Here is a 112,184-nt window from a genome sequence, read left to right on the forward strand (position 1 = left end):
TCACCTCCGATCTGGACGACGACGCCCGGCGCGAGGCCTACACGGCCGACGTCGTCTACGCGCCGGTGCACGAGGTCGGCTTCGACCTGCTGCGCGATCGCCAGCGCACCGCCCCCGGCGACACCGTGCTGGGCCCCCGCGACGTCGTCATCGTCGACGAGATCGACGCGGTGCTGCTGGACGAGGCGCTGGTGCCGCTGGTGCTGGCCGGTGAGGCCGGCCCGGTGGTCGCCGCGCGTGATCTGGCCGCGCACCTGCGCCACTTCCGCCTCGGCAAGCACTACGAGGTGGACGACGACCGGCGCAACGCCACGTTCACCGACGCCGGCCTGGCCAGCGTCGAGGCGTTCCTGGGGGTGGGGAACCTGTTCCACCCCGAGCACGTGGCGCTGCTCACGGCGGCCAACCTCGCGCTGCACGCGCAGGTGCTGGTCGAGCGGGACGTGGACTACCTGGTCCGCAACGACCGGGTGGAGATCATCAGCGCCTCCCGGGGCCGCACGGTCGACAAGCAACGCTGGCCCGACGGGCTGCAGACCGCGGTCGAGGTCAAGGAGGGCCTGGACGTCTCGACCGCCGGTGAGGTCCGCGACCAGATGCTGATACGGTCGCTGGTCACCGGGTACACCACGGTCACCGGCATGAGCGGCAGCGCCCGGGAGGCCGCGGCGCAGATCAGCGAGTTCTACGACCTGACGATCGGCGTCGTGCCGCCGGCGACACCGCTGGTGCGCGAGGACGAGCCCGACCGCCTCTACGCCGACGCCGAGTACCGCGACGAGGCGCTCATCGCGTTCCTCACCGAGGCCCACGAGAAGGGTCAGCCGCTGCTGATCGGCACCCGGGACGTCGCCACGTCGGAGGCGTGGAGCGACCGGCTGAAGGCCGCCGGCATCGACCACGTGGTGCTCAACGCACGCAACGACACGGCCGAGGCCGCGATCATCGCCGACGCCGGGCGTCGGGGCGCGGTGACGATCTCCACCCAGATGGCCGGCCGGGGTGTCGACATCCGGCTGGGCGGGGTGGCCGCCGACGACGACCCGGCGCTGGCCGAGGCGGTGCGCGAGCTCGGTGGGCTGTGTGTGGTGGGCATCGGGCGCTACGACTCGGCCCGTCTGGACCGGCAGCTGCGCGGCCGCTCGGGCCGGCAGGGCGATCCGGGGCGTTCGGTGTTCTTCACCAGCCTCGACGACGACCTGGTGCTGGAGCACGCGCCCGACCACAACGCGGTGCAGAAGCTCGACAACGAGGGGTCCGTGCTCGACAAGGGCCTGCGCAAACACGTCGACCACGCGCAGCGGGTGGCGGCCGGCAAACTCGACCAGATCCACCGCAAGACCGTGCGCTACGACGAGCTGGTCGAGAACCAGCGGGCCGCGACGATCGAGTGGCGCACCGCGATCCTCGCCGCCGAGGACCTCGACGACCTGCACGAGTGGGTGTGGATCGAGCACGAGCACTCCCTCGAGGTGGTGCGGCAGGTGCTGCTGTTCCACCTCGACCAGGCCTGGGCCGAGCACCTCGCCGAGCTGGCCACCATCCGGGAGGGCATCCACCTGCGGATCCTGGGCCGGGAAACCCCGCTGGACGAGTTCAACCGGCTGGCGATCGACGCGTTCCGCTCGTTGCAGACGCACGTGCGTGAGGCCGCCGAGGAGACGCTGACGACGCTCGAGCCCGGCGAGAACGTGGACCTGGCCGAGGCGGGCCTGCGCCGCCCCACGTCGACCTGGACCTACCTGGTGGCCGACACCCCGTTCGGCACACCCGAGGAGCGCTTCTTCGAGGCACTGGTCGGGCGGCGCGGACGCGGCTAGTCCCGGTCCGGCAGGCCCCCCGCCCGGCCGCGAACGGTGCCTCGCGGCTCGCGGGATCCGCCGGGCCGGCCCTAGGAGTACGACCAGCCGCTCCAGCGGGTGACCCGGATCGTCAGCACCGGCCCGGTCGGTGGCCGGTCGGCGTACTGCGGGTACTTCGCGACCAGCGCGTCGACCGGATCGTCGCTGACCACGGCGAGGCCGTCGGCGCGCACCCACCACAGCTGCGTCCACTCGTCGGAATACCGGTCGGCCAGTACGCACACGTGCGGGTTCGCGGCGACGTTACGCAGGCGGCGCAGCCCGGTGTGCCGCTTGGGTTTGTGGTCCACGGCGATCAGGATCGTGTCGCCGACCACGGCGAACGTCGCCGGCACGAGGTGGGGCACGCCGTCGGCGTCGGCGGTGGCCAGCCGCACCACGCGGGCGTCGGTCAGCCGCCGGCGGGCCTCGAGCTCTCCGAGCTGCACGCGTCTCTCACCACTTCCGCCCAGGTCTCCGGATCGTCCCAGAAGAACGAGTGCGCGCCGGGCAGTTCGACGTAGCGGCCGCCCGGGCTGAGGGCCGCGAGCCGGCGGCACCACCCGGGCCGGGACAGCCGGTCCTCGCTCCCCCGCAGCACCAGCGCGGGTACCCGCAGCGCGCCGACCGGCTCCTCGATGCGGTACGCGAGGTGCGACCGGATGAGCCGCGCGAGGCGCAGCGGACCGGACCGGGCCCACTCCGGGCCCTGCGACCGGATCAGGCCGCCACGCTCCTGCCTGCCGTCACGCAGCCAGCTCCGGCCGAGCCGCAGGGCACCGCGGCGGGCCGGGTCGACGATCGGGCCGGCGAGCAGCACCGCGACGACGTCCCGCCGCCCCACCGCCGCGGCGGCCGCGACCTGGGTGCCGCTGGAGTGGCCGCCGAGCACGACCGGCCCCAGGTCGTTCGTGTCGAGCCAACCGGCGACCGCGTCGGCGAACCGGGTCACGTCGACGCCGCCGGAGCGCGGGAGTTCGAGCAGGTGGGCGCGGGTCCAGCCGGCGAAACCGGCGAGCCCGGTGAGGAGGTAGTCGGCGACCGACAGCCCCGGCACGACCACGACCTGGGCGACGCCGGGGCGCGCGGTGCCGATGGACCGGCACCGGAGCCGCCCGAACGGACCATGGTGATACGTAGTCGTCAAATCCGGCATACCACCAGTACTACCCGCGAAGGGCCAGGAGTTCCCGGACGAGCACGGGAAGGTCCAGCGCCGGGTTCGCGGTGAGGAGCCGCTCGCGGATCGGGGCCGGCACCGAGCTCCAGCCGACGTGCGCGCCGACGACGGCGCCGGTCATCGCGGCGATCGTGTCGCAGTCGCCGCCGAGGCTCGCCGCGTGCCGGCACGCGTCCCACAGGTCGTCCGGGTGGAGCGCGGCGATCGCCAGCGCCGCCGGCACCGCCTCCTGCGTGGCCAGCCCGGTGCCCACCAGGCGGTAGATCCGGTCGAGGTCCGGTTCGGCGGCGAGGTCCAGGGCCCAGTCGATCCGGGCGGCGACGTCGGCCCCGGGCACGTAGTGGCCGCGTCCGGCGCCGAGCCGGGCGGCGGCGACCGCGTGCCGGAGCGACTCGCGCAGCGGCCGGCCCTCGATGCCGGAGCTGACCGCGGCCGCGACCGCCGCGGCACCGGCGATCGCGACGCCGGTGTGGTGGGTGACCCGGCACGCCTGCTCCACCGCGTCGACCAGGGCCTCCAGTGGACGCGGACGCACACCGACCCCGATCGGCGCGATCCGCATCGCGGCGCCGTTGGTGTCACCCCAGCGGCCGGTCTCGTCCGGGGACACGCCCCGGGCGACGGCCGCGAGCGCGCGCCGGGTGGAGGGGCCGAGCAGGTCGAGCGAGCCCTCGGCACGCATCCGCTCCTCCCAGGCCAGCAGCGCGTCGGCGAAGGTCCGCGGATCGACGTGGCCGTTGCCGGCGACGAACAACCGCCCCAGGATCACGGCCTGGTCGGTGTCGTCGGTGACCCGCCCGGCCGGCCGGCCCCGGCTGATCTCGTTGTCGTCCGGGCCGGGGTACAGGTCGTCGAGCACCGGGCCGTAGCGGCGGCGGATCGCGTCCCGGGGCTGGTTCTGGGTCGGCATCCCGAGCGCGTCCCCGAGCGCGAGCCCGCCCAGCGCCCCGAGCGCCCGGTCCCGGGTCACCGCGGCCGGTAGCCGTTCTCGGCCAGCGCCCGGCCGTGCCGCCCGTAGTGCGCCGGATCGGACGGGACGGTCGTCGCCAGGCCGTCGACGTAGCGGTTGAACATCGAGAACGCGGCGGCGATCAGCACCGTGTCGTGGATCGCCGCGTCGTCGGCGCCGGCCGCGCGTGCCCTGGCCACGTCCTCGTCGGTCACCGAGCGACCGTCCACCCGCACCTTCTCGGCGATCGCCAGCAGCGGCTCCAGCCCGCGCTCGGCGCCGTCGTCGAGTTCCCCGGCGACGGCGCCGTGCGTCCGGGCGCAGAACTCGCACCCGTTGCCGCGGGACACGTGGGCGGCGATCGTCTCGCGCTGGGCCGGGGTCAGCGGCGACGGTCCGCGCAGCAGCGTCTCGGCGAGTTCGGTGAGCGGGGCGGCGACGTCGGGGCGGGCGGCGAGCAGCCCGACGAGCCCGGGCAGCGGCGGCAGGTCGATGTGCGGCATGCCGCCACGCTAATCCGCTCGCCGGATCCGTGGCCCCGGCGTACGGTGCCGGGCATGAACGATCAGGTCCTCCGGCGCTACGTCCGCGACGACCGGCTGGTCGACTTCCCGGCCCGCTGGACACGCAAGCTCGCGGTCCTCGGTCACGTCAGCCTGCGCACGTTCGTCCCCGGCGAGCGCTACGACGAGAAGACCGTCGAGGAGCGGCTCGTGCCCTGGTGCGCCGGCGGGCCGGTCGACCACGTCGCGCTCCGCCGCTACCTGGTCGACGTCGGTTACCTCACCCGGGCCGACGGCGAGTACTGGATGACCGGTCCGGCGCTGAGCTAGACGGGCGCAGCGCGGCACGCAACGACAGGCGCGACCCGGTGTGCAGCACGCCGCGCCGGTAGACCGCACCGGCCACCCGCACCGTGCCGGCCAGCGCGATCAGCGTCAGCACCACCGCGAGCACGATCTGCCAGGCCGGGGCGACGCCCAGCGCGCCCCGCGCCGGCATCAGGATCGCGGTGAACGGCGGGATCATCGACAGGATCTCCACCAGCTCGCTGCGCGGATCGCGGATCAGCAGGTTGAGCCCGAGCACGAAGATAATCACCAGCAGCATGATCAGCGGCGAGATCACGCTCTGCATCTCCTCGAAGCGGGACACCAGCGCGCCCGCCGCGGCGAACACCGACGCGAACAGGAAGAACCCGAGCAGGTACCAGCCGAGCAGCGAGACGAACGTCCCGATGCCCAGCGACGGCAACGTCAGCTGCCCGGCCGCCGACGCACCGGCCAGCCCCACGCCGCCGAGGATCACCAGCTGCACCAGGCCCACCAGGCCGATGCCCACCACCTTGCCGAGCAGCAGCTGCCAGGGCCGCACGGTCGCCAGGAGCAGCTCCACCACCCGGCTCGTCTTCTCCTCGACGACCCCCTGCGCCACGCCGGTGCCGTAGGTGATCAGCGCGATGTAGAGCAGGGTCATCGCGACGCCGGCGAGGACCAGCCGCTGCCCTTCCTGCGGGTCGGCGGCCCGGAACGCGTCCACCCGCACCCCGGCCGCGGCGACCGCGCGCTGCACCGCGGCCGGGTCCGCCCCGGCCTCGGTCAGCGACTCCTGCAGCGCGCGCTGCTGGAGCACCGCGGTGAGGATGCCGTTCACCGCGTCGTCGAGCTCCTCCTCGACGACCGCGGTCGGCGCCGACGCCGGCCCGGTGATCAGCGCGTCGAGGTCACCGTCGCGCACCTGCTGCCGTCCGGCGCCCTCGTCGACGATGCGCACCTGGAGGTCCTCGTCGAGGCTCTCGGCCACCGCCTCGATCGCCGGGCGCAGCTGCGCCGACGGGCCGGACAACCCGATCGTCGGCCCGGACGAGTTCGCCAGCCACACCGACAGCACCAGGTAACCCGCGATCACGACGAGCAACCCGATCGTGCCGATCACGAACGACTTGGCTTTCAACCGCGTGCGCACCTCGCGCGCGGCGATCAGCCAGACCACGGACGCGCTGCTCACGGCTGGGCTCCCTCGTCGGTCACGACCTCGCGGAACAGCTCGGTCAACGTCGGCCGGTAGGGCCGGAACTCGGTGACGGGCCCGGCCGCCAGCGCGGCACGCAGCACGTCCTGGTCGTCCACGTCGTCGGCGAGCGCCAGCACCTGCCGGGTGCCGTCGGTCGAGACCAGGTCGACGCCCGGCACGGCCGGGTTCCACGCACCGCGGACGTCGACGATGACCTGCCGTTTCGTGCTGCGCAGCGCGTCGACGGTGTCGCAGGCGACCAGCCGCCCGGAGCGGATGATGCCGACCCGGTCGCAGAGCCGCTGCACGAGGTCGAGCTGGTGGCTGGAGAACAGCACGGGCACACCGGCCGCGGCCCGTTCGGCGAGCACACCGCTCATCACGTCGACCGCGACCGGGTCGAGGCCGGAGAACGGTTCGTCGAGCACGAGCAGGTCGGGGCCGTGCAGCAGCGCGGCCGCGAGCTGCACCCGCTGCTGGTTGCCGAGGCTCAGCGCGCCCACCTCGCTGGTGCGCCGGTCGCCGATACCGAGCCGGTCGGTCCACTCGGTGACCGCCGCCCGGGCGTCGGCGCGGCTCAGGCCGTGCAGGCGGGCGAGGTATTCGAGCTGGTCGGCGACCGTCATCTTCGGATAGAGGCCGCGTTCCTCGGGCATGTAGCCGATGCGCCGGGCCGCCTCGAGCGTGATCGGGGCGCCGCGCCACCGGACCGCGCCGCCGTCGGCCGCGAGCACGCCGAGCGCGATCCGCATGGCCGTGGTCTTGCCGGCGCCGTTGCTGCCGACGAACCCGAAGATCTCGCCGGGGCGCACGTCGAACGAGAGGTCGTCCAGCGCGACGACGTCGCCGTAGCGTTTCGTGGTGCCGTCAAATTCCAGCGTGTTGTCGGCCATGCGGTCCCTTCGTCGCGCGTACCCCGACATCATTGCCCCGGGCGGCCGGGATCGAAGCACCGAGGATCAGCAACCCGGCGATCGGCAGCAGATCGAGGTTCGCGACGATCGCCAGGTAGCCGACGAGCACCAGCACCGGGCTCCAGTACGCGCGCCGGGCGGCGATCGCGAACAGCAGCACGAGGACCGTGAACCCGAGCGGGTACAGCGGCGCGACCGGGTCGAGCGGGGTGTCGTGGTCCTGGTAGCGCAGGTTCATCTCGGCGCGGTCGGCCGCGCCCGCGCCGACCAGCAGGTCGACGACCACGGTGTGGACGAACGCGGCCAGGCCCAGCAGCGTCGCGGCCGCCGCGACGAGCGCCGGGACCGTGCGCAGGCGACGCCACAGGTCGACGGCCACCCAGCCGAAGCCGAGCAGCGCGACGAGGAACAGGACGTGGCCGATCGTCCACGCGGGACCGGGGCCGTGGCTGCCGTCGAGGCCGTCGACGAGCCGGACGACGCCGTACGCGGCCACCAGGAAGGGCGGGGCGAGGTAGGTGAGTCTCATGCCGCGAGCCTGGCCCGACCCGGTGCCGCCACGCATCGCCGGAGCGAGCGAACCCCGCCGTCAGCCCCCGGGGACGATCAGGCCGGTCTCGTAGGCCGCGATCACGGCCTGGATGCGGTCGCGGAGGCCCAGTTTCGCGAGCACGTTGCTCACGTGGGTCTTGACCGTGTGTTCGCTGACCACCAGCTCGGCCGCGATCTCGGCGTTGGACAGGCCGCGGCCGAGCAGCACGAGCGTCTCCTGTTCGCGCGGGGTGAGCACGCGCAGCCGGGAGGGTGCGATCGTGCCGCGGTCGCGCCCCCGGGTGAACTCCGCGATCAGCCGCCGGGTGACGGTCGGCGCCAGCAGGGCCTCGCCGCCGGCCACGACACGCACCGCGTGCACGAGGTCGTCGCGGCGCAGATCCTTGAGCAGGAAGCCGCTGGCGCCCGCGGCGAGCGCGTCGTAGACGTAGTCGTCCTGGTCGAACGTGGTGAGCATGACGACCCTGGCCGCGGTCTCGGCGCAGATCCGGCGGGCGGCGCCGAGCCCGTCCAGGACCGGCATCCGCACGTCGAGCAGCACGACGTCGGGCGCGTGGGCGTGCGCGGCGACGACGGCGTCGGCCCCGTTCCCGGCCTCGGCGACGACCGTAAAGTCGGGCTGCGCGTCGAGGATCATCGTGAACCCGCTGCGGACGAGTTCCTGGTCGTCGGCCACGACGACGCGAATCATCCCGGCAGCCACGCGGTCACCAGGAAGCCGTCGTCCACCGGGCCGGCCGACGCGGTGCCGCCGCCCGCGGCCGCCCGCTCGGCGATCCCGATCAGGCCGTGTCCCCCGGACGGAACGGCGCCGGACCCGCCCGACCCGTCGTCGCGGACCTCCACGGCCAGCCCGTCGGGCCACCAGGTGAGGGTCACCGTGGCCACTGTCGCGCCGGCGTGTTTCACGGTGTTCGTCAGCGCCTCCTGGGTGATGCGGTAGGCGGCGAGCTCGGCGTCGGGCGCCAGCCGGATCCGTTCGCCGACCTCGGTCAGCACGACCGGCAACCCGGTGCCGCGCACCCGCTCGACCAGCGCCGGGAGGTCGGCGACGGTCGGCTGCGGTGCGAGCGCGCGGGCGTTCCCGGCGGTCTTGAGCACGCCGAGCGACCGGCGGAGCTGCGCCATCGCGTCGCGGCCGGACTCGGCGATCGCGTCGAAGGCCCGTTCGGCGCGGGCCGGGTCGGAGCGCACCACCAGCGGGCCGGCCTCGGCCTGCACGACGATGACGCTGACCGCGTGCGCGAGGACGTCGTGCAGGTCGCGGGCGATGCGGGCGCGTTCCTCGGCGACCGCGCGGGCGGCGTCGGCGGTGCGTTGGTGTTCGAGCTCCTCGGCGCGGGCGGCGAGCGCGTCACCGCGTTCGCGGTGGAGGCGGGCGACCGTGCCGAGCATCCAGGCCGCGATCGGCAGCAGCAGCGTGAACAGCAGCTGCGGGAGCGTGTTGTGCTTGACCAGGATCGCGCCCGGCGGGATCGTCACGACCTGTCCGATCAGGACCGACCAGCGGTGCCAGGGCACGACGCCGAGGTCGGCGATCGTGTACGTGGCCACCAGCGCCCCGTACTGCAGTTGCTGGCCGGGGCGGGCGTACACCGAGGTGAGCAACCCGAACGCGAGCACGACCAGCGCGACCGTGAACGGGGCGCGGCGCCGCCAGACCAGCGGGATCACCGTACCGGCGCTGAACGCGACGCCGAGCGCGTCGGCCTCACCGGGGTCGGCCGCCCCGACCTGCCCCGCCACCGGTACCGCGACCACGGCCGCGATCAGCAGGTCGACGCGATAGCGCGGGAACCAGGCACTCACCGCCCCAGTCTGCCGCCCGGCCGCCGGCGGTGCCTCGCCGACGCGGGCGAAACCCGCGCTCCCCCGCGCGGGTGAGCCGGGGCGGGGTGCACCCGCCCCGGCCGGCACCTACAGCAGCGCCCAGACGATCAGCGTCATGACGAAGCCGACGACCGAGAGGATCGTCTCGAGCACGGTCCAGGTGGCCAGCGTCTGCTTCACCGACATGTTGAAGTACCGCGAGATGATCCAGAACCCGCCGTCGTTCACGTGGCTGGCGATGATCGACCCGGCGCTGATCGCGATCACCAGCGTGGCCAGCTGCGCGGGCGAGTACCCCTCGTTCTCCACCAGCGGCGCGACGATGCCACCGGTGGTGACCAGCGCGACGGTCGCCGAGCCCTGGGCCAGCCGCAGCGCGCACGAGATCAGGTACGCGAGCACGATGATCGGCAGACCGGCGTCGGAGAGCGTGCCGGCGAGCGCGTCGCCGACGCCGGTCGACGAGATGACCTTGCCGAAGAACGCGCCCGCGCCGACGACGAGCAGGATCATGCCGACCGGCCGCAGCGACGCGGCGGTGACCTCGGACAGCTCCGCCACCGTGCTTCCCCGGCGCACGCCGAGCAGCCAGAACGCGAGCAGCACCGCGATGGTCAGCGCGACCGCCGGGTTGCCGAGGAACGTGAGCACCGCGAGCAGGGTGCTCTTCTCCAGCCAGACCGTGCCGAAGGTCGCGCCGAGGATCAGCACCAGCGGCACCAGGATGATCGCGAGCACGGTGCCCAGCGCCACCGGCCGCGGCACCGCCGCTCCGGCCGCGGGCGCCGGGCCGGCCGGCGCGTCGCCGGGGCCGTCGGCGTCGTCGTCCACCGGGTCCCCGGCACCACCGGTCGGCCGCTCCGCGGTGGCGACGCCGCCGCCGACCGTCACCGGCTGGGCTTCGGCCTCCGCCACCTCGGCGGGGACCTCCACCCGGACGCGCGGGCCGATCCAGTACGGCCAGGCGATACCGGCGGCCGCGAACGCCGGGAGGCCGCAGATCACGCCGATCAGGATCACCCAGCCGAGGCTGACGCCGAGCAGGCCGGCCGCGGCCGTGGGGCCGGGGTGCGGGGGCAGGAACGCGTGCGTCATCGACAGGCCGGCGAGCATCGGCAGCGCGTACAGCGCCAGCGAGCGTCCGCCGCGCAGCGCGGCCACGTAGACCAGCGGCGCGAGCACGAAGATGCCGATGTCGAAGAACACCGGGATGCCGAAGATCAGCCCGGCCAGCCCCATCGCGACCGGCGCGCCGCGCTCACCGAACCGCCCGGTGAGCTTCTCGACCAGCACGTCCGCGCCGCCGGAGCGTTCCAGGATGCCGCCGAGAACGGTGCCGAGCCCCACGATCACCGCGATGTGGCCGAGGATCCCGCCGAACCCGGTCTCCAGCACCGAATCGGACGCTTTCAACGCCGTGCCGACGATCTGCGACACCGGCAGCCCGGCCGCCAGCGCCAGCGAGAACCCGGCGATGAGCAGGGCGATGAACGGCTCGAGCTTGACCACGATGATCAACGCGAGCAGCACGGCTATCGCCGCCGCGCAGAGGAGGAGCAACCCTCCGGTCGAGTCCTGTAACCAACTCACGTCAATCCTCCGGTGAATTCGGTGGCGCGTCGGGTGATGCCGGCCCAGTCGCCGGCTTCCACAGCTGCGGGCGGGACCACACCGGTCCCGGCGGTGACGGCGGCGGCCCCGGCCGCCAGGAACTCGGACGCGTTGCCCGCGGTGACGCCCCCGGAGGGCACCAGCCGCAACGACGGATACGGTCCGTGCAGGTCACGCAGGTAGCGGGGCCCGAAGGCCGAGGCCGGGAAGATCTTCACCGCGGCCGCGCCGAGCGAGGCGGCGGCCAGCACCTCGGTGGGCGTGAGCGCGCCCAGCAGGAACGGCACCCCGGCGTCGCGGGCCACCGCGGCGACCTCGGGCAGCACCCCGGGTGTCACCAGGAACCGGGCGCCCGCGGCGATCGCGTCGGACGCGTCCGCGGCCGTCAGCACGGTGCCCACGCCGACGGTCACGCCCGGCACGCCGGCCGCGGCCCGGAGGTGCTCGAGCACGCCGGGCGTGGTGAACGTCAGCTCCACGGTGCGGATCCCCCCGGCGGCGAGCGCGTCGCACAGCGCCGGTGCGGACGGCAGCGCCGGCGCGCGCACCACGCACACCACCCGGTCGGCGAACATCGGCTCCAGCGCGCTCATCGCCGCACCGCCCGGCCCGGGGTGGCGTCGGTCCGCCGCCCGTCGTCGATCACCCGGACGCCGTCGACGAACACGTACGGAATGCCGACGGCGGGCCGGCGCGGATCGTCGAACGTGGACCCCGCGGCGACCGTGGCCGGGTCGAACAGGGTGAGGTCGGCGATCGCGCCGGGGCGCAGCACCCCGCGGTCGGCCAGGCCGAGGCGGGCGGCCGACCGGCCGGTCATCCGGGCGACGCACTCCTCCAGCCCGAGCACGCCCTCCTCGCGCACGTAGTGGCCGAGGTAGTGCGGGAACGTGCCCCACGCCCGCGGGTGCGGGCGCCCGCCGACCAGCAGGCCGTCGCTGCCGACCGTGTGCCGCGGGTGCCGCATGATCGCGCGGACGTTCGGCTCGTGCCCGACGTGCTGCAGGATCGTGGTGCCCAGCCGGTCGCGGCGCAGCACGTCGACGAAGACGTCGAACTCCTCGCGGGCCTCGGCCGCGGCGATCTGCGCGATCGTCGAGCCGACCAGGCCGCTCAGCTCCGCGGTGCGTACGCCCGAGATCTGCAGCGTGTCCCACTCGGCGACGACGCCGTGGCAGCCGTCGGAGCCGGTGACCTCGAGGTGCTCGCGGATCCGCGCCAGTGCCACCGGGTCGGCGAGCCGCTCCAGCGTCGCGGCCGGGCCGCCGGTGGCCGACCAGCTCGGTAACACCGCGGCGAGGGTCGTCGAACCCGGCAGGTAGGGATAGGTGTCGAGCGTGACGTCGAGGCCGTCGGCGACCGCGTCGTCGATCAGCGCCAGCAGCTCGCCGGCCCGGCCCCGGTTCACGCCGAAGTTCATCGTCGCGTGGGTGAGGTGCAGCGCGACCCCGCTGCGCCGCGCGACCTCGATCATCTCCGCGTACGCCGCGAGCGCGCCGCGGCCGTAGGAACGCTGGTGCGGCGCGTAGAACCCGCCGTGCTCGGCGACGACCCGGGCGAGCGCGACCAGCTCGTCGGTGTCGGCGAACATGCCGGGCACGTACGTGAGGCCGCTGGACATCCCGACCGCGCCCTGCTCGAGCCCGTCTCGGACGAGCCGCGCCATCGCGTCGAGCTCGGCCGGGGTGGCCGGCCGGTCCTCGGTGCCCACGACCATCATCCGGACGCTGCCCTGCGGCACGAGGTAGCAGACGTTGACCGCCGCACCGGCGTCCACCCGGTCGAGGTACTCGCCGACGGTCCGCCAGGGGATGTCCCCGGGGACGCCGTTCCAGCCGGCCAGCTGCTCACGCAGGATCGCCAGCGTCTCGTCGGTGGCCGGGGCGTAACTCAGCCCGTCCTGGCCGACGACCTCGGTGGTGACGCCCTGGGTGGTCTTGGCCAGGTGCTCGGGATCGGTCACGACGGCGAGGTCGGAGTGGGCGTGCAGATCGATGAAGCCGGGCGCGAGCACCAGCCCGTCGGCCTCCAGGACCGGCCCCTCCGACCCGACGTCGTCACCGAGCGCGGCGATCCGGCCGTCGACGATCAGCGCGTCGCCGCGGTAAGCCGGTGCACCGGTGCCATCGACGATCGAGGCCCCCCGGATTCGCAGCGTACTCATCCGAACACCGTCCGGACGACGTCGACCACCGCCGGTTGATCCGCCGACGCGTCGTCAACGACCGGCAGCAGCCCCCACTTGTCGAACGTGGTGCACGGGTGGGAGAGGCCGAGGCGCAGCACGTCGCCCACCCGCACGGTCTCGGCGTCGCCGGTGAGGCGCACGAACGTGTGCTGGTCGGCGAGCGCGGTGACCTCGGCGCCCTCCAACGGCCCGGCCGGGGCGGTGCCGCCGCGCCGGATCGCCTGCACCTCGGGCAGGCCCTCGTCGAACGGCAGGTCGCGCTTGCCGCCGTCGGCCAGCGCGAGGCCCGGCTCCGGGCGTGAGATGACCCGCACCCAGCCGTGCAGTGCGGCCCGGAACCGGGGCCCGGTGTCCCGGTTGGACGGGGTGATCCCGCGGTAGAACCCGTCGTCGTGGGCGAGGTAGGCCCCGGCGCGCACCACCACCCGGGTGCGTCCGGGCTCGTGCAGCGGCGCCAGGGCCGCGGCGACCTCGTCGAAGTAGGCGCTGCCCCCGGCGGTGAGGACGGCCTCGCCGTCGTACAGCTCGCCCAGCGCGGCGTGTACCTCACGCAGCGACGCCAGGTAGGTGCGGATCGTCGCCAGGCTCGCGCCGGACGCGTCGTGCGCCAGCGACCCCTCGTACCCGGCGACACCGGCCAGCCGCAGCCCGGGGGTGCCGGCGATCGCGCGTGCGGTGGCGAGCGCGGCGCCGGGCGTGCGTGCTCCGGTCCGCCCGCCGGGCGCGCCGACGTCGACCAGCACGTCGAGCGGCTGCGCCGAGCCGGCGACGTGCGGCGCCATCGCGTCGACGATGTCGGTGCCGTCGGCCCAGACCAGCACCCGCGCGCTGCGCGGCTGCCCGAGCCAGCGCAGCACACCCGGGTCGAGCACCGGGTACGCGGCCAGCACCCGGGGCACCCCCGCGGACAGCGCGAACGCCAGCTGCCAGGGCGTGGCCACGGTGACGGCCCAGGCCCCGGCGTCGAGCTGCGCGCGCCAGAGCGACGGCGCCATCGTCGTCTTGCCGTGGGGCGCGAGGTCCACTCCGGCGCTCGCCGCCCAGCCGGCCATCGCGGCCCGGTTGTGGTCGAGCGCGCCGGCGTCGAGCGTCACCAGCGGGGTCGGCAGCGTCGCCAGCGCCGGCCGGCCCGCGACCCAGTCGGCGGCCGTCACGCCCCACGCGGCGACCGGAACCGCCTTCTGCTCCGGCCCCAAGGGCCCGACGTTCTCCGCGTCGTATCCCACGCTGCCTCCTCCGGACTGCTGCGTTGCACAGGGCGCAATAGGCGTTGCACAATTGGTCCGCACTGTTCTAGCATCGCCGCATGCTGGGGGCAACGGGTTCAACGCGGCGAATCGTCTGCATCGGCGAGGCGATGGCCGTGCTCACCCCGGCGCGGGACGTGCCGCTGCGCGACGCGGACACGTTCGTGCGCACGGTCGGCGGCGCCGAGCTCAACGTGGCGCTGACCCTGGCCGGGCTCGGTGTGCCCACGGCCTGGCTCTCCCGCCTGGGCGACGACGGCTTCGGGGAGCACGTCCGCTCGGTCGCGTCCGGCGCGGGGGTCGACGTCAGCGCGGTCGAGCTCGATCCGGCCCGGCCGACCGGCGTCTACGTGAAGGCGCCCGGCACCGCGAGCGACGGTTCCCGCCGGTCGGCGATGCTCTACTACCGGGACGGCTCGGCCGCGTCCGCGCTCTCCCCCGCCTACCTGCACCGCGTCGGCCCTGTTCTGGGCACGGCCGCGACCGTGCACGTCAGCGGCATCACCCCGGGGCTCTCCGACGACGCGGCCGCGTTCTGCGACGCGTTACCGGCGCACTGCTCCCGGCTGACCGTCGACCTCAACTACCGCCCGGCGCTCTGGCGCGACCGCGACGACGGTGCGCTGCGCCGGTTGCTGGCCGCCGCCGACGAGGTGCTGCTCGGTGCGGACGAGGCGGTGCAGGTCTTCGGCAGCGCCGAGCCCGGCGTCCTGCGCGAGGCCCTGCCGCGCGCCCGGCGCATCCTGCTCAAACAGGAGGAGCACGGGGTGCTGGTGCTCGGCGCGGAGACGTTCCACGTGCCGGCGCTCGACGTCGACGTGGTGGAGCCGGTGGGGGCCGGTGACGCGTTCGCGGCCGGCTACCTCGCCGGGCGGTGGTTCGGCCTGGACGTCCGCTCGGCCGTGGTCCTCGGGCACCGCTGTGCCGCCGCCGCGCTGGTCGTCCGGGAGGATCGTCCGGTCACGCTGCCCGCCTGGAAGGATCTCGCCGGATGAGTCAGTCGGTGGCCCGCGCCCTGTCGCTGCTCGACCGGGTCGCCGGCGGCACCAGCACGCTGGGGGAGCTCGCCGCGGCCGAAGGTGTCCACAAGAGCACGGTGCTGCGGTTGCTGCGTGTCCTCGAGGACGAGGGCTTCGTCCACCACGACGGTGAGCACCGGTACCGGCTCGGCCCGCACCTGTTCCGGCTCGCGCACCAGGCGCTGGACTCGTTCGAGGTCCGGGTCGTCGCCGCGCCGCGGTTGAAGGCCCTGCGCGACGAGACCGGGCAGACCGTCCACCTCGCGGTGCTCGACGGCACCACCGCGATCTACGTCGACAAACTCGAGCCGCGCGAGATGCCGGTGCGGATGGCGTCGCGGATCGGCAAGACCGCCGCGCTGCACAGCACCGCGGTGGGCAAGGTGCTGCTCACCGGCCTCGACGCGGCCGAACGCGACGAGCTGATCGCCACCCTGCCCTACGTGAAGTACACCGAGAACACCCCGGCCGGCCCGGACGAGCTCCGCCGCGAGATCGCCCGCACGGCCGAGCGCGGGTGGTCGGAGGACCACGCCGAGAACGAGACGTTCATCAACTGCGTCGGCGCCCCGATCCGCGGTGCCGACGGGCGGATCCTCGCCGCGGTCTCGGTCTCGGTCCCCGACGTCCTGCTGCCCTACGAGGACGTTCTCGCCCTGGCCCCCGCCCTGATGAACGCCGTCGCCGACATCTCGCGCGACTGTGGATACCGATGAGGAGCACCCATGAGCACCCGTACCGCCATCGCCACCGACCGGGCACCCGCGCCCCTGCCGCTGTTCCCGCAGGGCCTCCGCCAGGGCCAGCTCCTGCAGGTCTCCGGGCAGATCGCGACCGACCCGGCCACCGGCGAACTGCACGGCCCCGGTGACGTCGCCGCGCAGACCGAGCAGACCCTGCGCAACATCGAGGCGATCCTCGCCGCCGGTGGAGCCTCGTTCGACGACGTCGTGATGCTGCGTGTCTACCTGGTCGACCGCACCCACTTCGGCACGATGAACGAGGCCTACGGGCAGTTCCTGGGCTCGCGGGTCACCTCCGGCGTGCTGCCCGGCCGCACGACCGTGATCGTCGGCCTGCCCCGCGAGGACCTGCTCGTCGAGATCGACGCGCTCGCCGTCATCGGATGAGCGGGAGCAGTTTGAAGTTCTCCCGTTCGACGGTCGCGCCGTCCTGGTTGTAACCGTCGTGGCAGACGAAGACACCGCGCGGGAAGCGAGGCCCCAGCGACCGGGCCGTGGCCTCGATCCCGACGGTGTCCTGGCAGCCGTCCACCCGGCGGCCGCTGCCGACCCGGAACCGGCCCGCGTACCGGTTGCTCACCCGGTCGTAGACGACGAAGTCCGTGCTGCCCTGTGAGGTCGCGTAGAGCCGGTCCCCGGCGATCGCGAGTCCTTCGAGGTCGGCGGTGACCTTCCCGTCCTTGCCGCCCCACCGGGTCTTCGCGCGGTCGATGACGACCCGGCGCAGCCCGGCGTCCGGGTCGGCCCGGTACCGCGAGATCCCGAACCGCCGTTCGCTGACGTAGAGCGCGCGCTCCCGGTCGTCGGCGACGCAGGTGTCGAGCCGGGTGCCGACCTTCCAGGTCCGCACGGCCTGCGCGGTGACCTTCGGGCCGCGCACGGTCAGGCGCCACTGCTCGACCCGCCCGCCCACCGAGGTGGCGAACGCGTACAGGTCCCCGGCGCGGTACAGGCACACGCCGTACGGGGTGACCCCGGTGGGGATCGCGGAGCGCAGGACGAGCCGCCGGGACGCCCGGTCGACGGTGAACACCTTCAGGCCGTGCCCGGAGGTGGCCACCACGACGTCCCCGCGCACGTCCACACCGGTCGGGTAGACCGCGTCGACGCGCTGCACCCGCCGGCCGGACAGGTCGTAGGTCTCCAGTGGACCTTTCTGGTCGGTGCCGATGACCAGCGACCGTCCGGGGCGGTCCGGATCACGCCACAGCGCGACGTCGATCGCGGCCGACGCCGAGTGCTCCACCGGCTGCGTCTCGACCGTGGCGTCCACGACGCGCTCCGGGGCGGCCGACGCCGCGCCGGGCGTCAGGAGCAGAAGAAGGAACGGGAGGAATGCGGCAAACAGACGCATCGCGCCACGGTAGCGTCACCCTCCGCCCGGGGCGGAGGGTGACTCGCCGTGCTTACTCCGAGTACTGGTCGAGCAGGACCCGGTCGGCCGGGCTCAGCCGGTCCTTCGCGGCCGCGTGCTGGTGCCAGTACGGGTAGAGCAGCGGCGGACGGCTGACCTTCTCCAGCTCGGCGATCTCGTCGGCGGTGAGCGTGAGCTCGGCGGCGGCGAGGTTGTCGGCGAGCTGCTCCTCGGTGCGCGCCCCGACGATCAGCGACGTCACCCCCGGACGCGTGAGCAGCCAGGCCAGCGACACCTGCGCCCCGGACACGCCCCGGCCGTCGGCGATCTTGCGGACGACGTCGATCGTGGCGAACAACCGGTCCGGGTAGTCGATCGGCGGCTCGCTCCAGTCACCGATGTGCCGCGAGCCCTTCGGGCCCTCGACCTGGCCGTCGGCGCCGCGGGTGTACTTGCCCGACAGCAGCCCACCGGCCAGCGGGCTCCAGACCAGCACGCCGAGGCCCTGGTCGACGGCGGCCGGCAGCAGCTCGTTCTCGGCCTCCCGGCCGTGCAGCGAGTAGTAGATCTGCTCGCTGGCGAAGCGGGGCAGCCGGTCGCGCTCGGCGATGCCCAGCGCCTTGAGCAGCTGCCAACCGGTGTAGTTGCTGACCCCGACGTAGCGCACCTTGCCCTGCTGGACGAGCGTCTCGAGCGCGCCGAGCGTCTCCTCCAGGCGGGTCTGGCCGTCCCACTCGTGCAGCTGGTAGAGGTCGATGTGGTCGGTCTGCAGGCGGCGGAGGCTGGCCTCGGCCTGGTTGAGGATGTGGTGCCTGCTCAGCCCGGCGTCGTTCGGGCCGTCACCCATCGGGAACCGGACCTTGGTGGCCAGCAGCCAGTCGTCGCGCTGCCCCTTGACCGCCTCGCCGACGATCTCCTCGGACACGCCGACCGAGTACATGTTCGCGGTGTCGATGAGGTTGACGCCGTGCTCGCGGCACAGATCGAACTGCCGCGTGGCGGCCTCGACGTCCGTCGTGCCGATCCGGGAGAAGCCGCCGGAACCGCCGAACGTCATCGTGCCCATGGTGAGCGTCGAGACCCGCAGGCCGGAGTTACCTAGTTGGCGATATTCCATGCCCTAACTGTGCCCACCGGCGCCGGAACTATGAATGCTTGCGAGTCCCCAGAACTTGCGCGAGAGTTCCGGGGTGACCGCCGATCCCCTCTCCGACGCGCTCGAACTCGTCCGCGCCCGCTGCGTGATCACCGGCGGTTTCACCGCGTCCGGGGACTGGTCGGTGCGGTTCCGGCCCACCGCGACGCTCAAACTCAAGGGCCTGGTGCGTGGCGGCTGCTGGCTGGTCACCGACTCCCGGGCGCCCCGGCGCCTCACCCAGGGCGACGTCGCGGTGTTCAACCGCGTCGAGTCGTTCGTGCTGTGCAGCGACCCGGCGATCCCGCCGGTCGAAGAGCCCGACGCCCACCTGGGGTCACTGGCCGATCCCGGGTCCACGGTCGTCATCGGGGGGCACATCGACCTCGACCGCAGCGGCGACGAGCTGCTGCTCGCGGTGTTACCGCAGCTCACCGTGCTGACCGAGGCCGACCAGGTGCTGCGCCTGCTCGAACAGCTGCTCGAGGAGCGCTCGGCCGGCCGGCTCGGGGCCGGGTTCGCCTCCGACCAGTACGCGCAACTGCTGCTCGTGGCCGTGCTGCGCGCGGTGCTGTCGCGGGGCGCGGCCGACCGGCCGGGGTGGCTCACCCTGCTCGCCGACCCCGAGCTGCGCCCGGCGCTGACGCTCATGCACGCCGAACCGGCCCGGTCCTGGAGCCTGGACGAGCTGGCCCGGGCGTCGGCGATGTCCCGCACGCGGTTCGCGACCCGCTTCCGGGCCGCCTCCGGACAGCCACCGGTCGCGTACCTCACGCGCTGGCGCATCCGGCTGGCCGAACGCGCGCTGCGCGAGACCGACACGACGGTCGCGGCGCTCGCGTCCGAGCTCGGGTACGCCTCGGAGAGCTCGTTCAGCCACGCGTTCGCCCGCACCGTCGGCGTCTCCCCCGGCCGCTACCGGCGCAGCCCCGCCTCGTAACGTTCCCAGCCGCCGGCCCGGGTGGCCTTGCGCCGGTACATCGCCTGGTCACCGGCCCGGATCAGCTCCCGGACGCCCGCCGTAGCGCCCGGCTCGGCGACCGCGACGCCGACGCTCACCCCGACCGCGACCGTGCGCCCCTCCACGTCGATCGGCTCCCGGATCGCCGCGACGACCCGGTCCGCGGTCGTCGCCACGAGCTCCGGGTCGTCGACGCCCGAGAGCAGGATCGCGAACTCGTCGCCGCCGAGCCGGGCCACCGTGTCGGTCCCGCGCACGCAGCCCCGCAGCCGGGCGGCGATGGCGCGCAGCAGCTCGTCGCCGGCCGGGTGTCCGTGGACGTCGTTGACCTGCTTGAACCCGTCGAGGTCGAGGAGCAGCAGGGCCACCTGCCCGGCGCTGCGGCGCTCCCCCAGCGCCTGCTCGAGCCGCGACTCCAGCAACGCGCGGTTCGCGAGCGTGGTCAGCGGGTCGTGGTAGGCGCGGAAGGTCAGCTCGGCGTGGAGGTCGACCCGGCGCAGCGCCTCGGCGACACGCGCGCCCCAGGCGACGAGGCTGCTCGTGGCGTCGGCCGGAGGGTGCGGCTCGCCGGAGACGCCGAACGCGCCGAGGTGCCGTCCGGCCGCGGTGATCGGGACGAGGAGCAGACCACCGGGCGCCGGGGGCAGGCCGACGGCGTCCCGGAGCCGGGCGTGGTCGGCGGCGTCGAGGTGGTCGACGAGCGGCCCGGTGAGGCGGACGAGCAGGTCGGGCGGGATCCCCTCGGCCGGCGGGCCGCTTCCGGGCGGAGCCTTCCCCTCGGCCGGCGGGCCGCTACCGGGCGGAGCCTTCCCCTCGGCCGGTCGGCCGCCCCAGGGCGGGGTCAGGAGGAGCACCCGGTCCGGGGCCGGGGCGCCGGTGAGTTCGGCGGCGGTGGCCACCGCGACGTCGTACACCGCCGGCCGGTCGGCCGCCACGGACAGGCGCTCCGCCCCGGCGAGCTGGGTCCGCTCCCGGGCGATCAGGCGACCGTTCCGCTCGCCGATCCCGCGCAGGAACCGGACCATCGGCGGAACCAGCAGACCGAACGACACCACGGCGACGAACTCGCCCGGCGTGATCGGACGCGGCCCGACCACCCGCACCAGCGGAACCAGCTGCACGAGCACCAGACGGCACCAGAACTGCCGTCTCGTGCCGTAGTAGCTACGGAACAGCAACGCCCCGAAGTACCCGGCGTTCTCCGCGGGCGACTCCACGACCAGACCCGGCGCCGCGAGCACCACCCACTCCAGCGGCTCGACCCGGCCCGGGAACCGGTCCCGGCTCCAGCCGACCAGCCAGTGGACCGTCAGCCCGGCCAGACCGACCGCGACGCCGACGCGCACGCCCCGCGATCCGTACGGAGCGCCCACCGTCGCCACGACGCCGACCGCGACGCTGAACACCGCGTAGAACAGGAAGATCGTCTTCAGCCGGGAGAGGACGCTCCCCTCGATCCGTGCCGCCACCGCCGGGTCCCCCTGTCGTTCCCCGGAACATCGGCGTCTCCGGGGCCCGGCTGAGCCAATCGCGCCGGGCGCCGTTCCCGGCGCGCTCACGCCGCCGCGGAGGACCGGAGCGCCGGTTCGGCCGTTTCCCCACCCGGTGGCCAGGGCCGTCGACACGAAGTTCGCGGCGAGCACCGGCCCTCCCGCCCGGTAGCCGGCGACGTCGATGCCGGGCATCAGCGGGGGCGCTCGTGGGCCAGCTCGAGTCGGATCCGCCGCAGGTAGGCCATCGGGGGCGTGCCGACCTGGCGCGCGAACGCCAGTTGCCGCGTGCGCTCGCTGACGCCGACCCCACCGCCTCCGGGATCTTCACGACGAGCAGCTCGAGGTCGGCGCTCCACCCCGCCCAGCGGCGCGGAGACGATCCGGGTGGGCGCGCCGTAGCCGAACGTGAGGAGCTCCCCGATCGAGCGCCTCCCCGGACATCCGTCCGCTCAGCGGACCTCCGTTCTGACACGGGATGCGGTCAACGGACAGAGCGATGCGGGGACTGGATCGCGGCTCCGTCCGGGCGCGCTTGACTGCGCCTGTTGGACGCCGCGGACACCTGGCGCGGCGCGGTCGCGGCCGGTACGGACCCGCTGGCCCGGCTGGTGGACGTCGTCGAGGTCCCGGGCCGGGACGAGTGGGCCGCGGTGCGGGGCGTCGAGCCCGACGGCGCGCTCCTGGTCCGCCCCGGCACCGTGGTGGCCTGGCGGTCCGCCACCCGGCCCGCCGACACCGCCGACGCGCTGGACCGGGCGTTCGCCGCGGTGCGCGCACCCGTCACGTCGTGAGGACGATGCGGCCCTCGGCTCCACCGGCGGCCTGGCGCTGCCACGCGTCGGTCACGTCGTCGAGCGGCACGGCCCGGTGCGCGACGGTCAGCGTCCCGGCCCCGACGGCGTCGGCCACCACCCGGACGGCCCGCGCCCGCTCGTCCGGCGTCAGCGCGTTGTTGGTGTAGCCGACGATCCGCAGCTGCCTGCTGCGGATCGTCGCCGAGTCGAACGGCGCGGTCTCCCCCGCCGAGCTGCCCAGGTTCACCAGCCGCCCGCCGGCCCGGAGCACCCGCAGCGCCGCGGCGGCCGGGACGCCGAACAACCCGTCCAGCACCAGGTCGGCGCCGCCGGGGCAGGCGTCGGCGAAGGCCAGGGCCAGCTCGTCGACGCCGGCCGCGCCGAGCGCCACGACCTCGTCCGCGCCGGCCGCGCGGGCACGCCGCCGCGCGGCCTCGGAGCGGGCCCCGGCGACGACCCACTCCGCGCCGGCCGCCCGCGCGAACTGGATCGCGGCCTGGCCCACCACGCCCCCGCCGCCGAGCACGACGACCCGCTCACCGGCGACCAGCTCACCCGACCAGGTCAGGGCCGCGTAGGCCGCGACCGCGGAGAGGCCGGCCGCCGCGACCGCGACCGGGTCCGCCCCGGCCGGCAACTCCACCACATCGGACGCCGGGACCGTCACGACCGTGGCCATGCTGCCGTTCCCGGGCGCCATCCCGGCCGTGGTCGGGAACCACACCGTGCGCCCGGCCTGCCGGCCCACCCCCTGCACGCCGGGCACGTACGGCGTGGCCGGTGCGCCGAAGTACGACGTGCCGGACGCGCACAGCAGGTCCAGCGGCGTGATCGGCGCGGCGACGACGTCGACGAGCACCTCGCCCGGGGCCGGTTCGGGCGCCGGCACCTCGGTGACCGCGGGCGGCTGCCCGCACGTGGTGATCTGGGCGGCTCGAAACAGCATCCGGGGCTCCGCTTCACTCGTCCGCAGCACGGACGCCCGTCCGCGCACCGATGCTAGCGTCCGCCCCGCTCGGCACCGGGCTCGGCGATGCGACGAAATCGTTCGGTCGATCCCCGCCCAGGTGTGAGGATCCGGCTATGCCGATCGACTCGCACCTGCTGACGTTGTTCGTCGTGACGACGCTCGTCGCCATGATCACCCCGGGGCCGGACATGTTGTTCGTGCTCGGCTGCGGAATCAAGGGCGGTCCGCGGGCCGGGTTGCTGGCCACCGCGGGGGTGGCCAGCAGCGAGGCGATCCACGTCGCGCTGGCCGCGGTCGGGCTCGCGGCCCTGTTCGCGGCGGTGCCGACGGCGTTCGTGGTGGTCCGCGTCGTCGGCGGGCTCTACCTGGTCTACCTGGGCGTGCAGATGATCCGGCGGCGCAAGGGCGGCGTGGCCGACGTCCCGGCCGCCGGCGGGGGGATGTCCGGGCGCCGCGCCTACGTCAACGGGCTGGTGACGAACCTGCTCAACCCGAAGATGGTGACGTTCACGCTGGCGTTCCTGCCGCAGTTCATCGATCCGGCGCTGGGCCGGGTGTGGCTCCAGTTCGTCGTGCTCGGGGTGCTGCTGATCGTGATCGAGTTCCTGATCGACGGGTCGGTCGGGGTGCTGGCCGGCCGGATCGGTGGGTGGCTGCGCCAGCGGCACGCGGCCCGGCGTCGCATCGACGTGGCCACCGGCGGCCTCTTCATCGGCCTGGGTTTCCGCCTGGCCGCCGACCGCTGACCTCGAGTTCCCGCGGAAAGGGCTCAGGTCGCCGCGCCGGGGCCCGATGGAACTGCTATGCCCTTCGCCATCCGGAACGTCGGCCTGTCGTGGCTGTCACTGGCGCTGGTCGGGACGGTGCTGGTCACCGCGGGATGCTCGGACTCCGCGGCCGACACGATCGCGGCTCCCGATCGGGGGGTGGTCGGCCTGGCCATGCCGACGAAGGGGTCGGCCCGCTGGATCGGCGACGGCGAGAACATGGTGCGGCAGTTCACGCTCCTCGGCTACCGCACGGATCTGCAGTACGCCGACGACGACGTGCAGACGCAGATCGACCAGATCGACGCGATGGTGGAGCGCGGTGACAAGGCGCTCGTCGTCGGGGCGATCAACGGCAGCGCGCTCAAGGACGTGCTCGCGAAGGCCGCCGCCGCCGACATCCCGGTGATCTCCTACGACCGGCTGATCCGCGACTCCGCGAACGTCGACTACTACGCCACCTTCGACAACTACCGGGTCGGCGTCCTGCAGGGTGCCTACATCGTGGACACGCTCGGGTTGAAGCGCGGCCGTGGTCCGTTCAACCTCGAACTGTTCGCCGGCTCCGCTGACGACAACAACGCGACGTTCTTCTTCAACGGGGCGATGAGCGTGCTCCGCCCGTACCTCGGCCGCGGCCGTCTCGTCGTCCGCAGCGGGCAGACGTCGTTCGCGGCGGTCGCCACCCCGCGCTGGGACGGGGCGGTGGCGCGGCAGCGGATGGCCCGCATCCTCGCCTCCTCGTACGGATCCGCCCGCCTGGACGCGGTGCTCTCGCCGTACGACGGCATCAGCCGGGGCATCCTGGAGGCGGTCAAGGCCGCCGGCTACCGGGGTTCGCGGCTGCCGGTGCTCACCGGTCAGGACGCCGAACTGGACTCGGTGAAGCTCATCGCCGACGGTCAGCAGGGGCAGACCGTCTACAAGGACACCCGGGAGCTGGCGAAGGTCGCCGTGCAGATGACGAACTCGCTGCTGACCGGCGGTACGCCCGAGGTCAACGACACCGAGCAGTACGACAACGGCGTCAAGACCGTGCCGACGTTCCTTCTCCAGCCCGTGAACGTCGACAGATCGAACTACCAGCGGGTCCTCGTCGAGGGCGGCTACTACACCGCCGACCAGCTCGCGGCCTGACCGCGAAACCCAGGAGCACGCCATGAACGGATCCGCTCCGCAGGGCGGGCCGCAGCGTCGGTCACTGTCCGGCCGGTTCGTCGACCTCCCGGTCCGCACCAAGCTGGGCGCGCTGGTCGGCGCGAGCCTGGTCGCACTCGCCACCTGCCTGGTGGTGACCGCGGTGAGCCACCGGATCGCCGAGACCACCGCGACGCGGCTGGAGAACGTCAACGAGGCCAGCGCGCTGGTGCTCCAGCTCGACCGCCAGGCCACCGAGCTGAAGAGCAGCGCTCTGCAGGCGCTGGTCCGCGGCGACCCCGCCACCCAGCAGGCGCTCCTCGCCGATCAGGTCGGCGCGGCCGATCAGCTGCTCGGCCGGCTGGAGACCGTCGACCTGCCGAAGTCGTTGTCGAGCGCGGTGGGGCGGATCAAGACCGCGTACGGCGACTACACGACGGTGGTCACCCGCTTCGTCAAGGGCGCCGCGGTCGACCCGGCCGGGGCCAGGAGCGCCTGGGGTCAGATCGGCATCGACAACTACCTGACCAGCACCGTCCTGCAGAACGAGCGGACGCTCTTCGCCCGGGTGATCACCGCCGAGGAGGACGCGTCGGCCGCGAGCCGCCAGAACGCGCAGTACGTCCTGTGGGCCACCGCGGCGGCGACCGCGCTGCTGCTCTGCCTGCTGGCCCGGTTCGTGGTGCTCTCGATCACCAGGCCACTGCAGCGGGTGCGGCTGGCGCTGGCGGCGATGGCCGGCGGTGACCTCACGGTCCGCGCGGAGATCACCTCCCGGGACGAGGTGGGCCAGATGGCGTCCGCGTTGGACGAGGCCCAGTCCGGCGTCCGCAGCATCATCGCGTCCGTCTCCGACTCGGCGTTCCAGGTCGCCGCGGCCGCCGAGCAGATGTCGTCGACGTCCAGCCGGATCGAAGCGTCGGCCCAGGACGCGTCCGGCCAGGCCCAGGGCGCGGCGGAGGCCGCCGCGCAGGTGTCCGACAACGTGCAGACCGTGGCGCGGGGCACCGAGGAGATGGGGCTCTCGATCCGCGAGATCGCCCACAACGCGACCGAGGCGGCGCGGGTGGCGAGCCAGGCCGTCGACGTGGCCCGGACGACGACGGAACAGATCGGGAAGCTCGGCCAGTCCTCCACCGAGATCGCCACCGTGGTGAAGGTGATCACGAGCATCGCCGAGCAGACCAACCTGCTCGCGCTCAACGCCACGATCGAGGCGGCGCGCGCGGGCGAGGCCGGCAAGGGCTTCGCCGTGGTCGCCAGCGAGGTCAAGGATCTGGCCCAGGAGACCGCGCGGGCCACCGAGGACATCGCGCAGCGGGTGGACGCGATCCAGTCGGACACCGAGGCGGCCATCGCGGCGATCGGTCAGATCAGCGAGGTCGTGATGCAGATCAACGACTTCCAGTCGACGATCGCCGGCGCGGTGGAGGAGCAGACCGCGACCACGAGCGAGATGAACCGCAGCGTGTCCGCGGCCGCGGAGGGGGCGGGCGGGATCGCGACGAACATCGCGGGGTTGGCGACCGCCACCCAGATCACCACCGAGGGCATCACCCAGTCCCAGACCGCGGTGGCCGACCTGACCAGGATGGCCCAGCAGCTCCAGGCGTTGACCACGCACTTCCGGAGCTGATCGCGCCCGTTCCTTGACGTGGGCGGGACACCGCACTTTTCCGACGACGGTTCAGCACTCTCGTGCATGGTCGACCGGCGGGACCGGGACCTACGGTCGCTGCGTGCCCCACACGTACACCGTCCACGCCCACTCCGCGGCCGAGCCGCACGCCGTGTTCGCCCTGCTGCTGCGCGCCGGGACGTGGCCGCTCTGGTCGCCGCTCGACCGCGCCGAGCTCGAGGGCGGCGGTGACCCCGACGCCCCGGCGCAGGTGGGCGACGTCCGGGTCTTCCGCACCGGACCGTCCGTCTCGCGCGAACCGGTCCTCGAACTCGTGCCGGACCGGCGGTTCGTCTACGGGAACGTCGGCGGACTGTTCCGGTCCTACCGGGCCGTGATCGACCTGGCGCCGTCACCGGACGGAGGCACCGACGTCACCTGGTCGGCGACCCTCGAGCCGAAGCTGCCGGGCACCGGCCGGTTCTGGGCCTGGTACCTGGGCCGGTTCGTGCAGCGCATGGCCGACGGTCTGGCCCGGTACGCCGCCGGGCGGTCGACCGGAGCGCGCTGAGTAGTGTCGATGCGTGCACCGTAATGCCCGCTTCGACACCGACGGCTACGCCTGCGCCGACACGGACTGGGGTGTGCGACGCACGTTGTCGAGCTGGGACGACGCCGGGTGGCGTGCGTTGCTCGTCCAGCGGTTCGAGCACGTCGCGGTGGCCGACGACCTGGTGCTCCCGGCGTCGGCCGCCCATCACTTCTGGGTGGTCACCGACGGTGCGGGGACGATGCGCACGGACATCGGCGACGGGTGGCGCAGCACACCGATCGCGCCGGGAACGGTCGGCCGGGCGCTACCGGGGCGCCCGACCCGGGTCCGGTACGAGATGAGCGCGCCGATGCGCACGATCCACGTCCACCTGACCGCGGACGACGTGGCGCGCGCCGCCGGCGAGACCGGCGCCGCGGTGCCGGTGGCGGAGTTCTCGGCGCGGCAGAGCGCGCTGATCGGGGCCGTGCTGCGATCACTCGCGGACGCGGCCCACCGCGGTCGTGACGATCGGTACGCCGCCGCCGCGGCCGAGTTCCTCGCGGTGGAGCTCGTCGGGGACGCCGACGCTCCGCCGACCCGCGAGGACCAGCGTGTCCGGGCCGCGATCTCGTACATGCACGACCGGCTGGGCGAGCCGATCCGGCTGGCCGACCTGGCCGGCGCGGCGCGCCTGAGCCGGTACCACTTCCTGCGCGTGTTCACCCGCGAGACCGGCGTGACGCCGGCCCGCTACCTGACCCGGTTGCGGGTCGAGCACGCCAAGCACCTGCTCGGTCGCGGGCTGGCGGTGCACGAGGTGGCGTCGGCCTGCGGTTTCACCAGCCCGGGGCACCTGTCCGCCGCGTTCCTGCGCCAGGCCGGCGTCCGCCCGTCGGTGTACCGGGACCGGGAACGCCCCGGCTGATCCTCGCCGAGCGGCGGCGATGGCCGGGCCTATCGATGCCAGGGTGTGGCCGATCCGGCGGGGACGGGCTCGGACGAGCCATCGGTGAACGCCTCGATCCGGGGCGGACCGCCGTGCTGCCAGCCGCCGTCGGTGTAGTTGAAGCAGACGAGGAACGTGCCGTCGTTCGTACGGGTCGACGCCACGCGGTCGGTGAGCGTGATCCGGACGCTGTCGACCCGCGGCGGCACCCGGCCGGCGATCACCCGGTACCCGCCGGGGTTCGCGTCGTCCTCACGGATCCCGCCGGAGTCGTGGTCGACCTGGTACGGCACGTCGACCAGGGCCACGTCCGCGAGCGTCGTCCCGCCCCCGCCGGCGTTGTACGGCCCGACCTCGCCGTTCAGTTCACACGTCACGCTGTAGTCCGGCGCGTAGATCAGCACCCACCGCGGCGGCCGCAGCCACCGCGGACACCCGACCCTGACGCGGAACGTTCGGTAAATCATGCATCGGAACGATTGGACCACTGCCGGTCCACCGGCCGCGAACCCGGAGCGCCCGATGCGCCCCGGGCCTCGCCGCGTCGGGTGAGGTGGTCGGCTACTGGCCGGGCGGCGCGTAGTACGCCGACTGGCGGCGCATGATCTCGTGCATCGAGGCGCCGCGGTCCACCCCGTAGACCGTGCCGGGGAAGTCGAGCGTCTGTTGGACGGCCCAGAGTTCCTCGTGGCGGTCCGGGGAGAACAGCCGCGCCGGATCACCGGCCGCGATCCATCCGATCGGGACCACGGTGCCGGGGTCCAGCCGGGAGTTCACGTGCAGGACGCTGTTGATGCGGAGCTCGCAACCGGCGCCGACGTGGGAGCCGGGGAAGAGGGACGCTCCGGTGGCGACGAAGACCTCGTCCTCGAGGTGCGCGCCGTTCACATGGGTGTGTGGTCCGATCATCACCGAATCGCCGATCGTGAGGGGATGATCAGCCCGGCCCCGCAGCACGGCGTGCTCCATCACGACGACATTGCGGCCGATGGTCACCGGTCCGCCGACCGCGTGGATCACCGCGAGATCGAGCACCCGCGACCCGGCGCCGACGACGACCTCACCACGGAGCACAGCGTGCGGCGATACCCACGCGTCGGGGTGCACGTCAACCATGCGCCCAGTCTGTCCTATCCGGCGCGCGGGTCGGCGGGACTCGTGAGCGCCCGCGCGGCGTCAGGTGAGTTGTTCGGCCAGTCCGACGACGATGCCCTCGGGGCCCCGCACGTAGCAGAGCCGGTACACGTCCTCGTAGCGGGCGACGTCGCCCACCAGCTCGGCGCCCTGGGCACGCAGGCGGGCCACGACCTCGTCGAGGTCGTCCACGGCGAACATCACCCGGCGGATCCCCAGCGTGTTGGCCGGCGCGTCGACCGGCACACCGCCGATCGCCGCCGGGGTGTGGAACTTCGCCAGCTCGATTCGGCCGTGGCCGCCCGGGACGCGGAGCAGGGCGACCTCCTGGCGCACGTCGTCGAGCCCGATCACGCTCTCCACCCAGCGTCCCTCGACCGGCATCCGGCCTTCCGGTTCCAGGCCGATCCCGACGAAGAACGCGATCACCGCATCGAGGTCCTCGACGACGATGAGAACGTTGTCCATCCGCTGGACGGTCATGTGGTCCCTCCCTCTCCGTCGGCGCGGCCCGATGCGCGCTCCTCCCCGGGGACGGAGCCGACCCGCTTCTCTCGACATCCTCGACGAGCGGCTGAACCCGGCCGGGCCGGCAGCACGGCGGGCCCGCGTCACGTCAGCGGGTCACCCCCGGCCCCTGACCGTCATCGGTCGGCGAAGCGGTCCGTCGCGGTCACCAGCGCGTCGAGGATTCCCGGCTCGTCGAACGCGTGCCCGGCGTCGTCCACCAGCACGAACTCCGCCTCCGGCAGCGCACGGTGCAGGTCCCACGCCGTCCTCGCCGGCGTGCACAGGTCGTAGCGGCCCTGCACGATCACCGTCGGGATCCCGGCCAGGCGGCCCGCGTCCGCGATCAGCTGGCCCTCGGTGAACCAGCCGGCGTTGCGGAAGTAGTGGTTCTCGATCCGGGCGAACGCGGTCGCGTACGTCGGGTCGCGGTAGCGCTCCACGAGCGACGGGCGCGGTAACAGCGTGAGGTTGCTCGCCTCCCAGACCGACCAGGCCACCGCGGCCGGGCCGTGGACCGACGGGTCCGGGTCGGAGAGCAACCGCCCGTACGCCTCGACGAACCGGCCGGGCACCCGGTCGGCCTCGGGTACGGCCGCGGCGTAGGGCTCCCACAGGTCGGGCACGATGTTCGCGGCCGGGCCCTCGTAGAACCAGTCGATCTCGCTCGCGCGCAGCGTGAAGATGCCCCGCAGGACCAGCTCGGTCACCCGCTCCGGATGGGTCTGCGCGTAGGCGAGCGCCAGGGTGGAGCCCCACGATCCGCCGAACACCTGCCAGCGGTCGATGCCCAGGTGCTCACGCAGGCGCTCGATGTCACCGACCAGGTGCCAGGTGGTGTTCGCGCTCAGGTCGGCGTCGGGGTCGCTGACGTGCGGGACGCTGCGCCCGCAGCCGCGCTGGTCGAAGAGCACGATCCGGTAGCGGGCGGGGTCGAAGAGCCGGCGGTGCTGCGGCGAGCACCCGCCGCCGGGGCCGCCGTGCAGGAAGACCACGGGCCTGCCGTCGGGGTTGCCGCACTCCTCCCAGTAGACCGACTGGTCGTCGCCGACGTCGAGCATGCCGGTGCGGTGGGGTTCCAGGGCTGGGTAAAGGGTGCGCACCCGTCCGACGGTATTACGATCCGGGAATGCGGGAGAACGCATCGGGGTGACTCGCGGCGCGCTCGCCCTCGTCGCCGACCGCAGCTTCGGCGCCCTGTTCTGGGGCAAGCTGCTCTCGTCGGCCGGTCTGTGGATGCAGGGCGTCACCGCCGCCGTGGTGGTCTACCAGGGCACCGGGTCGGCCACCGCGGTCAGCCTGGTCAGCATCGCGCAGGCCGCGCCGCAACTGGTGCTCGGGCCGTGGACGGGGTCGCTGGCCGACCGCGGTGACCGGGCCCGCCAGATCCTGGCCGGCCGGGTGCTGTGCGGGCTCGGCTCGGCGTTGCTGGCGGTGTTCTTCGCGGTCGCCGAGCCGGGGCCGCGTGGGCTGGTGGCGGTGGTCTTCAGCTGCTCGTTCCTGGTGGGGACGGGGTTCGTGGTCGGTGGTCCGGCGATGCAGTCGGTCATCCCCGACCTGGTCCGGCCGGACGAGTTGCGTACCGCGATGACGCTCAACACGACGCCGATGACGACCGCGCGCATCGTCGGCCCGGCGCTGGGGGCGCTGGTGCTGGGCTGGGCGGGCCCGGCGGCGGCGTTCGCGATCAGCGCCGTGCCCCACGTCGTGTTCGTGGTGCTGCTGGTGTGGGTGGCGCGGTTGCCGGCGCGCGCGGACGTCGGCGAGGGCGCGCCGACGTCGATGCGTGCGGGTCTGCGGTACCTGCGGGCACATCCGCGGCTGCTGGTGATGCTGGGCGGCACCGCGCTGGTGGGCGTCGGCACCGAGCCGTCGTTGACGCTGGCGCCGGCGCTGTCGGTCGCGGTGCACGGCGACGTCACGCTGGCCGGTGCCCTCACGCTGGCGTTCGGGGTGGGGGCGCTGGCGGCGCTGCTCGGCAGTCCGCTGCTGGCGCGTCGGGCCAGCGTGCTGCGCTCGGCGTGGATCGGGTTGGCGCTGCTGATCGGCGGGCTGGGCGCCTCGACCGTGGTCGCGGCCCCGGGCTGGGCGTTCGGCTGCTTCGGGGTGGCCGGGGCCGGGTTCTCCTGGGGCATGGCCGGGTTCAGTTCGGTGCTGCAGGCCGAGAGCGACCCGGCGTTCCGGGGGCGGGTGATGGCCTGGTGGCTGATCGCGTTCCTCGGCTGCCGTCCGCTCTCGTCCGCGGCGACCGGCGTGCTCACCGACCTCACCTCGGTGCGGGTGACGTTCCCGGTGACCGGGGCGGCGCTCGCGCTGGCGGCGGTGCTGCTCGCCGCGGCGCTGCGTTCCCCCGCGGTGTCCCGCGCCGACGCCGGGTAGCGGGCCGCCGCTCGTCGCCGTGCGCCGACGCGATACAGTACAGACGTACTGTTCGACGGGGGTGGGTCACCGGGTAACAGCCCGTTACCCGCCCTTAGTCTGGCTTTTAAGGACAGCGAACCTGGAGCGGAGTGCCTGGTGACTGACTCGACGATCATCTACACCCACACGGACGAGGCGCCGGCGCTGGCCACGTACTCGTTCCTGCCGGTCATCCAGGCGTACGCCGCCCAGGCCGGGGTCGGCGTCGAGCTGCGTGACATCTCGCTGGCCGGGCGCATCCTGGCCGTCTTCCCGGAGCACCTCACCGAGGAGCAGCGCATCCCGGACGCGCTCGCCGAGCTCGGCGAGCTGGCGAAGACGCCCGAGGCCAACATCATCAAGCTGCCGAACATCTCGGCCTCGATCCCCCAGCTCAAGGCCGCCGTGGCCGAGCTGCAGGGCCTCGGCTACGCGCTGCCGGACTACCCCGACGAGCCGAAGACCGACTCCGAGCGCGACGTCCGCGCCCGCTACGACAAGGTCAAGGGCTCGGCGGTCAACCCGGTGCTGCGCGAGGGCAACTCCGACCGCCGCGCCCCGGCGTCGGTGAAGAACTACGCGAAGGCGCACCCGCACCGCATGGGTCAGTGGTCGGCCGACTCGAAGACCAACGTCGCGACGATGGGCGTCGACGACTTCCGGTCCACCGAGAAGTCGGTGGTCGTCGAGGCCGACGACGCGCTGCGCATCGAGCTGGTCGGCGACGACGGCACCACCACCGTGCTGCGCGAGTCGGTGCCGGTGCTCGCGGGCGAGGTCGTCGACGCGTCGGTGCTGCGGGTGGCCGCGCTGCGTGAGTTCCTCACCGCGCAGGTGGCCAGGGCGAAGGCCGAGGGTGTGCTGTTCTCGGTGCACCTCAAGGCCACGATGATGAAGGTCTCCGACCCGATCGTGTTCGGGCACGTCGTCCGGGCGTTCTTCCCGGAGACGTTCGCGAAGCACGGCGCGGCGCTGGCGGCGGCGGGCCTGAGCCCGAACGACGGTCTGGGCGGCATCCTCAAGGGCCTGGAGGCCCTGGAGAACGGCGCCGAGATCAAGGCCTCGTTCGACGCCGAGCTGGCCGCCGGTCCGGAGCTCGCGATGGTCGACTCGGACAAGGGCATCACGAACCTGCACGTCCCGTCGGACGTCATCGTCGACGCGTCGATGCCGGCGATGATCCGCACGTCCGGCCACATGTGGGGTCCGGACGGGCAGGAGCACGACACGCTCGCCGTGCTGCCCGACTCCAGCTACGCCGGCGTGTACCAGGTCGTGATCGACGACTGCCGGGTGAACGGCGCGTACGACCCGTCGACGATGGGCTCGGTGCCCAACGTCGGCCTGATGGCGCAGAAGGCCGAGGAGTACGGCTCGCACGACAAGACGTTCGAGATCCCGACGACGGGCACCGTGCGGCTGGTCGGCGCGAACGGCGTGGTGCTCGAGCAGGCCGTGTCGGCCGGTGACATCTTCCGCGCCTGCCAGACCAAGGACGCCCCGATCCGCGACTGGGTGAAGCTGGCCGTCACCCGCGCCCGCGCCACCGGCGACCCGGCCGTCTTCTGGCTCGACGCCGCCCGCGCGCACGACGCGAACCTGATCGCGAAGGTCGAGCAGTACCTGCCCGAGCACGACACCGACGGGCTGCGGATCGAGATCCTCCCGCCGGTGGAGGCCACCAAGCTCTCGGTGGACCGCATCCGCCGGGGCGAGAACACGATCTCGGTCACCGGCAACGTGCTGCGTGACTACCTCACCGACCTGTTCCCGATCCTGGAGCTGGGCACCAGCGCGAAGATGCTGTCGGTGGTGCCGCTGATGGCCGGCGGCGGGCTGTTCGAGACCGGCGCGGGCGGCTCGGCGCCGAAGCACGTGCAGCAGCTGGTGAAGGAGAACTACCTGCGCTGGGACTCGCTCGGTGAGTTCTTCGCGCTCGCGGCCAGCTTCGAGCACCTCGCCCAGACCACCGGGAACTCCCGCGCGCAGGTGCTGGCCGACACGCTGGACCGGGCGACCGCGACGTTCCTCGAGGAGGACAAGTCACCGACCCGCCGGGTCGGCGGCATCGACAACCGCGGTTCGCACTTCTACCTGTCGCTGTACTGGGCGCAGGAGCTGGCGAAGCAGACCGGGGACGCCGAGCTCGCGGCGGTGTTCGGGCCGTTCGCGGAGTCGCTGACGAAGTCCGAGCAGACGATCGTGGACGAGCTGCTCGCGGTGCAGGGCAAGCCGGCCGACATCGGCGGCTACTACCAGCCCGACGCCGCCAAGGCCGCCGAGGTCATGCGCCCGTCGGCGACCTGGAACGCCGCACTCGCGTCGCTGAGCTGATCGGAGTACCCGCGGGCGGTCCGGCACTGCGCCGGGCCGCCCGCGGTGTTCCTCGGTCAGCGGCGCCACCCGGTGAGTACCTGGTCGATGCGCGTCCGGATCCGGTCGCGGGCCTCGCGCCGGGGCACGCCGCGCATGAGCAGCGCGTCGTAGTCGGTGTCCAGGTGGCGGACCGACGCCACCACGGCCAGCGTGACGGCCTGTTCGTCGAGGAGCCGGGCGGCGGCCGAGCGGCCCACCCGGCCGCTGCTGCGCTCCCCGGCGTGCCGGGCGATGGCCTCGGCGCGGCCGGGCGGGCAGCCCGGGAACAGCTCGGCGATCCGCGCCGCGAAGCCGGCCTGGTAGCTGAGGTCGGCGGCGGCGCGGCGCACCTCGTCGCGTCCGCGGCGGCGTTCGCGCACGTCCTCGTCGGCCAGGCACTGGTCCTCGGCGCGCGCGAGCGCGGCCTCCTCGACCAGGATCCCCTGGCGCTCGTAGCGTTTGCGCCGCCGGTTGAAGCGGACGACGACCGCCGACAGCGTGCTCTCCTTCTTCGCCCGCCGCGACAGGGCCGCGTTCCCGGCCGGCAGGAACACCAGGTGTCCGAGGTCGGCGCACCCGAGACACAGCCGCTCGTCGCCCTCGACCACCTGGTACGCGCCGGGCGGCGGTGCGAGCCCCGCGACCGCGCCGGGAGCGGTGACGCCGGGCTCGCCGCAGGACGCGCACGCCCACGGCCCGTCCGGCGCGTGGGCGAGCAGATCCGGGGCGGCCTGCTGCCGCTCGGCCAGGCGGGCGCGGCGGGCCGGGGTGAGCTCCGGGGAGACCCACTGCACGCGGAAGGCCCGCTCGACCGCGTCGTCGCCGCGGAGGGTGAAGCGGAGCTCGCGCCGGTCCCGGCTGGCCGCGACGTAGGCCGCGTTCCCGGGCTCGAGGCCGGCCCGTCCGGCCCAGGACGCCAGCAGGGCCACCGCGTCGACGAGCCTCGCCTGCTCGACGGCGGTGGCGCGCTCCAGGGCGTCGAGCCGGCCCTGGCGCCAGGTGTCGACCTCGCGGGCACGCACCCACCCGAGCCCGGTCAGCACGTCGATCGCGGACACCACCTTCCGGGCCGCCAACGCCCGCTCCGCCACCTCGACGACCCGCCGCTCCAGCTTCGACACCCGGCCATTCTCCACTGGTGACGCCGGCCACTGCGGCGGTGGTCACCGAGGCGATATATCTCCACGATGCGCCTGGTCGATCTGCTGGACCTCAAGGACGTCGGCGACGGACGGTACGTCGCCGCCCCGCTCGACCACTCCTCCGGCGACCGGGTGTTCGGCGGGCAACTGCTGGCCCAGGCGCTGGCCGCCGCCGGGCGGACGGTCCCCGACGAACGTCCGCCGCACAGTCTGCACGGGCACTTCCTGCACCCCGGTGACCCCGGTGAACCGCTCGAGTACACGGTGGCGACGCTCCGGGAGGGACGGTCCCAGACCGTCCGCCAGGTGCTGGGCCGACAGGGCGCGAACGAGGTCATCGCGCTGACCGCCGCCTTCGCCGGGGGCGGCTCACCGTCCGGCCCGGTGCTCGAGCACCAGAACACGCCGTCGCCGTTCACCGAGTTCGACACCGTCGAGGCGCTCGAGGCCACCCTCGACCGCGCCGACGGGCGGCTCGACGACTGGTTCACCCGGCGCATCCGGCCGAAGCCGGTCGAGCTGCGGTTCGTCGACCACCCGGCCCGCGACCTCGTCTTCCGCGGCGAGAAGCCGCCCCGGGTGCAGCGCATCCTGATGCGGATCTCCGACCGCCTGCCCGACGGCCCGGTGACGCACGCCTGCGGGCTCACCTACTTCTCGGACCTGTTCCTGCTCTCCAGCGCGCTCTACCCGCACCAGGCCTCGGTCAGCGACCACGCCATGCTCGTCGCCAGCCTCGACCACACGATCTGGTTCCACGGGCCGGTCCGCGCCGACGAGTGGCTGCTCTACGTGCTGGAGTCCGACTGGGCCGGCCAGGGCCGCGGGCTCTGCCAGGGCAAACTGTTCGACGCCGCCGGGCGCCTGGTGGCCACCGTGATGCAGGAGGGCCTGATCAAGCCGGTCCGGAAGCCCTGACCCGCCCCTCGCGGGAGGCCCGGTACGACGCGGCGCGCAGCGTGGCCAGCGGCTCGGGCAGGGTCAGGCCGGGTAGCGGGCGCAGCACCGGGTCGAACGCGAGGTCGGCGTCGCCGCAGCCGGTGCCGGCCAGCTCGAGCCGGGCGAACCGCCGCCACGGCCCGGTCGGGGCGGCCACCGCGAGGTGGAACGCCGGCCGGCCGGCGCGGGCCGCCGCCGGGAACGCGCCCAGCAGCACCGGGCCCGCCGGCGCGCGGTACGGCAGCACGCTGGTGTAGGTCGCCGCGCGGGCGTCGTAGCGCGGCCGGAGCACGTGGCGGGCCAGCGGCGCCCGCCCCGTGGTGGAGAGCAGCAGGTCGGCGGGGTCGCCGTCGGGATCGACCCGGACGGCGAGGCCGAGGACGTCGGGGAACGGGCGCGGCAGGCCGGTGGCCCGGGAGAGTCGCACGACCGCGTCGTCGTGGCCGGGGCGGTCGATCCACGGCACGCCGACCGGCTCGGCCAGGCCGTCGCGGTGCACGACCGCCCGCACCACGGTGCCGCGCGGGTGCAGGGCCGGGCGGGCCCGCAGCCGGGCGGTGAGCCCGAAGGCCGCGGCGACCCCGCGCGTGAGCAGGCCGGGCTCGCGTGACGGTGCCTCGGACAGGCGGGAGCGGATCGGGGCGGTGAGGTACCACATGGCCGGTCGGGTACCCGGCCCGGCCGACGATCCACCCCCGTTTTCGGGGGATGATCGGGCACATCGCCGGGCATAGAACTCGCCATGGAATCCGCAGATCTGGCCTACGCCGTCATCGGGGTGGGCGCGTTACTCGCCGGCGTGCTTCCGCGCCTGCTCGAGGGACGCCCGCTCTCGCTCCCCATCGCGTTCCTCGGCCTCGGCATGCTGGTCTTCGGGTTGCCGCTGGGCCTGCCCTCGCCCGACCCGCGGGAACACGAGTCGATCACGACCCACCTGACCGAGGTGGGCGTCATCGTGGCGCTGATCGGCGCCGGGCTGAAGCTCGACCGGCCGCTGGGGCCGCGGCGCTGGTCGGTGACCTGGCGGCTGCTGCTGATCGCGATGCCGGTGACGATCGCGCTGACCGCGCTGCTGGGCTGGTGGTGGGCCGGGCTGGTGCCCGCGTCGGCGTTGCTGCTCGGCGCCGCGCTGGCGCCCACCGACCCGGTGCTCGCGGCCGACGTGCAGGTCGGCGAACCGACCGACGAGGAGGACTCGGAGGACGAGGTGCGGTTCGGGCTCACCTCGGAGGCCGGGCTCAACGACGGGCTCGCGTTCCCGTTCGTCTACGGCGCGATCGCGCTGGCCGGGACCGGCTTCACGGCCGCGACGGTCGGCGAGTGGCTCGCCGTCGACGTGCTGTGGCGCATCGTCGTCGGCGCGGTCATCGGCCTGGCCGCAGGCTGGCTGCTCGGCAAGCTGTTCTTCCGGGCCCGGTCGGAGACGCTGCGCCTCGCCGACCACGCCGAGGGGTTCCTGGCGCTGGCGATCACGTTCCTCGCCTACGGCATCGCCGAGCTCGCGCACGGCTACGGGTTCCTCGCGGTGTTCGTCTGCGCGGTCTCGATCCGCGCCTCCGAGCGCGACCACGGCTACCACCAGGTGCTGCACGACTTCGCCGAGCAGATCGAGCGCCTGCTCACCGTCCTGCTGCTGCTGTTGTTCGGGGGCGCGATCATCGACGGCCTGCTCGCGCCGCTGACCTGGCCGGCCGCGCTGGCCGGGCTCGCGCTGGTGTTCGTGCTCCGGCCGGTCGCGGCCTGGTTGTCGCTGCGCGGCTCCACCGCGGGGCCGCGGGAACGGTGGGTCATCGCGTTCTTCGGCATCCGCGGCATCGGCTCGCTGTACTACCTGGCCTACGCCGCCGGGCACGCCACGTTCCCGGACGCGGACCTGTTGTGGGCGACGGTCGGCTTCGTGATCCTGGTGTCGGTCGTGGTGCACGGCATCGCCGCGACCCCGGTCATGCAGTACCTGGACCGGGTGCGTGAGGGATCACGGTCAGCGACTCCGAATCGTCCGCAAAAAGTCTGAAACTAAGATCTCCTAAAGGAGTGTCCACAAACGTCAGTAACTGTGCGTGAATAGTTTCCGTTTACATCGACGTACCAAACGGAGGCTTATCGCATGGGAAGCATCGGGGGTAAGCGTCGCGTCGCCGCCGCGCTCGCGTGCGCGGGGATCGCGGCGCTGGCCGTGACCGCCGCGCCGTCGGCCGCGAGCGCGGCCACGGCCTTACCCGACGCGGGCGGGCGCACGCCGGGGCACGGCCCCGCGCGCTTCACCCTGCCCGCCGACGCACCGAAGCCGGACGGTGCCTACCGGATCCAGTCGGCTTACAAGGTCCTCCCCGGCGGCACGCAGACCTACAGCTGCGACGCCACCACCGGGCAGTGGGGCACCGCCTCGATCCCGGAGGCCCAGCTCGCCCGCTACGGCGGCCCGGGCCGGATCCACCACTACCGCGACCCGAGCCTGACCCCGGCGGGTCCGCGGTGGACGGCGCGCGACGGAGGCACGCTGGTCGGCACGGTCGTCGCCGACAAGACCGTACCGAAGGCCGGCACCATCCCGTGGCTGCTGCTGAGCGTGGTCCACGAGAACGACGGGCCGCGCAAGGAATTGCACTCCGTGGACTTCATCAGCCGGGTCAACACGACCGGTGGCGCCGGCCCCACCGGTGCCTGCACGGCCGGTGAGACGAAGTCGGTTCCCTACGGCGCCGACTACGTCTTCTGGACGAAGAAGAAGTAACGCCTCACGCTGCCCCGCCACGCCAGTGGAGGATCTCGAGCGCGGCTGCCACCGCGATCGTGTTCTCCGCCAGCGGGCGGGGCAGCATCGTGTCCGCCCTCGCCAACCGGCGCAGCACGGTGTTGCGGTGGGTGAACAGCCGCTCGGCCGCGCGGGCGGCGTGGCACTGTTCCTTCAGGTAGGTGAGCACGGTCTCGCGCAGGTCGGCGTCCGCGTCGGCCAGCGCGCCGAGCGTGTCGGCGACGAACTCGTCCGCGGCGGCCGGGTCGGTGGTGAGCGCGGCGACCAGCTGCACGTCGTCGAAGCGCGCGATCCGCCGGGGCGACGTCAGCCGGGCGAGCATCCGCTGCGCGGTGAGCGCGTCGAGGTGGCTGCGCCGGAACCCTTCGACGTTCCGCGCGGGCCGTCCGACCGCGACCCGCACGTCGTCGCCGAGCTCCCGGCGGAGCACCGACGCCGGCGGGGCCTCGGCCGCCGGCAGCCAGAGCCAGAGGCTCGCCGCGCTGGCCAGCACGGTCAGCCGGCGCGACACCCCGCACGCGCGCCGGACCGCCTCCGCGGCGTCCTCCAGTTCGCCGGTCGGCGTGCCGAGCGAACTCCACACGATCGCCGCCAGGTGCGGACCCGTCAGCGGGTACCCCAGCTGGGCCTCGGCCCGCTCCCGTCCGATCGGCGCGCCCTCCAGCAGCAACGTCACGGTGGCCCGCCGCTCGGCGTGCGCGCCGCGGGTCAGCTCGTCGCGTTCGGCCTGCATCCGCGCGGTGATGCCGGCGAGCGTGTCGTCGAGGAACGTCGCGATCGACCGGGACGACACGTCGAGCAGCTCACGCAGCTCCGCCGGGTCGTCGGTCAGACCGAAACAGATCTCCATCCAATGCCGCCAGGCGACGTTCTGCGCGGTGCGGAACGAGTCGAGCGCCCGCTCGTCGAGGCCGCGCCGGACCAGGTCACGGGCACTGTCCAGAGCGTCGGCGCTGACGTTGGGCGGCACGCGCTCGCCGGGCCGCTGGATGTTCGACGCGGCCCAGTGACGCACGTTGGCGAGGTTGTCGCGCCGGGTGCGCTCGGCCAGCACCGGGTCGTCGGCGATGATCCGCATCCGCTCGCCGGACAGCGCCGCGGCGTCCATCTCCTCGATCCACTCCCCCGGCGGACGCATCGCGATCTCCGCGCCGCGGCGGAGCAGCTCGCGGACCCGCGGGTTCACGCCGGCGGGAACATCCGCTTGCCCCACCAGTTCGCCAGCCGGGGATAGGTGGCCGGGGCCAGCCGGACCAGCGCGTCGATGGCGCGGGCGTCGTTGCCGACCAGGATGCGTGGCCGCTTCGCCGCGACCCCGTCGAGGATGATCGTCGCCGCCCGGTCCGGGTCCATGCGCAGCAGCTTGTCGGTGTAGGTGCGGGTGCGTGCCTCCTGCTCGCGCGTGACCGTCTCGCCGCGCGCACGCGCCGCCGCCAGCGCGGCCAGCGCGATGTTCGTCTTCACGCCACCGGGGTGCACCACCGTCACGTCGACCGGATGCCCGTCGCGGAGCATCTCCGAGCGCAGCGTCTCGGTGAACCCGCGCACCGCGAACTTCGACGTGCAGTACGCGGCCAGACCCGCCTGCGCCAGGTACCCGTTCAGACTGCTGATGGTGACGACGTGCCCCGCGCCCGACGCGATCAGGTGCGGGAGGAACTCCTTGGTGCCGTGGATGACACCCCACAGGTTGACGCCGAGGACCCGCTCGAACGAGCCGTACCCGTCGTCCAGGATGCTCGGTGCGCCGTCGGCGATGCCCGCGTTGTTGTAGAGCTGGTGGACGTGCCCGAAATGCTGCTTCACCGTCGCCGCGTAGGTCGCGACGGCCGCCCGGTCGCTGACGTCGAGGACCTCGGCGTGCGCGTTCGTCCGTTCCGCGGTCTCGGCCAGCCCGACCGGGTCGATGTCGCTGATCGCCAGCCGGGCGCCGCGCCCGGCCAGCGCGACCGCCAGCGCCCGCCCGATGCCCGAACCGGCGCCGGTGACGACCGCGACCGTGTCCCTCACCGGTGGACCCCCGCCCGGTCACGCGACGCGAACCGGAGGTCCGGGTCCACCACCGGGCCCTTGCGCAGCACCGTGACGTCGGCCCGGTAGTTCATCGACATGACCCACGGGGCCTTCTCGCCCTGACGGGGAAGCTGGTCGAGCGCGCGCTGGACGTAGCCGGCGCCGAAGTCCAGCAGCGGGCGGGTCGGCGCGTCCGGGTCGGGGCGCACCGGGACGCAGACGTCGTAGCCGTGCGCGCGCATGTGGTCGAGCAGGCGGCAGAAGTGTTCGCAGAGCAGGCCGACCTTCAGCGTCCAGGACGCGTTGGTGTAGCCGATCGCGAACGCGAAGTTCGGCACGTCGGACAGCATCATGCCCTTGAACGCGACGTGCTCGGACAACCGCACCGCCTCACCGTCGACGCTGAGCGCGGCGCCGCCGAACGGCTGCAGGTTCAGGCCGGTCGCGGTGACGATGACGTCGGCCTCGAGTTCCCGGCCGGACACGAGCCGGATGCCGGTCGGGGTGAACGTCGCGATCCGGTCGGTGACGACCTCGGCCTTATTGTTCCGGATCGCGCGGAACAGGTCGCCGTCCGGCACCGCGCAGAGCCGCTGGTCCCAGGGACCGTAGGGCGGGTTGAAGTGTTCGTCGACCGGATAGCCCGGCGGCAGCGCCTTCGTGTTGACCGCGCGGATGATCTTCCGGGCGGCCGACGGGAAACGCTGGGCGAACGTCCACACCCCGGCCTGCTTGGCGATGTTGATCCGCCGGCTGATCGCGTACGCGCGCCGCTCCGGGAGCAGCGTGCGCAGCCGGTTGGCGAGCGCGTCGTGCGAGGGCACCGGCATGACGTAGGTGGGGGTGCGCTGCAGCATCGTGACGTGCGCGGCGGTGGTGGCCAGCGCCGGCACGAGCGTCACCGCGGTGGCGCCGCTGCCGATCACCACGACCCGTTTGCCGGCGTAGTCGAGGTCCTCGGGCCAGTGCTGCGGGTGGACGATCGGGCCGGTGAAGGTGTCCCGGCCCTCGAAGTGCGGCGTGTACCCCTCGTCGTAGCGGTAGTAGCCGCTGGCGCAGAAGATCCAGTTCGCGGAGATCCTCGTCGGTTCGCCGTCGTGGTCGACGTCGACGACCCAGCGGGCGTCGGCGCTGGACCAGTCCGCGCCGACGACGCGGTGGTGGAAGCGGACGTTCCGGTCGAGGTCGTGTTCCCGGGCGGTCTCGCGGAGGTAGGCGAGGATCTTGTCGGCGCCGGCGATCGACTGCCGGTCGCGCCACGGTTTGAACTCGTAGCCGAACGTGTGCAGGTCGGAGTCGGAGCGGATGCCCGGGTAGCGGAACAGGTCCCAGGTGCCGCCGGTGGCGCCGCGGGCCTCGAGGATCGCGAACGTGGCCGAGGGGACGTGGGTGCGCAGGTAGCAGGCCGCGCCGATGCCGGAGATCCCGGCGCCGACGATGAGCACGTCGACGTGTTCCATGACCAGACTCCCTCGGTAGCCGCGACGCTTCCCCGGTGATCATCACCTCTGGAACCGTCCGGTACCAGGTGCGGGCGGCACTGATTTCGGGCGCGGATGGTGCGTTCCGCTGCGTGCGGGGTCGGTGGCCCGCTCTTCTGAGCGGCCGTCACCGGGCGCTGCCGCCCGCCGTCCTACGCGGCTGAGGCCGACCCCATGGAGGGTGGGGCGCCGGCGTGTGCCGCGAACGGGCTCGGCTCCGGCCGCGTACCGTCTCGGCATGCGGGTGGAGACGCGCGTCTGTTTCGCCGTCTACAGCGAGGTGCTGTCCCCCGCCGACCTGGCCGCGCGCATCGGCGCGGCGCCCACCGCGTCGGTCGTCCGAGGCAGCCGACGCCGCCGCCCTCCGGTTCCGGTCGCCAACCGCTGGTCGCTCGAGTCCGGCCTCGGCCCCGAGGCCGCTCTGTGGCGACACCTCGAGGCGCTCCTTCCCCGGGTGAGCCCGCTGGCCGAGGCGATCACCGCCTTGTGCGCCGACGAGCCCACCTGCGGCCTGACGATCGTCCGTGAGTTCACCGCCAGCGACCAGGAGGCCGACCTGGGCTTCTGGCTCGACGAGAACTGGCTGGCTCTCCTCCACCGAACCGGCGCCACCATCGAGGCCGACGAGTACGACTACGGCCCCGACGAAGACTCCGCCGCCTCGACTGCCCCCACGTGATGCCGGCGACGTGATCAGCGGCGGATGAGATCGGTCGAGCGCGACCAGACCTGCCCTCGCGAGGACGACGGCGATGTAGTGGTAGAAGTCGGTAACACGGCTCCTGCAGCCAGCGGGACCCGGACCTTGCGGACCTCCCACCCCGTCGCCGTTCGGGCGGGGACTAGTGGTTCAGCAGGGCCCGGCGTTCCTCGGTGGCGGCGGAGTGCAGGGCCTCCAGGCGGGCCGATTCGGCGGCGGCGAAGGTGTCGGCGAACTCGTCGTAGGCGCGCCCCCGCCACCAGGAGAGCAGGCGGTCGTAGGCCGACAGCGCGGCCGGGCCGGTGGCCGCGCGGGCGGCGCGGAGGCCGTCCTCGAACTCCCAGGCGTCGACCGCGCTGCCGGGCACCCGGAGCGCGTACCCGTCGGGCTCGGTGACCAGCCCCGGCCCGATCGCCCCGCGCAGACGCGAGGCCAGGGTGTAGAGGGCGGGCCGGGCGTCGGCCGGGCCGCCGGCGTCGCCCCAGACGCTCCGGGCCAGCGCGTCGAACTCCACGACGCGACCGCGTGCGAGGATCAGCCGGGCGAGCAACGCGCGCTGGCGCCGCGGCAGCGCGCGCGGCGGGGACCCCTCCCGCACGACCTCGATGGGCCCCAGCACCCGGCAACGCGACACGCTCCATCGTAAACACGGTGAGCAGGTATAACGGGGGGAACAGGTTCTGATTGTGGATAATCCACAGTGGTCCGCCGGGCGTCTGCGCCGCTTCTCGCCCGACGACCTCGACGACGAGCAGCGCGCCCTCCACCGCGCGGTCACCGGGGGGCGCCGCGCCGCCGGTCCGCAGGCGTTCGCGCTCGTCGACGACCAGGGCCGGTTGACCGGCCCGTTCAACGCGATGCTGCTCAGCCCGCCGGTGGGGGCCGCGCTGCAGTCGCTCGGCGAGGCCGTGCGGTACGAGTCCGGGCTCAGCGACCGCACCCGGGAACTCGCGATCCTGGCCGTGGCCGCGCACTGGGACAGCACGTTCGAGCGGGAGTCGCACGAGGCCGTCGGCCGCCGCGCCGGGCTCACCGAGGACGAGCTCGCCGGTGTCCGCGCCGGCACCGAGCCCGGCTCGCTGAGCGCCGACGAACTCGGCGCGCTCCGGGTCACCCGCACGTTGCTGGCCGAACAGCGCCTCGACGACGCCCGGTACGCCGCCGCGGTCACGAGCCTCGGCGAGCGCGGCCTCTTCGAGCTCACGACGATCGTCGGCTACTACGGGTTGTTGGCGTTGCAGTTGCGTGTGTTCGCGGGCGAAGGGTGACCGGGCGCCGGATTACGGTGGAGCACGTGAGCGAACAGATTCCCACCCGCACCCTCTGGTCCGGCGGCCCCGGCGTCGGTGCGATCGGCCTCGGCTGCATGGGCATGACCTGGGCCTACGGCACCGACGCGCAGTCCGACGACCCCGGCGCGGTGATCGGCCGCGCGATCGACCTCGGCGTCACGCTGATCGACACCTCCGACGTGTACGGCCCGTTCACCAACGAGGAGCTCGTCGGGGCCGCCCTGGCCGGTCGGCGGGACGAGGTCACGCTGGCCACCAAGGGCGGCCTGATCGCGCACGTCGCCGACGGCCGGCCCGACTCGTCGCGGATGCCGAGCCCGAACGGCTCGCCCGAGCACCTGCGTAGCGCCATCGACGGGTCGCTGCGACGCCTCGGCGTCGACGTGATCGACCTGTACTACCTGCACCGCCCCGACCCGGCCGTGCCGATCGAGGACAGCATCGGCGTGCTGGCCGAGGCGGTGTCGGCGGGCAAGATCCGGGCCATCGGCGTCTCGGAGTTCAGCGTCGACCAGCTCGACCGGGCCGCCGCCGTGCACCCGATCAGCGCGGTGCAGTCGGAGCTGTCGCTCTGGACCCGCGACCACCTTACGACCACGCTGCCGTGGTGCGAGCGGAACGGGGCCGGGTTCGTGCCGTTCTCGCCGCTCGGCCGCGGGTTCCTCACCGGCGCGTTCCGCGAGGCCGCGTTCGCCGCGAACGACTTCCGCGCACGCAACCCCCGCTTCCAGCCGGAGAACCTCACCGCCAACCTGGCGATCGTGGAGGCCGTGGAGGCGGTCGCGGCGACCTACGAGGCGACCGCCGCGCAGGTCGCGCTGGCCTGGGTACTCGCGCAGGGTGCGCACGTGGTGCCGATCCCCGGCACGAGGCGGCTGGCGCGGCTGGCCGAGAACGCGGGCTCGGCGTCGTTGCCGCTCACCCCCGAGGACCTCGCCGCACTCGACGCGCTGCCGGCCCCGGCGGGGGCGCGCTACTGACCGGCGCGGTGACGGGGGTTCGCGTCGGTACTCGGGTGAACGTACCGGTGGTTATGGCCCGAATGGTGACAAATTAGCGCTAGCGCACACAACGTCGGCACGTCGGGGTTACGCGCGTGCGAATAAGTGGTCGTATCCGATTTGTCGTAAAAACAGATCGGAGACGACGATGACGCGCAAGACCGTACGCGTCGGGCTGGCGCTCGTCAGCGCGGCCCTGGCCACCGGTTCCAGCCTGTCGCTGGCTTCCCCGGCGCTGGCGGCCCCCGCCGCTCCGGGGAAGCCGGCCGTGAACCCGGGCGCCTTCCTGCAGGCCAACGCAGGCGAAGACGACGAGGGCGCCGCCGACGGGGAGCGCCGCGGGGGCGAGCGCGACCGCGACGAGCCGGGCGGCGGCGAACGGGGCGGCGGCGAGCGGTCGCGCGGCGGGGAGCAGCCGGGCGGCGAGGAGCGGTCCGGAGGCGGGGAGCGCCGGGGCGGCGAGGAGCGGTCGGGCGGCGGGGAGCGCGGGGGTGACGACGGGCGCCGAGGTAGCCAGTGGAGCGGCGGCGAGCGCCAGGACGAGGGCCGGTCCGATCGCGGCGGCCAGGGTGACGGCGACGGCCCCGGGAGCGACGATCGCGGGCGTGGCCACCAGCAGGGCCACAACGACGGCGACGGACAGCGCGAGGGGCACGAGGATCGGAACGGGCGCCAGGGCCAGGACGGTCGGAACGACCAGGACGACCGCTACGGACGCCAGGGCCAGGACGGGCGGGACGGACGCAACGGGCGCAACGGCCGGGACGGCCGCGACGGAAACGACGGCCGCGATGGCCGGGACGGACGTGACGGTAACGACGGCCGGAACGGACGTGACGGACGTGACGGACGTGACGGCAACGACGGCCGGAACGGACGGGACGGACGGGACCGGCAAGGTGGCCGGGACGGGCGCGATTGGCGGGACGAGCGTCACCGCGACAGTCGCGAGTGGCGCTACCGCGACCACCGGCGCGGCGAGCGCATCCGCGCCGACTGGTACGAGGGCCGTCGCTGGCGCGATGGCGACTACCGCGTCTGGCGGGGTCCGTCCGACTGGCGCCGCGGCGCCAGCTACCACCGCGGCGGAGGCTGGGACGTCTCCGGCGGCTGGGGCTGGGCCTCCCGGGCCCGCTTCGGCGACCGCGTCGACTCGTTCCACCGCGGTTACCTGAACTGCCAGCAGGTCGGCTACGAGGGGGTCCTGCGCGGCCTCTGGGACGACTTCAGCTGCGACTACACGCGCTTCGGCTGGGCCGGCTGGAGCTACTTCGGCTTCGGCGCCGGCGACTGGCGCTACGGCGGCACCTGGGTCCTCCGGGTCGACGACTTCGACGTCTACTGACCCCGGTTACTGACCTCGGTTACTGACCCCGGTTACTGACCCCGGTTACTGACCTGGTCCCGTTCGGGCCACCCACCACCGGCCCGAACGGGACCACCCCACCCGCCCACTCCGGGGAACCGAAGACCAGAACGGCCGCTCAGGCGACCACCGAGGTCGGATGGCTCCAACTCCGCACGCATCCTCCGGCCGCGGTCAGCGCGAACGCCTCGATCGCGGCTCCCCACTGGCCGGCCGCCGGGCCCAGCGTCGAGAGACGCAACTCCGGCGCCTCCCGCCACACCAGCAGCTCGGTGAGCGTACGCTCCACCGGCCCGAGGAGGGCATCCCCGGCCTGCGCCAGGCCGCCACCGAGCACGACGAGCGCCGGGTCGAGCAGCATCGTCAACGTGCTGACGCCGAAGCCCAGCGCCCGCACCGCCTCACCCCACACCCGGTCGGCGACCGGGTCGACGCCGAGCAGTCCGACGACGTCCGCGGCGCCGGACACCTCCCGGGCCCCGTGCGCCGCCCGGTACCGGCGGGGTACCGCCGCGCCCGCCGCGTACGCCTCCAGGCACCCCCGCTTGCCGCAGGGGCAGGGCTCGCCGTCCGGGTACACCGGCATGTGGCCGGCCTCTCCGGCCGCGCTGCCGGCCCCGCCCACCAGGGTGCCCGCGGTCACCACCGCGGCCGCGATCCCGGTGCCCAGCTGCAGCAGCACGAAGTCGTCAGTGCCGCGGGCCGCGCCCAGGTGCCGTTCGGCCCGGCCGGCCGCGCGCACGTCGTGACCGACCGAGACCGGCAGGCCGAGTGGCCCGGCCAGCGCGGCGCGCAGATCGAAGTCGCGCCAGCCGAGGTTCGACGCGTACGCGACGGTGCCGGTGGCGGCGTCGACCAGGCCGGGGGTCACCACCCCGGCCGCGAGCACGTCCAGCCCGTCGGCGAGCGCCGCCTCCCGCAGCGTCGAGATCAGCGACCGGACGACCGCGACGGTGTCCGCGCCCCCCTCGCTCGGCCCCGTGCGCTGATGACGCCGCACGCCGCGCTCGTCGACCACGGACGCCTTCACGGTGGTCCCGCCGATGTCCACCGCGACCACCGCCGCGGTCACCGCGCACCCACCGCGTCGACGACCGCTCGGATCTCGTCGCCGGAGGTCCGGTCCCGGCCGCCGACCGGGCGCATCGCCCGCAGGTGCACCTCGGGTACCCCGGTGTGCGCCACCAGCGACGCCACGTTCGGCGACCGCACCGACCCTCCGGCCAGCACGGTCACGCCGCCGTGGGCCACCAACGCGCGCAGCCGGTCGCGTCCGGAGTCCGCGGTTCCCGGTCCCCCACCGGTCAACACCCGCGACACCCCGAGCGACGCCAGCGTGTCCAGCGCGGCGAACTGGTCCGCGACCTCGTCGAACGCCCGGCTGAACGTCACCGGCGCTTCGCCGCAGGCCTCGACCAGGATCGCCAGCGTCGACGCGTCCACGACGCCGGAGGCGGTCAGTCCGCTGAGCACGAACCCGACCCGGGGCAGCCCGGCGAACAGCCGGATGTCGGCGAGCATGACGCGCACCTCGTCGGGCGAGTACACGAAGTCCCCGCCGCGCGGCCGGATGAGCAGCTGCACGCCCACCCGCGACGTGGCCCCGAGGGCCGCGGTGACCATTCCGTACGACGGGGTGATGCCGCCTTCGAGCAGGTCGGCGCAGAGCTCGATGCGGTCGGCTCCGCACTCCTCGGCGACGCGCGCCCCGGCGACGTCGTCCACGCAGATCTCGACGAGCGTCACCGCAACGCCGACAGGTCCGCGCCGAGCCGGATCCGCCCGACCGGCCGTCCGCCGCCGAGCACCGGCACCTCGGCCAGGTCACCGGCCCCGGAGACGTCGACGCCGAGGAACCTCAGCGCCGCCACCGCCAGCAGCGTGGTGGCCCGCGGCGACCCGTCGATCACCTTCATCGCGACCGCGCGGCCGTCGTCGGCGGCCGCCACCAGCACCCCTTCGGCGCCGCCTTTGGCCAGCACACCCGGCACCCGCTCCATCAGCAGCGTGTTCACGTGCCCGGTGCCGCCGACGAAGAACGGCTCGGCGCGCATCGCGTCCGCGACCGTGCGTTCCGGCGAGCCGGCCGGTGCGGTCACCAGCCGGGCCGCGGCCCGGGCCAGGCCCAGCGTCGTCGTGCCGAAGAGCGGTGCTCCGCACCCGTCGGTGGTCACGTGGGTCACCGGCCCGCCGGTCGCGTCCTCGAGCACGGTGCGCACGCGCTGCTGCAGCGGGTGGTCCGGGTTCAGGTACCCGGCGACGTCCCAGCCCTGCCCGGCACACGCGGCCAGCATCGCCGCGTGCTTCCCGGAGCAGTTCATCCGCACCGGCGACGCCGCTCCGCCGCCGGCGATCAACGCGTTGCGCGTCGCGACGTCCTCGGGCCAGTCCGGCGGGCAGCCCAGCGCGTCCTCGGAGAGGCCGGCGCCCAGCAGGATCGAGCGGGTCAGCACCGCGTGCGCGTCCTCGCCGGTGTGCGAGCCGGCCGAGATCGCCGTGCCGGCGTCGTCGAGCGACAGACCGACCGACCGGCAGGCCACGGCCTGCCACGGCTTCACCGACGAGCGCGGCAGGATCGGCGCGGACGGATCGCCGGCCGCGAACGCGACCGAACCGTCGGCGGCCAGCGCGACGAGCGTTCCGAAGTGGCGCGACTCGGCGAAGCCGTCCCGCTCCACGACTGCCAACTCTGGGATCACGGTGTCTTCTCCACGACGGGGGCGGCGGTCCGCCGCCGGGTGAACGTCTGCAGCCGGTACGCCGCCCCGGAGAGCAGCAGGTTGCAGACCAGGTAGACGAGGGTGACGACGAGGTACGTCTGGACGAGCAGGTGGTTGTACGCGGCGAGCACCTGCGCCCGGTAGAGCAGTTCGGTGAACGCCACGATGTAGCCCAGCGAGGTGTCCTTGAGCAGCGACACGAGCTGCGACACCACCGACGGCGCCACCGCACGCAGCGCCTGCGGAAGCACGACCAGCCGCATCGACTGGCCCCGGGTCATCCCGAGGCTCAGCGCGGCCTCGTTCTGCCCGCGCGGCATGCTCAGGACGCCGGCCCGGAAGATCTCCGCGAACGCCGCCGCGTTGGCCACGGTCAGCGGCAACACGAGCTTCCACAGCAGCGGCAGGTTCAGGCCGTAGGCGGGCAGCGCGAACAGCGTCACGTAGATGAGCAGCAGCACCGGGAGCGTCCGCGCGATCTCGATGTAGGCGGTCGCGAGCCAGCGGATCGGGCGCACCGGCGAGAGCCGGCCCAGCGCCAGCACCAGCCCGAACGCCGCACCGAGCACCGCGACCAGCGCCGCGGCCTGCACCGTGCCGCGCAGCCCGACCAGCAGGTAACTCCAGATCGGCCACTGCCCGAACGGACGCCAGCGGTCCGCGTCGAGCTGACCGTGCGAGGCGAACACCCGCAGAGCGAGAACGACGACCGCGACGAGCACCACCACGGTGACGATCGACGCGACGCGAATCCGGCGTCGGCCCCGTGGCCCCGGCTCGTCGAACAAGACCGACGGTCCACTCATCTCCGGCCTCCGCTCTTCGCGCGAGCGCTCATCGGAAAATCGCCACCCTCCGCTCGACGAAACCGGTGGACAAGCCGATGACCAGCGCCAGCGCCATGTACGCCAGGCCGGCGCCGACGAAGATCGGGATCGGCTGCGCGTGCACGAGGTTCACCTTGTTCGCCGACGCGGTCAGCTCGACGACGCCCACCGCCGCGGCGAGCGAGGTGTTCATGACCAGCGCGATCATCACGTTGCCCACCGGCTGGACGACCGCGCGGAGCGCCTGCGGCAGGATCACCAGCCGCAGGGACTGGACGAACGTCAGCCCGAGCGCCCGCGCGGCCTCGGCCTGCCCCATCGCGACCGTGTTGATGCCGCTGCGCACCGCCTCGGCCACGTACGCGGCCTCGTAGATGACCAGCACGACCACTGCCGTGGTCGTCAACGGCATCAGCAGTCCGACGTCGGGCAGCGCGAACACGAACAGCACGAGCAGGGCCAGCGCCGGGACGTTCAGGAAGAACTGCACGTACCCGAACGCCAGGCCGCGCAGGATCGGCACCGGGCTGACCCGCGCGGCGGTGACCAGTACGCCGAGGATCAGCGCGCCGACGCCGGCGACCACGGTCATCCAGACCGTGGTCCACAGCCCGTCCAGCAGCGCGGGCAGGTTGTCGAGCAGGACGTTCACGGGGAAGCCTCCGGAGAGGCCGGGGGTGGGCGGGCCACCCCCGGCGGGAATTCAGGACCCGGGAACCGAACCGATCGCGGGCGGCTCGGGCGCCTCCGACTTCACGACCGTGCCGAGCGAGGCCTTCCAGATGTTCGCCCAGACGCCCTTGTCCTGGATCGTCGTCAGCCAGGTGTTGACGAACTGCTTCATCTGCGCGTCGCCGTGCTTGAGGCCGATGCCGTAGGGCTCCGAGGTGAACGGGTTGCCCACCACCGTGATCTGCGGGTTCGACTTCGCGTCGCTGGCCAGCAGCGTGATGTCCTGCACGTACGCGTCGCCGCGGCCCTGGGTGAGTGCCTGCACGGCCTGCGGGTCGGTGCCGAACTGGACGACCTTGGCGGTCGGGACCCGCTTCGGCACCTCGGTGACGGCCGGGGTGTTCGCGCCGACGATGACGGTCTTGCCGGCCAGGTCGTCGATGCTCTTGATGTCGTTGCTGCCGGTCTTCACCGCGACCGCCAGGCCGGAGGAGAAGTACGGGCCGGCGAAGTCGACCTGCGTGGCCCGCTCCTCGGTGATCGTGTACGTGTTGAACACGACGTCCACGGTGCCGTTGGCGAGCAGCGCCTCACGCGTCTCGGTGGCCGGCGGCACGATCTGCACCTCCGGCTTGCCGATGATGTACTTCGCGAGCGCCTTGGCCAGGTCGGCGTCGAAACCGGTGACGTTGTCGGGGTTCGACGGGTCCTGCTGGGAGAGCAGCGGCGCGTCCAGGGCCTCGGCGACGACGAGCTTGCCGCGCTTCTTGATCTTCTCCATCGTCGAGCCGGGCAGGATCGCCGCGGCGTCGGCGACGGGAGCGTCGGCCAGCAGATCGGTGGACGCACCCGAGCTCGCGGCGGGGGGAACCGCGGACGAGCCGGAGTCCGAGCCGCCGCCGCAGGCAGCGAGCGCGAGCGTCACGGCCGCGACGGCCGCCGTGAGCAGCGTGCGCGGAGCACGTTTCACCATGTGAACACCCATTCAGTGAGAAAGAACCTTGGAGAGGAACGAGCGGGCCCGCTCGCTGCGGGCGCCCGTGAAGAACGTGTCCGGGTGGTCGGACTCGACGATCTGCCCCTCGTCCATGAAGACGACGCGGTCGGCCGCGCGCCGGGCGAAGCCCATCTCGTGGGTGACGACGACCATCGTCATGCCCTCGGCGGCGAGCCCGACCATCACGTCGAGTACCTCGCTGACCATCTCCGGGTCGAGCGCGGACGTGGGTTCGTCGAACAGCATCACGGTCGGACGCATGGCGAGCGACCGGGCGATCGCGGCGCGCTGCTGCTGACCGCCGGAGAGCTGCGCCGGGTACTTGCCGGCCTGCTCGGCGATGCCGACCCGTTCGAGCAGCTCCAGGGCGTCGGCCCGAGCCTGCTTCCGGTCCTTCTTGCCGACGTGGATCGGGCCCAGCGCGACGTTGTCGAGGATCGTGCGGTGGCCGAACAGGTTGAACGACTGGAAGACCATGCCGACCTCGGCACGCAGCCGCGCCAGCTCCCGGCCCTCGCCGGGCAGCGTGCGTCCGTCGATGCGGATCTCGCCGGACGACACGGTCTCCAGCCGGTTGAGGCAGCGGCACAGCGTGGACTTGCCCGACCCGGACGGCCCGACGATGACCACCACCTCGCCGGCGGCAACGTCGAGGTCGATGTCGCGGAGGACGTGGTGGTCACCGAAGTACTTGTTCACCCCTCGGACCTCGATCATCACCCCTCCTAGCAGCAGTTCTTACGACAGAGGCGAGACTAATTCCAATTCTCGAAACAAGTCAACGGCCGATCGAAGATTTGTCACCAACCTGGTACAACCGAGGGGTGCAGCCCGAACCGATCGCCCCGGACTCGCCGGGGGCCGTCCTCCGCCTCGTGCGTTCGGGTCAGGCCGCGTCCCGCTCCGACATCGCGCGCCTGACCCACGTATCGGCGTCCACCGCGGCCACCCGCGTCGAAGCCCTGATCGGGCTCGGGTTCCTGCACGAGACCGGGGCCGGGCGCTCCCGGGGTGGGCGGCGTCCGCGGGTGCTCGAGCTGCGGACGGACGCCGGGGTGGTCGCCGCCGCCGACCTGGGTGCCCACCACGCGACGCTCGCGGTGTTCGACCTCGGCGGCACGCTGCTGGCCGAGCACGAGCTCCCGATGGACATCGCCGACGGCCCGGAGCGGGTGCTCGGCTGGGTGGTGGAGCAGGTCGGGGCGCTGGCCGAGGACCGGGCCCCGCTGCGCGGGCTCACGGTCGGCGTCCCCGGGCCGGTGGACTTCCGGGCCGGACGGGTCGTGTCACCGTCGCGGATGCCCGGCTGGAACGGCGCCGACGTCCCCGCGCTGGCCCGGGCGTTCACCGACGTGCCGGTGCTGGTGGAGAACGACGCGAACCTGATGGCGCTGGGTGAGTTCGCGGCCTCCCCGAGCGAGCACCTGGTGTTCCTGAAGGCCGGCTCGGGCATCGGCTGCGGGGTCATCGCGTCCGGCCAGCTGCACCGGGGCGCCCGCGGCGCGGCCGGCGACATCAGCCACGCCCCGGTCTCCGACCAGCAGGACGTGCCCTGCTCGTGCGGACGTACCGGCTGCCTCGACGCGGTGGCCAGCGGTGCCGCGCTGGCCCGGCGGCTGGCCGAGGCGGGCTTCGACGTCCACGGCACGACCGACGTGGTCCGGATCGCACGCGACGCCGAGCCGGTGTCGGCACGCATGTTCCGCGACGCCGGGCGCGCCACCGCCGACGTGCTCGCGACGATCGTCAACTTCTTCAACCCGGACACGCTCGTGCTCGGCGGTCAGCTGAGCCAGGCCGAGCCGTACGTCGCGAACATCCGGTCGACGCTCTACGAGCGGTGCCTGCCGATGGCGGTGGAGAAGCTCGTGATCGAGCCGAGCCGGGCCGGGCGCCTGGCCGGCGTGATCGGCGGTGGCCACCTGATGCTCGAGCACCTCTTCGACCCGGCCCGGGTCAACGCGCTGGTCTCCTAGGAGAATAGGGGCGTGCAACCCCTACTGACGATCGCGCCCTTCACTCCCGCGGACGCCGCGGACGCCGTCACCGTGGCCCGGCTCACCGAGTTGATCAACGAGGTCTACGCGGACGGCGAACGTGGCCTCTGGATCCCCGGGCAGAGCCGCACGACAGTGGGTGAGGTCGCGAACTTCGCCCGCGCGGGCGAGCTCTGGGTGGCCCGGCTCGACGACGAGCTCGTCGGCTCGATCCGCCTGGCCCGCCTCGACGACACGACGAGCGAGTTCGGCATGCTCGTCGCGTCGACGAAGCACCGCGGGCTCGGGATCGGCCGGGAGCTGGTGCGGTTCGCCGAGGCCAACGCCCGCGGTGCCGGCGACACGACGATGCAGCTCGAGGTGCTCACCCCGCGCGACTGGACGCACCCGGTGAAGCGGTTCCTGGTCGAGTGGTACACCCGGCTCGGTTACGTCAACGTCCGCACCGAGGAGTTCGCGCCCGCGTTCCCCCGCCTCGCCCCGTTCCTGGCCACCCCCTGCGACTTCCGCATCTTCCACAAGAATCTCTGGTCCTAGACCCGGCGATCTCCGGTCCTAGACTCGGCGTTCGGACGAAGGAGGGTCAGTGACGAGCGTGGCCAGCGAGCAGAGCACCCCGGCGCGCGGGCGGCAGCGGGTGATCGAGTCGGCGCTCGCGCAGTTCGCCGAGTTCGGCGTCGAGGGCACCTCGCTGCAGATGATCGCGGACGCGATGGGCGTCACGAAGGCCGCGGTGTACTACCACTTCAAAACCAAGGACGAGATCGTCCTGGCCGTCGTCGCCCCGGCGCTCGGGCAGTTGCGCGAGATCCTCGACCACGCCGAGGTGCAGCGCACCCAGGCCGCACGCACCCGCACGTTCCTCACCGGGTTCGTGCACCTGGTGGTGGGGCACCGCGAACTGCTCACGCTGCTCTACGACGACGTCGCGGTGCTGCGCACGCTCCGGCGGCACCTGCCGGACTTCCACGACTACGAACGCCGGATCCCGGTCGCGGTCGTCGGGGCCGGCGCCGAGCCCGGCCGGCGGGTGGCGGCGGCGGTCGCGCTGACCGGCATCGTGGCCGCGGCCGGCAGCCCCGAGTTCACCGCGCTGGGCGACGCCGACCTCGAGGGCCACCTCCTGGACGCCGGCCTGCGCCTCATCACCCCGCGCCGCCGCTCCCGCCCGTGACCGGCGCCGACGCCCAGCGCAGCGGCGTCACCAGCAGGTCGAGGAAACGGTCGACGACGCGGTAGGCCTCGCCGACGTCGCCGCCGCGGATGATCGCCTCGCGCAGCGCGGCGTCGACGACCGCCCAGAGCATCAGCGCGGTGTCCTCGGCGGCCGCCGGGCCGAGCGCGTCGAGGTCGTCGGCCAGGATCATCCGGGTGTCGCGCTCGGTGGCCGCGATCAGCGCCGCCGCCTGCGCGTCGGCCGCGGTGCGCAGCGCGACGTGCACCTTGTAGTGCCACGGCCGCAGCTCGAAGGCCCGGATGATCGTGTGCAGCCGGAGCCGGAGCCGTTCCTCCGGGCGGAGGTCCGCGGCCACCGCACGGGCCGGCGCGAGCTCGGGCGCCGACACGGCCCACTCGAGCACCGCCGAGGCGTACAGGTACTCCTTCGACGGGAAGTACCGGTACACGGTGCCGAGCGCGACGTCGGCCGCCTGGGCCACCGCGCGCATCTGGATGTGCTCGTACTCGTCGGCGTCGAGCGCGCCGAGCGCGGCGGCCAGGATGCGCTGGCGCCGCGCGATCTGCGTCGCGGTGAGTTTCGGACGCGCGTACCGCACCACCGCGCTGGCGTTCACGATCGCGTCGTCGACCATCGGCCCTCCCACGCGCTGTGAACTGGATTCTAGACCTATCTGAGGGACAGCATTAGAACCGGGTTCCACTATGGTCCCTCCGACGACCTCGGCCCGGGTGGGTGGATCCGATGACCGAATGCCACTGCGCCGTTCTCCGCGACGTCGACGCCCCGTACCCGGTGGAGACCGTCACGCCGGCACCGCCGGGCCCGGGTGAGCGATCGCGTCCGAGCGCGACGCGATCGTCGCGGTCGAGCACCGCGGTCGACGTGCCGCGCCGCCCGGCCGGTGCGTGCTCGTGGGCGCGGGCTCCGAGCCGCTGACCGTGTTCCCGCCCACGCTCGCCGGCAAGACGATCACGTACGTCCGCACGTCTTCATCCCGCAACTGATCCGGCTGGGGAAACAGGGCGTCTTCCCGTTCGACCGGCTCATCACCGAGTATCCACTGGATCACCTCAACCGGGCCGAAACGGACGCCCAGAGCGGTAACGTCGTGAAGCCAGTTCTGGTCCGGCGCTAGGTCAGGAGCCGACAATGTCCGTCCCCTCCGACTACCCGCGAACCCTCACCATCGACGGCACCGCCGTGGAGACCGCCGAGCACTTCGGAGTGATCGACCCGTCCACCGGGCAGCCGTTCGCCTCGGCCCCGTCGGTCTCCCCCGCCCAGCTCGACAGCGCGGTCCGCACCGCGCACGCCGCCTACGCCACCTGGCGGCGGGACGAGGCGGCCCGGCAGAAGGCGCTGCTCGCCGCCGCCGACGCGGTCGACGCGGCCGCCGCCGACCTGGCCGCGATCCTGGTCGCCGAACAGGGCAAACCCCTGCGTGACGCGCGCGCCGAGACGTACGCGGTCTCGCTGTGGCTGCGCTACTACGCGGGCCTGGAACTCGCGCCCGAGATCGTGCGCGACGACGAGAAGGGCTACGCGGAGGTCCACCGCAAACCGATCGGGGTCGTCGCCGCGATCACGCCGTGGAACTTCCCGCTGACGCTGGCCATGTGGAAGATCGCCCCGGCGCTGCGTGCGGGCAACACCGTCGTGATCAAGCCGTCGCCCTACACCCCGCTGGCCACGCTGGCGCTCGGCGAGGCGCTGCGCACGGTGCTGCCGCCCGGTGTGCTCAACGTGGTGACCGGGCCCGATCCGCTCGGCACGGCGCTCACCACCCACCCGCTGGTCCGCAAGATCAGCTTCACCGGGTCGACCGCGACCGGGAAGAAGGTCGCCGCGGCCGCCGCCGACGACCTCAAGCGCGTCACGCTGGAACTCGGCGGCAACGATCCGGCCGTCGTGCTGCCCGGCGCGAACGTGGCCGACATCGCCGGCCCGCTGTTCTGGAGCGGCTTCCTCAACAACGGTCAGACGTGCCTGGCCGTCAAGCGCGTCTACGTGCACGAGTCCCAGCACGACGAACTCGTCGACGCGCTCGCCGCGATCGCCGACGGCGTGAAGGTCGACCAGGGCCTGGTCGAGGGCGTGCAGCTCGGCCCGATCAACAACGAACCGCAGTACGAGCGCGTGAGCGGCCTGGTGGAGGACGCGATCGCGCAGGGCGCCCGGGTGGCCGCGGGCGGCTCGCCCGTCGACCGCGACGGCTACTTCTACCGCCCGACGATCCTGGCTGATCTGTCCGACGGGGTGAGGATCGTCGACGAGGAACAGTTCGGCCCGGTCCTCCCGGTGCTGTCCTACCGCGACGTCGACGACGCGGTGGCCCGGGCGAACAACACCACGTACGGCCTGACGGCGTCGGTGTGGTCCCACGATCCCCTCCACGCGGCGGAGGTGGCGGCGGAGATCGACGCGGGCCAGGTGACCGTGAACGCCCACGGGAGCGCGATCACCCCCGATCTGCCGTTCGGGGGGCACAAACACAGTGGAATAGGGGTGGAGAACGGGCCGTGGGGGTTGTTGGGCTTCACCGAGATCCAGGTGATAGCCGGGCCACCACGAGGGAGGTGAGGTCCATCGGGGTCGTGCGCGCCGGCGTGCGGGGGGAGGTGCCGCGCGGTGCCGGCCGCGCGGACATGGGGCGCGGGCACGGACGCAGTTGCGGGCTTCAGGGTGGCCGCGAGTTCAGAGGTGGCTGCGGACTGAGTTCGCGCGGGGTCTGGGGCCGCGCCGGGTTCCGGGACCGCGCCGGGTTCTGGGACCGCGCGAACTCTGAGGCCGCGCGGACTCCGGGGCCGCGCAGGTTCTAAGGCCGCACGGGTTCTGAGGCCCCTGCGGGTTCCGAGGCCGGTGCGGGTTCTGGGGCCGGTGCGCGCTCTGGGGCCGCTGCGAGATCTGCGCGCTCTGGGGCCGCTGCGAGATCTGCGCGCTCTGAGGCGGCTGCGCGCTCTGAGGCGGCTGCTGTAACTGCGGCGGCTGCGGGGTTGAGACGGCTCCGGGCGTTGAGAGGGCTGGAGGCGCTGCCCGCTGCGAGCACCGGCGCGACCGCTGTCGCTGGCCGCAGGCATGGACACGGCCGCAGGCGCAGGCTGGGAGCACCGGCAGGCCCGCAGGCGCGAGCCCCACCGCAGCCACGACCTGAGCACAGACTGCGGGTGGAGGCACAGCCGCGAGTATCGGCACGTGCGCGCAAGCGCGGGCCACAGGCGCGGGCGCGACCGCTGGCCCCGGCTACAGACGCGAGCACGCCATCGCCTCCTCCGACTCCACAGTCCCGCGATCCCCTCGGCGGCCACGATGTCTCCCCGCGCACTAACCGAACCAATCCACCACCGCCTACTTGGCGTCGACCGGCCACACCGCAGCCCCACCACACCGCAGCCCCACCACACCGCAGCCCCACCACACCGCAGCCCCACCACACCGCAGCCCGCGACCCCTCGCGACCCCTCGCGACCCTCGCGACCCTCGCGACCCTCGCGACCTTCGCGACCTTCGCGACCCTCGCGACCCTCGCGACCCTCGCGACCAGCGTGCCTTGAGTAGAACGGGGTTCTTGTTGGGGGTGGGGGGCGGCGTAGGATGGTGGGGTGCCTACTGGGGTTGCGCTTCGGGATGTTCGGGCGCAACTGTTCGACGCGGCTGAGCGGGTGTTGTTGCGGGGCGGGCCCAGTGCGCTGACCAGTCGGGCGGTTACCGACGAGGCCGGTGTGGCCAAAGGCGTGCTGCATCGGCATTTCGCGGACTTCGACGCGTTCCTGGCGGAGTTCGTGCTCGATCGGGTCGAGCGGATGGATGCTCAGACGGCGTCGCTGCTATGTGCGGCGGGGACCGGAACGGTGGTCGGCAACGTCTCGGCGGCGGTGAGTTCGTTGTTCGGGTCGGTGGCGGTGGCCATCGTGCCGCTGGTGATCTTCCGGGACGAGTTGCGGGCTCGGCTGCGGGAGGCGTGGCCGGCCGGGGTTCCGGTGCTCACCGAAGGGGCGATCATGTTCGAGTCCTATCTCGCGGCGGAGCAGGAGCTCGGGCGGGTGGCGGGGGACGCTCCGGTGGACGGGCTCGCTCCTACGCTCGTCGGCGCCGGTCATCTGCTCTTCGCCGATCGCACCGGTGCGCCGCCCACCGACGAGGCGGTGCGCTCCATGGTCACCACGGTGCTCGGCGCTCACCTCCGCGACTGATCGATACCCGCGCAGGATCATCGCCGAGCGGTCCCCCGGTGACGGTCCGGAGCCCGCCGTTCCGGGTCCGCTTACCGCGCCCGGCTGCGGCGAGGACCCCGTCGGTCCTTGACCGGCCACACCCGCGCCAACAGGAATCGGGCACCAGCTCGGACGGGAGACACCGAGCCAGCCGGCCCAGGGGAAGCGACCGGCTCAGACCGCGCCGTTCGGGAAGCGGGCCGACAAGGCTGGGAGGTGGGCCTCCACGGGGGGCGGGTCGACGTCCTCATCGGTGCGCCGGCCGCGAGCGAACACCGTGTGCAGGGGCATGAAGAAGTGCCAATCGCCCCGGTCGACCGCGTCGGCGTCGGGGAGGGAGGCGAGCACGTCGGGGTCGGCCAGCACGGCCTCGAACGAGGAGCGGCCCAGGGCGATCAGGCTGGCCCGGAACGCGGCGTAGCCGTCGCCGTAGCGCAGGAGCGTGTCGCGTTCGTCGTCGGTCGCTCCGGCCAGCAGACGGGCCGCGGCCAGCACACCGGGCCGCCGGGCCCGTTCCATCGCCCGAGCGAAGTGGTCGGCGAAGTCCGCGACGTCGGCCGCCGGCACCTCGTCCCGCCAGGCCTGGGCGACGGCCTCGGCCGGCTCGTCGTCGTAGTAGCCGCACTCGAGCGCGGCGTAGGCCCTCTCGATCACGTCCCAGAAGCCGGCCTCGTCCACCGCGTCAGGTGAGTTTCCAGAGGCGGACGGTGCCGTCGGTGCTGGCGGTCACCACGTGGGTGCCGTTCGCGGTGAACGTCGCCGCGCTCACCGGGGCGCTGGCGGGGAGGCGTACCTCCGCCCCGTCGGGCTTCCCGGTCGACGCGTCCCACCAGCGCACGACGTTGCCGGCGCAGGTGATCATCGAGTCGGAGTCGCGGCTGAAGCCGAGCGCGATGCTCAGGTCGGTGGGGCCGGGATCGATCGCCGGGCCCACCGGCTGGCCGGACTGGGCGTCCCACAGTTGCACCGCGTTCTTGAAACCGCCGGAGACGAGGCGGCTGCCGTCGGGGCTGAACGCCAGGCTCGTCGTGACCGCGCCGCTCCGGTTGGCCTGGAACACGACCTGCTGGTGGCTGCCGGCGTTCCACAGGCGGACGCCGTCGTCGGCCGCGGTGGCGATGCGGGTGCCGGTGGGGGCGAACGCGATCGCGGCGACCGGCGAGGTGTGGCCGCGCAGGGGCGGGTCGGAGGGCTCGACCGTGATCGCGTTCCAGATCCGCACGACGCCGTCCGCGCCGCCGGCCGCCATGGTGGCGCCGTCCTGGTCGAACGCGACCGCGATGGTCTTCTCCGGGCCCACCGGCACGGTGGCGCCGGCTTCGCGGCCGCTGTCCGGGTCCCACTGGTGCAGCACGCCGTCCTGACCGCCGGTGAGGAGCACACCGCCGCTGGGGCCGGCCAGCGTGGGGTCGTCGTCGACGACGAAGGCCGCCGCCCAGACCGCGGCGTCGGCGCCGCCCAGGGGCCCCACCTGGCGTTTCGTGGCCGGTTCCCAGATCGAGACGTCCCCGCCGGTGGTGATCCAGGCGACGTGGGTGGCGTCGCCGTCGACCGCGACGCGTTCGGCGATCGATTGACCGGCGGTGAACTCGCCGAGCAGGGCGGCGCTGTGCCCGGTCCGGGCGGTCTCGTCGGCGGTCGCGGTGGTGGCGGTGTGCGAGGCGTCCGCGGAGCGGTCGGCGTTGACGACCAGGGTCACCGCGGTGGCGGTCGCCACGACGACGGCGGCGGCGGCCCCGGCCAGGATCGTGCGTCGCCGCGGACGGGTCCGCCCCTCGCGCCGCGGCGCGGCCGTCTCCCGATCACCGGTCCGAACCCACTCCTCCGTCCCACCCCGCGACGAACCACCCCGCGACGAACCCTCCCGAACCGGAACAGCACTCGGCAGCGGCACAAGCGGCACAAGCGGCGGAAGCGGCGGCAGCGGCTCGTTGCCGAGGGCCACCGTCCGCGACGAGGGCGGCACCGGCGCACCGGGCTCCGCGCTACGCGGCGCCGGCCGCTCACGCCACGGCCCCCGCTGGTACAGCAGCGCGCCGTCGATGCGCAGCGGCACCCCCGACCGGGTGATCCAGTCCCCGCCGAGGTCCTGCTCGGCCGCGTTCACCAGCTCGACGGCGAGCGCCCGGGCCGACTCGGGCCGCGCCGCCGGGTCCTTCTCCAGCAGACGCTCCACCAGCGCGGCCAGCGCCGGCGGCGCGCCCTCCAGCGGCTCCGGCGGCATCGACAGGTGGTGGTGCAGCAGCCCGGGTAACGAGAGCCCGACCGGGAACGGCGACCTCCCCGACAGCAGCTCGTAGAACGTCACCCCGAGCGCGTACAGGTCGGTGGCCGGCCCGATCCGCCCACCCGAGATCTGTTCGGGGGCGATGTAGCGTGGGGTGCCGACGATGTCCGCGCTGGCCGACGCGTCGGAGCCGGCGAAGAGCTTCGCGATGCCGAAGTCGCCGACCTTGAGCAGCCCCCCGGTGGTGAAGAGCAGGTTCGCGGGCTTGATGTCCCGGTGCACCACACCCTGGTGGTGCGCGACCGACAGCGCCTCGGCGACCGCGAGCATCCACGCCGACGCGACGTCGGGCGCGACCGGGCGGCCCATCCGCTCGGTGAGCGTGCCGCCGCCGAGGTGTTCGAGCACCAGGAGCAGCACCAGGTCGCCCTCGGCGTACTCGTTGACGCGCACGATGTGGGGGTGGTCGAGCGCGGTCATCACCCGCGCCTCGTTGAGGAACCGCCGGGACGCGTCGACGTCACGTTCGGCGACGACGAGCGCCTTCACCGCGTGGGCCGAACCGAGACGCCGGTGCCGGGCGTGGAACACCAGCCCGTGCGCTCCCCGGCCGAGAACGTCGCCGATCTCGTACTGCGGGAGGGCGACGACGAGCTGGGCCCGATCGATGATCACGTCGACTGACTCCGCCTCACGGTCCGCCTTCCCCGGCCACGCCCGTCGCAGTGCGCGCGCGAATCGATTCTGCCCCGTGCGCACCACCGAGCGCACCCACCCCCCGAAAGGGGGTCACCAGCGCATCGAAAGCGAATCGTAAGCTCGGCCGGTCAAGGTCTGAGCGGTCAGGACGAACCACACCGACTTCCCCGGAGCACCCGATGCGCAAGCTGATCAACTCGACCTACATCACCCTCGACGGCGTCATCGAGAACCCGATGTGGACCATGCCGTTCTTCGACGAGGAGGCCGGCGCGCTGGCCGGGTCCCAGACCGACGCCGCCGACGCGATGCTGATGGGCCGCGCGACCTACGACGGGATGTTCCCGGCCTGGTCGAGCCGGGACGAGAGCGACCCGACGACCGGCGCCGCGTACTTCAACTCGGTGAAGAAGTACGTCGCCTCGCGGACGCTGACGAACCCGGAGTGGCGCAACACCGAGGTGCTGTCGGGTGACCTGGTCGAGGCCGTCACCGCGCTGAAGGCGCAGGAGGGCGGCGACATCATCCAGTACGGGTTCGGCGCGGTGACCGCGGCGCTGATCACGGCCGGCCTGGTCGACGAGGTGCGGCTCTGGATCCACCCGGTGATCGTCGGCGGCGCCTCGGTCTCCGCTCCCCTTCCCGACTTCACCGCGACGTTCGACCTGGTCGACACGAAGGTCTTCACGAGCGGCGTGATCATCGCCACCTACGCCCCCAAGGTCTGAAGCTCGGGTGGATGGTGATTCCGAGGGTGGCCGATCAGAGCAGAGCTCGGGCTTCGGCCGGGGTCAGGGCCGCACCCTCGGTGAGCAGAACGGTCAGGCGGGGCTCACCGAGGACGTCGGTGAGCCGGTCGGTCACCCGGTCCACCTCGTCCTGTTCGGCCGGGGCGGGCGGGGACTCCACCGCCACCCGGGCGGCCGCCGCCGCGCCCAGCAGACGCGCGGCGGCCGGAGCGTCACCCCGGGCGGCGGCCGCGGAGGCCAGCCCTTCGAGGGCGGGCACCTCGTTGCGGGGTGAGCCCATCGGGCCGGCCAGATCGAACGCCTCGCGGTGCAGCGCGATCGCCCCGTCGACGTCGCCGAGCTGCTCGGTGGCGTAGCCGAGCTCGATCAGCGCCATCGGCAGGAACAACGCGGTCGCCGCCTCGGCCCGGCCCCGCTCGACGAGCTGGGTCAGGTGCTCGACGGCCCGGTCGAGCTTGCCGCCGCGTCGCGCTCCGAACCCGAGGCTGATCTGCGCGAACGCGATCGAGGCCGACGAGCCCTGGGCCACCGCCATCCGGTGGGCCCGCTCCCCCAGCTCCTGCGCGGCGGCGTAGTCGCGGGTCTGCACGGCGAGCCAGGCCAGCCACGAGAGCCGCCCGCCGACCTCGGCGGTGAGCGAGAGCTCCTCGGCCCGGCGCAGCCCCTCGCTGTGCAGCGCGGCCGCGCCGTCGAAGTCGCCGCGCACCTCGGCCAGCCCGGCCAGCCACTCGGACGCGCGCAGCCAGCCCCAGCCGTCCCCCAGCTCCTCGAAGACCGCCGCGCCGCGGGTCGCGACCCGCTCCAGCTCGGCCCAGTCGCCGGTGGCGTGGGCGATCATCGCCCGGGTGCTCGCCACCGCGGCCCCGGTCCACGGGTCGTCGGTGACCGGGAGCAGCGACGCGGTCAGCTCCAGCTCGCTGCGCTCGATCAGCGCGTGGGCGACGAACCAGGCCGCGCGGGGGTCCTCGCACGCCGCGACGCACGCGCGGACGTCGTCGGCGGCGAACGCGGCGCCCTGCAGCAGCGCGAACCCGAGCCGCCACGGCGACGCCCGGCGTTCCTCGGCCGGCGTGCCCGGCCGGGCGAGCGCCGTGCGCGCCTCGGTGAGGCGGCCACGCAGGTACCAGTACCAGGTGAGCGCGCACGCCAGCGGCAACCCGCCCCCGGCGGCCAGCGCCGCGTGCAGGTTCGCGTCCTCGGCGTCGAGCCGGGCCAGCCACTCCCGTTGGTGCGGCCCCCGCAGCAGCGGATCGGCGCGCCCGGCCAGCGCCAGGTGGTACGACGTGTGCCGGGCGCGGACGTCGTCGGCGGACTCCAGCCGGGCCAGCGCGAACTCCGCCACCGACTCCAGCAACCGGTACCGGTGCCCGTCGAACACCACGAGCGACCGGTCGACGAGCGTGGCCAACGTGTCGAGCGAGGTGCCGCACACCGCGGACGCCGCGTCGGCCGTGCACCCGTCGCGGAACACCGCGAGCCGCGCCAGCGCCTGCTGGTCGTCGGGCGCGAGCAGGTCCCAGCTCCAGGCGATCACCGCGGTCAGCGTCCGCTGCCGGGCGGGTACGTCCCGGGTGGACGCGGTGAGCAGCGCGAACCGGTCGTCGAGGCGGGCGACGACACCCTCGAGGCCGAGGGCACGCACCCGCGTGGCGGCGAGCTCGAGCGCGAGCGGGAGCCCGTCGAGCCGCCGGCACAGGTGCGCGACGAGCGGCGCGGTGCGTTCGTCGAGCCGGAACGTGCGCTGCTGGGCGGCCGCCCTGGCGGTGAACAGCCGGGCGGCGGCCGAGCGGCGGACGGCGTCCACGTCGTGGTCGTCGTCGGCCAGCGGCAGCGGCGGGACCTCCCAGAGCACCTCGCCGGTGAGGCCGAGCGGTTCGCGGCTGGTGGCGAGCACGGTGACGCCGGGGGCCTCGCGCAGCAGGCGGGCGACCAGCTCGGCCGCGTCCTCGACGACGTGCTCGCAGTTGTCCAGGACGATCAGCAGGTCACGGCCGCGGACGGCGGTGAGCAGACGGTCCGCGGGCGGCACGACGGAGCCGGTGGGCTCGGCGAGGTCGAGTGCGCCCAGCACGCGGTCGGCGACGCCCCCGTCGCCGGCCGGCAGCGGGGCCAGCTCGACCAGGCAGGCCGGCGCGTGGTCGCGGGCCACCTCGGTCGCCAGCCGGGTCTTGCCGACGCCGCCCGGCCCGATCAGCGTGACCAGGCGGCGGGACGGCACCAGCGCACGCAACTCGACCAGCGCCTCACCCCGGCCGACCAGTTCGTCCAGCCGGGCCGGCACGCTGTTGCGTACGATCGCGGCGGTCGGCACCGGGCTGAGCGCCGCGTCCTGGGCGAGCAGCCGGCCGTGCAGCGCGACCAGTTCCGGGCCCGGGTCGAGGCCCAGCTCATCCGCGAGGTGGTTCCGCAGGTCGGCGTAGCTGTCCAGGGCCTCGGCCCGGCGTCCGGCGGCGTAGAGCGCCCGGAGGTAGACGCCCCGGAGCGCTTCGCGGAGCGGGTGCTGCGCGACCAGCGCGGCCAGCTCGGCGGCGACCGCGTCGTGTTCCCCGCGCTCGAGCCGGGCGGCGGCCAGCCGTTCCCGGGCGACCAGACGCTGCTCGGTCAGCCGCAGCACCTCGGCGCGGACGAACTCGTGGTCGGCGACGTCGGCGTAGGCCTCGCCGCGCCAGAGCCCGAGCGCCGTGGCCGGGTCGGTGGGCAGCAGCGCGGCGAACCGGTCCGCGTCGACGTCGCCGGTACGCAGCACGTACCCCGGCGCCACGGATTCCACCCGGTCACGGGCGCCGGGCTCGGCGTCGCCCAGGGCTTTGCGTAGTTGGGAGACGCGTACCTGCAGCGCGCCGGACGCGTTCGCGGGTGCGTTCTCGCCCCAGAGGTCGTCGATCAGCCGGTCGGCGGAGACGACGTGGTTGCGGTTGGTGAGCAGGTCGGCCAGGAGCAGCCGCACCTTGGCCCCCGGGATCACGACCGGGTCGCCGGCCTCCGTGGTGGCCGTCACCGGCCCGAGCACACCGAACCGCACCAGCACGTCCTCCGAAAGCGAACCGTAAGAGCCCACCGTCACGGTACGGGCATGGAGATCTTCTACGCCGACCACGGTGCCGGGCCGCCGCTGGTGCTGATCCCGGGCGCGCTGTCGGGCATCGGTTCCTCGTTCGGGGCGATCCTGCCCCGGCTGGCCGCCACGCGCCGGGTGATCGCGGTGGAGCTGCAGGGCCACGGGCACACGCCGGACGCCGACCGCCCCCTGACCGTGAGCCACTGCGCCGACGACGTCGTCGAGCTCCTCGACCGGCTCGGGGTGCCGGACGCGGACGTGCTCGGCTGGAGCTTCGGCGCCGCGGTCGCCCTGCACCTGGGGCTCGAGCACCCGGCGCGGGTGCGTCGCCTGATCCTGGCGAGCCTGAGCGTCGACCGCGGCGGCCTCTACCCCGGGGTGCTCGGCGGGACGCTCGCCCCCGAGCACCTGCACGGGTCGGAGCTGCACCAGGAGTACCTGCGTACGGCCCCGGACCCGCGCGGGTTCGCCGGCCTGGTCGCGAAGGTCGCCGCGCTGGACGCGGACCCGCCGCAGTGGCCGGCCGCCCGCATCCGCGCGCTGCGACGCCCGGCGATGCTCGTCCTCGGCGACGCCGACATCGTCCGGCCCGAGCACACGATCGAGACGTTCCGGCTGCTCGGCGGTGGGGTTCCCGGTGACGTCAGCGCGCTGCCGGTGTGCCGGCTGGCGATCCTGCCGGGCACGACGCACACCGGGGTGCTCGCGGCCGTCGACTGGCTGGCACCGATGGTCGACGAGTTCCTCAGTGAGGCCGGCTAGCCGGACGGCGCCGCAGCCGCGAGACCACGAACAGCGCCACGGCCAGCACGCAGACCACGATCACCACGTTCTGGAACGTCCCGGCGACCGGCTCGACCCGGGGCCAGTTCTCGCCGAGCACGTACCCGGCCAGCACGAACGTGGTGTTCCAGAGCAGGCTGCCGAGCGTCGTGTAGAGCAGGAACACCGGCAGCGGCATCCGCTCCACCCCGGCCGGCACCGAGATCAGGCTCCGGAAGATCGGCACCATCCGTCCGAAGAAGACCGCTTTGCGGCCGTGGCGCGCGAACCACGCCTCGGTGCGGTCCAGGTCACGCACGTGCACCAACGGCATCCGGTCGACGATCGTCCGCAGCCGGTCCCGGCCGAGCGCGGCGCCGATCCCGTAGAGCGCGAGCGCCCCGACGACCGAGCCCAGCGTGGTCCAGGCGATCGCCGACAGCAGGTTCAGCTCACCCCGGCTCGCGGCGAACCCGGCGAGCGGCAGGATCACCTCGCTCGGGATCGGTGGGAACAGGTTCTCCAGCGCGACCGCCAACCCGGCACCCGGGCCGCCGAGCCGCTCGACCAGGTCGGTGGCGAACTCGGTGATTCCAGTCATCATCATGGAAGGAACGCTAGAAATCGGACGCTCACCCCACCATGCGGTCGCCCGCCGACCTTCGCTGCGGAAAACCCCAGCGCTACGCGGCGAACAGGGCCAGGAGGCTGTGCGGGGTGTCGGCGCCGAAGATGAGCTCGAAGTCGCGGGCGGCCTCGGTGCCCTCGGCCAGGCTGCGGGGGAACAGGTCGCTCTCGTACGACGCCAGCGCGGCCTCGGCGTCGGACGGGTGCGCCGCGATGGCCGCGGCGAGCTCCGCGCCGTCGAGCATCGCGAGGTTCGCGCCCTCGCCGTTGGGTGGCTGGAGGTGGGCGGCGTCGCCGAGCAGCGTCACGCCCGGCGTCCGGTCCCACCGGTGCCCGAGCGGCAGCGTGTGCAGGTGACGCAGCACCGGCGGGGTCTCGCCGTCGGTGATCAGCGCGGTGAGCTCCGGCGCCCACCCGGCGAACTCGGCGGCCACGTCGTGCCCGGCGAACCAGTCCAGCGGCCGGGTCAGCATCACGTAGGTGTGCAGGACTCCCCCCGCTTCCCGGTGGGCCTGGATCCCCGCGCCCGGCACCAGCGCGTACATCGAGCCCGCGCCGACCGCCGTCGCGGTGGCCGGGTGCCGTTCGTCGGCGTCGAACAGGTAGGTCTCGTGGACCGACGTTCCGGTGGGGACCGGCGTTGCGTCCGACACCAGCGGACGCACCCGCGACCACGCGCCGTCCGCGCCGACCAGGAGGTCGGTGACCACGGTGGAGCCGTCGGCGAACGTCAGCTCGTGCCGGCCGGCCCCGACCGACCGGGCCGCGGTGACCTTGTGCCCCCACCGGATCGTGCCGGCCGGCAGCGCGTCGATCAGGAGCCGGCGCAGGTCGCCGCGGAGGATCTCCGGGCGCTGCCCCGAGCCGGGGTGGTCGAGCAGGACGTTCCCGGCGGGGTCGAGCACCCGCTGGGCCTCGGCGCCGTGGTGGACGCGGGCCCGGAACTCGTCCAACAGCCCCGCCGCCCGCAGCGCGCGCTGCCCGTTGTGGGGATGGATGTCGAGCTGACCGCCCTGGGAGCGGGCGCCGGGCGAGGCGTCGGCCTCGTAGACCGTGGCCGGGATGCCGTGGACGTGCAGCACGCGGGCGAGCACGAGCCCGCCGAGACCGGCTCCGACGATGGTGATCATGACAATCCCTCGGATATCTCTGGATCAATGTTCCAGAGACAGCGTGGATCGTTGATCCAGGCATGTCAAGATGGGGTCATGCCCATCACCGACCGGCGGCGTGACGACGCGCTCTCCCGGGCCCTCATCGTCGCGACGGCCATCGAGATGCTCGACACCGCCGGCGAGCGCGGCCTGACCGTGCGCGGCCTCGCCGCGAAGCTGCGGACCGGCCTCGGCGCGCTCTACTGGCACGTGCGGAACAAGAGCGACGTGCTGGTCGCCGCCACCGACGCCGTCCTCGCCGAGGCGCTGACCGCCGACACCGCCGACCTGGCCCCGGACGACGCGATCCGGGCCGTCGCGCTCGGCGTGTTCGACGCGTTCGACGCCCACCCGTGGATCGGCGTCCAGCTCTCCCGGCTCTCGTCGCAACCGACGACCGTGCAGATCTTCGAGCGCATCGGCCGGCACCTGCAGGCGCTCGGCGTCCCCGACGACACCCAGTTCGACGCGGCGGCGGCGCTGCTGAACTACGTGCTGGGCGTGGCCGGGCAGAACGCCGCGCTGGCCGCGTCGGTCGAGCCCGGCACCGTCCGGTCCGACGTCCTCGCGGGCGTGTCGTCGGCGTGGTCCGAACTCGACGCCGACGACTACGCGTTCACCCGCCGGGTGGCCGCCCGGCTGCGCGACCACGACGACCGGGAGCAGTTCCTGGCCGGCGTGAACTGGCTGCTGGCCGGCATCACCGCCCGGTCGTGAGCAGCAGCACCGCCAGCGCCGCCAGGCACACCAGCAGCGCGACGCTGAGCCCCACCCCGAACCGGCGCAGGCGCTCGATCGTCGCGGCGTTCGCCGTGGCCTGCTCCCGGAGCCGGTCGATCGTGCCGGTGGCCTCGTCGACCCGGTGCCGGATCGCGTCGGTGCCGGCCTCGGTGGTGCGCACCAGCTCACCCACCTGCCGGGTCAGCCGCTGCCGGTCGATCCGGTCGTCGCCGAGCAGTTCGTCGAGCGTGCGCAGCCGGACGTCGAGCGCGGCGATCGTCTCGCGCAGCTCCGAGCCGAACGGCGCGAGCGTCGGCTCCACCGCGCGCTTGGTGATGTCGGTGACCGCGTCGGCCAGCAGCGTCACGGTCTCCTGGTGGACGTCCCTCGTGGTGGTCAACGGTCCCCTCCTAGTTGCGGGTTTCGGCTCAGCGCGTCGATGCGCCGCAGCCAGTTCGACGCCCGGTCGCGTCCCTCGGTGGCGGCCACCTTGTCGTCCGGGCCCGGTTCCCGTTCGGCCGCCGCGACCTCGGCGGCGGTGCCCTCGGCGAGCCGGGCGAGTTCGGCGTGCAGGTGCCCCACCACGTGCTCGACCGCGCCGGTGACCGCGCGCACACCGGCGTCGCGGCTGCGGGCCCAGGCCTCGGCCACGGCCGCCCGGTTGGCGTCCGCGTCGGAGCGGCGCCGACGCGGGTCGAGCAGCACGATCAGCCGCTGCCAGCCGCCGCGCCACTCGACCGTCGCGGCGACGTGGTCCACTTCGGCCACGCCGAACGGCTCCACGTCCCAGGTCAGCTCGGGCGGCGTCACGGTGCGGCCGGGGAGCCGGGCCGCCAGTTCGAACGACAACACCGCGCAGTCCGACGCCAGCAGCTCGCGGACCGTCCGGTTGAGCACGTCGATCTCGGCGCCGAGCCGGTCGCGGGCCGCGGCGAACGCACGCTTGCCGGTCAGGCCGTGCACCACGTGCTCGACCCGCGACGTGCCCCGGTCGAGCGCCTCGGCCACCCGGGCGCGCAGCCACGGTTCGCCCCACTCCGGGTCCTGGCGGAACGCGTCGCGCACGGCGCCCAGCTCGTCGGCGTCGGCCCGGAACGCGTCCAGCCGGGCCCGGCGGGTCTCCTCGCCGTCGGCGACGCGGTCGATCCGGCGGACGTGGCGGCCGTGCACGTCGGTCACCACCTGGTGGGCGCGCTCGAGCCAGGACGCGAGCAGCGTGCGCCGCGAGTCGAGGACGTAGCGGCCCAGGTCGTCGGAGAGGGCCCGGAAGTCGTCGTTGAGCTCGCTGACGACCTCGGTGAAGTACGTCCGTGGCGGCGTCTCGCCGAGCACGTTCTCGACCGTCTCGCGGACCCGGTCCTCGTCGCGTTCGACGACACCGCGCCGGGTGATCACGAAGAAGAAGCGGGAGGGGTCGAGCTGCCGCTGGAGGTAGGTCAGGTTCGCCTGGTCCTCGGCGCTGGCCGGGCGGGCCCCGTCGAAGCAGTAGACGACCGCGCCGTGCCGCTGGTCGCGCACGGCCCGGTGCGCGGTGACCCGGTGGTGCGGCACGGGCGCGTCGGTGCCGGGCGTGTCGACGATCGTCACGTGCTCGAGCAACGGGTGCGGCACCCCGACCCGCAGCGTGTCGACGCGCAGCGCGAGCGCCGGGTCGCGGGTGAGGTCGGCGAACGCGCGCTCCCGGTCGAGCGAGCCGGGCCACTGGTCGGGCACCGACACGAACCGCCGGACCCGCACCTCGGCCGGCACCGACAGGTCGGTGATCCGCGGCCGGTCGGGGCTCGGCGCGAGGTAGGCGTAGAGCTGCGGGTCACCGGTGAGGTCGAGCATCTTCCAGAGCCGCCAGAACGCGGCCTCCGGGTCGCTGTCGGACTGGCCCGAGGCCAGCGGGCGGAACTCGCAGTCGCGGGCGGCGACCGACCGGTCACGCAGCCACCGCCCCAGCGCCCGGATGTTCTCCAGGTGGACACGCAGCTGGTGCGGCTCGGCGCCCGGGGACAGCAGCCGCAGCTCGACCTCCGGCAGCCACTCGACGGTCAGCGAGTCGCGCGGCGCGTACTCCACCCGGTTCACCGTCGACGTCGTCGGGCGCGGCGCGGCCGGCAGCAGCGCGGCCCCGGTGCGGACGCCGAGCAGCGCGTTGATCAGCGACGACTTGCCCGACGAGGACTGGCCGAGCACCGCGACCTCGAGCCGGTCGTCGCGGACCTCGTCGCGGACGGTCTCCAGCGCGGCCCGGTCGGCGTCGGTCGCGCCGAGCGCGGTGTCGGCGAGCACGTTCTCCAGCAGCGCGATCAGGTCGTCGCGCAGCCGGGCGTAGGCCTGCCCGAACGCCTGGTGGTCCACCGGCTCGCGGGGCAGCCGGACGCCCCGCACGGCCTCGCCGTTGTAGCGGTCCAGCGTCGCGCGGACGTCGTGGTCGAGCAGCGTCCGGAGCGTCTCGACCGGACGCGCGGCCGACGCGAGGCGGGTGATCGCGGCGAGCCGGTCGTCGAGTTCGATCACCGCCGGACCGTCGCGCTCGATGCCGACCAGGTCCGCGAGCAGGTGCAACGAGCCGAGCCAGTCGGGGTGGCGCGCCATCAGCGCCATCGTGCGGCGCCGGGCGAAGTCACCGCAGAGCGACTCCCGGCCGCGGATCGCGGCCGCCCCGAGGCCGGCGGTCCAGCGGTCGGGCGCGGTGCGGGTACGCAGCAGCGCGACGCAGCGCAGGAACGTCGTGCGCTCCGGGCCCGGCCGCGCCAGCCGGCGGACGGCGAGCGGGATCGCCGGGCCGATGTCCAGACCGGGCACGGCGAGCTCGTCGAACGTGGACGCCGACCCGGCGATCTCGGCCTCCCGCCGGTTCTCGATCAGCAGCAGCGGCAGCGACCGCAGCATCTCCAGCGCCTGCGCGTCGAGCTCGGTGATCCCCCGGCGCGGCACCACGTACAGCACGCCGACGTCGGGTCGCCCGGCCTCGTCGGCGGCGGCACCGGTCAGGTCGTGGACCGTGTCCAGGCCCGGACAGTCGACGATCCGCATGCTCCAGTCGAGCAGCGCGCGGGCGGGCACGATCGCGCGGACCCGGCGCAGCTCCCCGAACCGCTCGAGGTCCGGGGTGTCGAGCGGGGCCCGGACCCACTCGGTGGGCTCGGCACTGGTACCGCCGACGCCGAGCCAGAGCTCGGGGTTGACGCCGTACACGTACTCCACCGGCACCGGCGTCGCCCGGCCGGGGCGCTCGGCGAGGCCGGGCAGGGTGCCCACACCGTCGGCGAGCAGGGCCGAGACCAGCGCGGTCTTGCCCGCGTCGACCGGACCCCAGACGACGAGCGTGAAGTCCGGAACCGCGCCGAGCCGGATCCGGTGACCGGTCCGGTCGGCGGCGTCGTAGGCGGCCCGGACCGCGGCCGGGAGAACCGCGATCGCACCGGCGTCGGGCTCCGGTGCGGCGTCGGGGGGCGAGGGGTCGAGGGTGGAGGGACGGCTCACGGATCAGAAGTCTAGGGACTTTCGCCCGATATATGGCGAATTTGTTCGCCGGGTCGTGTTGCGCCTGATGACTAGTGTGGCGATGGTCGCGGCGATCGGGAGGGGCTCACGCGCGTGGTTCTGGAGGCGCCGACGCGCATCGAGGCAGCACCCGGGCCGGTGTGGTGGCGCGAGATCCTGATCATCGTCGCGTTCCTGGTGCCCTACGACCTGATCCGGATGGCGGCCAGCGACGACCGGGCGCCGGCGATCGCCCACGCCCGCCAGGTGCTCGACTGGGAGCGTCACCTCGGGCTGGACGTGGAGGCCGGGCTGAACGCCGCCGTGGCCGGGGAGCGCTGGGCCGAGGTCGCGACGTCGTTCTGGTACGCCGGGCTGCACTACCTGGTCACGCCGATCGTGCTCGTCGTGCTGTTCCGGTGGCGCCCGGCCCGGTACCGGCGGGCGCGGCTGGCGCTGATGGCCGCGACCGCGACCGCGCTGATCGGCTACCTCTCGTTCCCCACCGCGCCACCGCGGATGCTGCCGGGGTACGTGGACACGCTGATCGCGACCGCCGACGTCGGCTGGTGGCCGCCGCACGACTCGGCCGGGTTGAACCAGCTCGCCGCGATGCCGTCGATGCACGTGGGCTGGTCGCTGTGGTGCGCGCTGGCCCTGGCGGCGGTCTGCCGTCGTCGCTGGCAACGGGTGGTCGCGTACGCCTACCCGGTGGTGACCACGGTGGTGGTGGTCGCCACCGCCAACCACTGGCTGCTGGACGCGGTGGCCGGAGCCGCGCTGGTCGCGGGCTCCTGGGCCGCCCTCGCCACCGGACCCCCGGACCGCGAAGACCTCACTGGGTAGCCATTCCAGATGTTGCTAACATCCGGATGGTGCGAACATCCGAAAGCGTGCTGCACGCGCTGCGGTGCGTCGGGGCGGCCGGCACCGACACAATCGCCGAGGCGGTGGGGACCTCCCCCGCGGAGGCCGGGTCGGCGCTGATCGACCTCGCGGTGGACGGCCTCGTGACGTTCGAGCGCGGCCCGTTCGGCGGGTGGCGGATCACCGCGCCGGGCCAGGCCGCCGACGACCGGGCGGTGGCGCGCGAGCTCGACACGCTCGGCGCCCGGGACCTCGTGACGACGGCGTACCAGGGGTTCCTGGAGCTCAACCCGGAGCTGCTCGACCTGTGCACCGCCTGGCAGTTGCGCACCGCCGAGCCGGACCGGATCGTGGCGGCGTTCACCGACCTGCACGGCCGGTGCGCGGTGTGCCTCGGGCCGCTCGCGCCGGTGCTCCCGCGCTTCGAACGGCACCGCGGCGGGCTGGAGCACGCGCTGTCCCGGGCCCGGGCCGGGGAGACCGGGTACCTCGCCGACCGGCTCGACTCGTACCACACGCGATGGTTCCGGCTGCACGAGGACTTCCTGGTCACGCTCGGGCGGCCGCGGCACTGATGCGCTGGATCCGGCCACTCGCCGCGGGCGGCCACCCCGCGGTCGTCGGCGCGAAGGCGCACGGCCTGTCCGTGCTGGCCCGCCTGGGCCTCCCCGTCCCGCCCGGCTTCGTCCTCACCACCGACCTCCACCGCGCCGTCCGCGCCACCGGCCGGCTCCCCCGGTCGCTCCCCGGCGAACTGGCCACCGCCCTCGACGCCCTCCCCGGGCGGGCCGGGACCGGGCCGGTGGCGGTGCGGTCGGGCGCGGTGGTCTCGATGCCGGGCATGCTGGCGACCGTGCTCGACGTCCGCGGCGCCGACGCGGTGCTGGGCGCGATCGCGCACGTGCTGGCCTCGTGGGACGCACCGCGGGCCCGCACGTACCGCCGCCTGCACGACGTGCCCGACGACGCCGGCACCGCGGTCGTCGTCCAGGCCATGGTCGCCGGCGACCGCGACGAGCGCAGCGCGAGCGGCGTCGCGTTCAGCCGGGATCCGGTGACCGGCGCGCCGGTCCCCTACGGCGAGGTGGCGTTCCGGGCGCCGGGGGTGGCCGTGGTGTCCGGCACCGGCACCACCCGGCCGCTGACCGAGCTGGCCACCCGGAACGCAGCCGCGTGGGCCGAGCTCCTGGCCGCGCTGCGGCTGGTCGAGCGGCACCACCGGGACGTGTGCCACGTCGAGTTCACGATCGAGTCGGGGCGGCTGTGGCTGCTCCAGGTGCGCCGGGGCGGCGTCGCGGCGAGCGCGGCGGCGCGGATCGCGGTGGGGCTGGCCGAGGACGGGATCCTGAGCCGCACCGAGGCCGTCGGGCGGGTGGATCTCGCGGGCCCGGCCGTCGCACTCCGGCTCGGCGCCGGGGTCCCGGTGCTCACCCGGGGCACGGGCGCCGCACCCGGGCTGGCCGCGGGCCGGGCCGCGCTCACCGCCGACGACGCGGTGCGGCTCGCCGGGCACGGGCCGGTGATCCTCGTACGGCCGACGACGTCGCCGGCGGACCTGCACGGGCTGGCGGCGGCGAGCGGGGTCGTCACGTTCCGGGGTGGCCCGACCAGCCACGCCGCGGTCGTCGCCCGGGCGATGGGCAAACCCGCGGTCGTCGGCGCGACCGAAACCACTGTGCGTGAGGGGGCCGAGATCACCATCGACGGCACCACCGGCATCGTCGCGGCGGGAGTCCACTGCGGAGTCACACCGGGTGACGATCCGGCCCTGAAACTCCTGCGACAGTGGAGCACTTATGGGTTAGCTGAGAATTAAATGAGTCGCTCGTCGAACCGTGTGACCCTTCGCGGCGTCTGGGTGATCGGGGCCTGTATGCGCAGGTAGACCGGCGGAGGATGACCAGTTGCGTAAGAGAGTGACCATCGGCGCCCTGGTGGGCGTCGCCGCGGCAGCAATCACCGGCACCACGCTTGTCGGTGTCTCGTCCGCGGCGGACAAGTCGGCGAGCACCTCGCCGGGCCGGATCGTGTGTCCGGACGTCAAAGGCCAGCTGCGGGACGTTCCGGCACAGGCACAGGGCGAGGTCGACCGCAACCTCGCGCTCCTGCAGACGCAGATCGACGAGGCGAACAAGCGCCTGGTGAGCTCGCAGGGCGAAGGCGGCAAGAACTTCGTCCAGAACGCGATCCTCGGGCCGCTCGCCGACAAGCGGGCGGCGACCGTCGACCGGATCGTCATCGCGATCGGACGGTCGGGACCGCGCCCGAACCTCGACGTGAAGACGCTGTCCACCTGCAGGGTGGAGGGCGCCGGAGCCGGCGCCACCGCGCCGGCCGCCACGACCGCGCCGGCCGGCACCGCGGCGCCCAACCCGTCCGCCACGCACGGCCACGCCCAGCGCGGCCCGGTCAAGGCCGACTTCATCGACATCCGGAAGGTGCGGCCGACCCGCAGCACCCTCGCGCGCACCACGCGCCAGGGTTCGAAGGGGTCGTTCACCTCGCGTTGCGGCAACAACGAGCGTGGGCACTTCAACTCCGACAACGTGATCGTCGCGCCCGGCGTCGGCAACGGGGCGCACCACCTGCACGACTACGTCGGCAACACGACGACGTCGTTCAAGTCCACCGACGACAGCCTCGCCCGCGGCGGGACGACGTGCCAGGACCGCGGCGACAAGTCGAGCTACTACTGGCCGGTCGTGCGTGACATCACGAAGACCAAGAACCAGAAGCGGGTGGCGGGCGAGCTCGAGGAGGACCTCAACGTCGGGAAGACGCTGCGGCCGCGGGTCTCGATCCAGTACACCGGCAACCCGTTCCAGAAGGTCGTGCCGATGCCGCGCTTCCTGCGCGTGCTGACCGGTGACGCGAAGGCGTTCACGAACGGTGGCGCCAACCAGCACGCGAAGTTCTCGTGCCAGGGCTTCACGAACCGGATCTCGACCGACAAGTACACGCTCTGCCCGGGTGGCCGGGGCTTCCAGCGGATCGCGGAGTTCCCGAGCTGCTGGGACGGCAAGAGCACCGACAGCGCGAACCACCGCACGCACATCACGTTCCCGGACGCCAGCGGACGCTGCGCCAAGGGCACGGTCGCGGTGCCGAAGCTGACGATCACGCTCACCTACACCGTGCCGACGGGTCCGTCGTTCGCGATCGACGGGTTCCCCGAGCAGCTGCACAAGCCGATCAACGAGCACAACGACTTCATCAACGTCATGTCGACGTCGTCGATGAAGCGGGTCGTGAACTGCATCAACAGCGGACGCCGCTGCTGATCACCCGGGACGGCGGCGTGGGCCCGGCCCGCGCCGCCGTCGTCGTGTCCGGGTCAGCGTCCGCCGGTGAACAGGCGGGCCGGGACGTAGAGGGCGTGCCCGGAGGGGTAGCGGATCGACGCACCCGGCTCGGCCCAGGTGATCGTGAGGCCGTCGATCCCCTCGGCGGTGCCGGCGTCGAGCCGGACGTAGTGACCGTAGTTCCCGCTGGGGTCGCTTCCCAGCACGATCTCGTAGTGGTCGGTCGCCGAGCTGCTGTCGCCGGAGAGCCGGAGCGCGGTGATCGGCGCGTGCACGTGACGGACCACCGCGACGTACTGCCGGCCGTCGCCGTAGGTGGCGTCGGCCCGGAACGTCGTGACGACGTCGGTCCGCGGCCACCAGGCCGCGACCGCGACGAGCACCACGGCGACCGACGCCACGACGCCGGCCACCACCCGCCCGGCTGACGGTTTGCCGGGCGCGGGACCGGGGGCGGCACCCGGCGCCGGAGGGGACTCGAGATCGCTCATGCGCGCGAGTGTGGCAGCACCGCGCTAATCGTCGGGAGTGGACCCGGCGACGAAGCCGTAGACCGCGATGTCGTGCCGGTCGGCGCCGACCGGCAGCGCGGCACGCAGCGTTCCCTCGTGGGTGAAGCCCAGCCGCTCGGCGACCGCGCGGCTGCGCCGGTTCTGCACCGCGGCGCGGATCTCCAGCCGGACGACCCGGTACGCGGCCACGAGGTGGTCGCGGAGCACCGCGCCGCAGGCCGTGACGAGGCCGTGCCCCTCGGCCCGTGCGTCGAGCCAGTAGCCCAGCTCGGCGGTGCGGTGGTACGGGTCGATCCGTGCGCTGATCGTGCCGACGAGCTCGCCGCGGTGGCGGATCGCGGTCGGCACGCACCGCCCGTCCACCCAGTCCAGCAGCTGGAGCCGGTCGAAGGCGACCAGCGCGGCCAGGGTCTGCTCGCCCTGCGCCCAGGGTTCCCAGACGCGTAACCGGTCGATGTTCGCGACCGCCAGCCGGTGCATGGTCTCCGCGGTCCAGCGTTCCCGTAACACCAGGTCGACGTCGTCTCGAACCGGTAACACGAATCGACTTGTCACGAATCGGAACCTAACCGGCCGGGCGGCGGCGGGGGCGGGTGGGGTCAGCCGCCGCGCTGCAGCTGGCCGATGATCACGCCCGCGCCGACGCTCACCGCGGCGAGCAGCGCGATCACCGCCCCGAGGAGCACCCAGGTGCGCCGGCGGAAACCCTCGTCGGGGCGTTCCCAGGCCGCGATCCGGAGCTGCACCTCCTCGTGGGTCAGCTCCTCGGACGGCCCGGACGGGAACGGCGGCGGGGTGTCCGGAGCCGCGTGCCGCCCGGCCGGAGTGACCTCGGGCCGGGGTGCGCCCGGCGCCTCGGGGCGGCGGGCGGCGTCCGGGTGGAGTGCGCCCGCTCCGCCGCGGAGGAGGCGGCGGGGCGCGACCGCCGTCGGGGTGCGCACCGCCCCGGCGCGATCGGACATCGCGCGCAGCACGTCCTCCTCGACCCGCAGCGGCGTCTCCGCCCGCGTCAACCAGTCCGGTCCGAGCTCGGCCGCCGCCGCGGCGGCCAGCAGCAACGCGAAGTCCTTGGCCGACGCCGTGCGCTCGGCCGGGTCCCGGGTCAGGGCCTGCCCCAGCACCGCGGCGAACCGGTCGGACAACCCGCCCGGCAGGTCGGGCCCGCCGTAGATCTGCCGGTGCAGCATCTCGCGCACCGGCAGGTCGGCCGGGAACGGCGGACGCCCGGTGAGCATGTGGTAGGTGACCCCGCCGAGCGCGTACACGTCGGTGGCCGGGCGCACCGGCTGCCCGAGGATCTGCTCCGGCGCCGCGTACCCCGGCGTACCGACCAGCGACCCGCTGGTCACCACGCTGCCCTCGAAGATCTTCGCGAGCCCGAAGTCGGTCACCTTGGCCGCACCGTCGGCGGCGAACAGCACGTTGTCCGGCTTCACGTCCCGGTGCACGATGCCCCGCCGGTGCGCCGCGTGCAACGCGTCCGCGACCGACAGCGCGATCGCGCACGCCGTCTCGGGCGTCAACCCGGTACGCAGCCGCGACGTCAGCGTGCCGCCCGGGCAGTGCTCCATCACCAGCAGGCAGAGCCCGGCGTCGTCGGCGTAGTCGTGCACGTGGACGACGTGCGGATGGTCGAACGCGGCCATCACCTGCGCCTCGGACAGGAACCGCCGCTCGAGCCCGGCGTCGGGCATCGCGAGCACCTTGATCGCGACCGGCCGTCCGAGCGACCGGTGTCGGCCCTCGAGCACCGTGCCGAAGCCACCGCTGCCGACTTCCCGCCCCACCTCGTAGGACGGTAAGGCGGCGACGATCGTGGCGCGGTCGAACAGCACCCGCTAGACCTAGCACACTCGGCTGTGCACCGCTCAGCGGGACGGCCCGGCGTCGTACCCGGCGCGCGCCGTCCGCACCTCCTCGATGTGCGTCTCGGCCCAGTCCTTGATCGCGCGCTGGAGCGGCAGCAGGCTCTCGCCCAGCGGGGTCAGCGCGTAGACGACCTTCACCGGCAGGCCGGACACCACCGTGCGCGTCACCAGACCGTCGCGTTCGAGCGTCCGCAACGTCTGGGTGAGCATCTTCTGGGTGGCGCCGGCGACGATCGACGCGAGCTCGCCGTGGCGGCGCGGCCCGTCGGCGAGCGCGGCGACCACGAGCGTGAGCCACTTGTCGCTCAAGCGGCCGAGCAGGTCGTGGCCGGGACAATCGGCCAGGTTCGCGTTGTACACCCGGGCGCGTTCGGCCCGCCGATCGGCCGCGCTCGTCGTGGTCATAGGCACTCCTGGGAACCCGGGGCACTCTCGAGTGCCTTCTTACCGCCGCCCACCGACATTCTTAGCGTGAACGGCATGAGAGCTGCAGTCGTGACGACGTTCGGTGGGCCGGACGTGCTGGAGATCGTCGACGTACCGCGCCCGGTTCCGGGGCCGGGCCAGGCGCTGGTGCGGGTGGCGGCCGGCGCGGTCAACCGGATCGACCTGTCCACCCGCAACGGCGCGCTGGCCCGGGCCGGTCTGCTGGCACCGGCCGAGCGCTACTGGCTGGGGTGGGACGTGGCCGGCACGGTGGCGGACACCGGGCCCGGCGCCGTCCGGTTCGCGGCCGGGGACGCGGTGATCGGCCTGCGTGACGTGCTCTCGGCGCCCGGGACGCACGCCGAGTACGTGGTGCTCGACGAGGCCGCGCTGGCCCCGGCGCCCCGGAGCGTCCCGCCGGCGGTGGCCTCGACGCTGCCGCTGATCGGGCTGACCGCCGACCGGTCGCTGACGCTCACCGGCCTGCGGGCCGGGCAGACGCTGCTGGTCACCGGAGCCGCCGGTGGGGTCGGCCGGCTGGTGCTGGAGCTCGCGCGGCGACGCGGGATCCGGACCGTCGCGCTCGCCGACGCCGAGGTGCCCGCCGACCACCGCGTGACCCGCGCCGACCCCCTCCCGGCCGCCGTCCGTGCGCTCGTCCCCGGCGGTGTCGACGCCGTCGTCGACGCGGCCGTGATCGGCGTCCCGGCGCACGAGTCGCTGCGCGGGGGCGGCACGTTCGTCGCGCTCGTCGCGCCGTTCGCCCCGCCGCCGCTGCGCGCCACCCGCGTCGTCGTCCAGGAGGTCCACGCCGACGGCGCACGGCTGGCCGAGCTGGCCGCGCTCGTCGACGCCGGGCACCTGACGCTCCGGGTGGCCGGGACGTTCCCGCTGGACGCGATCGCCGCGGCCCACGAGCGCCTCGCCGCCGGCGGCCTGCCCGGCCGACTCGTGCTGGTCTGCTAGATTCGCGTCCTCACCTCTCGTGAAGGAACGACGCCTATGTTCCCGGCGCACCGCAGCGGTCGCCGCCGGTCCTGACGGCGACCCGATGGTCGCGGCTCCTGCGTGCCGCGGAAACCCCATCCGCCTTCACCCGTGAGGTCATCCCTACCGTGGGAATCAACGTCCAGAGTTTCGCGGTCACCAATCTCCGACGCCGTCCGCTGGCCCTCGAGGTCGCCGGGTTCGTCGTCGGCCTGGAACCGACCGATCCCAGTCCCTTCCTCAACTACGCGACCCCGCTCCCGGGCACCCGGCCGACGCCCGGCGACGTCGCCGCGCTGATCACCGCGTTCACCGGGCGGGGGCTCCGGCCCCGGCTGGAGTTCGCCCCCGACGCCGCCCCGGAGGTCGAACCCGCGCTGCGCCGGGCCGGGTTCACGACCGAGGCCGAACACCGGTACCTGGCGTGCACACCGGACACGCTCGTCGTCCCGCCCGGTCCGCCGGTGGAGACGCCACGCACCGACGAGGAGTTCGCGGCGATCGACGCCACGCTCTCCGAGGCGTTCGGCGGGGAGTTCGCCGCGTCACCCGAGGGCGCGGCGCGCCTGAAACGCCAGCAGGACCGGGGCGGCTTCGTGCGGTTCGTCCGCGCGCCCGACGGCACCTGCGCGGGCGCCGCCGGGTGCTCCGCGCCGGCCGAGGGCACGGCCGAGCTCGCGGGCGTGGGCACCCGGCCCGCGTTCCGCGGGCGCGGCATCGCGGCGTCGGTCACCGCGGCGCTGACCGGGGCCGCGTTCGACGCCGGCGCCGGGTCGGTGTGGCTCGAGTACGGCGGTGACGGCTCCCGGCGCGTGTACGAACGGGTCGGCTACCGCGTCGCCGGTCGCCGTCTCTACCTGTCGCTCACGACCTAGCCGCGCGCACCCGGCGGGCGTTCCGGTCGGAGTCCGTGTAGAGCACCCCGGCGCGCGAGCCACGCAGCTTCGCGTTGATGTGCTCCCCCACGGTCACCGGGCGGTACGCCGCCGGGTGATCCTCGTCCACACAGGTGGAGATGGTCTCGATCAGCGCGTCGACGTTGCCGTCGTGGAAGTACGCGGCCGAGCGGCGCCGCTCGATCGTGCCGTCGACGATCGGCGGTTTCACCCGGTGCAACGTCGAGCGCCACCGGTCGTTCGTCCACTGGGCGGTCAGGTCGCCGAGGTTCACCAGCAGTGCTCCGTCCGCGGGCCGGACGTCGTGCCAGGCTCCGTCGGCGCCGAGCACCTGCAGGCCGGCGACCTGATCGGCCCAGAGCACGGTCACGATGCCGTAGTCGGTGTGCTCGCCCATGCCGGTGAGGTCCCCGTCGAGGTCGACGGTGCCCGGCGGGAGCGCGTAGTTGTTCATGCGCATCACGTCGAGCGAGTGGTCGGTGAACTGCTCGAAGAAGTCGGACGGCAGCCCGAGCGCGTCCGCGAAGACGCGCGTCAACACGTGCGCGACCCGTCCGGCCTCGGCGTAGTACGCCCACACCGACGCCCGGAACTGCGCCGACGGCCACACGTTCTCCGAGTAGTCGGACTCCGGCAGGTCCAGCCCGGGGAACTCGGACGCGGCGGTGCCCACGTTGAACGCCTCGAAGAAGTCGTTCATCTTCGACGCCGACTCGACCCCGAGCGAGAGCGACAACGACTCGGACTTCGGGGGCGTGTACCCGCGGTTGACGTCCGGCGGCAGCTGGTAGGCGCGCTTGGCGTCCGGGTCGAGGCCGAAGAACGCGTCGGCGGCGTCGGCCAGACCGGCGATCACCGAGGGCGGCACGCCGTGCCCGAGCACCTGCACGAACCCCACGGTGGAGCAGGCCTCGTCCATCGCGCGGGCCACCGCGGCGCGGTCCGCGTCGGTGAACTGCTCCGGTTCGACGTAGGGGCCGATGTCGACGGCGGGCACGCGGAACTCGCTCATGTCTGGTCTCCTCACCACAGGTCGGGCAGCACGCCCATCTGGTCGTAGACATCCAGGCCGTCCCACATCGACCACAGTTCGACGATCCGCCCGCCGTCCACCCGGAAGATGTCGATGCCGCTCATCGTGATCACCCGTTCGGTGGCCGCGACCTTGCCGTACGGCCCGACGTGCGTCCCGGTCGTCGACCAGTGCAGCACCACCCGGTCGCCGTCGGCGAGCAGGCTCAGCACCGACGTCGTGATCGCGGTGAACGCGCCGAAGTAGCGGCTCGCGTCGTCGCGGACCGTCCGGACGGCCGACCCGTCGAACCCGGTCAGGTGCACGACGGCGTCGGGCGCGAACACCTCGTCGATCACCGTGAGGTCACCGCTGCCCCACAGCCGCTGGTGGTACGCGGCGATCAGCTCCTTCATCGGCGCCGTCCCTCCTGGACGAACAGCAGGCGGGCGGTCTCGGCGCCGTAGCCGCGGACCCCGCGCCACCGGTGGGCCATGCCGCCGGGGTAGTAGAGCGTGTCCCCGGGCAGCAACTCGTGGAGGGAGTCCTCGAGCTCGACGAGGATCGAACCGGCCATCACGTGGATGAACTCCTCCCCCGGGTGCGTGTACCAGTCGCCCCACTCGTCCGGCGCCCCGACGAACAGCATCGGGTAGAGCGCGTGGGCGCCCGCGACGAGCGTCCGGCCGGTGCCCCCGGGGTTCTCCAGCGGGAGTCCGCCCCCGGCCCGCACCAGGCTCACCCCCACCCGGGGCTCGTCAGTCTCGGCCGCGGCCATCAGTGCCGGCTGGGTGGTGCCGAGGGCCTGGGCGATGCGGTGCAGCGACGACATGCTGGGGCGCGACCGGCCCCGCTCGAGCTGGCTCAGGAACGAGTGCGAGAGGTCGGCGGCGCGGGCCAGCTCGACCAGCGTCATGCCCCGCTCCTTGCGCAGCCGGCGCACCGACTCGCCCAGCCGCTCTCCCGCTGCTTCCTCGACGCTCATCGCACCCCGATGTTCACGCGCGCGCCGGACGGCGGCTCGGGGAGCAACTTACCCGGGTTGAGCAGGCCCTTCGGATCGGTGCGGGCCGCGGTGTCGAGCACCAGGCCGACGTTGCGGTCGACGAACCACTGGTGCGGTGAGTGCACGTCGAGCCCGGCGGCCTCCAACCGGGGTATCCCGGCGAGGACCTCCTCCTCGGACCGGTACTCCGCGACGAGCATCGCGCCGGGGCCGTGCCCGAACAGCTCGAGGTGCAGGTGCACCGGCCCCGGGTAGCAGGCGCGGACCGCGTCGGGGTCGTCCCAGAGCGGCCGGCCGCCGATCTCCATGTGGAACAGCGGGCTCTGCGGCCGGGCGCGCTGCAGGAACCAGACCGGGTGGTTGTACGACATCCCGGAGAGCCGGTCGGTCTCGGCGTAGTCGTCGAGCACCGCGACGACGTTCCCGCCGCCGCCGCGGACCAGCGCGGTGAGCGCGCCGACGGTCGAGGCCTCGGCGATCACCCGGAGGCTGTACCGCCCGGGGTCGAGCGCGACCGGCGTGGTGAGGGTGGGCACCAGCGCGGGCTCGTCGGCCGAGGCCAGACGCGGCCGCACGGGGAGGTCGAGCAGCTGCCGGTGGACGTCGGTCAGCGCCCGGTAGGAGTCGAACGCCGCGTAGCACGCCACCCACTCCCGGCGGGCGTCGGTGGCCAGCTCCGCCTCGACCACGATCCCGGTGACGCCGTACGCGTGCACGTACGGTTCGAGCGCGGCGCCGGACACCGGAACGGTGCGGCCGCTGCCGTCCATCGGCGCGACCGTCGCCGCGGTCACGAACCCGTCGGTGGTCGTGCCGTGCTCGATCGTGCCGGTGCCGACGCTGCCGCCGCCGAGGAAACCACCGGCGGTGGAGTGCTTCGTGGAGGGGAACAGCCAGATGTCGCGCCCGGCGGCCCGGCCGGCCCGGTCGATCGTGGTGAGCCGGGCGCCCGCCCCGGCGGTGACGGTGCCCGACTCGTTCACCCGGACGGTGTCCAGGCCGCGCAGGTCGAGCAGGATGCCGCCGTCGAACGGGGTCGCCTGCCCGTAGTTGCCGGTACCGGCCCCGCGGGGCGTCACCGGCACCCCGGCCGAGAACGCCACCGCGAGGATCGCCGCGACGTCGTCACCGGTGCGCGGGCGCACCGCGACGTCGGCCACGTACCGGCCCGGCGGCACCTTCTCCATCAGCACCGGGGACATCCGCGACCAGTCCGACGACAGCTTCACCAGCGCCGCCGCGCCGGTCTCCACCGCACCGGCCCCGAGGCGGGTGATCTCCGCGGCGGCGGCCAGCGTCGCCGCGCGCACCTCGGCGCGCGAGCCGGCCGCGCTCACGCGCCGTGTCCCGCGGCCACGGCGGGGGCGTCGCGGTCGACGCTCAGGAGGTCCCCGACCTCGTCCACCAGCGCGTGGAACGCGGCCGAGTGCAGCTGCGACGCCCGGCGCGGACGCTCCAGCGCCACCGGCACCGTGGCCAGCACCGTGCCCGGCCGCCTGCTCATCACGACGATCTCGTCGGCGAGCAGCACGGCCTCCGGGATCGAGTGCGTGACCAGCAGCGCGGTCGTCGGCTGCTGTTGCCAGATCGGCGGCAGCTCCACGTTCAGCCGGCGCCGGGTCAGCTCGTCCACCGCGCCGAACGGCTCGTCGAGCAGGAGCAGCCGCGGCCGGGTCACCAGGCACCGCGCGATCGCCACCCGCTGACGCATCCCGCCGGACAGCTGCGCCGGGCGCGCCGACTCGAACCCGTCGAGCCCCACCGTCCGGATCAGCGCCGCCACCCGCGCCGGATCCGGGCGCCGCCCGGCCAGCTTCAGCGCGAGCGCCACGTTCGACGTCACGGTGCGCCAGGGCAACAGGTTCGCGTCCTGGAACGCCACCGCGACGTCACCGCGCGAACGCAGCACGTCGGGCGGTTCGCCGTCGACGAGCACGGACCCGTCGGTCACCGTCTCCAGCCCGGCGATCATCCGCAGCAGCGTCGACTTGCCGCACCCGGACGGTCCCACCAGCGCGGTCAGGCTCCCCGGCGTCAGGGTCAGGTCCACGTCGTCGAGCGCGTGCACCCGCCCGAACGTCTTGCTCACCCCGCGAACGGTCACCGAGGGGCCACTGTCCATCGCCGACACACCTCCAGATGTTGATGTCACCAACACTGACAGGGACCGCCCGGCCCGAGCCAGCTGTTTCTACGGATGTAACGACCTGCTGACCGGAGCGCAACGCGGTGGCGCGATGTTGCTGACACCAACATCGCGCTGGACCAGTCGAGAGGTCGCGCCATGAAGCGCCACGGCACATCCCGAATCCTGGCGGCTCTGCTCGCCCTCCTCGTCACGGTCACGGCCGCCTGCGGCGGGACCGATCAGGACAGCGGCGACGGCGGCCGCACCACGATCCGCTTCGGCTTCAACTGGGTGCACGACATCGAGTGGGCGTCGTGGTACCTCGCCGAGAAGAACGGCTACTTCGCGAAACACGACGTCGACGTCGAGCTCGTGCCCGGCGGCGAGAACACCCCGGCGGTGTCCCAGCTGATCGCGGCGGGCAAGGTCGATCTCGGCGTGGCCAGCGACGAGCTGCAGATCATCAACGCCAACAAGCAGGGCGGCGACTTCGTGCTGATCGGCGCGATGTACCAGCGCTCCCCGTACGGCCTGACCTGGCTCACGACGTCGGGGATCACGAAACCGGCGGACCTCGTCGGCAAGAAGATCGGTGGCCTGCAGGGCGAGCAGCCGCGGCTGGACGCGGTCTTCACCGCCAACGGGCTGAAGCCCGACTACACGTTCGTGCCGGTGAGCTACGACCCGCAGCCGCTGGTCAAGGGCGACGTCGACGCGATCACGTCGTACTCGACGAACCAGACGATCTCCCTCGGCCTGCGGGGTGTGAAGACGACCGCGATCACGTTCTCCGACTTCGGCCTGCCCTCCTACGGCGACGTGCTGTTCGCGAGCCGGTCCTACCTGGACGAGCACGGTGACGCGGTCGCCGGATTCCTGGCCGCGCTGAAGGAGGGCATCGCGGCCAACGTGGCCGACCCGGCCGCCGGCGTGAAGACGCTCGTCGACACGTACGGCAAGGACGCCACGATCGACGAGAAGTACGCGACCGCCGCGAACCCGGCCTACATCGCGCTGCTGGACAGCGACTACACCAAGGCGCACGGCCGGCTGGCGATCGACGAGACGTTCCTGGCCGACCGGGTGTTCGCCGGCTACCGGCAGGCCGGGGAGAAGGACCTGCCCGAGGTGGCGGACTTCGTCGACCTGTCCTACCTGGAGAAGTCGGCGTGAGGATCGAGCGGGTCGAGCCGGTCCTGCTCGGTTACCACAAGTCCGATCCGCCGATGCGGCGCAGCTTCGCGCTGGTCCGGATCACGGCCGCGAACGGGCTCACCGGCTGGGGCGAGGCCAGCACGAACTGGGGGCACAGCTACCCGACCGTGTTCGCGACCGCGATCCGGGACGTGTGCGCGGGCATCCTGCGCGGGCAGGACGCCCGGGACGTCCGGGGCCGCGTCGCCGACCTGCGTACCCACCTCGACGGTTACCTCGGGCGCGACGGCCTGACCGGCCAGCTGGTCGGCGCGTGCGAGATCGCACTCTGGGACCTGGTCGGCCGGGCGCTCGACGCTCCGGTGTGCGAGCTGCTGGGGGCGGTGCGGCGGCCGATCCGCCTCTACGGCACCGGCACGACGATGTTCGACGAGTCGCCGCAGTGGCACGCCCGGTACTTCGACCAGGCGCTCGCGGCCGGGTTCCGGGGGGTCAAGGTGCGCCTCGGGCGGAGCGTCGAGGCGGACCTCGCGGTCGTCGAAGCCGTCCGCGCCCACGTCGGCCCGGACGTCTCCGTCGGCGTGGACTCGTACTGGTTCCACGACGCCCGCACCGCGTTGACGCTGGCGACACACCTGGCCGAGCTGGGCGTGAGCTTCTTCGAGGAGCCGGTGCCGCAGCACCGGCACGCCGACCTGGTCTGGCTCACCGCGCGGAGCCCGGTGCCGATCGCGGTCGGTGAGCGGGTCGGATCGCCGGACGCGTTCGCCCGGCTGGCCGCCGACCACGCCGCGGACGTGTTCCAGCCCGACGCGTCGATCTGCGGCGGCCTGCTGGCCTGCCTGGACGTCGCCGCGCTCGCCGCGCAGCACGGGATCCGGGTGGTGCCGCACGTCGGTGGCCCCACCGCGGTGGGGCTGGCCGCCAACCTGCACTGGGCGACCGCCGCCGGGGTGGAGGAGGCGGAGTTCGACATCGACCCCTATCAGCCGCTCGTCGACGAGCTGAGCCCGGCGCTGGCGCTTCCGGCGATCCGGGGCGGGTTCGCGGCCGTCCCCGACGGGCCGGGGCTGGGCGTCGACGTCCCCGACGACCTGGCCGACCGTTTCCCCTACGTGCCCGGCGACACCTACGCCGAGGTCTTCCCGTCCCACGAGCGCGGCCGCTCCGGAGCACCGGCGTGAGGCGGGCACGGGTCGCGGGCGTCGCCGGCGTGGTGCTCCTGCTGCTGGGCTGGGAGCTGGCCGGGCGGGCCGGGCTCGCGGACGGTTTCGTGCTGACGCCCGGGGACGCGATCGCGCCGCTGGGCGAGGACACCGCCGTCTACGCCCGCTCGGCCGCGGCCACGTTCGGCGCGGCCGCGCGGGGCCTGCTCTACGGCGGCGGCCTGGCGGTCCTCGCCGCGCTCGCCGCCGACCAGGTGACGAGCCTGCGCGGCGCGGTCGACCGGCTGGCCGCGCTGGCGAACTCCGCGCCCTGGGTCGCGGTCGGCCCGATCGTGCTGCTGGTCGCGGGCGCCGACGCCGGTCCGGTCGCGATCGCCGCGATCGCGGTCTTCTTCTACGTGTTCGTCGCGGCGGCCCGGGGGCTCGGCGCCTCGCCGCGCAGCAGCCACGAGTGGTTCACGTCCCTCGGCGCGGGCCGCGTGCGCCGGCTGATCTCGCTGCAGGCCCCGCGGGCGCTGCCGTCGGTCGCCGAGGGGGTGAAGCTCGCCGCGCCGGCCGCGCTGGCCGGTGCCGTGTACGGCGAGTGGTACGGCGCCGAGCGCGGGCTCGGCGTCCTGCTCGTGAACGGCATGCGCAGCGCCCGCCCGGAACCGATCTGGGCCGCGGCGCTGGTCTGCGCGGCCGGCGGGCTGATCGCGTACGGGGTGCTGGCCGGGCTGCAGCACGCCGCGCGACGACGCTTCGGAGCCACGCTCGCCGGCCACCGGACGCCCCGGCGGGGACACGTCCTCGTCGCGTCGGCCGAGATCGTCGTCTCCGCGGCGCTGGCGATCGGCGCCTGGGAGGCCTGGATCCGCCTCGGTGAGGTGTCCCCGCTGGTCGCCCCGGGCCCCGGCCGGGTGCTGGACGACCTGCGTGCCGACCCGGGCGCCTACCTGAGCGCCGTCGGTCACACGCTCGGCACCGCCGGTCTCGGGCTCCTGATCGGGGCCACGGTCGGCATCACGCTCGCGGCGCTCTGCTGGTGGTCGGCGATCGTCGCCGGGATCACCGTGCCGGGCCTCGTGCTGATGGCCGCGACGCCGCTGGTCGCGTTGTTCCCGCTGTTCGCGCGGGTCTTCGGCTACTCCGGTGGCACGGTCGTGGTGATCACGTCGTTCATGGTGCTGCTGCCGGGGTTCGTCTACACCCGGGCGGGCCTGACCGCCGCGCTGGCCGGCCACCGGGACATGGCCCGCTCGTTCGGCGGCTCGCGGCGCGCGGTGTTCACCGTGGTCGCGGTGCCCAGCGCGCTTCCGCACCTGGCGACCGGCCTGCGCATCGCGGCGGGCTCCGCGGTGGTCGCGGCGGTCGTGGCGGAGTCGCTGATCGGCACCGCCGGCCTCGGCGTCGACTTCACGTACGCCTACTCGCTGCTGCGGATGCCCCGGGCGTTCGGCGCGGCCGTCCTGATCATCCTGGTGTCGCTGACCGTGTTCGCCGCGTTCGGCCGCCTCGAGCGGCTGGTCCACCAGCGGTTCAGCGCGGCACCCTAGGCCGCGACCACCACAGCGAGAGCCCCACGCCGGTGAACACCAGCACCACCGCCACCAGCACGAACCACACCGTGATCTCGACGTCCACACGCTGGAGCCCGATCTCGCTGGGCAGGTCCTCGAGGACGTCGGCGAGCTGATCGGCGTCCCGGGCCTTGAAGTACCGGCCGCCGGTGAGGTCGGCGACCTGGGTCAGCGCGGCCTCGTCGATCTGCTGGATCCGGCGCCCGCCGCCGCGCGGCCCGCCGCCCCAGTTGCCGCCGGTCAGGTCACCGGAGACCTGCGTGGGCGTGCACACCATCGGCGCGGGCTCGGTCGACCCGAACCCGATCGTGAACACCCGCACGCGCCGGGCGGCGGCCTGCTCGGCCGCGGTCACCGGGTCGACGCCCTGCGTGTTCGAGCCGTCGGTCAGCACCACGATCGAGTCGGGCTCGTAGTCCCCGAGCGGCGCCGGCGTCGCCCCACCCGGCGGCGCGGCGCTGTCGCCCAGGTTCACGCCGCTGGCCGCGACGTCGGGGTTGATCTCGGCGATCGCGTCGATCGACGTGAGGATCGCCTGCCCGATCGCGGTGCCGCGCGCGGTGGTGAGCCCGTCGATCGCGGTGATCAGCGCGTCCTGGTCGGTGGTGGGCGCCACCAGCAGGCCGGCGATGCCGGAGAACGCCACCAGCCCGATCCGGGTGCCGTTGTCCTGCGACCGGATGAACTCCCGGGCGGCGTCGCTCGCCACCGCCAGCCGGTTCGGGGCCACGTCGGTCGTGCACATCGAGCCGGACACGTCGATCGCGAGCAGGATCGTGCTGCGGTCGGTGGGCACGGTCACCGAGGCCTGCGGCCGGGTGAGCCCGGTGCCCAGCACCAGTAACCCGGCGAGGAACAGGATCAGCGGGATGCGGCGCCGCCAGGCCGAGCGCCCCGGCAGCGCCGCCTTGATCAGCGCGACGCTGGAGACCCGGATCGCGGTGCGCTGGCGCCGCCGGTTGAACCACCACCGGGCCAGCAGCAGCAGCGGCACCGCCAGCAGCGCGAGCAGCGCCCACGGCCAGTGCAGCGACATCAGACGATCCTTCCGTGCCAGCGGGTCATCAGCAGCGCGCCGAGCAGCAGGAACACCAGCGCGGCCCCGGCCACCGGCGCGGTCAGTTCGAGCGGCTCCCGCTTGCTCGTCAACCGCAGGTCGATCTGACCGGCCGCCTCCGACAGGTCGTCGGCGTCCGCGGCCCGGTGGTAGGAGCCGCCGGTCGTCTTCGCGATCGCGGTGAGCTGCTCCTCGTCCAGCGCGGTGGCCAGCTGGTACCCCTCGACCGCGACCGTCGTGCCCTGCGCGGTGCCCACGCCGACGGTCTGGATGCGCACCCCGGCGGTGGCCGCGAGGTCGGCGGCCGCCTGCACGTCCGCGCCGCCGGTCTCCTCGCCGTCGCTGAACAGCACGATCGTCGCCGAGGGCCAGTAGCCGAGGTCGGGCGGCGGCGCGCCCTCGGCGGGCAGCGCGACCGGCTTGCCGGTGATCGTGCCGAGCGACGCCAGGATCGCCTGGCCGAGTGACGTGCCGCCGGTGCCGCCGACCCGCTTGATCGCGGCGAGCGCGGTGGCGCGGTCGTCGGTGGGCTCCTGCGTGGTGAGCGCCTGGTCGCCGAAGACGACGACGCCGATGTCGACCGAGCTCGGCTGGGCCTCCACGAACGTCGACGCGGCCCGCTGCGCGGCGGCGAGCCGGCTCGGCTCCAGATCGTCGGCCTTCATGCTGTTCGACGCGTCGAACACCAGCATCACGGTGCCCGCGACCCGGGGCACGACCACCGTGGCCTCCGGCCGCGCCAACCCCACCAGCAGCAGCGGGAGCGCGGCGAGCAGCAGCGCGTAGGGCAGGTGGCGGCGCACGGCCGCGCGCTTCGAGGGGCCGGCCAGGCCCGCGGCGGCCAGCGCGGCGGTGCGCCGGCGCTGCAGCACCACGTACGCGGCCACCGCCGCCCCGGTGAGGAGCACCGCGGCGACCAGCACGAGCGGGTAGTGGAGGCTCACCGGCGGCTCCGCCGGACGAGCCCGACCAGCGCGGGCACGAACTCCTCGTCGGTGCCGATCCGGTGCGCGGTGACCCCGGCGCGCGTCAGGCCGCGGTCCACCGCGTCGTCGCGGGCCCTGGCCTGCTCGCCCAACCGGCTCTGCAGCAGCGGGTCGCTGGTGTCGACGAGCAGTTGCTCGCCGGTCTCCGCGTCCTCCACCAGGATCAGCCCGACGTCGGGGAGCGCGGACTCGACCGGGTCGGCGATGCGCACCGCGACGACCTCGTGCCGGTGGGCCAGCCGGGTGAGCGCCCGGTCCCAGCCGGGCTCGCCGATGAAGTCCGACAGCACGAACACCAGGGCGCGCCGCCGGGACGTCGTCGACGCGGCGAGGCGCAGCATGGCGTCCAGATCCGTCGTCGTCGTGCTCGTCGTGGCGGCCCGGGACAGCTCCTGGGCCAGCCGGAGGACCTGGTTGCGCCCCGACCGCGGCGGGACGATCCGGTGCGCCCCGTTGTCGTAGAGGATCGCGCCGACGCGGTTGCCGCCCTTGACCATCAGCTGGGCCAGGCTCAGCGCCAGCTCGGTCGCGAGCGACTCCTTGCCCGCGTCGGAGCGCCCGACCCGCATCGACGCCGACGTGTCGACGACCAGCCACGCGGTGAGCTCGCGGTCCTCGGTGTACTGACGCACGAACGGCTCGTCGAGGCGCGCGGTGACGTTCCAGTCGATGTGCCGGACGTCGTCCTCGGGGGTGTAGGAGCGAAGGTCGGAGAAGTCGATGCCGGTGCCGCGCCACACCGTGCGGTAGGCGCCCTGCAGGCGCCCGTCGAGGCGACGGCCGACCTTCCACTCCAGCCGGCGGAGCAGGCGTTCCGGGGTGGTGGCCACCGGGGTCAGCCGCCCCGGCCGGCCGGCTCCGGCACCTTCAGCGCGCCGAGGATGCCGGTGAGCACGGCGTCGGCGGTGACGTCGTCGGACAGCGCCTCGTAGGAGAGCACCAGCCGGTGGCGCAGCACGTCGAGCGCGAGGTCGGTGACGTCCTCGGGCACCACGTAGTCGCGGCCGCGCAGGTAGGCCAGCGCCCGGGCGCCGAGCACCAGGCTGATCGACGCCCGCGGGCTGGCCCCGTAGGTGACGTACCGGCCGAGGTCACCCAGGCCGACCCGGGCCGGGTCGCGGGTGGCGGCCGAGAGCCGCACCGCGTACTCGATCAACGCCGGGTCGACGTAGACCTGGTCGGCCTCGCGCTGCATCGCGACGAGCCGCTCGGGGTCGATGATCGCCTGGATCGCCGCGCCCGCCGCGAGCGCGCGCTCGACGATCACGAACTCCTCGGTCTCGCTCGGGTAGCCGACGAGCACCTTCATCATGAACCGGTCGACCTGGGCCTCGGGCAGCGGATACGTGCCCTCGGACTCGATCGGGTTCTGGGTGGCCATGACCAGGAACGGCTCGGGGACGGTGAACGTCTCCCGGCCGATCGTCACCTGGGTCTCCTGCATGACCTCGAGCAGCGCGCTCTGCACCTTGGCCGGCGCGCGGTTGATCTCGTCGGCCAGCAGCAGGTTGGTGAACACCGGGCCGAGCGAGACCTGGAACTCCCCCGTCGGCTGGTGGTAGACGCGGGTGCCGAGGATGTCGGCCGGCACCAGGTCGGGAGTGAACTGCACGCGGTGGAACTGCCCGCCGATCGCCTCCGCGAGCGACTTCACCGCGAGCGTCTTGGCCAGGCCGGGCACCCCCTCGACGAGGATGTGGCCGCGGGCGAGCAGCGCGACGAGTAACCGTTCGAGCAGGACGTCCTGGCCGACGATCGTCTTCTTGACCTCGTAGAGGACCTGCTCGTTCTGGCTGCCGGCGGAGTTGCCCGCGCTGCCACCGTTCCAGTTCGACATTGTTCTCTTCTCTAAAGTGGTGGCTGCCTGCCGTCGCCCTCGCCGGCTCCGAGCGCGGAGCCGATCGGGACGGCGAACCCGACGCCGATGAACGTGCCGGCGTCGGTGGGGTTGGCCAGCGCGACGACGATGCCGATCACCTGGCCCTGGGAGTTGAGGAGCGGGCCGCCGGAGCTGCCCGGGTTGACCGCGGCGTCGAACTGGATCAGGCCTTCGAGCGGGGCGGCACCGGCGCGGGCCACGGTGCGGTTCAGGCCGGAGACGACGCCGGTGGTCGTGGTGTCGACCAGCCCGAGCGGGTTGCCGATCGCGACGACGTCGTCACCGATGGCCGGGCCACCGCCGAGCGTGGCCGGCACGACGACGTCCGGCAGCGCCCCGGGGACGAGCACGGCGATGTCGATCGCGGGGTCGGAGTCGGCGACCGTCGCCGGCGCCTTGGTGCCGTCGGCGAAGGTCACGGTGACCGCCGTGGCGCCCTCGACGACGTGGAACGCGGTGAGGATCGTGCCGTTGGCGTTCGCGACGACGCCGGTGCCGAGCGCGCTGCTCATGCCCCGGGTGCGGTCACCGCGGCCGTTGGCCTGGATGAGCACCACCGACGGGGCCAGCGTGCGGAACACCTCGGCGGTGGTGAGCGAGGGGCTCGCCGACGGGGTGGGTGAGGGCCGGGCGGCCGCCGGGGCCGGATCGCCGCCGCCGCGGACCACCACGGAGGCGGTGAGCGCCAGCGCCCAGGCGACGACGGCGACGATGAGTAATCGGCGTGGCCACGTCCGTCGCTTTTGTGGCTCATCCGGCACAGGTGTCACAGGATCATCAACCATGTGCCGCACCACTTGATCCTAGACAGGGCCTCGGCATGTCTGAGCCTTTCCCTGCGTAGGAATCAGCTGTGCGGACCGTTATCTCCCACCATATTTCACGGCGCGGCCAGACGGGCCGATCGTTGCGTTCCCCAGGCGCCGAGTGGTCGCAGCGCCTCGTTCAGTGACCGACCGTCATCGGTCAGCGAGTACTCCACCCGCGGCGGCACCTCGCGGTACACCTCCCGGTGGACCAGCCCGTCCTCCTCCATCTCACGCAGGTGCTGGACCAGCATCTTCTCGCTGACGCCGGGCAGGCCGCGCCGGAGCTCGCCGAAGCGGCGGGTGCCGTGGTGGTCGAGCTCCCAGAGGATCAGCGACTTCCACTTGCCCGAGACGACGTCCATCGCCGCGTCGATGCCGCAGATGTAGGGCCCGCGCCGGGCGCTCACCGCCATGACCTCGATCCTTACCGCTTGGTGAGTAGTGCACTAAATAGTAGGTACTTGCCGCTGGGGAGGTGCGGGCAAAGGATCGAATTCATGAGTACGACATTCCTGGGGCTGGGAGAGATGGGCCGCGCGCTCGCGGCGACGACGTCCGCCGCCGGAGAGCCGGTCACGGTCTGGAACCGCAGCGCCGGACGCGCCCACCCGATGGCCGGCGTCGCGGTCGCCGACAGCGTGCCGGAGGCGCTCTCCGGCGGCGGGGCGATCGTGGTCTGCCTGTTCGACCACGCCTCGGTGCACGAGGTGCTCGACCCGGTCGCGTCCGCGCTGCCCGGGCGCACCCTGATCAACCTGACCACGACGACGCCGGACGAGGCGCGCGAGCTCGCGGCCCGCTACGACGCCACCTACCTGCAGGGCGCGATCATGGCGGTGCCCGCGATGATCGGCGGCCCGGCGTCGCAGCTCTTCTACAGCGGCTCCGCCGCGGCCTACGAGAGGCATCGGGCGCTGCTCGATCGGTGGGGCTCGAGCACGTATTTCGGGGCCGACGCCGGGCTGGCGTCGGTGTACGACATGGCGATGCTCACCGGGATGTACACGATGATCGGCGGGTTCCTGCAGGGCGCGGCGATGCTCGCCGCCGAGGGCGTGTCCGCGTCCGCGTTCACGGCCCGCCAGGCCCCGTTCCTCGCCGCGATGGCCGGGCAGCTGGCCGGCTACGCCGCGACCGTCGACGACCGGGACTACGCGGGTCCCGGCCAGCAGTCGCTGCGCTTCACCGACGCCGCGCTGGGCGCGCTGCGCCGGGCCAGCGTCGAGCAGGGCGTCGGCGCGGACGTGCTGGCACCGGTGCACGAGCTCGTCCGGCGCCAGATCGACGCCGGCTTCGGCGACCACGGCACGGCCCGCCTCTACGAGTCGCTGCGGAGCACCCGATGAACGTCACCGTGATCGGTCTGGGCCCGATGGGCCGGGCGATGGTCCGGGCCCTCGCCGACGCGGGGCACACGGTGACGGTGTGGAACCGCACCGCCTCCCGGGCCGACGGGCTGGATGCCACCCTCGCCGCGACCCCGGCCGAGGCGGTCGCGGCGAGCGAGCTGATCGTCCTGAGCCTCACCGACTACCCGGCCATGGACGCGATCCTCGCCGGCGTCGAGGACTTCGCCGGCCGCACGCTGGTGAACCTCAGCTCCGACACCCCGGACGCGTCACGCGCGGCCGCGGCCCGGTACCCCCGGTTCCTCACCGGTGGGGTGATGGTGCCGGCGCCGGCCGTCGGCACCCCCGGCGCGTCGGTGCTCTACAGCGGCCCGGCGGAGGTGTTCGAGGCCTACCGGGACGTCCTGCGGGTGATCGGCGAACCGCGGTACCTGGGCGCGGACCCCGGCCTGGCGCAGCTGTTCTACCAGGCCTATCTGGACGTCTTCCTCACCGCGCTGTCCGGCCTGCTGCACGCGACCGCGCTGGTCACGGCATCCGGGGTCCCGGCCGCGCGGTTCCTGCCCAGCGCGCTGGAGTTCCTCGCGCTCACGCCCGGGATGATCAGCGACGGCGCGGAGATCGCCCGGCGGCTCGAGGCCGGTGAGCACCCCGGCGCGCTGAGCAACGTCCGGATGATGGGCGCCACCGCCGATCACATCGTGCGTACCGCGGCGGCGGGCGGCGTCGAGGTGGGCCTCGCCGAGGCGGTCAGGTCGCAGTACGACCGGGCGATCGCGGCCGGCCACGGCGACGACGACTGGACGGCACTGTACGAAGTGATCCGCGCGAAATAGTTTTCGGACCGGACAACCCCCGCGGTGGCGCCGTTCGTCCATCCAGGCGAAGGAGGTGCCAATGCATCGACGAACACTGGACGCAGAGTTCGCCGGCTTCGTTCGGGAGCACCGCGTCGACCTGGTGCGGACCGCCCGGCTGCTCAGCAGCGGGGATCCGCACCGGGCCGAGGATCTGGTGCAGACCGCCCTGGTGCGGGCCTACACGGCCTGGAGCCGGGTCCGGAACAGCGACCACCCGGTCGCCTACGTCCGGCGGAGCATCGTCAACGCGCACATCGACGAGAGCCGGCGGCCGTGGTGGCGGCGGGAACGTTCGGTGGCCCTGCCCCCGGACACGTCCGTGACCACCGCCGACGACGATCTCGGGGAGGCGGTGCGAAGCGCGCTCGCCTCGCTGCCCCCGAAGATGCGTGCGGTCATCGTGCTCCGGCACTGGCTCGACCTGAGCGTCGAACAGACCGCCGACTGGCTCGGATGCACCCAGGGGACCGTCAAGTCGCAGAACGCGAAAGCGGTCGCCAAGCTGCGGCACCTCCTCACTCCAGAAGGGCAGACCACCCGATGAACGACATCAAGCGCCTGCTCGCCGAAGCTCTGAACGAGGAGTCCACTCCGATGACTGTTGACCCCAGCGAGGACGTCGCCCGGGGACACCGGCACCTGGCCCGCCGGCGCACCGCGCTCGTGAGCGGCGTGGCCGCGGTCGCCCTGCTCGTGGGCGGCGGTGGCGTGCTGATCGCGTCGACCGTCGCCGGCGACGACGGCGGTAGCACCCGCACCGACCCGGCCGTGCTCCGCCAGACCGGCGCACCGGCGGCCGAGGACTCCGTCGGCCCGGCCCAGCCGCGCACCCCGCAGGTGGTGCTCGTCGCGTACACCGGCAAACAACCCAAGGGATACAAAGTCGCGCAGGTGCCCGAGGGCTGGGTGATCCAGGGTGGCACCGAGTCGTCGCTGGTCATCGCGCCGGAGGACGCGAAGGACAAGGACCCCAACTCGTTCGCCGACAAGATCGCCGTGCTCTCGACGTCCTCGGACACCCCGCCGGAGTCCTTGCGTGACGGCACACCGACGCCGGTCGGCGGCGTCACCGGCTACTACCGCGCCGACGCCGGCGGCGGAACGCAGATCCTCACCTACCAGGACGCCACGTCCGGTCGCTGGGTCGACGTGCAGATCCCCCCGAGCCTGCACTGGGACGCCGAGCGGATCGCCGAGTTCGCCGCGGGTGTCACGGTCGTGGGCGGCGCCGGCGACTCACACGGCTGAGCGCAGGTGCGCGACCGGCCAGCGGCGGTCGAAGAGCGTCGGGTCACCGGCGTCCTCGGCGCGCAGCGTCTCGATCAGGCGCACGTAGCCGTCGAGGTCCAGGTCGCGCACCAGCGTCAGCAGCTCGGCGGCCTCCCCGGTGACCGGCTCCACCGGCGCGACGAAGCGGTCGTAGAGGTCGACGACCTGCTTCACCATCGCGAGGTGGCGGGCGCCGGGGTCCACCGAGGGGAAGTTCGTCGCGGCGAAGTCCTCGGTGAAGACGATCGGCTCCACCGCGAGCGAGGAGGCCCCGTAGCGCTGCGCCAGGTGGATGAGCAGCTCGACGTCGAACGTCTCGTTGAACGACGTCATCTCGCTCAGCACCGGGCGCAGCGCGTCGGCGTCGAACGCCTTGAAACCGGCCTGGGTGTCGAGCACGTGCGCCAGCGACGGGATCAGCAGCGCACGGACGTAGTGCCGGAACAGGACGATGAGCTTGTCGGGTTTGTCGCCGGTGCTGCGCGGCTCGACCGACGGGCCGTCCGGCTTCACCAGCACCGCGCCCTCGAGACCGTAGCGCTGGCCGAGGGTGGCGACCGCGCCGCCCGCGATCGGCGCGATCAGCGAACCCAGCTGCGCGAGGTTGGCCGAGAGATCGGCGTCGGTGTAGACGACGACGTGCCGGTGCGCCGGCCCGGCCGCCACCGCGTCGGCCAGCGCCGCGAGGATCGAGCCGCCCTTGCGTGACTGGTCGGTGGAGGTGAGCTTCGCGAACTCCGGGCTGATCGGCGTGCCCAGCCGGTCGGCCAGCTCGATCACCCGCACGCCGCGGTGCCCGGTGGACGGATAGCCCTCGGCCGCGATGATGCCGGCCATCACCTCGGCGCTGCTCGGCTCGTCCGGGCAGCCGTCGTCGCAGGCCACGATGCTCCAGGTGACGCCGGGCAGCCCCTCGGTGAGCCAGTCGAGCTGGCGCACCTTGGCCCGCACGAAGTCCTCGCCGTGCGGGTGCTCGGACCGCGGCACGATGCGCCCGGTCTCGCCGTACATCGCCCACACCACGGTGACGTGCACGGGGCCGGTGACCGCGGCGAGCCGCTCCCGCGACCGCGCCACCGCCGCCGCCTCCGCGGCCACGGCCGGCCCGTGGTCGCCGGTGCCGGTCAGAACGGCCTCGTTCTGCTCGGAGTCGGTCAGATCGCGCACGAGCGCCGAAGTCTGCTCCACGCCGAGTGATCGTAGGGCCACGCACCCACCGCAGTGGCCCCGCCCCACCGCACGCGGGCGATCACGGGAATTCGGCCAGGCGTTCACTACCGGAGCGGGTGTCACTCCTAAGGTGAGCCCCATGCTGAGCTCGTCGAAGACCCGGGCCGCGCTCTCCTCCTCGGCGCGGATCTCGATGCAGGTGCTGCTGCTGCTCCTGATGACGTGGGTGTCGCTGTGGATCCTGGGCAAGGCCTGGTCGATCCTCTGGCCGCTCGTGGTCGCGCTGCTGATCACCACGCTCACCTGGCCACCGACCCGGTTCCTGCGCCGGCACGGCTGGCACCCGGCGCTGGCCGCCAGCACCGTCACGGTCGGGTTCCTGCTGCTGGCGATCGGCACGATCGTCGGGATCGCCCTGCCGGTCGCGGCCCAGTCGGGCGAGCTGGCCGACGGGATCGTCGACGGCGTCGGGCGGCTGCGTGACTGGGCCTCCGGGCCGCCGCTGAACATCAGCGACGACCAGATCAGCAAGGCGCTGGACACCGTGACCTCGCGCGTGCAGGACAGCGCGGGCAGCATCGCGAGCGGCGCGCTGACCGGGGTCAGCGTGATCACGAACGGGCTGATCACGATCGTGCTGGCGCTGTTCCTGATGTTCTTCTTCCTCAAGGACGGCCCGAAGTTCGTCCCGTGGATGCAGCGCCAGCTGCCGGGCCGGCTCGCCACCGACGTCCCCACCGTGGCGGCGCGCTCGTGGCTGACGCTCGGGTCGTTCGTGCGCTCGCAGGCCGCGGTCGGCCTGCTCGACGCGATCTGCATCGGCATCGGACTGTGGATCGTGGGCGTTCCGCTGGTGCTGCCGCTCGCGGTGCTGACGTTCGTGGCGGCGTTCATCCCGATCGTCGGTGCGGTGTTCGCCGGGTTCGTCGCGGTGGTGATCGCGCTGGTGTTCAACGGCCCCACCGACGCGTTGATCGTGCTGGCGATCATCCTGATCGTGCAGCAGCTGGAGGGGAACATCTTCCAGCCCATGCTGCAGTCGCGCGGGCTCGGTCTGCACGCCGCGGTCGTGCTGCTCGCGGTGACGCTCGGCGGCAGCCTGTTCGGCATCGTCGGCAGCCTGCTGGCGGTGCCGGTGGCGGCGATCATCGCGGTGATCTGGAACTACATCCGCGAGCAGCTGAGCGACCCCGATCCGGACGCCGAGCCGAACGCCGAGCCCGAACCCACCGATCCGGCGCCCGCGCCGGAGACCGCGGCCGACCCGGCCGCCGCCGGTCCGATCACCGGCTCCGCGCCGGGGACGGCACCGGCCTGAACCGAGCGGCACCGGACCCGGCGTTAGAGCGGCGTCGCGCTGGGTAGTCCGTCGATTGCGGAGCGCAACCGGGGCGTCCCGTTCGTCGACCGGTGACGCCCCTGGGCGTCCTGCGGAAGGAGCACCAATGACTCAATCGCCGCCGTCCAAAGCCCCCGAGCTCTTAGTGTCCGAGGACACCACGACGTCCGGGACCACCGATCCGGCGAAGAAGCGCGGCCTCGGGAAAGCCGCCGGCGTGGCCGGAGCGGCGGCACTCGCCGTCGCGACCGCGCTGGTACGCCGTAAACGCCGCGCGGCCGCCACCCCGTCCCCCTGGTACCGCCGGACCGGCCGCCCCACGGCCACGCGACGCACCGGCCGCCGCTGACCCCACCCGATCCGTGAACCCGGCGCCCATCGGCCTCCGACCACGGCGGCCGATGGGCGCTAGCCGGTGTACGCCTCGTAGGTTCGCCGGGCGGCGGCCCGCGCCGCCTCGGGGTCGTCACCGGCCGCGACGGCCGCCTCGGCCCAGGCCTCGCTGCTGCGCTCGAGGTACGCCTTCCCGGACGGCGACGCCACCCACGCCGCCGCCGCGGCCGGATCCGCCGGTGTGGACGACGGGTCGGCCAGGTGGCCGGCCAGTCCCCAGAGCCCCATCTCCCACCCGAGCCCGGTCGCGCCGGGCCCGAACTGCGCCCACAGCTCGTCGTCGACGTGGGCGACGTGCTCGAGCTCGAACCGCGTCCGCCCCTCCCCCTCGGGCGTGAGCCGCACCGTGATCCAGCTGACCATCCCCCCGTACTCCCACGTCGCCGCGTAGGAGTGCGGCTTGTCGCAGGCGGTGATCGTGCCGCCGGCGTTGCCCTCGAGCTGGTAGTGGCCGCCTTCCTTCAGCTCGCCGGAGATCGGCAGGAACCAGCGCGGGATCCGCTCGGCGGTGGCGACCGCCTCCCACAGGTCGTCGATGTCGGTGGGGTACACCTGGCTGATCGTCGCGACCTTGGCCGGCCGCCCGTCCACGTCGCGGTTCGACAGTCCCCGGGTCGCGGCGTCGATCAGCTCGTTCTCGTCCGGCATCCGGCTCACTCCGATGGTCGTCGTTGTCGTTTGCCGCGGGCCACCTCGGTGGCCAGCGCGTCGAGATGCGGCCGCCAGAACCGGCGGAACTGCCCCAGCCAGTCGTCGGCGGCCCGCAGCGCGGTCGCGTCGACGGCGTAGAGACGGCGCGCGCCGTCCGGCCGCACGGTCGCGAACCCGTTCTCACGCAGCACCTTCAGGTGCTGGGACACGGCCGGCTGGGAGATCCCGAACTCGTCCCGGACGACGTCGGTGATCGCACCGGAGGGCTGCTCACCGTCGGCGAGCAGCTCCAGGATCCGCCGCCGGACCGGGTCGCCGAGGACGTCGAACGCGTGCACGGGGTGAGCGTATCAGCTTGTACTTATATAAGCCACTGCTTCCACACCGAGGGGTGCGCGTCGAGCCAGCGCTTCGCCGCCCGGTCCGGCGGCAGGCCGCCCACGGTCAGGTCACGCGCGACCGCGTTCTGGTCGGCGTTGGTCCAGGTGAAGTTCTTGATCAGCGACGCCGCCGTCGATCCGGAGTCGACGAACGCCTTCCGGCCGATCTTGTCCAGGTCGTAGGGCTGGTAGTCGCACGCGACCGTCTTCGGGTCGGCGTCGCACCCCGGGGTGTAGCGCGGCAGCCGCACCCGCACCAGGCCGACCTCCGACAGCAGCCACTGCGGCTCGTAGAAGTAGCCGATCAGCGGCGTACGGCCGGCCTCGGCGGCGCGGAACGCCTCGATCAGCTTCGCCTCGCTGCCGGCGTAGGTGACGGTGAGGTTCAGCCCCAGGTTCCGCACCAGCGCGGCGTCGTTGGTGACGAACGAGGGGTCGCCGTCGAGCAGGACGCCGCCGAGCAGACCGGCGTACCGGTTCAGGTTCGTCCAGTCGGTGATGCCGGGATGCTCCCGGGCCAGCCAGGCCGGCACGTACCAGCCGATGCTGCCCCGGTTGCCGGTCAGGCCCAGCTCGACCGCGACCTTCCGGTCGTCGATGTACCTCTTCTTGAGATCGTCGTGCCCCCAGTTCTCCAGCACGACGTCGACCGTGCCACCGGCGATGCCCTCCCAGGACGCCACCTCGGTGAGGTTCTTCTCGACGACCGTGCACCCCAGTTCGTGCTCGAGCAGGTACCGCACGACCGCGACGTTCGCGCGGTAGCCCACCCAGGGGTTCACCGCGATCGTCACCGTGCGGCACGCGGTGCGCGGCGCGCCGGGCGGGGCGGACACCGCCGCGGTCGAACCGCACCCGGCCACGGCCAGCACCAGGGCGACGACCAGTGCCCTCACCACGACGCCCCCGCCAGCCGCCGCGCCAGCACTTCCTCGGTGAGCGCCACCAGGACGCCCTTCACCGAGTCGCGCCGCCGCGCGTCGCACTCGACCAGCCGCACGTCGTCCTCCACTCCCAGCGCCTCGCGCACCTCCGCGAGCTCGAACCGCGACATCGGCTCGAACACGTTCACCCCGACCACGAACGGCAGCCCGCGGTCCTCGACGAAGTCGATCGTCGCGAAACAGTCCTCGATCCGGCGGGTGTCGACGAGCACGACCGCGCCGAGCGCGCCGTCGGCGAGGTCGTCCCAGAGGAACGAGAACCGGTCCTGGCCGGGCGTGCCGAACAGGTACAGCAGCAGCGCCTCGTCGAGCGTGATGCGGCCGAAGTCCAGCGCGACGGTCGTCGTCGTCTTCCCGCTCACGCCGGTCAGGTCGTCGACGCCGATCGAGCGGTCGGTCATCTCGGCCTCGGTGACCAGCGGCTCGATCTCGCTGATCGCGCCGACGAACGTCGTCTTGCCGACGCCGAAGCCGCCGCCGACGACGATCTTGACGGCGATCGGTGGTGCGGGTGACCCGCTAGAGCGCCCGAACACGATCTCTGATCCTCCTCATCAGGGCGGGAGTCACGTCGGTGAGCGGCTCGTCGATGAGCAGGTGCCCGTCGGCGATCAGATCGGCGACGAGGACCCGCACGACGGCGAGCGACGCGTACAGCGCCGCGGACAGGTCGGCCAGGGACTGCGGGGCCTGGCAGAGTTCGACGATCCGGCGCGACTCGAACCGCAGGGGTGCCGACAGCGCGCCCGGGGTCGCGTGCAGCTGGGTCTCGATCCGCAGTCCGTCGTGGCGCGGTACCGTGCGCCCGCCGGTGACCACGAACGGCCGCACCAGGTCGTCGTTCATCTCGGTAGGTTCTGGCGGGATTCCGCGATCAGGGCCGGGGTGAGCAGGGCGCCGAACCGGTCGGCGAGCAGCGAGATCTCGTAGCCGACGAGGCCCAGGTCGCTGTCGCCGCCGGCGACCACACCCAGGCAGCTGCCCCCGGCGATCACCGAGACGAGCAGGAAGCCCCGCCGCATCTCGATCATGATCAGCTTGAGGCCGTCGAAGTCGTAGCGGCGGGACGCGCTGCGGGCGATGCTCGCGAGGCTCGAGACGATCGCCGCCAGCTGGTCGGCCTCGGCCCGGGCGAGGCCGTCGGAGGCGGCGACGAGCAGCCCGTCCGAGGAGACCGCCACCGCGTCGCGGACGCCGTCGGTGCGGTGCACGAAGTTGCCGAGCAACCAGTTGAACCGGTGGTGGTCGGCGGAGGTGTCAACGCTCACTGTCGCTCCTCGAAGTTCCCCGGTGGACGCCGTCGCGGAAGGCGGAGAGGCGGGCCCGGAGCGCGCCGGGTGACTCCTCCAGAAGAGCGGGCCGCTCCCCCGCCGGCGACGCGAGCACGACCGGCCGGCGGGCCCGCGGTGTCCGCTTGCGCAGCCCGTTGCGGGTGCGCTCCCGCTCACCGTCGACGGCGTAGAGCTCCACCCCCCGCTGCTCCGGCACCTCGTAGCCGGGCTCCGGCGCGGACGGCGCGCCCCGGTGCGCCTCCCCCGCGGGGACGGACGCGGAGACCGACGCGGGGACGGACGCGGGGACGGACGCGGGGACGGACGCGGCGGCGTCGGAGCGGCCCCGGCCGCGGGCCCGGACGACCGCCTCGGCCGTCGCGGCCCGCGCGAGCCGCTCCGCCCGCGAGGACGGGGCGACGGCGACCGCGGGGGCGGGCTCGGGCGCACCCTCGATCGGAAGCGCGTAGCGGTGCAGCACCACCGGCACCGCCGGTGCCTCGGCCAGCAGGTTCGACGGCAGCGTCACCCGGGCCGTCACGCCGGTCACCGGGGACGCCGCCAGCCGCACCGAGATGCCGGTCTCCACCGCGAGCCGCCCCACCACGTAGTGCCCGAGGAACCGGGCCGGTGCGGTGATGAAGTCGCCCTCGCCGCTCAGCCGCTGGTTGGCCAGCGCCAACTCGGCCGCCCCGAGCCCGACCCCCTGGTCGACCACCACGATCAGGTACCCGTCGGGCAGGCGCCGCCCGTGGATCTCCACCTCCACGTCGGGCGGCGAGAACGACAACCCGTTCTCGATCAGCTCGGCCAGCGCGTGCGCGACCCCGCTCACCACCGCGCCGGACACCAGCACGTCGTCGACCCGGCGCAGCACCACCCGCCGGTACTCCTCCACCTCGCTGACCGCGGCCCGGATCACGTCGGTCACCGGCATCGGGTCCGACCACTGCCGCGGGCTCGCCGCCCCCACCAGCACCAGCAGGCTCTCCGCGTTGCGCCGCATCCGCGTCGCGAGGTGGTCGAGCTCGAACAGGTTCGCCAGCCCCACCGGGTCGGACTCCTCGCGTTCGAGCCGGCTGATGAACCCGAGCTGACGCCGGAGCAGGTTCTGGTTGCGGCGCCCGAGGTTCGCCAGCGACTCCGCGCTGCTGCGTCGCAGCTGGGCCTGCTCCACCGCGAGCGTGTACGCGGTGGCCTGCACCCGGTCGAACGCGGCCGCGGCCAGGCGCACCTCGTCGGTGGCCCCGGCCGGCACCGCGACCGGCGGTGGCGCCGCGTCGGTGCCCTCCGCCGCCCGGCGCACCGCGTCCGGGAGCCGGGCGGTGGCGAGCCGGTTCGCCTCGTCGGCCAGCGCGGCGAGCGGACGGGCGATCGACCGCGACGCGCGCACGGCCAGGTAGGCCGAGGAGAGCAGCGCGAGCAGCACCGCGCCGAGCAGGCCGCCCATCCGCGCCGCGGCCGCGGTACGCAGCTCGTCGGCGCGGGCCTGGATCACCGACCCCACGTGGCGCTGCAGCTGACGCATGTCGTCGAGGACGGTGGTCAGCGCCGACCACCAGGACTGCGGGTTGACCTGCAGGTAGCGGCCGTCGCCGGCGGCGAGCGCCAGCTGCTGGAAGTGGACGGCCTCGCGGGCGGCGCCGGTGTCGAACAGGTAGCGCAGCCCGTCGCGGGCGGCGGGGCCGGCGTGCCGGGCGAACGTGTTCGCGGCCGCGTCGGCGGTGGAGCGGGCCGTGACGAACTGCAGGAACTCGCCGCCGCGGAAGCCACCGGCCGAGAACACGCCGTTGAGGAGCGCGCGGGCCTGCGCGGTGGCCTCGGTGAGCTCGGTCAGGGCCTGCAGCGCGGCCACCTCGCGACGCAGCGCGGCGTCGGTCGATCCTTCGAAGCCGAAGTCGACGGTGGTCAGCGCGGCGATCCGCGCGGTGTAGAACGCGAACGCCGGCCCGCGGGACACCGAGCCGGTGTCGGCGCCCGCCCGGACACCGGCCAGCCCGTCGAGGGCCCGTAACGCCGCCGCGAGCGGGGCGTCGCCCCGGCCGGTCAGCGCGGTCACCTCGGCGCGCCGGGCGTCGACGCGTCGCCGGCTCGGGGCCAGTTCGGCGCGGAAGCCCGCGTTGCCGCCGAGCAGGCCCGCGGTGACGCCGCGCTCGGTCTGCAACTCCTGGACGAGGTCCTGGACGGCGCGGCCGAGCGTCACCGCCCGGGAGGTCGCCGCCGCGGCCCGCACGTCGTCGACCTGGACGACCGCGACGACCGCGAGCAGGACGACGACCGCGGCGATCGGTAACGCGAGCGTACGGACGATCCGCCGGCCGATGGAACCGCCGGAACGCTCCGACACACGATCAGCTCCCTCATCGACACACCCGGTGGCGCACCCGATGGTGATCAGCGGAACCGTGCGGATTCATACTGCTGCGAATTCGAAGACGACCCGACGCATGACGGAGCCCCGGTCCGCGAGGGCGGGCCGGGGCTCCGTCGGGGAGCGGCCGCGGATCACACCGGCGTTCCGGCGGCCGCGAACGGCTCAGGCCAGCACCGTCTCCGCGGCGACGTACGGCAGCGCGTGGGCCTCGGCGACCGGCGCGGACGTCAACGCGCCGCCGTGGGTGGTGAGGCCGCGGGCGAGGGCGGCGTCGGCGCGCAGCGCGTCCTTCCAGCCCCGGTCGGCCAGCGCCAGCGTGTACGGCAGGGTCACGTTGGCCAGCGCGTGCGTGGAGGTCGCCGGCACCGCGCCCGGCATGTTGGCGACGCAGTAGAACACCGAGTCGTGCACCGCGTACGTCGGCTCGGCGTGCGTGGTGGGACGCGAGTCCTCGAAGCAGCCGCCCTGGTCGATCGCGATGTCGACGAACACCGACCCGGGCTTGGCCCGCGAGACCAGCTCGTTGGAGATCAGCTTCGGCGCCTTCGCGCCGGCCACCAGCACCGCGCCGATCACCAGGTCGGCGTCGAGCACCGCGCGCTCGATCTCGTACGAGTTCGACACCACGGTGGTCAGGCGACCGGCGTAGAGCCGGTCGGCGGCGCGCAGCTTCTCGATGTCCAGGTCCAGCAGCGTCACCGACGCGCCCATGCCGACCGCGATCGCCGCGGCGTTCATTCCCGACACCCCGGCGCCCAGGATGACGACCTCGGCCGGCGCGACGCCGGGCACGCCGCCCAGCAGCACGCCGCGGCCGCCGCCGGCTCGCATCAGGTGGTAGGCGCCGGCCTGCGGGGCGAGCCGGCCGGCGACCTCGCTCATCGGCGCGAGCAGCGGCAGCGCGCCGGAGTCCAGCTGCACGGTCTCGTAGGCGATCGAGGTGACCCCGCGGGAGAGCAGCGCGTCGGTGCAGGGCCGGGACGCGGCGAGGTGCAGGTAGGTGAAGAGCACCTGCCCGTCGCGCATCCGGGCGTACTCCGACTCGATCGGCTCCTTGACCTTGAGCACGAGGTCACCGGCGGCCCAGGCGTCGTCCGCGGTGTCGACGATCTTGGCCCCGGCGGCCAGGTAGTCCTCGTCCGGGAGCGCCGACCCGAGGCCCGCGCCGCGCTGGACGAACACCGTGTGACCGCGGCGCACGAGCTCCTGCGCGCCGGCCGGGGTGAGGGCGACCCGGTACTCGTGGTTCTTGACCTCGCTCGGGACTGCGACCCGCATGGGAAGACTCCTGGTTCGCCGGGGTACGTGCGGACCACTGTGCCAATCCATTCGGCGTAGCTGGTATTCGCCCGACGATTATTCGGCGGAGCGCCGGATTCTGTCCGATCATTCGGTGGGAGCCGAACAGAGGGGCGCGAACATGAACAACCTTCGAGCCGAGTACGACGACGTCGACCGGCAGATCCTGCGTGCGCTCGCCGACGACGCCCGCCTCCCGAACAGCACGCTCGCCGCCCAGGTGGGCGTCGCGCCGTCCACCTGCCTGATGCGGGTCCGGCGGCTCCAGGAGGCCGGCGCGATCCTCGGCTTCCACGCCGACCTCTCACCGGCCGCGCTGGGCCGCCCGCTCCAGGCGATCATCTCGGTGCGCCTGGCCGCGCACGCGCGGACCCGCATCCGGCAGTTCGGCGCGGGGATCGCCGCCCTGCCCGGCGTCCTGAACGTGTTCTTCCTGGCCGGGGCGAACGACTTCCAGGTGCACCTGGCCGCGGAGTCCGCGGACGAACTGCGTGACTTCGTGGTCGAGAACCTCAGCGCGTCACGCGAGGTCGTGATGACCGAGACGAACCTGATCTTCGAGCACCTGCGCGGCCGCTCGCCGATCGTGTGATCAGTTTCCTCAACGACCACTCCCGTACTGCCGTATGTTAACCGGCGTTCACCCCTGTCGACGACGACACCCGGGAACGCCCATGTCCGCGGACACGCACGTCATCGCGCCCGTCACCCACCGCCGCCCGGCCCGGCCGCCGCTCGGGATCCGCCACCTCACGCTGCTGCTGGTCATGACCCACGCGCCGCTCCTGCTGGTCTGGAGCACGGTCTCCGGCAGCTACCAGATCGGCGGGGTCGTCGCGACGCCGCTGGTGTTCCTCATCGCCGGGCTGCTGATGCTGCTCGTCGCGCTCGGCTACGGCGGCATGGCCCGCCGGATCCAGCATCGCGGCGGCGTCTACGCGTTCATCGCCCACGGGCTGGGGCGCACCCCGGCCCTCACCGCGTCGGCGGTGCTGATCGCCTCGTACGTGTCGGTCACCGCGGTCGTGCTCATCTACTCCGGACAGAGTTTCGCCCAGCTCGGCGTGCTGCTGCTCGGCTGGGAGCCGCCGCTGGTCACCGGGGCGATCGCCGGGGCCGCACTGGCCGCCGGGCTCGCCGCGCTGCCGCTGCGGATCCTGCTGCGGGTGCTGTCCGGCCTGGCCGTCGTGCAGCTCGCGGCGATCGGCTGGCTCGACGTCACCGCGCTGCGCCAACCGGCCGGCGGTGGGGTGACGACCGCGAGCCTGGATCCCGGCTGGCTGCTGACCGGCTCGTTCGGGCTCGCCCTCTGCCTGTCGATGACGTCCTACATCGGCTCGGAGACCGGCGGCACGTACTCCCGCGACGTCGCCAGACCCGAGCGCACGGTGCCGATCGCCACGCTGCTGGGCTACGGGCTCACCACCGTCGTGCTGGTGTTCAGCGGCTGGGCGTTGAGCTCCGCCACCGGCGCCGAGCAGGCGGTCCTGCTCGCCCAGCTCAGCGCGGCCGACACGAAGGGCCTGAGCGACACGACGTCGTTCGTGCTCGCGGTCGTCAACGGGCTGGTCGCGCCGGAGCACCGGGAGGTGACCGCGGAGCTCCTGCTCGGAGCGCTGTTCCTGGGCATCGTCTCGTCGATGGCGGCGCTGCACTCCGGCCTCTCGCGGCAGCTCTCCGCGCTCGGCGCCGAGGGGGTGCTGCCGCGCGGCTTCGCGGCCCGGGGCAGCAGCACGCCGACGTTGCCGGCCCGGGCCACCGGCCTGACGCTGAGCACCGTGGCCGCGCTGGTCGCGATCCTCACCGACGACCGGGGCGTCGGCCTCGCGCTGGCGGTGACCGGCGGGCTCGGCGTGCTGGCGGTGCTGTGCCTGGCCTCGCTGGCCGCCGCGGCCTGGTTCCTGCGCCGCGACGACGTCGAGTCGGGGTTCTTCGGCTGGGAGGGCCAGGTGGCCGCGGCGACGGTCGGGGCGATCGTCACCGCCTGCGTGTTCGTGTTCGGCTGTTTCCGGCTCCCGGAGGTGCTCGGCGCGTTCGGCGACGGGGTGCCCGGCTGGTTCCCGCTGGCCTACCTGGGGGCGGCGCTGGGGGCCGGGCTGGTGTGGGTGGCGATCGTGCGCACCGCCCGGCCGGACGGGTGGCTCGACGTCGGCCGCCGGGACATCCGCTAGTTGGTCACGGTGCGCACGGCGCTCGCGGCGTGACGCGGCCGGTGCACCCGGCGGGCCTGGTGACGCAGCCACAGCCCTCCGACGATCGCCCACGCGATCGTCGCCGGGCCGATCAGCGCGAAGCCGGCGATGCCCATCAGCTGGTAGGTCCAGCCCGCCGCGCTGTTGAGCAGGACGGTGAGCGCGTGCCCCTCGAGCACCAGCACCGCCGTGCCGATCGCCACCGCGGTCGTCCAATGCGGAACGACGGTCTCGTCGCGCAGCGAGCGACCGAACTGGAACACCGCGTAGCCGACCAGCAGCACCATCAGAAGGACCAGGTTCGTGCTCACGTCGTTCTCCCCGCGTCGGCTCGCCGTCTCTGCACCTTCAGGTATCCGCACGGGAGGGGCGATAAAACCCCTGCTACGGTCCGAGCCTGGCGCTCGGGCGCCGAAACACGGGGAGAGCAGCATGAACGCCGAGTATTTACGCGACGCGGCCATGACCGCGGCCATCTTCGGGTTCTTCGCGATGGGCTGGTTCGGCTGGGCCCAGGAGGCGCCGCCGAGAGGCTGGAAGCCGTACCTGATCGCCGGCTCGGTCGTCGGGGGCCTCACGTCCGCCGGTGGGCTGGCCACCGCGCTCACCCACTGGGACAGCGGCACCGCGCTCGGGGACGACGGCGGGCGCACGTTCGGCATCATCGTCGGGATCGAGTTCGGCGCCGCCGCGGTCGGCGCGGTCGCGCTGGCGCTCACCGGGCGGGCGCAGTGGATCCCGGTGTGGATCGCGTTCGTCGTCGGTGTGCACCTGTTCCCGGTCGCCGGCGTCTTCGACTACCCGGTCATCGGGGTCGTCGGGGCCCTGGTCACGCTGGCGTCGCTGGTCGCGGTGCCGCTCGCCCGCACCCAGGGGTTCCAGCCCAGCGCGGTCACCGGCGCGCCGACCGGGGCCGTACTGGCGTCCGGCGCGGTGTATTCGCTGTTCACCGCAGTGCTGGCGTACTGAGAGCCACGTCTCACCCGCCCCGGAATAGCCGAGGGCACCCTAAGGTTGTGATGCATGCAAACGCATGAACCTTAACTGAGAGTGAGACGGCCATGCAGTTCGGGGTGTTCTCGGTCAGCGACATCACACGCGACCCGGTCTCGGGCGAGACGCCGAGCGAGGCCGAGCGGATCGACGCGGTCGTGCAGATCGCCAAGAAGACCGAAGAGGTGGGGCTGGACGTCTTCGCCATCGGCGAGCACCACAACCCGCCGTTCTTCTCGTCGGCGCCGTCGACGTTGCTCGCGCACATCGCCGCGCTCACCGAGAAGCTGATCCTGACCACGTCGACGACGCTGATCACGACCAACGACCCGGTGCGCATCGCGGAGGAGTACGCGATGCTCCAGCACCTGTCCAAGGGCCGGATGGACCTGATGCTCGGCCGCGGCAACACCGCGCCGGTGTACCCCTGGTTCGGCCAGGACATCCGCCAGAGCCTGCCGCTGGGCCTGGAGAACTACAACCTGCTCCACCGGCTCTGGCGCGAGGACGTCGTCGACTGGGAGGGCAAGTTCCGCACGCCGCTCTCGGGCTTCACGTCCACCCCGCGCCCGCTGGACGACGTGCCGCCGTTCGTCTGGCACGGCTCGATCCGCAGCCCGGAGATCGCCGAGCAGGCGGCCTACTACGGCGACGGCTTCTTCGCCAACCACATCTTCTGGCCGAAGGAGCACTACATGCGGCTGATCAAGTTCTACCGGCAGCGGTACGCCCACTACGGGCACGGCACCGAGGCGCAGGCCATCGTCGGCCTCGGCGGCCAGGCCTACATCGCGAAGCGCTCGCAGCAGGCGGTCAAGGAGTTCCGGCCGTACTTCAACGAGGCCCCGGTCTACGGCAACGGGCCGCGGATGGAGGACTTCGCGGAGCAGACGCCGCTCACCGTCGGCAGCCCGCAGGAGGTCATCGACAAGACGCTGACGTTCCGCGAGCACTTCGGCGACTACCAGCGCCAGCTGTTCCTGATCGACCACGCCGGCCTGCCGCTGAAGACCGTGCTCAACCAGCTCGAGCTGCTCGGTGGTGAGGTCGTGCCGGTGCTGCGCAAGGAGCTGGCCGCCCGCCGCGCGCCGGAGGTCGCCGAGGCCCCGACGCACGCCGGTCTGGTGAA

The 112,184-nt window shown here is 73.5% G+C and carries 115 protein-coding genes (2 of these 115 running past the window's edge); 48 read left to right on the forward strand and 67 right to left on the reverse strand.

Annotated features, from left to right (window positions below; translation table 11 throughout):
- Positions 1-1,820: the 3' portion of an accessory Sec system translocase SecA2 gene (gene secA2, locus ABD437_RS19785; RefSeq protein ID WP_344650353.1), read on the forward strand. The gene continues 490 nt to the left of window position 1, outside the view; only the last 1,820 of its 2,310 coding nucleotides appear in the window; its start codon lies beyond the left edge, outside the window; the stop codon is at positions 1,818-1,820.
- A 71-nt stretch (positions 1,821-1,891) separates the two neighbouring features.
- Here the strand turns inward: secA2 and ABD437_RS19790 are convergent, their stop codons facing one another.
- From ABD437_RS19790 to ABD437_RS19805, 4 genes are read right to left on the reverse strand one after another with little or no spacing between them, the layout of a single operon-like run.
- A complete protein-coding gene (locus tag ABD437_RS19790; RefSeq protein WP_344650354.1) occupies positions 1,892-2,290 on the reverse strand; it encodes a TIGR03668 family PPOX class F420-dependent oxidoreductase in 399 nt (132 codons plus the stop codon).
- Positions 2,254-2,988: an alpha/beta fold hydrolase gene (locus tag ABD437_RS19795; RefSeq protein WP_344650355.1), complete on the reverse strand. Its 735-nt coding sequence runs from the start codon at positions 2,986-2,988 to the stop codon at positions 2,254-2,256. The genes ABD437_RS19790 and ABD437_RS19795 overlap by 37 nt, the downstream gene beginning before the upstream one ends.
- Before the next feature lie 19 nt (positions 2,989-3,007).
- Positions 3,008-3,991, reverse strand: a complete 984-nt coding sequence (locus tag ABD437_RS19800; protein ID WP_344650356.1) for an ADP-ribosylglycohydrolase family protein — start codon at positions 3,989-3,991, stop codon at positions 3,008-3,010.
- Complete coding sequence (locus ABD437_RS19805; RefSeq protein ID WP_344650357.1) at positions 3,988-4,473, reverse strand: carboxymuconolactone decarboxylase family protein; 486 nt, start codon at positions 4,471-4,473, stop codon at positions 3,988-3,990. The genes ABD437_RS19800 and ABD437_RS19805 overlap by 4 nt, the downstream gene beginning before the upstream one ends.
- 54 nt (positions 4,474-4,527) lie before the next feature.
- Between ABD437_RS19805 and ABD437_RS19810 the strand changes: the two genes are divergently transcribed.
- Complete coding sequence (locus ABD437_RS19810) at positions 4,528-4,803, forward strand: DUF2087 domain-containing protein (RefSeq protein ID WP_344650358.1); 276 nt, start codon at positions 4,528-4,530, stop codon at positions 4,801-4,803.
- On the opposite strand, the gene ABD437_RS19815 is transcribed toward ABD437_RS19810, so the two are convergent.
- The 9 genes from ABD437_RS19815 to ABD437_RS19855 all read right to left on the reverse strand — a co-directional run bounded on the left by ABD437_RS19815 (position 4,754) and on the right by ABD437_RS19855 (position 14,304).
- Positions 4,754-5,977, reverse strand: coding sequence for an ABC transporter permease (locus ABD437_RS19815; protein ID WP_344650359.1), 1,224 nt, complete (start codon positions 5,975-5,977; stop codon positions 4,754-4,756). The two genes, ABD437_RS19810 and ABD437_RS19815, sit on opposite strands and share 50 nt — an antisense overlap.
- Positions 5,974-6,876, reverse strand: a complete 903-nt coding sequence (locus tag ABD437_RS19820; RefSeq protein WP_344650360.1) for an ABC transporter ATP-binding protein — start codon at positions 6,874-6,876, stop codon at positions 5,974-5,976. The genes ABD437_RS19815 and ABD437_RS19820 overlap by 4 nt, the downstream gene beginning before the upstream one ends.
- Positions 6,851-7,426 carry a hypothetical protein gene (locus tag ABD437_RS19825; RefSeq protein WP_344650361.1) on the reverse strand — a complete coding sequence of 192 codons (576 nt, stop codon included), beginning with the start codon at positions 7,424-7,426 and terminating at the stop codon, positions 6,851-6,853. The genes ABD437_RS19820 and ABD437_RS19825 overlap by 26 nt, the downstream gene beginning before the upstream one ends.
- Positions 7,427-7,486: 60 nt before the next feature.
- Positions 7,487-8,140, reverse strand: coding sequence for a response regulator (locus ABD437_RS19830; RefSeq protein WP_344650362.1), 654 nt, complete (start codon positions 8,138-8,140; stop codon positions 7,487-7,489).
- Positions 8,137-9,258 (reverse strand): sensor histidine kinase, encoded by a 1,122-nt coding sequence (locus tag ABD437_RS19835; RefSeq protein WP_344650363.1) that lies wholly within the window; start codon positions 9,256-9,258, stop codon positions 8,137-8,139. The genes ABD437_RS19830 and ABD437_RS19835 overlap by 4 nt, the downstream gene beginning before the upstream one ends.
- A gap of 108 nt (positions 9,259-9,366) precedes the next feature.
- The gene (locus ABD437_RS19840; protein WP_344650364.1) at positions 9,367-10,869 is read right to left on the reverse strand and encodes a GntP family permease; all 1,503 of its coding nucleotides are present in this window, start codon (positions 10,867-10,869) and stop codon (positions 9,367-9,369) included.
- The gene (locus ABD437_RS19845; protein ID WP_344650365.1) at positions 10,866-11,483 is read right to left on the reverse strand and encodes a bifunctional 4-hydroxy-2-oxoglutarate aldolase/2-dehydro-3-deoxy-phosphogluconate aldolase; all 618 of its coding nucleotides are present in this window, start codon (positions 11,481-11,483) and stop codon (positions 10,866-10,868) included. The genes ABD437_RS19840 and ABD437_RS19845 overlap by 4 nt, the downstream gene beginning before the upstream one ends.
- A complete protein-coding gene (locus ABD437_RS19850) occupies positions 11,480-13,054 on the reverse strand; it encodes an N-acyl-D-amino-acid deacylase family protein (RefSeq protein ID WP_344650366.1) in 1,575 nt (524 codons plus the stop codon). Before ABD437_RS19850 ends, ABD437_RS19845 begins: the two co-directional genes overlap by 4 nt.
- A complete protein-coding gene (locus tag ABD437_RS19855; protein WP_344650367.1) occupies positions 13,051-14,304 on the reverse strand; it encodes a type III PLP-dependent enzyme domain-containing protein in 1,254 nt (417 codons plus the stop codon). Before ABD437_RS19855 ends, ABD437_RS19850 begins: the two co-directional genes overlap by 4 nt.
- 80 nt (positions 14,305-14,384) lie before the next feature.
- Here ABD437_RS19855 and ABD437_RS19860 point away from each other — a divergent pair, with 80 nt between their 5' ends.
- The 3 genes from ABD437_RS19860 to ABD437_RS19870 are packed head-to-tail and all read left to right on the forward strand — an operon-like array spanning position 14,385 to position 16,474.
- A complete protein-coding gene (locus ABD437_RS19860; protein WP_344650368.1) occupies positions 14,385-15,320 on the forward strand; it encodes a sugar kinase in 936 nt (311 codons plus the stop codon).
- A complete protein-coding gene (locus ABD437_RS19865; RefSeq protein WP_344650369.1) occupies positions 15,317-16,060 on the forward strand; it encodes an IclR family transcriptional regulator in 744 nt (247 codons plus the stop codon). The genes ABD437_RS19860 and ABD437_RS19865 overlap by 4 nt, the downstream gene beginning before the upstream one ends.
- 9 nt (positions 16,061-16,069) lie before the next feature.
- Positions 16,070-16,474: a RidA family protein gene (locus tag ABD437_RS19870; RefSeq protein ID WP_344650370.1), complete on the forward strand. Its 405-nt coding sequence runs from the start codon at positions 16,070-16,072 to the stop codon at positions 16,472-16,474.
- On the opposite strand, the gene ABD437_RS19875 is transcribed toward ABD437_RS19870, so the two are convergent.
- A complete protein-coding gene (locus ABD437_RS19875; RefSeq protein WP_344650371.1) occupies positions 16,464-17,441 on the reverse strand; it encodes a phytase in 978 nt (325 codons plus the stop codon). The two genes, ABD437_RS19870 and ABD437_RS19875, sit on opposite strands and share 11 nt — an antisense overlap.
- 52 nt (positions 17,442-17,493) lie before the next feature.
- A complete protein-coding gene (locus tag ABD437_RS19880) occupies positions 17,494-18,558 on the reverse strand; it encodes an aldo/keto reductase (protein ID WP_344650372.1) in 1,065 nt (354 codons plus the stop codon).
- A 73-nt stretch (positions 18,559-18,631) separates the two neighbouring features.
- Here ABD437_RS19880 and ABD437_RS19885 point away from each other — a divergent pair, with 73 nt between their 5' ends.
- Complete coding sequence (locus ABD437_RS19885; protein ID WP_344650373.1) at positions 18,632-19,516, forward strand: AraC family transcriptional regulator; 885 nt, start codon at positions 18,632-18,634, stop codon at positions 19,514-19,516.
- Here ABD437_RS19885 and ABD437_RS19890 read toward each other — a convergent pair.
- A complete protein-coding gene (locus tag ABD437_RS19890; RefSeq protein ID WP_344650374.1) occupies positions 19,492-21,006 on the reverse strand; it encodes a diguanylate cyclase domain-containing protein in 1,515 nt (504 codons plus the stop codon). The genes ABD437_RS19885 and ABD437_RS19890 overlap by 25 nt on opposite strands.
- A gap of 569 nt (positions 21,007-21,575) precedes the next feature.
- Here ABD437_RS19890 and ABD437_RS19895 point away from each other — a divergent pair.
- Entirely contained in the window at positions 21,576-21,821 is a 246-nt protein-coding gene (locus tag ABD437_RS19895; RefSeq protein WP_344650375.1) for an aromatic-ring hydroxylase C-terminal domain-containing protein, read from the forward strand.
- On the opposite strand, the gene ABD437_RS19900 is transcribed toward ABD437_RS19895, so the two are convergent.
- Complete coding sequence (locus tag ABD437_RS19900) at positions 21,811-22,770, reverse strand: zinc-binding dehydrogenase (RefSeq protein WP_344650376.1); 960 nt, start codon at positions 22,768-22,770, stop codon at positions 21,811-21,813. The two genes, ABD437_RS19895 and ABD437_RS19900, sit on opposite strands and share 11 nt — an antisense overlap.
- A 137-nt stretch (positions 22,771-22,907) precedes the next feature.
- Between ABD437_RS19900 and ABD437_RS19905 the strand changes: the two genes are divergently transcribed.
- The 5 genes from ABD437_RS19905 to ABD437_RS19925 all read left to right on the forward strand — a co-directional run bounded on the left by ABD437_RS19905 (position 22,908) and on the right by ABD437_RS19925 (position 27,776).
- Positions 22,908-23,540, forward strand: a complete 633-nt coding sequence (locus ABD437_RS19905) for a LysE family translocator (protein ID WP_344650377.1) — start codon at positions 22,908-22,910, stop codon at positions 23,538-23,540.
- Between the two features lie 105 nt (positions 23,541-23,645).
- Positions 23,646-24,698 carry a multiple monosaccharide ABC transporter substrate-binding protein gene (gene chvE / locus ABD437_RS19910; protein ID WP_425558196.1) on the forward strand — a complete coding sequence of 351 codons (1,053 nt, stop codon included), beginning with the start codon at positions 23,646-23,648 and terminating at the stop codon, positions 24,696-24,698.
- A gap of 22 nt (positions 24,699-24,720) precedes the next feature.
- Positions 24,721-26,334, forward strand: coding sequence for a methyl-accepting chemotaxis protein (locus tag ABD437_RS19915; protein WP_344650379.1), 1,614 nt, complete (start codon positions 24,721-24,723; stop codon positions 26,332-26,334).
- A gap of 103 nt (positions 26,335-26,437) precedes the next feature.
- On the forward strand, positions 26,438-26,887 hold the full coding sequence (locus ABD437_RS19920; protein WP_344650380.1) for an SRPBCC family protein: 450 nt from the start codon (positions 26,438-26,440) through the stop codon (positions 26,885-26,887).
- 13 nt (positions 26,888-26,900) lie between these two features.
- Positions 26,901-27,776: a helix-turn-helix domain-containing protein gene (locus ABD437_RS19925; protein WP_344650381.1), complete on the forward strand. Its 876-nt coding sequence runs from the start codon at positions 26,901-26,903 to the stop codon at positions 27,774-27,776.
- A 29-nt stretch (positions 27,777-27,805) separates the two neighbouring features.
- Here the strand turns inward: ABD437_RS19925 and ABD437_RS19930 are convergent, their stop codons facing one another.
- From ABD437_RS19930 to pip, 4 genes are all read right to left on the reverse strand, one after another.
- Positions 27,806-28,264, reverse strand: a complete 459-nt coding sequence (locus ABD437_RS19930) for a hypothetical protein (protein WP_344650382.1) — start codon at positions 28,262-28,264, stop codon at positions 27,806-27,808.
- Between the two features lie 94 nt (positions 28,265-28,358).
- A complete protein-coding gene (locus ABD437_RS19935; protein ID WP_344650383.1) occupies positions 28,359-28,913 on the reverse strand; it encodes a gamma carbonic anhydrase family protein in 555 nt (184 codons plus the stop codon).
- Positions 28,914-28,973: 60 nt separating this feature from the next.
- A complete protein-coding gene (locus tag ABD437_RS19940; RefSeq protein ID WP_344650384.1) occupies positions 28,974-29,414 on the reverse strand; it encodes a VOC family protein in 441 nt (146 codons plus the stop codon).
- Between the two features lie 161 nt (positions 29,415-29,575).
- Positions 29,576-30,583 carry a prolyl aminopeptidase gene (gene pip / locus ABD437_RS19945; protein ID WP_425558188.1) on the reverse strand — a complete coding sequence of 336 codons (1,008 nt, stop codon included), beginning with the start codon at positions 30,581-30,583 and terminating at the stop codon, positions 29,576-29,578.
- A 4-nt stretch (positions 30,584-30,587) separates the two neighbouring features.
- Between pip and ABD437_RS19950 the strand changes: the two genes are divergently transcribed.
- Positions 30,588-31,817, forward strand: a complete 1,230-nt coding sequence (locus tag ABD437_RS19950) for an MFS transporter (protein ID WP_344650386.1) — start codon at positions 30,588-30,590, stop codon at positions 31,815-31,817.
- 138 nt (positions 31,818-31,955) lie between these two features.
- The gene (locus ABD437_RS19955; protein ID WP_344650387.1) at positions 31,956-34,172 is read left to right on the forward strand and encodes an NADP-dependent isocitrate dehydrogenase; all 2,217 of its coding nucleotides are present in this window, start codon (positions 31,956-31,958) and stop codon (positions 34,170-34,172) included.
- A 56-nt stretch (positions 34,173-34,228) separates the two neighbouring features.
- Here the strand turns inward: ABD437_RS19955 and ABD437_RS19960 are convergent, their stop codons facing one another.
- Complete coding sequence (locus tag ABD437_RS19960) at positions 34,229-35,314, reverse strand: DUF2293 domain-containing protein (RefSeq protein ID WP_344650388.1); 1,086 nt, start codon at positions 35,312-35,314, stop codon at positions 34,229-34,231.
- Between the two features lie 66 nt (positions 35,315-35,380).
- Here ABD437_RS19960 and ABD437_RS19965 point away from each other — a divergent pair, with 66 nt between their 5' ends.
- A complete protein-coding gene (locus ABD437_RS19965; RefSeq protein WP_344650389.1) occupies positions 35,381-36,253 on the forward strand; it encodes an acyl-CoA thioesterase in 873 nt (290 codons plus the stop codon).
- Here ABD437_RS19965 and ABD437_RS19970 read toward each other — a convergent pair.
- Positions 36,231-36,932 (reverse strand): hypothetical protein, encoded by a 702-nt coding sequence (locus tag ABD437_RS19970; RefSeq protein WP_344650390.1) that lies wholly within the window; start codon positions 36,930-36,932, stop codon positions 36,231-36,233. The genes ABD437_RS19965 and ABD437_RS19970 overlap by 23 nt on opposite strands.
- Positions 36,933-37,016: 84 nt before the next feature.
- Between ABD437_RS19970 and ABD437_RS19975 the strand changes: the two genes are divergently transcribed.
- Positions 37,017-38,288 (forward strand): cation:proton antiporter, encoded by a 1,272-nt coding sequence (locus ABD437_RS19975; protein WP_344650391.1) that lies wholly within the window; start codon positions 37,017-37,019, stop codon positions 38,286-38,288.
- Between the two features lie 93 nt (positions 38,289-38,381).
- The gene (locus tag ABD437_RS19980; protein ID WP_344650392.1) at positions 38,382-39,008 is read left to right on the forward strand and encodes a DUF3455 domain-containing protein; all 627 of its coding nucleotides are present in this window, start codon (positions 38,382-38,384) and stop codon (positions 39,006-39,008) included.
- A gap of 4 nt (positions 39,009-39,012) precedes the next feature.
- Here ABD437_RS19980 and ABD437_RS19985 read toward each other — a convergent pair whose 3' ends face one another.
- From ABD437_RS19985 to ABD437_RS19995, 3 genes are read right to left on the reverse strand one after another with little or no spacing between them, the layout of a single operon-like run.
- Complete coding sequence (locus ABD437_RS19985) at positions 39,013-40,167, reverse strand: PucR family transcriptional regulator (RefSeq protein ID WP_344650765.1); 1,155 nt, start codon at positions 40,165-40,167, stop codon at positions 39,013-39,015.
- 44 nt (positions 40,168-40,211) lie between these two features.
- Entirely contained in the window at positions 40,212-41,039 is an 828-nt protein-coding gene (locus tag ABD437_RS19990; protein WP_344650393.1) for an SDR family NAD(P)-dependent oxidoreductase, read from the reverse strand.
- Positions 41,036-42,502, reverse strand: coding sequence for a flavin-containing monooxygenase (locus tag ABD437_RS19995; RefSeq protein WP_344650394.1), 1,467 nt, complete (start codon positions 42,500-42,502; stop codon positions 41,036-41,038). Before ABD437_RS19995 ends, ABD437_RS19990 begins: the two co-directional genes overlap by 4 nt.
- 259 nt (positions 42,503-42,761) lie before the next feature.
- Here ABD437_RS19995 and ABD437_RS20000 point away from each other — a divergent pair, with 259 nt between their 5' ends.
- The gene (locus ABD437_RS20000; RefSeq protein WP_344650395.1) at positions 42,762-43,202 is read left to right on the forward strand and encodes a DUF4279 domain-containing protein; all 441 of its coding nucleotides are present in this window, start codon (positions 42,762-42,764) and stop codon (positions 43,200-43,202) included.
- A 163-nt stretch (positions 43,203-43,365) separates the two neighbouring features.
- On the opposite strand, the gene ABD437_RS20005 is transcribed toward ABD437_RS20000, so the two are convergent.
- Entirely contained in the window at positions 43,366-43,842 is a 477-nt protein-coding gene (locus ABD437_RS20005) for an AfsR/SARP family transcriptional regulator (RefSeq protein WP_344650396.1), read from the reverse strand.
- 67 nt (positions 43,843-43,909) lie between these two features.
- On the opposite strand from ABD437_RS20005, the gene ABD437_RS20010 reads away from it, so the two are divergent.
- The 3 genes from ABD437_RS20010 to ABD437_RS20020 all read left to right on the forward strand — a co-directional run bounded on the left by ABD437_RS20010 (position 43,910) and on the right by ABD437_RS20020 (position 46,861).
- Positions 43,910-44,491 carry a carboxymuconolactone decarboxylase family protein gene (locus tag ABD437_RS20010; protein WP_344650397.1) on the forward strand — a complete coding sequence of 194 codons (582 nt, stop codon included), beginning with the start codon at positions 43,910-43,912 and terminating at the stop codon, positions 44,489-44,491.
- Between the two features lie 38 nt (positions 44,492-44,529).
- On the forward strand, positions 44,530-45,495 hold the full coding sequence (locus ABD437_RS20015) for an aldo/keto reductase (RefSeq protein ID WP_425558197.1): 966 nt from the start codon (positions 44,530-44,532) through the stop codon (positions 45,493-45,495).
- Positions 45,496-45,664: 169 nt separating this feature from the next.
- Positions 45,665-46,861, forward strand: coding sequence for a hypothetical protein (locus tag ABD437_RS20020; protein WP_344650399.1), 1,197 nt, complete (start codon positions 45,665-45,667; stop codon positions 46,859-46,861).
- Between the two features lie 139 nt (positions 46,862-47,000).
- Here ABD437_RS20020 and ABD437_RS20025 read toward each other — a convergent pair whose 3' ends face one another.
- Genes ABD437_RS20025 through ABD437_RS20055 form a run of 7 tightly spaced genes read right to left on the reverse strand, consistent with a single transcriptional unit; the run spans position 47,001 to position 52,815 of the window.
- Entirely contained in the window at positions 47,001-47,954 is a 954-nt protein-coding gene (locus ABD437_RS20025) for an ROK family protein (protein ID WP_344650400.1), read from the reverse strand.
- Positions 47,951-48,628, reverse strand: a complete 678-nt coding sequence (locus tag ABD437_RS20030; RefSeq protein WP_344650401.1) for a copper homeostasis protein CutC — start codon at positions 48,626-48,628, stop codon at positions 47,951-47,953. Before ABD437_RS20030 ends, ABD437_RS20025 begins: the two co-directional genes overlap by 4 nt.
- A complete protein-coding gene (locus tag ABD437_RS20035) occupies positions 48,625-49,581 on the reverse strand; it encodes an asparaginase (RefSeq protein WP_344650402.1) in 957 nt (318 codons plus the stop codon). The genes ABD437_RS20030 and ABD437_RS20035 overlap by 4 nt, the downstream gene beginning before the upstream one ends.
- Complete coding sequence (locus ABD437_RS20040; protein ID WP_344650403.1) at positions 49,578-50,408, reverse strand: amino acid ABC transporter permease; 831 nt, start codon at positions 50,406-50,408, stop codon at positions 49,578-49,580. The genes ABD437_RS20035 and ABD437_RS20040 overlap by 4 nt, the downstream gene beginning before the upstream one ends.
- Positions 50,409-50,436: 28 nt before the next feature.
- The gene (locus ABD437_RS20045; protein ID WP_344650404.1) at positions 50,437-51,081 is read right to left on the reverse strand and encodes an amino acid ABC transporter permease; all 645 of its coding nucleotides are present in this window, start codon (positions 51,079-51,081) and stop codon (positions 50,437-50,439) included.
- Between the two features lie 51 nt (positions 51,082-51,132).
- Positions 51,133-52,074, reverse strand: coding sequence for a glutamate ABC transporter substrate-binding protein (locus tag ABD437_RS20050; RefSeq protein ID WP_344650405.1), 942 nt, complete (start codon positions 52,072-52,074; stop codon positions 51,133-51,135).
- Positions 52,075-52,086: 12 nt separating this feature from the next.
- Positions 52,087-52,815: an amino acid ABC transporter ATP-binding protein gene (locus tag ABD437_RS20055; RefSeq protein WP_344650406.1), complete on the reverse strand. Its 729-nt coding sequence runs from the start codon at positions 52,813-52,815 to the stop codon at positions 52,087-52,089.
- A gap of 107 nt (positions 52,816-52,922) precedes the next feature.
- Between ABD437_RS20055 and ABD437_RS20060 the strand changes: the two genes are divergently transcribed.
- The 3 genes from ABD437_RS20060 to ABD437_RS20070 are packed head-to-tail and all read left to right on the forward strand — an operon-like array spanning position 52,923 to position 55,269.
- Positions 52,923-54,074 (forward strand): ROK family protein, encoded by a 1,152-nt coding sequence (locus ABD437_RS20060; RefSeq protein ID WP_344650407.1) that lies wholly within the window; start codon positions 52,923-52,925, stop codon positions 54,072-54,074.
- Between the two features lie 12 nt (positions 54,075-54,086).
- Positions 54,087-54,632, forward strand: a complete 546-nt coding sequence (locus ABD437_RS20065; protein ID WP_344650408.1) for a GNAT family N-acetyltransferase — start codon at positions 54,087-54,089, stop codon at positions 54,630-54,632.
- 49 nt (positions 54,633-54,681) lie between these two features.
- Positions 54,682-55,269, forward strand: a complete 588-nt coding sequence (locus ABD437_RS20070) for a TetR/AcrR family transcriptional regulator (protein ID WP_344650409.1) — start codon at positions 54,682-54,684, stop codon at positions 55,267-55,269.
- Here ABD437_RS20070 and ABD437_RS20075 read toward each other — a convergent pair.
- Complete coding sequence (locus ABD437_RS20075; RefSeq protein WP_344650410.1) at positions 55,241-55,906, reverse strand: TetR family transcriptional regulator; 666 nt, start codon at positions 55,904-55,906, stop codon at positions 55,241-55,243. The two genes, ABD437_RS20070 and ABD437_RS20075, sit on opposite strands and share 29 nt — an antisense overlap.
- A gap of 518 nt (positions 55,907-56,424) precedes the next feature.
- Between ABD437_RS20075 and ABD437_RS20080 the strand changes: the two genes are divergently transcribed.
- Both ABD437_RS20080 and ABD437_RS20085 read left to right on the forward strand, forming a co-directional pair.
- The gene (locus ABD437_RS20080) at positions 56,425-57,855 is read left to right on the forward strand and encodes an aldehyde dehydrogenase family protein (RefSeq protein ID WP_344650411.1); all 1,431 of its coding nucleotides are present in this window, start codon (positions 56,425-56,427) and stop codon (positions 57,853-57,855) included.
- 1,019 nt (positions 57,856-58,874) lie between these two features.
- Complete coding sequence (locus ABD437_RS20085; protein ID WP_344650412.1) at positions 58,875-59,465, forward strand: TetR family transcriptional regulator; 591 nt, start codon at positions 58,875-58,877, stop codon at positions 59,463-59,465.
- A gap of 195 nt (positions 59,466-59,660) precedes the next feature.
- Here ABD437_RS20085 and ABD437_RS20090 read toward each other — a convergent pair whose 3' ends face one another.
- Together ABD437_RS20090 and ABD437_RS20095 are read right to left on the reverse strand one after the other, a co-directional pair.
- Positions 59,661-60,164 (reverse strand): DUF4240 domain-containing protein, encoded by a 504-nt coding sequence (locus ABD437_RS20090; RefSeq protein WP_344650413.1) that lies wholly within the window; start codon positions 60,162-60,164, stop codon positions 59,661-59,663.
- 4 nt (positions 60,165-60,168) lie between these two features.
- A complete protein-coding gene (locus ABD437_RS20095) occupies positions 60,169-62,388 on the reverse strand; it encodes a WD40 repeat domain-containing serine/threonine protein kinase (RefSeq protein ID WP_344650414.1) in 2,220 nt (739 codons plus the stop codon).
- Between the two features lie 203 nt (positions 62,389-62,591).
- Between ABD437_RS20095 and ABD437_RS20100 the strand changes: the two genes are divergently transcribed.
- The gene (locus ABD437_RS20100; protein ID WP_344650415.1) at positions 62,592-63,140 is read left to right on the forward strand and encodes a dihydrofolate reductase family protein; all 549 of its coding nucleotides are present in this window, start codon (positions 62,592-62,594) and stop codon (positions 63,138-63,140) included.
- 34 nt (positions 63,141-63,174) lie between these two features.
- On the opposite strand, the gene ABD437_RS20105 is transcribed toward ABD437_RS20100, so the two are convergent.
- Positions 63,175-66,219 carry an AfsR/SARP family transcriptional regulator gene (locus ABD437_RS20105; protein ID WP_344650416.1) on the reverse strand — a complete coding sequence of 1,015 codons (3,045 nt, stop codon included), beginning with the start codon at positions 66,217-66,219 and terminating at the stop codon, positions 63,175-63,177.
- Positions 66,220-66,234: 15 nt separating this feature from the next.
- On the opposite strand from ABD437_RS20105, the gene ABD437_RS20110 reads away from it, so the two are divergent.
- Positions 66,235-66,981 (forward strand): alpha/beta fold hydrolase, encoded by a 747-nt coding sequence (locus tag ABD437_RS20110; RefSeq protein WP_344650417.1) that lies wholly within the window; start codon positions 66,235-66,237, stop codon positions 66,979-66,981.
- Here ABD437_RS20110 and ABD437_RS20115 read toward each other — a convergent pair.
- Together ABD437_RS20115 and ABD437_RS20120 are read right to left on the reverse strand one after the other, a co-directional pair.
- On the reverse strand, positions 66,965-67,588 hold the full coding sequence (locus tag ABD437_RS20115; RefSeq protein ID WP_344650418.1) for a DedA family protein: 624 nt from the start codon (positions 67,586-67,588) through the stop codon (positions 66,965-66,967). The genes ABD437_RS20110 and ABD437_RS20115 overlap by 17 nt on opposite strands.
- 76 nt (positions 67,589-67,664) lie before the next feature.
- Positions 67,665-68,738, reverse strand: a complete 1,074-nt coding sequence (locus ABD437_RS20120; protein ID WP_344650419.1) for an FAD-dependent oxidoreductase — start codon at positions 68,736-68,738, stop codon at positions 67,665-67,667.
- 78 nt (positions 68,739-68,816) lie between these two features.
- Here ABD437_RS20120 and ABD437_RS20125 point away from each other — a divergent pair, with 78 nt between their 5' ends.
- Positions 68,817-69,479, forward strand: a complete 663-nt coding sequence (locus ABD437_RS20125) for a TetR/AcrR family transcriptional regulator (protein WP_344650420.1) — start codon at positions 68,817-68,819, stop codon at positions 69,477-69,479.
- Here the strand turns inward: ABD437_RS20125 and ABD437_RS20130 are convergent.
- Positions 69,463-69,882: a hypothetical protein gene (locus ABD437_RS20130; RefSeq protein WP_344650421.1), complete on the reverse strand. Its 420-nt coding sequence runs from the start codon at positions 69,880-69,882 to the stop codon at positions 69,463-69,465. The two genes, ABD437_RS20125 and ABD437_RS20130, sit on opposite strands and share 17 nt — an antisense overlap.
- A complete protein-coding gene (locus ABD437_RS20135) occupies positions 69,879-72,956 on the reverse strand; it encodes a dynamin family protein (protein ID WP_344650422.1) in 3,078 nt (1,025 codons plus the stop codon). The genes ABD437_RS20130 and ABD437_RS20135 overlap by 4 nt, the downstream gene beginning before the upstream one ends.
- A gap of 114 nt (positions 72,957-73,070) precedes the next feature.
- Between ABD437_RS20135 and ABD437_RS20140 the strand changes: the two genes are divergently transcribed.
- The 4 genes from ABD437_RS20140 to ABD437_RS20155 all read left to right on the forward strand — a co-directional run bounded on the left by ABD437_RS20140 (position 73,071) and on the right by ABD437_RS20155 (position 77,104).
- Entirely contained in the window at positions 73,071-73,802 is a 732-nt protein-coding gene (locus tag ABD437_RS20140; RefSeq protein ID WP_344650423.1) for a phosphatase PAP2 family protein, read from the forward strand.
- Between the two features lie 29 nt (positions 73,803-73,831).
- The gene (locus tag ABD437_RS20145) at positions 73,832-74,398 is read left to right on the forward strand and encodes a transcriptional regulator (protein WP_425558189.1); all 567 of its coding nucleotides are present in this window, start codon (positions 73,832-73,834) and stop codon (positions 74,396-74,398) included.
- On the forward strand, positions 74,398-75,639 hold the full coding sequence (locus tag ABD437_RS20150; RefSeq protein WP_344650425.1) for a PEP/pyruvate-binding domain-containing protein: 1,242 nt from the start codon (positions 74,398-74,400) through the stop codon (positions 75,637-75,639). The genes ABD437_RS20145 and ABD437_RS20150 overlap by 1 nt, the downstream gene beginning before the upstream one ends.
- 88 nt (positions 75,640-75,727) lie before the next feature.
- Positions 75,728-77,104, forward strand: coding sequence for a DUF1996 domain-containing protein (locus ABD437_RS20155; RefSeq protein ID WP_344650426.1), 1,377 nt, complete (start codon positions 75,728-75,730; stop codon positions 77,102-77,104).
- Between the two features lie 53 nt (positions 77,105-77,157).
- Here the strand turns inward: ABD437_RS20155 and ABD437_RS20160 are convergent, their stop codons facing one another.
- Genes ABD437_RS20160 through ABD437_RS20175 form a run of 4 tightly spaced genes read right to left on the reverse strand, consistent with a single transcriptional unit; the run spans position 77,158 to position 79,910 of the window.
- Positions 77,158-77,616, reverse strand: coding sequence for a hypothetical protein (locus ABD437_RS20160; protein ID WP_344650427.1), 459 nt, complete (start codon positions 77,614-77,616; stop codon positions 77,158-77,160).
- Positions 77,617-77,640: 24 nt separating this feature from the next.
- Positions 77,641-78,192 (reverse strand): GNAT family N-acetyltransferase, encoded by a 552-nt coding sequence (locus ABD437_RS20165; RefSeq protein WP_344650428.1) that lies wholly within the window; start codon positions 78,190-78,192, stop codon positions 77,641-77,643.
- Positions 78,193-78,236: 44 nt separating this feature from the next.
- A complete protein-coding gene (locus ABD437_RS20170) occupies positions 78,237-79,472 on the reverse strand; it encodes a serine/threonine-protein kinase (RefSeq protein ID WP_344650429.1) in 1,236 nt (411 codons plus the stop codon).
- 33 nt (positions 79,473-79,505) lie between these two features.
- Positions 79,506-79,910, reverse strand: a complete 405-nt coding sequence (locus tag ABD437_RS20175) for a winged helix-turn-helix transcriptional regulator (RefSeq protein WP_344650430.1) — start codon at positions 79,908-79,910, stop codon at positions 79,506-79,508.
- Between the two features lie 75 nt (positions 79,911-79,985).
- Between ABD437_RS20175 and ABD437_RS20180 the strand changes: the two genes are divergently transcribed.
- A complete protein-coding gene (locus ABD437_RS20180) occupies positions 79,986-80,897 on the forward strand; it encodes an NADP-dependent oxidoreductase (protein WP_344650431.1) in 912 nt (303 codons plus the stop codon).
- A gap of 149 nt (positions 80,898-81,046) precedes the next feature.
- On the forward strand, positions 81,047-81,793 hold the full coding sequence (locus ABD437_RS20185; RefSeq protein WP_344650432.1) for a GNAT family N-acetyltransferase: 747 nt from the start codon (positions 81,047-81,049) through the stop codon (positions 81,791-81,793).
- On the opposite strand, the gene ABD437_RS20190 is transcribed toward ABD437_RS20185, so the two are convergent.
- The 5 genes from ABD437_RS20190 to ABD437_RS20210 are packed head-to-tail and all read right to left on the reverse strand — an operon-like array spanning position 81,783 to position 85,954.
- Positions 81,783-82,826, reverse strand: coding sequence for an isopenicillin N synthase family dioxygenase (locus ABD437_RS20190; protein WP_344650433.1), 1,044 nt, complete (start codon positions 82,824-82,826; stop codon positions 81,783-81,785). The genes ABD437_RS20185 and ABD437_RS20190 overlap by 11 nt on opposite strands.
- A gap of 11 nt (positions 82,827-82,837) precedes the next feature.
- Positions 82,838-83,242 (reverse strand): ester cyclase, encoded by a 405-nt coding sequence (locus ABD437_RS20195; RefSeq protein WP_344650434.1) that lies wholly within the window; start codon positions 83,240-83,242, stop codon positions 82,838-82,840.
- Complete coding sequence (locus tag ABD437_RS20200; protein WP_344650435.1) at positions 83,239-83,811, reverse strand: helix-turn-helix domain-containing protein; 573 nt, start codon at positions 83,809-83,811, stop codon at positions 83,239-83,241. Before ABD437_RS20200 ends, ABD437_RS20195 begins: the two co-directional genes overlap by 4 nt.
- Positions 83,808-85,169, reverse strand: coding sequence for an FAD-binding oxidoreductase (locus ABD437_RS20205; RefSeq protein WP_344650436.1), 1,362 nt, complete (start codon positions 85,167-85,169; stop codon positions 83,808-83,810). Before ABD437_RS20205 ends, ABD437_RS20200 begins: the two co-directional genes overlap by 4 nt.
- Complete coding sequence (locus tag ABD437_RS20210) at positions 85,166-85,954, reverse strand: ABC transporter ATP-binding protein (RefSeq protein ID WP_344650437.1); 789 nt, start codon at positions 85,952-85,954, stop codon at positions 85,166-85,168. The genes ABD437_RS20205 and ABD437_RS20210 overlap by 4 nt, the downstream gene beginning before the upstream one ends.
- A 162-nt stretch (positions 85,955-86,116) precedes the next feature.
- On the opposite strand from ABD437_RS20210, the gene ABD437_RS20215 reads away from it, so the two are divergent.
- Genes ABD437_RS20215 through ABD437_RS20225 form a run of 3 tightly spaced genes read left to right on the forward strand, consistent with a single transcriptional unit; the run spans position 86,117 to position 89,816 of the window.
- Positions 86,117-87,133, forward strand: a complete 1,017-nt coding sequence (locus tag ABD437_RS20215; protein ID WP_344650438.1) for an ABC transporter substrate-binding protein — start codon at positions 86,117-86,119, stop codon at positions 87,131-87,133.
- Complete coding sequence (locus ABD437_RS20220) at positions 87,130-88,299, forward strand: mandelate racemase/muconate lactonizing enzyme family protein (protein WP_344650439.1); 1,170 nt, start codon at positions 87,130-87,132, stop codon at positions 88,297-88,299. Before ABD437_RS20215 ends, ABD437_RS20220 begins: the two co-directional genes overlap by 4 nt.
- Positions 88,296-89,816: an ABC transporter permease gene (locus tag ABD437_RS20225; RefSeq protein ID WP_344650440.1), complete on the forward strand. Its 1,521-nt coding sequence runs from the start codon at positions 88,296-88,298 to the stop codon at positions 89,814-89,816. The genes ABD437_RS20220 and ABD437_RS20225 overlap by 4 nt, the downstream gene beginning before the upstream one ends.
- On the opposite strand, the gene ABD437_RS20230 is transcribed toward ABD437_RS20225, so the two are convergent.
- The 6 genes from ABD437_RS20230 to ABD437_RS20255 form a co-directional block, all read right to left on the reverse strand.
- Positions 89,800-90,876 (reverse strand): VWA domain-containing protein, encoded by a 1,077-nt coding sequence (locus tag ABD437_RS20230; RefSeq protein WP_344650441.1) that lies wholly within the window; start codon positions 90,874-90,876, stop codon positions 89,800-89,802. The genes ABD437_RS20225 and ABD437_RS20230 overlap by 17 nt on opposite strands.
- Positions 90,876-91,841 carry a VWA domain-containing protein gene (locus ABD437_RS20235; RefSeq protein ID WP_344650442.1) on the reverse strand — a complete coding sequence of 322 codons (966 nt, stop codon included), beginning with the start codon at positions 91,839-91,841 and terminating at the stop codon, positions 90,876-90,878. The genes ABD437_RS20230 and ABD437_RS20235 overlap by 1 nt, the downstream gene beginning before the upstream one ends.
- Positions 91,838-92,713, reverse strand: coding sequence for a DUF58 domain-containing protein (locus ABD437_RS20240; RefSeq protein WP_344650443.1), 876 nt, complete (start codon positions 92,711-92,713; stop codon positions 91,838-91,840). The genes ABD437_RS20235 and ABD437_RS20240 overlap by 4 nt, the downstream gene beginning before the upstream one ends.
- A gap of 5 nt (positions 92,714-92,718) precedes the next feature.
- Positions 92,719-93,720, reverse strand: a complete 1,002-nt coding sequence (locus ABD437_RS20245; protein WP_344650444.1) for an AAA family ATPase — start codon at positions 93,718-93,720, stop codon at positions 92,719-92,721.
- An 11-nt stretch (positions 93,721-93,731) separates the two neighbouring features.
- Entirely contained in the window at positions 93,732-94,523 is a 792-nt protein-coding gene (locus ABD437_RS20250; RefSeq protein ID WP_344650445.1) for a S1C family serine protease, read from the reverse strand.
- Between the two features lie 119 nt (positions 94,524-94,642).
- The gene (locus tag ABD437_RS20255) at positions 94,643-94,984 is read right to left on the reverse strand and encodes a winged helix-turn-helix transcriptional regulator (RefSeq protein ID WP_344650446.1); all 342 of its coding nucleotides are present in this window, start codon (positions 94,982-94,984) and stop codon (positions 94,643-94,645) included.
- 84 nt (positions 94,985-95,068) lie between these two features.
- On the opposite strand from ABD437_RS20255, the gene ABD437_RS20260 reads away from it, so the two are divergent.
- The 4 genes from ABD437_RS20260 to ABD437_RS20275 all read left to right on the forward strand — a co-directional run bounded on the left by ABD437_RS20260 (position 95,069) and on the right by ABD437_RS20275 (position 98,028).
- Complete coding sequence (locus tag ABD437_RS20260; protein WP_344650447.1) at positions 95,069-95,917, forward strand: NAD(P)-dependent oxidoreductase; 849 nt, start codon at positions 95,069-95,071, stop codon at positions 95,915-95,917.
- Complete coding sequence (locus ABD437_RS20265; RefSeq protein ID WP_344650448.1) at positions 95,914-96,756, forward strand: NAD(P)-dependent oxidoreductase; 843 nt, start codon at positions 95,914-95,916, stop codon at positions 96,754-96,756. The genes ABD437_RS20260 and ABD437_RS20265 overlap by 4 nt, the downstream gene beginning before the upstream one ends.
- Before the next feature lie 61 nt (positions 96,757-96,817).
- Complete coding sequence (locus tag ABD437_RS20270; RefSeq protein ID WP_344650449.1) at positions 96,818-97,324, forward strand: SigE family RNA polymerase sigma factor; 507 nt, start codon at positions 96,818-96,820, stop codon at positions 97,322-97,324.
- 50 nt (positions 97,325-97,374) lie between these two features.
- Positions 97,375-98,028: a hypothetical protein gene (locus tag ABD437_RS20275; protein WP_344650450.1), complete on the forward strand. Its 654-nt coding sequence runs from the start codon at positions 97,375-97,377 to the stop codon at positions 98,026-98,028.
- Here the strand turns inward: ABD437_RS20275 and ABD437_RS20280 are convergent.
- Positions 98,017-99,237, reverse strand: coding sequence for a glycosyltransferase family protein (locus ABD437_RS20280; RefSeq protein ID WP_344650451.1), 1,221 nt, complete (start codon positions 99,235-99,237; stop codon positions 98,017-98,019). The two genes, ABD437_RS20275 and ABD437_RS20280, sit on opposite strands and share 12 nt — an antisense overlap.
- A gap of 121 nt (positions 99,238-99,358) precedes the next feature.
- Between ABD437_RS20280 and ABD437_RS20285 the strand changes: the two genes are divergently transcribed.
- Together ABD437_RS20285 and ABD437_RS20290 are read left to right on the forward strand one after the other, a co-directional pair.
- Positions 99,359-100,537 carry an AI-2E family transporter gene (locus tag ABD437_RS20285; RefSeq protein WP_425558190.1) on the forward strand — a complete coding sequence of 393 codons (1,179 nt, stop codon included), beginning with the start codon at positions 99,359-99,361 and terminating at the stop codon, positions 100,535-100,537.
- A 127-nt stretch (positions 100,538-100,664) separates the two neighbouring features.
- A complete protein-coding gene (locus tag ABD437_RS20290; protein WP_344650453.1) occupies positions 100,665-100,907 on the forward strand; it encodes a hypothetical protein in 243 nt (80 codons plus the stop codon).
- Positions 100,908-100,966: 59 nt separating this feature from the next.
- Here ABD437_RS20290 and ABD437_RS20295 read toward each other — a convergent pair whose 3' ends face one another.
- From ABD437_RS20295 to ald, 8 genes are all read right to left on the reverse strand, one after another.
- Entirely contained in the window at positions 100,967-101,599 is a 633-nt protein-coding gene (locus ABD437_RS20295) for an SRPBCC family protein (protein ID WP_344650454.1), read from the reverse strand.
- 5 nt (positions 101,600-101,604) lie between these two features.
- Positions 101,605-101,940: an ArsR/SmtB family transcription factor gene (locus tag ABD437_RS20300; protein ID WP_344650455.1), complete on the reverse strand. Its 336-nt coding sequence runs from the start codon at positions 101,938-101,940 to the stop codon at positions 101,605-101,607.
- 23 nt (positions 101,941-101,963) lie between these two features.
- Positions 101,964-102,881 carry a glycine betaine ABC transporter substrate-binding protein gene (locus ABD437_RS20305; RefSeq protein WP_425558191.1) on the reverse strand — a complete coding sequence of 306 codons (918 nt, stop codon included), beginning with the start codon at positions 102,879-102,881 and terminating at the stop codon, positions 101,964-101,966.
- On the reverse strand, positions 102,875-103,462 hold the full coding sequence (locus tag ABD437_RS20310; protein WP_344650456.1) for a GTP-binding protein: 588 nt from the start codon (positions 103,460-103,462) through the stop codon (positions 102,875-102,877). Before ABD437_RS20310 ends, ABD437_RS20305 begins: the two co-directional genes overlap by 7 nt.
- Positions 103,446-103,772 (reverse strand): DUF742 domain-containing protein, encoded by a 327-nt coding sequence (locus tag ABD437_RS20315; RefSeq protein WP_344650457.1) that lies wholly within the window; start codon positions 103,770-103,772, stop codon positions 103,446-103,448. Before ABD437_RS20315 ends, ABD437_RS20310 begins: the two co-directional genes overlap by 17 nt.
- Positions 103,769-104,194 carry a roadblock/LC7 domain-containing protein gene (locus ABD437_RS20320; RefSeq protein ID WP_344650458.1) on the reverse strand — a complete coding sequence of 142 codons (426 nt, stop codon included), beginning with the start codon at positions 104,192-104,194 and terminating at the stop codon, positions 103,769-103,771. The genes ABD437_RS20315 and ABD437_RS20320 overlap by 4 nt, the downstream gene beginning before the upstream one ends.
- On the reverse strand, positions 104,184-106,544 hold the full coding sequence (locus tag ABD437_RS20325; RefSeq protein ID WP_344650459.1) for a sensor histidine kinase: 2,361 nt from the start codon (positions 106,542-106,544) through the stop codon (positions 104,184-104,186). The genes ABD437_RS20320 and ABD437_RS20325 overlap by 11 nt, the downstream gene beginning before the upstream one ends.
- A gap of 189 nt (positions 106,545-106,733) precedes the next feature.
- A complete protein-coding gene (gene ald / locus ABD437_RS20330) occupies positions 106,734-107,849 on the reverse strand; it encodes an alanine dehydrogenase (RefSeq protein ID WP_344650460.1) in 1,116 nt (371 codons plus the stop codon).
- A gap of 142 nt (positions 107,850-107,991) precedes the next feature.
- Here ald and ABD437_RS20335 point away from each other — a divergent pair, with 142 nt between their 5' ends.
- Both ABD437_RS20335 and ABD437_RS20340 read left to right on the forward strand, forming a co-directional pair.
- Positions 107,992-108,462, forward strand: a complete 471-nt coding sequence (locus ABD437_RS20335; protein WP_344650461.1) for an Lrp/AsnC family transcriptional regulator — start codon at positions 107,992-107,994, stop codon at positions 108,460-108,462.
- An 82-nt stretch (positions 108,463-108,544) separates the two neighbouring features.
- Positions 108,545-110,041, forward strand: coding sequence for an APC family permease (locus tag ABD437_RS20340; RefSeq protein ID WP_344650462.1), 1,497 nt, complete (start codon positions 108,545-108,547; stop codon positions 110,039-110,041).
- Here the strand turns inward: ABD437_RS20340 and ABD437_RS20345 are convergent.
- Positions 110,038-110,373 carry a hypothetical protein gene (locus tag ABD437_RS20345; RefSeq protein ID WP_344650463.1) on the reverse strand — a complete coding sequence of 112 codons (336 nt, stop codon included), beginning with the start codon at positions 110,371-110,373 and terminating at the stop codon, positions 110,038-110,040. The two genes, ABD437_RS20340 and ABD437_RS20345, sit on opposite strands and share 4 nt — an antisense overlap.
- Positions 110,374-110,494: 121 nt before the next feature.
- Between ABD437_RS20345 and ABD437_RS20350 the strand changes: the two genes are divergently transcribed.
- Both ABD437_RS20350 and ABD437_RS20355 read left to right on the forward strand, forming a co-directional pair.
- Positions 110,495-111,031 carry a hypothetical protein gene (locus ABD437_RS20350; protein ID WP_344650464.1) on the forward strand — a complete coding sequence of 179 codons (537 nt, stop codon included), beginning with the start codon at positions 110,495-110,497 and terminating at the stop codon, positions 111,029-111,031.
- Positions 111,032-111,123: 92 nt separating this feature from the next.
- Positions 111,124-112,184, forward strand: partial view of an LLM class flavin-dependent oxidoreductase gene (locus ABD437_RS20355; protein ID WP_344650465.1) — the 5' portion only. It continues 106 nt past the right edge of the window; only the first 1,061 of its 1,167 coding nucleotides appear in the window; it begins with the start codon at positions 111,124-111,126; the stop codon falls past the right edge of the window.

It is taken from the genome of Cryptosporangium japonicum (genome assembly GCF_039524755.1).
GTDB lineage: Bacteria > Actinomycetota > Actinomycetes > Mycobacteriales > Cryptosporangiaceae > Cryptosporangium > Cryptosporangium japonicum.

Coding starts and splice junctions, on each gene's coding strand:
- ABD437_RS20180 (WP_344650431.1), top strand. CDS start 79,986: ATGAGAGCTGCAGTCGTGACGACGTTCGGTGGGCCGGACGTGCTGGAG.
- ABD437_RS19915 (WP_344650379.1), top strand. CDS start 24,721: ATGAACGGATCCGCTCCGCAGGGCGGGCCGCAGCGTCGGTCACTGTCC.
- ABD437_RS20020 (WP_344650399.1), top strand. CDS start 45,665: ATGACGCGCAAGACCGTACGCGTCGGGCTGGCGCTCGTCAGCGCGGCC.
- ABD437_RS19875 (WP_344650371.1), bottom strand. CDS start 17,441: ATGCGTCTGTTTGCCGCATTCCTCCCGTTCCTTCTTCTGCTCCTGACG.
- ABD437_RS19900 (WP_344650376.1), bottom strand. CDS start 22,770: ATGCTGTTTCGAGCCGCCCAGATCACCACGTGCGGGCAGCCGCCCGCG.
- ABD437_RS19970 (WP_344650390.1), bottom strand. CDS start 36,932: ATGTGGTACCTCACCGCCCCGATCCGCTCCCGCCTGTCCGAGGCACCG.
- ABD437_RS19905 (WP_344650377.1), top strand. CDS start 22,908: ATGCCGATCGACTCGCACCTGCTGACGTTGTTCGTCGTGACGACGCTC.
- ABD437_RS20270 (WP_344650449.1), top strand. CDS start 96,818: ATGCATCGACGAACACTGGACGCAGAGTTCGCCGGCTTCGTTCGGGAG.
- ABD437_RS20110 (WP_344650417.1), top strand. CDS start 66,235: ATGGAGATCTTCTACGCCGACCACGGTGCCGGGCCGCCGCTGGTGCTG.
- ABD437_RS19860 (WP_344650368.1), top strand. CDS start 14,385: ATGCTGGGGGCAACGGGTTCAACGCGGCGAATCGTCTGCATCGGCGAG.
- ABD437_RS20255 (WP_344650446.1), bottom strand. CDS start 94,984: ATGGCGGTGAGCGCCCGGCGCGGGCCCTACATCTGCGGCATCGACGCG.
- ABD437_RS20055 (WP_344650406.1), bottom strand. CDS start 52,815: ATGATCGAGGTCCGAGGGGTGAACAAGTACTTCGGTGACCACCACGTC.
- ABD437_RS20285 (WP_425558190.1), top strand. CDS start 99,359: ATGCTGAGCTCGTCGAAGACCCGGGCCGCGCTCTCCTCCTCGGCGCGG.
- ABD437_RS20195 (WP_344650434.1), bottom strand. CDS start 83,242: ATGAAGGAGCTGATCGCCGCGTACCACCAGCGGCTGTGGGGCAGCGGT.
- ABD437_RS19995 (WP_344650394.1), bottom strand. CDS start 42,502: ATGGAACACGTCGACGTGCTCATCGTCGGCGCCGGGATCTCCGGCATC.
- ABD437_RS19980 (WP_344650392.1), top strand. CDS start 38,382: ATGGGAAGCATCGGGGGTAAGCGTCGCGTCGCCGCCGCGCTCGCGTGC.
- ABD437_RS20315 (WP_344650457.1), bottom strand. CDS start 103,772: ATGAACGACGACCTGGTGCGGCCGTTCGTGGTCACCGGCGGGCGCACG.
- ABD437_RS20100 (WP_344650415.1), top strand. CDS start 62,592: ATGCGCAAGCTGATCAACTCGACCTACATCACCCTCGACGGCGTCATC.
- ABD437_RS19845 (WP_344650365.1), bottom strand. CDS start 11,483: ATGAGCGCGCTGGAGCCGATGTTCGCCGACCGGGTGGTGTGCGTGGTG.
- ABD437_RS20340 (WP_344650462.1), top strand. CDS start 108,545: ATGTCCGCGGACACGCACGTCATCGCGCCCGTCACCCACCGCCGCCCG.
- ABD437_RS19830 (WP_344650362.1), bottom strand. CDS start 8,140: ATGATTCGCGTCGTCGTGGCCGACGACCAGGAACTCGTCCGCAGCGGG.
- ABD437_RS20115 (WP_344650418.1), bottom strand. CDS start 67,588: ATGATGATGACTGGAATCACCGAGTTCGCCACCGACCTGGTCGAGCGG.
- ABD437_RS19870 (WP_344650370.1), top strand. CDS start 16,070: ATGAGCACCCGTACCGCCATCGCCACCGACCGGGCACCCGCGCCCCTG.
- ABD437_RS19825 (WP_344650361.1), bottom strand. CDS start 7,426: ATGAGACTCACCTACCTCGCCCCGCCCTTCCTGGTGGCCGCGTACGGC.
- ABD437_RS20075 (WP_344650410.1), bottom strand. CDS start 55,906: ATGGTCGACGACGCGATCGTGAACGCCAGCGCGGTGGTGCGGTACGCG.
- ABD437_RS20200 (WP_344650435.1), bottom strand. CDS start 83,811: ATGAGCGTCGAGGAAGCAGCGGGAGAGCGGCTGGGCGAGTCGGTGCGC.
- ABD437_RS20150 (WP_344650425.1), top strand. CDS start 74,398: ATGCGCTGGATCCGGCCACTCGCCGCGGGCGGCCACCCCGCGGTCGTC.
- ABD437_RS20040 (WP_344650403.1), bottom strand. CDS start 50,408: ATGAGTGGACCGTCGGTCTTGTTCGACGAGCCGGGGCCACGGGGCCGA.
- ABD437_RS19935 (WP_344650383.1), bottom strand. CDS start 28,913: ATGGTTGACGTGCACCCCGACGCGTGGGTATCGCCGCACGCTGTGCTC.
- ABD437_RS19940 (WP_344650384.1), bottom strand. CDS start 29,414: ATGACCGTCCAGCGGATGGACAACGTTCTCATCGTCGTCGAGGACCTC.
- ABD437_RS20245 (WP_344650444.1), bottom strand. CDS start 93,720: ATGTCGAACTGGAACGGTGGCAGCGCGGGCAACTCCGCCGGCAGCCAG.
- ABD437_RS20175 (WP_344650430.1), bottom strand. CDS start 79,910: ATGACCACGACGAGCGCGGCCGATCGGCGGGCCGAACGCGCCCGGGTG.
- ABD437_RS19985 (WP_344650765.1), bottom strand. CDS start 40,167: ATGCGTCCGCCGGGGGAGTGGATCGAGGAGATGGACGCCGCGGCGCTG.
- pip (WP_425558188.1), bottom strand. CDS start 30,583: ATGCGTTCTCCCGCATTCCCGGATCGTAATACCGTCGGACGGGTGCGC.
- ABD437_RS20265 (WP_344650448.1), top strand. CDS start 95,914: ATGAACGTCACCGTGATCGGTCTGGGCCCGATGGGCCGGGCGATGGTC.
- ABD437_RS20080 (WP_344650411.1), top strand. CDS start 56,425: ATGTCCGTCCCCTCCGACTACCCGCGAACCCTCACCATCGACGGCACC.
- ABD437_RS19820 (WP_344650360.1), bottom strand. CDS start 6,876: ATGGCCGACAACACGCTGGAATTTGACGGCACCACGAAACGCTACGGC.
- ABD437_RS19810 (WP_344650358.1), top strand. CDS start 4,528: ATGAACGATCAGGTCCTCCGGCGCTACGTCCGCGACGACCGGCTGGTC.
- ABD437_RS20260 (WP_344650447.1), top strand. CDS start 95,069: ATGAGTACGACATTCCTGGGGCTGGGAGAGATGGGCCGCGCGCTCGCG.
- ABD437_RS19880 (WP_344650372.1), bottom strand. CDS start 18,558: ATGGAATATCGCCAACTAGGTAACTCCGGCCTGCGGGTCTCGACGCTC.
- ABD437_RS19975 (WP_344650391.1), top strand. CDS start 37,017: ATGGAATCCGCAGATCTGGCCTACGCCGTCATCGGGGTGGGCGCGTTA.
- ABD437_RS20290 (WP_344650453.1), top strand. CDS start 100,665: ATGACTCAATCGCCGCCGTCCAAAGCCCCCGAGCTCTTAGTGTCCGAG.
- ABD437_RS20160 (WP_344650427.1), bottom strand. CDS start 77,616: ATGAGCGATCTCGAGTCCCCTCCGGCGCCGGGTGCCGCCCCCGGTCCC.
- ABD437_RS20275 (WP_344650450.1), top strand. CDS start 97,375: ATGACTGTTGACCCCAGCGAGGACGTCGCCCGGGGACACCGGCACCTG.
- ABD437_RS20000 (WP_344650395.1), top strand. CDS start 42,762: ATGCGGGTGGAGACGCGCGTCTGTTTCGCCGTCTACAGCGAGGTGCTG.
- ABD437_RS19850 (WP_344650366.1), bottom strand. CDS start 13,054: ATGAGTACGCTGCGAATCCGGGGGGCCTCGATCGTCGATGGCACCGGT.
- ABD437_RS20190 (WP_344650433.1), bottom strand. CDS start 82,826: ATGAGCGAGTTCCGCGTGCCCGCCGTCGACATCGGCCCCTACGTCGAA.
- ABD437_RS20050 (WP_344650405.1), bottom strand. CDS start 52,074: ATGGTGAAACGTGCTCCGCGCACGCTGCTCACGGCGGCCGTCGCGGCC.
- ABD437_RS19865 (WP_344650369.1), top strand. CDS start 15,317: ATGAGTCAGTCGGTGGCCCGCGCCCTGTCGCTGCTCGACCGGGTCGCC.
- ABD437_RS20120 (WP_344650419.1), bottom strand. CDS start 68,738: ATGATCACCATCGTCGGAGCCGGTCTCGGCGGGCTCGTGCTCGCCCGC.
- ABD437_RS20295 (WP_344650454.1), bottom strand. CDS start 101,599: ATGCCGGACGAGAACGAGCTGATCGACGCCGCGACCCGGGGACTGTCG.
- ABD437_RS19930 (WP_344650382.1), bottom strand. CDS start 28,264: ATGATTTACCGAACGTTCCGCGTCAGGGTCGGGTGTCCGCGGTGGCTG.
- ABD437_RS20350 (WP_344650464.1), top strand. CDS start 110,495: ATGAACGCCGAGTATTTACGCGACGCGGCCATGACCGCGGCCATCTTC.
- ald (WP_344650460.1), bottom strand. CDS start 107,849: ATGCGGGTCGCAGTCCCGAGCGAGGTCAAGAACCACGAGTACCGGGTC.
- ABD437_RS19965 (WP_344650389.1), top strand. CDS start 35,381: ATGCGCCTGGTCGATCTGCTGGACCTCAAGGACGTCGGCGACGGACGG.
- ABD437_RS20215 (WP_344650438.1), top strand. CDS start 86,117: ATGAAGCGCCACGGCACATCCCGAATCCTGGCGGCTCTGCTCGCCCTC.
- ABD437_RS20335 (WP_344650461.1), top strand. CDS start 107,992: ATGAACAACCTTCGAGCCGAGTACGACGACGTCGACCGGCAGATCCTG.
- ABD437_RS19805 (WP_344650357.1), bottom strand. CDS start 4,473: ATGCCGCACATCGACCTGCCGCCGCTGCCCGGGCTCGTCGGGCTGCTC.
- ABD437_RS20210 (WP_344650437.1), bottom strand. CDS start 85,954: ATGGACAGTGGCCCCTCGGTGACCGTTCGCGGGGTGAGCAAGACGTTC.
- ABD437_RS20125 (WP_344650420.1), top strand. CDS start 68,817: ATGCCCATCACCGACCGGCGGCGTGACGACGCGCTCTCCCGGGCCCTC.
- ABD437_RS20230 (WP_344650441.1), bottom strand. CDS start 90,876: ATGTCGCTGCACTGGCCGTGGGCGCTGCTCGCGCTGCTGGCGGTGCCG.